Source organism: Paraglaciecola sp., assembly GCF_039943935.1.
Classification (GTDB): domain Bacteria; phylum Pseudomonadota; class Gammaproteobacteria; order Enterobacterales; family Alteromonadaceae; genus Paraglaciecola.
Genome location: NZ_JBDUZQ010000023.1, coordinates 115343 through 230685 on the forward strand (window position 1 = coordinate 115343; position 115343 = coordinate 230685).

A 115343-nucleotide genomic window follows, 5' to 3' on the forward strand; every position below is an offset into this window, starting at 1 on the left:
TTAATATCCCAGAAGAGGTTGATTCTCCAAACTTTAGCGAGAGTTATAAATTACCAGAATTAGGTGCCACTGCACCTACAGATACTTTAGGCAAAGAGCTGAGTGTTTTGTCTCCATCTTTAGTGTTGCCAGTTGTTGCCGGCTCACATATAGAAGAAGGGTCCAAGACTGCCAGAGTGTGGTTTGACCAAGTGGATGATGATGAACCATTAGAAGTCACAATTTGGGGGCAGCTTACAAGTTTTCTAAAATCACAAGACATTGGTATTCAAGAAATGGATGAAGAAAATTTTCGTCTGGTAACCGATTGGATTGTTTATGATGCAAGCTTAGAAAACAGCTGGTACACACTTTATGGCTCTGAGAAATTGGAAAGTAAACGCTTCGAGTTTAAAGTTGATAAAAAAACGCATGGAAGAACGGCGTCGTTAAGTTCAAACTTAGTAGCTTATAAAGAAAAGCTAACACCAGATAGCCCTGAAATAATGATACCTAAAGATCAAAGACGATACGAAGTTGACGTGTTGAATCAGGTTGTGGCTCATTATGAGTTTAATACTCGTGTTCAAACTGTGAAACGTTTTCGTCAAATTCGCCAAGGATTAGAAACTGAATTAGGGTTTGATGCGGATGGTGAACCGGCATTTGTAGTCGATGCAGATTATGATATTGCTTGGCCTCGTTTGTTGTTAGTGCTTAGAAAGCTAGGTTTTGATGTCAAAGATTTTGATAAATCAAATGGTATGCTTTTTTTAAATTATAGTGATGGTGATAGTTCTTGGTGGAGTAATATTTGGTCTAGCGAAAGTGGTGAACTAGCGCTTGATGAAGACGAGTATAGAATTAAAGTCATTGATATTGGTAAAAAGACATCCATCACCTTTATGGATGAAGAAAGCATTCCTTTTCCGGTTAATCAGCTGACAGATTTATATAAACCTTTTTCTGAATATATGTCTGATGATAATTTAGATATTTAAAAAACTGCCAGCCTATTACTTAATTCTTAGGTGTTAGGTTGGCAACTATCAGCTAGTACTCTCTAGTTGTTTCTTTTGTTTTGACCTTGTGGAGTTGACCTTAAATGTCGATTGCAGACTCAATTTTATCAGTAAACGATGACCTACCTATACGTACTCATTTACCCGTTCATAGCGGAAAAGTTCGCTCGGTTTATTGGTTAACAGAACAAGACAGCCAACGTTTAATAAAAGAACAAAACTATCCAGTTCCACATGATACACCACTGGCTATTATGGTTATCAGTGATCGTATCTCAGCATTTGATTGTATATGGCATGGTGAAGAGGGAATGCAAGGTGTACCTGGCAAAGGGGCAGCCTTGAATGCTATCTCAAATCATTGGTTCAGGTTATTTAAAGATCAAGGTTTGGCAGATAGCCATATATTAGATATTCCTCATCCTTTCGTATGGATAGTACAAAAAGCTAAACCTGTGATGATAGAAGCTATATGTCGTGAGTATATAACGGGCTCTATGTGGCGTGCGTATAAAAAGGGTGAGCGAGAGTTTTGTGGTATTCAATTAGAGGAAGGCTTGACCCAAGACAGTAAATTATCAAATCTGTTAATGACCCCTTCTACTAAAGGTATATTAAAAGGAATTGATGGTGTACCAGAAGCAGATGATGTAAATATCACCCGTCAGAATATTCAAGATAACTACGCGGCGTTTAATTTTGTACAAGAACAAGACATTGCATTATATGAAAAGCTATTAACCGAAGGTTTTAATGTAATCAGTGACGCTTTAGAAAATATCGGTCAGATATTTGTCGATACTAAATTTGAATTTGGGTATGTAAAAGACTTAAAAGGTAACGATAAGCTAATTTATATGGATGAAGTAGGGACTCCCGACTCATCACGTATTTGGGATGCAGATAAATATCAACAAGGAAAAGTAGAAGAGAACTCTAAAGAAGGCTTTAGACAGTTACTTCTTAATCTGTTTCCAGATCCTGATATTTTATTAGACAAAAATAGAATGCCTGAACGCGAAGCCTTAGCTCGTGACAACGCACTTCCTGTAGAAGTACTTATGCAAGTATCAAAAACCTATATGGGTATTGCTGAAAAGATTACAGGTAAACCAATTGCGATTAGTGACAACCCCAAAGCAGAGATCATCACTATTCTAAAAAATAACTACCAATTGGTTGATTAATAGATTCGCTATTTTTTTAACATCCATTCATGTGCTGGATCATTATGGAACACCCATTCACGCTTAGGTCCAGCCATAACATTTAAATAGTAAAGATCATAACCATGGGGAGCACCGACTGGATGGTACCCCTCAGGCACCATCACCACACTATTTTGTTCAACACATATTGTTTCGTCAATACTACGGTCATCTGTATAAACCCTTTGAAATGCAAAACCTTGTTGAGGGCTAAACTTGTGATAATAAGTTTCCTCTAACGCCGTTTCATTAGGAAGGGCATCAGTATCATGTTTATGAGGAGGGTAACTAGACCAATGTCCATTTGGGGTAATCACTTCAGTTATCAACAGCTTTTCGGCGTTAACATTGTCCATCATGATGTTAGTGATGTGGCGTGTATTTGTGCCTTCTCCCCGAACCATAGACACGCAGTCATCCGGGGTGATTAGTCGTACTGGATATTCACCTGTTGCTGGTGCTCTACACAAGGCTATTTCAGCATCGGTATTGGCTTTTATTGTCATAGTCTCAGACGGCGGCGCATAAACTGCAAAAGGAGCGATGTTATCAAACACTGAGTGACGCTCACCTAAATTTGGGTAATGCTGTTGCTGTGTAGAAATATCGACTTTGCCCGACACAATAACTGCACATACTTCAGTTTGTTCTGTTAAAAACTGCTGCTGTTCGCCAGCATTAAGGGTGAGCACTTCAAAGCCCACATATTCCCAACTTGCCGATTCAGGGCTGATATGTTGAATTCTATTATGTTCATCGGGTTGTTGTGGGCGGCTATGTAAATAAGACATAAATACTCCTACTAGCTTGTTGAATGGTGTATTAAGCCAAGCATGAGTGCTTGGATGATACTGATGCTGCCATTTAAAGACCGAAATGAGTGAATTTCAGCTTCTTTAATTTTTATACATACATCAGATAACGGTATTAGTGGACTAAGCTGGCTATCTGTTAACGAGATAATCGACAACCCTCTTGATTTGGCTTCTTCGACAATCTCTTGGGTTTCTTGGGCATAAGGCGCAAAACTTATAGCAAATAACGTTTCTCCTTCTGACATTAAGTTAGATTGAGAGCGAGACATCTGGCCTACATTGTCAATTAAATGAGATTTTCGACCAATGTTATTAAGTAAATAACTGAAATAACATGCGGTAGGAAAAGAACGTCTAACCCCTTGGATATGAATAAGTGGCGCTTTGTTAAGTAAGGTTATCGCCTCATCTAAGGCAGCGTCATCAACCTTGTTACACATGTCTTCAAGGGCTTGTGTATTTGCACGTGATATTTGTTTTAACCAACCCAAACCGTTTTGTTCATCGTGAGTGGGCTGCTCTTTTAAAACAGACTCTATTCGTACCTGATAATCTGGCGCAGCTATAGCTAACTTGTCTTTGAAGAGCTTTTGCATATCGCTGAAGCCTTCAAACCCAAATGCTTGGGCAAACCTAATTAAGGCAGATGCATGAACACCTGCATCTGCAGCGATACTTGAAGTTGTCCCAAATGCAATATCACTTGGGTTATCTAGTATATATCGGGCAACCTGTTGTAAGCGTTTACTTAAATTGGTGCTTTGTTTTTGGATTTTTGCTTCAAGTTCAGATTGAGTCACTGCCATGAATATATTCTTGTAATAAAATCTAATGTAGTTAAGGATAGCGCATAAGGAATAAATATTCCACAGTTGAAAAAATGGAAAATATGTTCTATTTTATTTGGCATGTTCTACATTAAATTAAAATATGCGGGTAACACATGAAAGATACTAAGAGTTTAGACGTAATTTGTCTTGGACGTGCTTCAGTGGATTTGTATGGGCAGCAAATAGGTGACCGGCTCCAAGATATTTCGTCGTTTTCAAAAACGTTAGGTGGCTCTTCATGTAATATTTGCTTTGGTGCAGCAAGACTAGGCCTTAAGTCATCTATGTTGACTCGTGTTGGCGATGAACAATTTGGTGAGTTTATCCGTGAAGAATTAAGTCGAGCTGGCGTAGATACAAGTCACGTAGTAACAGATAAAGAAAGGTTAACTGCGCTCGCTATTCTATCTATTAAGTCTAAAGAAGAATTTCCCTTATTATTTTATCGCGCTGACTGCGCTGATATGGCAATAGCTGTTGATGACTTCGATGAAGCTTACATTGCTTCGTCTAAATCATTGCTTATTACTGGTACCCATTTTTCGACACCTCATGTAGATAAGGTTGCTCGTCAAGCTATTCGTTATGCTAGAGCCAACAACACCAAGGTGATTTTAGACATAGATTATAGACCTGTCTTGTGGGGCTTAACTCGCCCAGGAGATGGTGATAATCGTTTTGTCATTGCTGATAGCGTGACTCAGCATGTACAATCAATTGTGCCTTTATGTGATTTAATTGTTGGCACAGAAGAAGAGGTACACATTGCTGGAGGGACAACTGATACTGTTGAAGCATTGAGTATTATTCGTAAGCTAAGTACTGCAACAATAGTGTTAAAACGCGGGGCAATGGGATGTTCTATTTTTGATGCTGATATTCCCCCGTCTATTGATGATGCATTTTTTGCTGAAGGTGTAAAAGTCGACATTTTGAATGTACTAGGAGCCGGTGATGCGTTTATGGCTGGCTTTTTAAGAGGGTGGTTAACAGGTAAAGGTTATGAACAAACTTGTACCTTTGCTAATGCCTCTGGTGCTTTGGTGGTGTCTCGTCATGGATGTGCACCAGCAATTCCTACCCCTGAAGAGCTAGATTACTATATTGCCCATCAACATGAGATAAAACGCCCAGATCTTGACCCTGAATTAAATTATTTACACAGAGTGACAACAAGGTTCCCTAATGATTGGGGAGAGTTATGTATTTTAGCCTTTGATCATCGTATTCAATTGGTGGATATGGCCAACAAAGTTGGTGCCGATATTTCCCATATTAAACCTCTTAAACAATTAATATTAAGTGCATTACAGCAAGTTTTAGGTCAGCAGGAGCATGCTAATCAATTAGCCAATAATCAAGTTGGAGTGTTGATTGATGATACCTATGGACAAGATGCTTTAAATACCGTGACAGGACAAAATATATGGATAGGTCGTCCCGTTGAGTTACCAGCATCTAGGCCTCTTGAGTTAGAAGGGGGGCGGTCAATCGGTTCACGTTTAGTGACTTGGCCAAAAGAACATGTGGTGAAGTGTTTGGTCTTTATGCATCCAGATGATGAAGCAGAAATGTGGCAAGTCCAATCTAGACAGTTGCTGGAGCTCTATCAAGCTTGCTGTGTTAGTGGCCATGAACTGCTTTTGGAAGTGATCCCAACCAAAGATATGTCAAGCAACGACGATACTGTCGTTGCTTGTATGAAGATGATTTATGACTTAGATATTCGTCCTGATTGGTGGAAGCTGCCTTCTCCATCAAAAACTGCATGGGCTAAAATGAGCGATTTGGTTGAGCAACGCTCTCCCCATTGCCGAGGGGTTATTCTGCTAGGTTTGGATGCGCCATTTGAAGAGTTAACCCAAGGGTTTGTCGATAGCGCTTCTTTTCCATTGTGTAAAGGGTTTGCTGTTGGGCGTTCTATATTTTCTGGGCCAAGTGAAGCGTGGTTATCAAATAAAATTTCAGATGACCAATTAAAACAACAAATTGGTCAGAATTATATGACCTTAGTTGATGCGTGGAATAAGCGTAAGGAGCATTAATATGACAACCATTAGGTTAACTGCTGCACAAGCAATGATCCGTTATTTGAGTCAACAATATATTCAATTAGACGGTCAAACAGACAATCAGCCTGTCCCTATTTTTGCTGGCGCATTTGCAATCTTTGGACATGGTAATGTGGCGGGTTTAGGTGAGGCTCTATACCAAGCTCAGGAAACGTTCCCGACTTATAGGGCGCATAACGAGCAAGGCATGGCCCATGTGGCCATTGCATATGCTAAAAGTAATCAGCGCAATAGAATGATGATGTGTACTTCATCTATTGGCCCTGGGGCCACTAATATGGTTACGGCAGCAGCACTGGCTCATGCTAATAGGTTACCGGTGCTATTTGTGCCAGGTGATACGTTTGCCAATCGTAAGCCGGACCCTGTTTTACAACAAATTGAAGATTTTTCTGACCCGACTATTTCTGCAAATGACTGTTTTAAGCCTGTTAGCCGTTACTTTGATCGTATTACGCGTCCAGAACAGTTAATTCATAGTTTGCCTGTTGCCATTAAAACCTTACTTGATGCAGTAAGTTGTGGCCCTGTTACCTTAGCATTTCCGCAAGATGTTCAAGCAGAAGCCTTTGATTATCCAACTTATATGTTTAAAAGAAAGGTACATCGCATTCGCCGTGTAGAAGCCGAGGAGTTTGAGTTAAATGCCGTATTGAGTGTGCTTAAAGAGGCGGATAACCCTTTGATTATTGCTGGTGGTGGCGTGCTGTATTCTGGTGCTGCGCCTTTGTTAGCTGATTTTGCTCTTAAACATAAAATCCCAGTAGCTGAAACTCAAGCAGGAAAAGGCTGTTTGCCATGGACGCACCCGTGCGCTGTGGGTGGTATAGGGGTTACTGGTAGTGAAGCGGCTAATAGTTTGGCAAGTGAAGCTGATGTTGTCGTTGCGATAGGAACCAGATTGCAAGATTTCACTACAGAATCTCGGACCTTACTCGAAAAGACCAATAAGCTGTTAGTACAATTAAATGTGACAGAGTTTGATGCCATTAAACATAGTGCGATTCCATTAGTTGGAGATGCTAAGGCTGTACTTAAGCAGTTATCAGCAAGCCTTGGTAATTGGGCCGCACCGCAGAAGTGGTTTGACTATGCCCATCATTTAGACCAAAAGTGGCAAGTTACTTATAACAAGTTAACCGCAATGAATAACATGGTATTACCATCTGACGCGCAGGTTTTAGGTGCAGTCAAACGCACGAGTGAGAAAACTGATGTGGTGGTTTGTGCTGCTGGTGGATTGCCAGGCGAGCTACATAAACTTTGGCGTGCAGAAGGCCCAGGAAGTTACCATGTTGAATATGGGTTTTCTTGTATGGGATATGAGATTGCTGGTGGACTTGGTGTAAAGATGGCTAATCCTCAAAGAAACGTCATCGTAGTAGTGGGCGATGGCTCTTACATGATGATGAACTCTGAGTTAGCGACGTCTGTCATGCTCAACCAAAAGATTGTAGTGGTGTTATTAGACAACAGAGGTTTCGGCTGTATTAACCGTTTACAGCAAGGAACAGGTAATGCTCCGTTTAATAATTTATTGGAAAACTGTGCGGGTGAGCCTGAAGCCATGCAAATTGATTTTGCAGCCCATGCACGTGCAATGGGAGCCAATGGTGAAAAGGTTGCTGATCTTGAAGCATTAGAAGCTGCATTATTACGAGCCAAAACGGCCTCAAAGAGCACGCTTATTTGCATAGACACCGACCCCCATGAAACGACTGATAATGGTTCATGGTGGGATGTCGCAATCCCACAAGTATCAGAGCGAGACACGGTAAACCTAGCGCACGCAGAGTACATAGATAATCAGGCTAAGCAGCCATACTAATTTTTGACCTAAGGTCATATTGAGGAATCATTAATGCAAATATTAAGTAATTATATCGGCGGAAAACATATTCAAAGCCAGTCAAACAGACAGGGTGCAGTATATAACCCTGCCACAGGAGAGCAGATTAAACAGGTATCACTATCAACTGCTGCAGAAACCCAAGCTGCAATAAAGTCAGCGCAAGGTGCTTTAGCGGCATGGAGCGGGGTGACACCGTTAAATAGATCTCGTGTAATGTTTGCATTTAAAGGGTTGCTAGAGAAACACAAAGATGAACTAGCGCAACTCATTTCAGAAGAACACGGTAAAGTATTCTCAGACGCCCAAGGTGAGCTTACTCGTGGTATTGAAGTGGTTGAATTTGCCTGTGGTATTCCACATTTAAATAAAGGCGAAATTTCCATGAATGTGGGCCGTGGGGTAGATAGTTACTCGCTAATGCAGCCAGTAGGAGTGTGTGCAGGTATTGCTCCATTTAACTTTCCTGCTATGGTGCCGCTATGGATGTTTCCTGTTTCTATCGCTTGTGGCAATACCTTTGTGATGAAACCTTCAGAGAAAGATCCAAGCGTCGTGCTGAGAATTGCCGAGTTATTGACTGAAGCGGGTTTGCCAGACGGTGTATTTAACGTAATAAATGGTGATAAAGAGTCAGTGGATGTATTACTGACAGACTCAGCTGTTGCAGCTGTAAGTTTTGTTGGTTCAACCCCAATAGCTGAGTATGTTTATGCCACAGGTAGTGCTCACGGTAAGCGAGTCCAGGCTTTAGGTGGGGCGAAGAATCACATGGTTGTTATGCCTGATGCAGATATTGACTTGGTAAGTGCATCATTAATGGGGGCAGCTTATGGTTCTGCCGGCGAGCGTTGTATGGCGATCTCTGTTGCCGTATGTGTGGGTGATGAGGCTGCTGATGCCTTGATTGGTAAATTGCAGCAAGAAATAAACAGTATGAAGGTAGGCCCAGGGCTTGGAGAAGCGCAAGAGCCAGATATGGGGCCACTCATTAGTAGGCAACATGCAGACAAGGTAGTTGATTATATTAACTGTGGTGTTGATGAAGGGGCTACATTAGTAACTGATGGCCGAGACTTTAAGGCAACAGGTAATGAACAAGGTTATTTTGTAGGGCCGACCTTATTTGATAATGTTAAAGCTAATATGCGAATTTATCAGGAAGAAATATTTGGCCCTGTATTGGCGGTCGTTAGAGTAAACAGTTTTGAAGAAGCTTTACAACTAGTGAACGAGCATGAGTATGGTAACGGCACATCTATTTTTACCGCAAGTGGTGAAGCGGCGCATACTTATACACATCAGGTTCAAGTCGGTATGGTGGGTGTTAATGTACCTATTCCTGTTCCCATGGCATTTCATAGCTTTGGTGGTTGGAAGCGTTCTATTTTTGGGCCACTTAATATGCACGGCTCAGATGGCGTACGTTTTTATACTAAAATGAAAACGGTCACTGCTAGGTGGCCCAAGGGGCAGCAAAATGTGAATCACTTCACTATGCCTACAATGAAATAAATTCAAAAGGGGCAATACGCCCCTTTGTTTTGTCTATGATGCAGTGAGTAATAAAGTCATGCTTAAAAAATCTTTCACTTTGGGTTTGTGGTTTAGTGTCCTGCTAGGGTGCCAAAGCTATGATAAGGCTGCACGTTTAGATTATGTTGAAGGCTCTTTGAAAGTCGCATTTTTAGCTGATATTCATTTTCATAATGTATACGGGAAACTACAAGATAACCAATACGTTGGGTTATCCACTCAAACCCCGGATGGTGAAAAGCATGCGTTAATCCGAAGTATGGGAGCGCAGCTAAAGTCTACCCGTTTATTTAATGAAACCTACTTTGTTCTACTTGCTGCATTGGACGACTTGGTTAAGCGAAAGGTTAAACTGGTGGCACTGCCAGGTGATTTTTCTGATGATGGTCAGCCACTTCATTTACGAGGGCTAGCCAGTATTTTGAAGCGTTACAAAGAAGAGCACGGCATGCGTTTTTTCGCGATCCCAGGTAATCACGATCCGGTACGTCCATTTACCACTGCATCTGGAAAAAAGGATTTTTTAGGGGATGATGGTCAAGAGATTGCAATCTATAGTCTTGATGATAAGCGCTGTGCACAGGGGCAAACGGATGGACTTGTGTGCGCTAATGATTTGCTCAAATGGGGCTACAAAGAAATAGTAGCTACTTTAGCTGACTTTGGGTTTTATCCTAATTCTAAAGATAAGTATTTTGAAACACCGTTTACCCAAGCCAATCAGAAGCAGTTCATTTTTGAGGAGCGTCACTTCAAATGGTGTGAAACGAATAACCCAACCAAGTGTATTGCCATGCCTGACACTAGCTACCTTGTCGAACCCATAGATGGGCTATGGCTGCTGGCGATAGACGCTAATGTGTATCAACCCAAAGATGATGAACACTTGAGTCAAAAAGGTAAAGATTTTAAGGGCTCAAGTGGTGCAGGCTACAACGCCCTGTTGCAGTATAAACCTGAATTATTAAATTGGATAAGAGATGTAGTGCAACGGGCAAAGAAGCAGAATAAACAATTAGTGGCATTTAGCCATTTTCCTATGACGGATTTCTATGATGCAGCCCAGCCCGAAATGGAAGCGCTATTTGGGAGAGGTAAACAACAGATGGCCAGAATGCCATTGTTAAATACTGCCAAGGTACTTGCTAACACGGGCTTGCAGTTACATGTAGGTGGCCACATGCATATCAATGACACAGGCAGTGTAGTAGGGGAGCACAATACACTTTTTAATATTCAAGCCCCGTCTCTGGCTGCTTACCGACCTGGGTATAAGTTGCTTACTTTAAGGGATGAAATAGTGGATGTTGAAACTGTGGTGTTAGATGAAGTGCCGCGTTTTGATGAGTTATTTGGGCATTACAAAGATGAACATACTCATTTACGGCGTTACTCTCCGAGTAAGTTATGGAATGATAAAATACTAGCGGCTGCAAATTATGGGCAGTTCACTGACCATCATTTAAAAGAGTTGGTTCGCTTGCGATATTTGCCCAAGGAGTGGCCAAATGATTTGTTACGCTATATATCTGAAAATACGTTTACAGGCTTGTTTGAAACTACAGCAGTCGAGTGTACTAGCTTTGATGTAGATGCTGCATTAAGTCATGCGAATACCTTATTGAAATGGAAGACAACTGAACTTTTTAACGATTTTTATCGATTACGAAATGCTGACTCGATTGCTCAGGTATCATTAGCACGGCAAGCATTTTACATGTGGTTTCACAAAGCCTTAAATCAATGTTCTTTTAAGGAAGATAGCCTTCAGTACAAGTTGTCACTTATGTTAGAGATTATGGCTAAATTTTCTAATGCTCAGCCCAGTGATAGCATTCGTTTACATTTAGAGACGGGAGATATTGAAGAGTTAAATTGAAAGGCCAATGAAGCAAACTTATTTAAAGGGGAGCTCTATGATAGGTCAGCTATTAACTCAGGTAAATGTGCCATGTCATCAAAATCGATGACATGGGGTAACCTGTGCTGTTGTCTAGTTTTGTTGTAAAACAGTGTACTGATCCCTGCTCGGCTGCCAGCAGTAACCCCTGTAATACTGTCTTCTATCACAACACACTCAGTCGGGCTTGCGCCCAAACGATTTGCGACTTGAAGGTATATTTGTGGGTCAGGCTTGTACACGCCTAGATCATAGGCGCTGTATAAATGTTCACCAAAGTAATGTTGCATTTTACATAACGACAGAGCTTGCTCTATTTTAAATTTTGGCCCGTTAGATACCACCGCTTTTTTTTGTGGCAGCTTATCCAAGGCATTTTTTATATGAGCTATAGGCTTTAGCTCTTGCTCGAATAATTTGGCAACTCGCTGGCGATACTCTGACAAAAAGTCATCTGGAATGACGACGTTATTTTCTGCACCTAGGGCAGCTAATATATTGGCCATTTTTTTGCCGCGATAGTGCTCAACTAAGTACTCCACATCCAAGGTTACCTGTAATTTGGCAAACTGTTGTGCAATGGCCAAATTACACAAGTATTCACTATCAACTAAGGTGCCATCATTATCAAAAAGTAAACACGTTTTTGTCATGACTAATGAAGGTTCAGGTTGGGTTGGTTAGACATTTCTAATACTAGTTCACCGCCTGATACAATTTCCTGATGGGTCAAGTAGGTTCTGTCTAGGGATTTTCCATTGAGTGATATGGCTTTGACATAAGGCGTTTCAGGGCCGTTATTTAGAGTCTTTATAGTGAAGGTTTTGCCGCTGTAGTATTGGTTATCCAGTGTGATGCTAATACTATCAAAAATGGGTGAGCCAATGAGATATATTGGATCTGCTTCGGTCCCACCGGTTAACTGAAATAATCCTATTTTCATAAGTACTGCCAAGCTACCCATTAAACCTTGATCTTCATCGCCGTTATAACCGCTTTTGGGACTTAAATTAGAAAAAACACTATCTACCACTTTACGAGACCAATATTGGGCTTTCCAAGGAGCTCCTGCTGCACTGAAGATAAAGGCAGTTTGAATACTGGGTTGATTCCCATAGTTAATAGGGGTGCGTCGAAACTCCTCAAGGCTCTCATCAGCGTGGGCTGTACCAGAGGTGAAACCTTGTTTTTCAGCAGTTTTAAATGCAGCTTCAAGTCTAGAAATAAGAATATCTTTTCCACCCATTAGTGACGCGAGGCCATCTATATCATGGGCGACGTTCCAAGTGCCTTGGGCAGGGTTAGCCTCCACAAACCCATTTTCGTATTGATATGGGTCAAAAGGCGTTTGCCAAGTACCGTCAATGTTCTTAGGGCGCATAAAGCCCGACTTTTTATCATATACATTACGATAATTTTTAGAGCGATTTCTGTAATAAGTATCATCATCTTTTTTACCTAAGGATGCTGCTAAGTTCGCCAAAGTGTGGTCTTGAAATGCATACTCTAACGTTTGTCCTGGACCACGTCTGTGGTTGCCATATAAGCTTTCTGTTTTTGATAACGGGTAGGGGATATAACCTTTTTCTAGGTAATGTTGCATACCACCACCGGTTTGCGTGAAATGCTCGTACCCTGCTCGAGACATCATGCCATCAGCACTGTGATTTTTCTTTAGGGCATTGTAGGCAAGTTCTACATTAAAATCCCGTATGCCTTTCATGTAGTTAGAGACTATAAAAGGTGTAGAAGACGCGCCTGTCATTACGTAGGTGTAATTTCCACCGCTTGGACCTCTGGGGATCATTCCTCCGTCTTGGTGGTATTGTAATAAACTGTTGGTAAAGTCTGATGCGACCTTGGGATAAGCTAAGGGCCAAAGTGTGGCAATGGTCCACTGAGCTCCCCAAAAAGAATCCGAGTTGTGATGGTTAAATAAAGGCACCCCATGACTGTCTAGAGGTAATTGTTTCACTATGGCTCGGGTGCCTGTTTGGTCTGTGTATTGTCCATTAGCATCAGAAATAATTCGTCTACCTTGCAGAGCATGCCACAGGTCGGTGTAGAAGCGTTGTTGTTGTTGTTGGGTGCCACCGGTTACTTTTATTTTAGACAACCAGCTATTCCAATCGTTTTTAGAAGCCGTGACAACTTTTTCAAAATTCCAATGAGGTAATTCTGTTGCAATGTTAGCGTATGCATTTTCTTCAGAGACGTAAGATATGCCTACTTTCATTAATTGCTCTGATACAGCATCGTCTTTGCTGACAAACGAAACTAATAGTCCCGCATCTAGTCCGCTTGTGCCGGTTACATTTGGCTCTATTTTTCCATTTCGCCATGCACCAATGTTAGCAATTTTCTGTTTAAATTCTGCATGAAAATAAACTTTGCTAGGTCTTGGACGCCTATGGGTTGCTTGGTTGGTAACATATCCTGCTATGGCTGTAGGACTAATTAAGTGTGCTTCGCCATGGCCAAATTTTGAGGGGCCCATTTCGCCGCCAAGTTTTATCAAAATTTGTTGCGGCTGTCCTTTAGGGTAGTCATATTTATGAAACCCGACTCGGGTGGTTGATGTCAGTTCTACATCAATGTTGTATCTGTCTAAATGAAGTTTATGATAGCCAGGTTTAACGACTTCAGTGTCATGACTAAAATTAGAAAAATAGTCTTGTTTGATGTCTGCGATGTCTTGCTCAGAAGATATAGGCATCATGGATACTGCAGATAATTGCCATGCATGTACATGACTAAAGCCTTTAACTTCTGTTTCGTTATATCGATATCCACTGCCCCAAGCACCACCTAATCCAGTGTCTGGGCTAAGATTAACTAGTCCGAAGGGGCGTGAAGCTGAGTCAAAGAAAAACCAGCGGCTATTAACAGAGTCTAAATGGGGGTAAACGAGGTCAACGGGTTCATCTGCAGTGGCCGAACAGTTCATCAAGAATATACACGATGCCAGTAAGACGGTTGTTACTTTGAATCTAAGTAGGACTGAATGCTTCACTGTTAACATACCAAGTTTAGTCTATGTATAGGTATTTATATCAGGAGTTTAGGCCAATATCAATATTGGCCTGTCCAAAATAAGGCTAGCTTTCACCCATTAATAGTACAAATGCATCCGCGACTTCGGACAAGTGTGACTGCATTGCTCGTTGTGAACCTTGTGCATCACGTCGTGATAATTGTTGGTAAATTGCGTTGTGAGCATCAATATTAGGAACACTATTTAACTGCCGTACTTTTTGAGCAAAAACCCGACTAATCTCAGATGAGTTACGTTGCTCCCACAACCAATCTATCATAGTCACCATGGCACTATTTCTTGATGCTTCAGCGATTAAATTATGAAATTTACGATCAATGATTTCTGCCTCAGCTATCTTTTTATCAGTGACTAAGGTTTCCATTTGTCGTAAATATATTTCTAATTTTAATAGTTCATCATTACTAATACGCATAGCAGCTAAGGCAGCGGCGTCACCTTCTACTAATTTTCTCGCCTCTAATATTTCTAAAGGTCCAGGTGCATCTTCATTAATAAGTGAGCTTTTAACTGATGTTAATTTTACGACATATACACCTGAGCCGGGTCTTATTTCAACTAACCCCGAAACCTCTAGTGCGATAAGTGCTTCACGGACTGTTTGCCGGCTTACATCATATTTACTTGCAAGGTCACGTTCGGCCGGAAGCCGCTCATTCTCAACTAGGTGATTATCATTGATCATGTGAGCGAGTTGTTGAGCAATCTGTAGATATAACCGTTTGCTTGAAGTGTGCGCTTTTGTAAGAGGGTTTAAGGTTGATGATTGTTGCAAATTGGACTGTCCAATTGTAATATTTATGATATAGGTTAACCAATTTATCGTTTTGGCTAACATTAATCAAGTAGGTAGGTATGTAGTCTTATCTGTACACAGATTTATAGACTATCTGTTTTCGGATAGATTGAAGGCTACAACTAAGATTAGGGGGCATATTTTTAAGATTGCCTTAGTCTTTAGATATTCATATCGCTGCATTAACGGGAGTATAGTCGTGTTAAAGCCAGAAAATTTTTATACAAAGTCGTTTTTAGTAGAGCATGTTGAGTCAATTTTAAATTTTTACAACCCTATCGTGGTGGATGAGTCGGGAGGGTACTTCCAAAACTTTAAGGATAATGGTGAGGTGTTTGATGGCGGATTTAAGCAACTCGTTAGCAGTACTAGGATCATTGTCAATTATGCAAGAGCCGCAACCGCGTTAAATAAAAGCCACTATAAAGATATAGCCGAACATGGCTTGACATATTTAGAGCAAGTTCATTGGCAACCTAGTACAGAGTCTTACGCGTGGACCTTACAAGATCATAAAGCCTTAGATATGACACAGCAAGCATATGGCTATGCGTTTGTGATGCTTGCTTACGCTGCGGTTCACAAGCATGGCATACGTGATGGTTTAAATGATATGCAACGTACCTTTGACCTCTTAGAAAGTAAATTTTGGCAAGCTGACTTTGGATTATATGCGGATGAAATGAGTCCAGCTGGAGAATTGAGTGATTATCGAGGTCAGAACTCAAATATGCATTTATGTGAAGCTATGATTGCTGCCTATGAAGCGAGTGCTGAACTTCAGTATTTAGAAAGAGCGAAACTACTAGCTAAAAATATCACTCAAGGTCAAGCTAAGTTAACTAATGGCTTGGTTTGGGAACATTACCAAGTAGATTTCCAACCGGATTGGGAATACAACAAAGAAGATCCGAAAAACCTATATCGTCCTTGGGGTTTTCAGCCTGGCCATCAAACAGAGTGGGCAAAGTTACTGATTGCAATTTATCGTCATAGTAAGGAACCTTGGTTGCTTGATAAAGCTCAGGAGTTATTCGACTTAGCTTATGAAAAATCTTGGGACAAAGAGCATGGTGGGCTTATTTATGGTTTCGCCCCAGACGGGAATTGGTGTGACGATGATAAGTACTTTTGGGTGCAAGCTGAGAGCTTTGCGGCCGCCGCTATGTTATACCAAGAGACTCAAAACACTAAATATTTGAACGCTTACCGAGAGCTTTGGGACTACAGTTGGCAAAACTTTGTAGACCATCAATTTGGTGCATGGTTTAGAGTGTTAAAGCGTAATAATGAAAAATACTCGGATGAAAAAAGTAGCGCTGGCGCTAAGTGTGATTACCACACATTAGGCGCCTGTCTCGATGCTATTGTTGGTTTGTAGTGCTTGTTAACTATGCCTAATCAATTTACATCAACTTAAATGCGTAGTTAAAATGGTATTTGCGCATTTAGGTTGAACCCTTGTAGACAATAAATTTTTAATATTATTCGAAACAAAGAAAAGCGAAACCTACGCTATTTTTTATTCCAGTTTTCATCGCATTTTTAGCCAATGTATCCGCCATTGTAAGATTACTTTAGTGGTAAAAGCTTTGCCTAGTATGTCAACTAAGCTAAATACTTGAACTTTTTATTTTTATTATTTTAGTTAAGGGACTTTATTATGGCGCTAATAAATTGGGTAGTGCGGTGCTTATTGTAGGAAAGGCCGAGACGAGTATTAACACTATTATCATAGCGGCATAAAGAGGGAGCATAGGCTTTATCATATGCTCCATTTTAGTCTTGGCTACAGCACAACTCACAAACAAAATATTACCGACTGGCGGGGTACATAAGCCAATAGATAAATTAAGCACCATCATTATTCCAAATTGCAGTGGGTCAACACCTAAGCTTGTGGCTATTGGCAAAAATATAGGCGTAAAAATTAGCACGGCTGGTGTCATGTCCATAAATGCGCCGACGACCAATAGTATTAGGTTAATGATAAGTAAGATGACTATTGGGTTTTCACTGATGCCAAGCATTACATCACTAAGTTCTTGAGGGATGTTTTCATAGGATAACAACCAACTCAGTGCCGATGAGGTGGCGATTAAAAACAATACGATAGATGTGGTTTCTATTGTTTTTGTGAGAATGTTACCTAATGCTTTGAGGTCTACTTCACGGTATACGCCTACCGCTAAAATAAGCGCGTACACCACTGCAATTGCACCGGCTTCTGTGGGGGTGAAAATACCACTGACTATTCCACCCATGGCAATTACAATTAACGCAAGACTTGGAACGGCTTTCCATATTTGTATCAGCGCAACGTTAAAAGGAAGCCGCTGAGCTCCTGTAAACCCTTTACGTTTAGCATAAAGATAACAAAGTAACATCAGCGCAAAAGCGACTAACAAACCGGGTATGTAACCTGCTAAGAACAATGCTGATATGGATACACCTCCACTGGCGATTGCATAAACTATAAGTATGTTGCTTGGAGGGATCAGTAGACCCGTCGTAGAAGCCGTTGCTGTAATGGCACCGCTAAATGCTTTATCGTAACCGGCCTTTTCCATTTGAGGCACCATAAAGCTACCAATAGCAGACGTCGCTGCGACGGCAGAGCCTGACAATGCGCCAAAAAATACACATGACATAACATTAACTAATGCCAGCCCTCCCGGTAGTGTTCCAAGTAGAGCCATGGCACAATTTATTAAACGCTTGGCTATTCCGCCCTGTGCCATAATTTGCCCAGATAAAATAAAGAATGGGATAGCTAATAATGCGAAGGTATTCACACCATTCGTCATACGCTGGGCAACCGTCGTAACCGCAGGGAGAAAGTCCATGGCGGTTAACATGTATAAAAATGTCGAAAGGCCAATGGCAAATGACACGGGTACGTTGAGTAACAACAAGAAAAAGAAACAAGCCAACAGAAATATGATTGTCATAGGACGGGCTCCGAATTTTCTGCATAGGAGAACATAAAGTTCAATGCGTAGATAAGGATAAGTAGCCCGCTAATAGGCAGCACCATGTAGACTAAACCAATATCGATGCCCATGACGGCTGATTTCTGCCCTAATTCATAAGTCATGAGTACCAAGCGAATGCCACCAAATACCATTACGCATAAAGCAAATAACGCAATACTCATGTGTATCATTAGGTACATTACTTTACGTTGTAGCGCGGTTCCTTGGTTATATATAATATCTAGTCCTAGATGACTTCTTTTGCGATAAGCGTAGGCTGCACCTAGAACCGTTAACCAAATAAGTAGAAATCTAGACAGTTCTTCAGTTATTGAGCTAGGTTCAGCAAGCACATATCGAGAAAATACTTGCCAGCACACGACGGCCGTAATACTCACTAAAATAATTTGTAATAGCCGAATATTAAGACTGTCGAACCAAAATAATAGTGGTGAGCACCCGCTATTTTTTATGTCCATTTTCATAATTTTTCAATCCGTTCTAACAGGTCACCAACTGCAGTACCATTAAAGCTACTTTTAAAGGCACTAACACGTTGCATAAAGGGGGCCTTATCTGGTGTGATAATATTGACACCTGCTGCTTTTAGGGCTGCAAGAGCTAGCTCTGTATCTTTTTTCCACTGGGCTTTTTGATACTCAACTGCACTTTGCATCGCTTGGTTGATCCAGCTTTGTTGTTGTGGTGTTAATCCTTGCCACACTAATTGACTGATAATAATAATATCTGGAATAGAATTGTGTTCATCGAGCGTATAGTTTTTACATATTTCATAATGTCTTGATTTATATAGTGTAATAGCATTATTTTCGGCACCATCTACGACACCTTGTTGCAAGGCTGTATAAAGCTCACCAAATGATATTGGCGTAGCGGATGCTCCCATCGCCGAGGTCATTTTTACAGCTGATTGACTCTTCATGGTTCGAATCTTTAGGCCAGACAAATCATCAGGGTGTTGTACGACTCTGTTACAGGTATAAAAGCTGCGGCTGCCAGCATCAAAATATGCCAGTCCTTTTAACCCCACATCTATTGGGGCATCGAGTAACTCTGCTCCTAACTCGCTTTCTAATGTTTTCCAGTAGTGCGTTTTATCTCTAAATACATATGGTAGATTGAATACTTGCATTTCAGGCACGAAGGCTTCCATTGAGCTTATAGATACCTTAGTCATGGCAAGGCTACCCACTTGTAGAAGTTCTATCTGGTCTCGTTCAGAGCCTAATTGCCCATTGGTATATATTTGAATGTTAATTTGATTATTTGATAGCGTTTCTACTTGCTGCTTGAAGTGCAATAACGATTTATGTACTACGTGCTCAGGATCCAGAGAGTGGGGAAGGCGCAACGTAATTTGTTCTTCGTCTTTAGATGTATTAACTAACGCAATTCCAGATGCAAAAGCTGTCATGAACAAAATAATCAGTATTAATATACCGGATTTAGGTTTATTCATTGGGCACTCCGATGTATTCGACTAAGGCTTTCATTGGCTTAACTTTGTAGCAATTTTGTCGAAGTCAACAAGGGTAGGGAAGCCATTATTAGGACGGCGTTTTTGGGGCAAATACCAAGAGCCCCATTTAGGGTTCAGGTCACCTTTTTGGCGTCTACTATAGATTTGTTGTAACTGTTCTCTACCTTGTAGCATCATTGTATTGATGGCTAGTTGAGATTGACTACTCGCTGGCGCATCTTTTAATCGCACTAAGTCAATTAGGGTTTGATTGTACTGCAACAAGTCTAAATATAATTTAATCGGCAATATGATGTGGTCATGGTAGAAGGTTGCATCGCCAGTATTTTTACGACTACCTATTTGGGCATACTTTAAAGCTTTTTGCAGACTATGTATCTTAGGTTCAGTGATTGGTAGGTATTTATCGATCATGTTTTTGGTGACTGTGAATTCATTTTTGCCAGGTTGGCGTACCGGAATATCTGCCAAGTAAGCTTGAATCGTTTTGACATGCCATAAAATTTCAACGTATCCAATATGCTGATCATTCGCCTGAAATAAGTACTCAAGTGCTTGTTGGGTATCTACCAATGCGGCATCACCAAAATAGCGAGTTATCCACTGTTTATAAAACTGCTGAGCATTAAATGCTTTGCCTAAATTAGCCGATTGAGCATAGGCTTCAATATTGAGTATGAATGGACGGAACGTTTGGCCATTCACTTCCATATAATGAGTGGCGTCATAATCTGTGTACATTTGGTCCATTACAGATTCAACCAATTCAGGGTAGGGGCTCATTACATCGTGGTTTTTCCAGTATCCAGCATGCATATAGGTACCGAATTTATAGCCTTTCGTACTGTCTGGTTGATATTTAAATGTTCCCCAACCATCATCAGACCACGCAATAATAAAGTCTTTTGGCGGGGCAAATCCATTGTTAAACATTTCCATACCATCGCTGTAACAAATACACACTCTGGGGGCATCGGGCTTAAATTCATTTACTATCTTGTTAAATTCAACATACACCTCATTAAATACACTAACTTTGTCTTCTCCACAGCTAGACTTATACTCCCAATCGAGTAATTGGTTACGAGGGCGCAATGCGAAGATATCAATATTCTTTACTGGTGTATGGGTGAGGTAATATCGCCAGCCGTCAATCCAGTCTTGTTTGTAATTAGTCCAACAGGTTGAAGCTGCGACATTTAGTGTATGTAGTTGCCTGCCTTGCATCATATCCACTTGGATATACATGCCTTTGTCATGTACATACTGCATCATCTTTTCAAGGTGAGGTACGTTTAGTTGATAGTCTGGGTGGCGCTCTAGATAAGCTGGGCGGGTATAAAACTCTATTCTGCCTAACATATCGAACATTTCGATGCCGTTATATTTTAGGCGGACTAATGAGTCAATCATGTTTGTGAATGAGTCCCAGTCATATTCTAGACTAGGTGACTTTAGATTAAGTAACTCGTCAACATCATTTTCAAAATAAACAAGTAATGGCACTACAGGCGCTGCAATTGACATGTTTTCAAAATTAGATAGTTGCGAAAATGCTTTAGCCGTTGGTTGTTTATCTGTCCAATAAGCAAGTGGGTCGATACCGAGTATTTTTTGGCTGTACTCATAAACGGCATACTGTGTTCCTTGAATGTCTAACCCACTTAGTATGATTAAAGGCCGGCTATTGACTTCGCTCACTTTCAATAGAGATGCTCTCGGTTTGAGTTGTTCGAAGTGTGTTTTGTCTATTTTTGAGAGTAATGTTGAGTGTTTTAATTGATTACTTTGCCCAATTAAGTAATACAAATCAGCATTAGGAAGAGCGTCGATAGTCTGAACTATGTCAATTTTTAGCTGCCCCACCGCTGCTAAATCTTGCTTTAAGTCCTCTGCAGCCAACTTAATTGGAGTAATCGCGTTATCAGGTAAAATAATGACAATATCCATATTGTTACCGGTGTCATTTTTGGGAGATATACATCCGGCTTGAAGGCAACAAAGTAAAAGTAGTAATGTAAATAAAACCGGATTGTATTTCATGCAAAGGCTCATTATGTAGTGGTTGAAATTAGCTGCGTTAGTGTTACTAAATTATTTGTGTTTGCTAGTGGAGTCCCTTATCACCAATTCACCATCAATAATAGTTGCATCGTTTGGCCCTTTAGCAGGTATAGTTGATTTTTTATCTTTTAAGCGATCAATTAACAAGCTGGCAGCTTGATAGCCTATGGATAACAGAGGGTGACGCATAGTCGTAATGTTTGGCCACACCTTAGTGGTTATGGATATGTCATCAATGCCACAAATTGATAAATCATTTGGTATCCGTAAATTATGACTTTGAGCTTCGTAAAGCACACCGACGGCCATTTCGTCATTTGCTGCAAAAATAGCGGTAGGGCGTTTCTCTTTATTCAATAAAGTATTCGCTGCGTTAATGCCTGATTGATAAGTGTAATAACCTTGCACAACGAGTGACTCATCCACTTCTAACCCTGCATCTTTAAAAGCTTGTCTAAAGCCTTTTTCACTGCGCCGTGCTGATTCTTGATCTGGGTGACCGGTGATAAAACCTATATCTCTATGGTTGAGCTTTAATAGGTAATTAGTCATGTCATAACTCGATTTCATACCGTTAAATCCAATAGATTCGCCACGCTCTAAGTCTTTTGGGCCTATTCGGATGTATTTGATGTTTCGTGCATCTAACATTTCCAGCAGTTCAATTTTGTCACAAATAGGGGGAGCTAAAATTAAGCCATCTACTAAGGTGTTTTCTACTAAATCTTCTATTTCAGGAACAAGACCTTTTGAGCGATAACTACAATCATATAGAAATAAACCCATATGTTGCTCAGTACAGCTTTGTAATATCCCTTTTTGTAGATTCATTAAGTAACCAGGGCTAGGGTTGTCAGATAGTAAGGCAATAAAAAACGATCGATTTTTAGCTAGCGCCATCCCTAAAGGGTTTCGTTTAAAATCAAGTGCAGCTATTGATGCTTGTACTTTCTCTTTCGTTTCTTTACGTACATTTGCTTCATTGTTGATAACTCTAGAAACCGTTTTTTTAGAAACGCCTGCATGTTTAGCAACATCAATAATAGTGGCAGCTCTCATGAATATCTATTCACTCTTAGTTAGAAAATTTATCAAATTGTTTATGTACTTTTACTTCGTTAAAAATACAAGCCATTGATTTTACAACAGGTGGCTGCCAATTTTTATGTTGAATTGGCAAAATAACAAATATTTAACGTTTTTGCTGTGTTAATTTATAAAGCTAGTTGACACCGGTGTCAACTAGCTTTATAAATTGTTTATCTAATATGCAAAGTTTAGGCGGTCCATTGACTAACCTTTTACATCATCGGGAGCTTTCTGTTTTATGACATCCTCATTGGGTATGCACCCCGACGCTCTATTTTCAGCTAACCAGAGTGAGCGTGATATTGCTAGACGCTTATATTCTGATATTGCTAATTTACCTATCATAAGCCCTCATGGGCATACTGATCCTAAGTGGTTTGCGTTAAATGAGCCTTTTGCTAATCCAGCGGCATTATTAATACAACCTGATCATTATGTATATAGAATGCTATATAGTCAGGGGGTAACATTGGATCAGCTTGGTATTTCACGAGCAGGTCAAGGGCCTACATCAGTAGAGCCTGAGCTAGTTTGGAATATTTTTGCAAAACACTTTTATTTGTTCCAAGGCACCCCTTCATACTTCTGGTTGAACTATGTATTCGCCAACACGTTTGGCTTAGATGTAAAACTAAGTGCTCAAACTGCGAGTCAATATTATCAAGTTATCAATGACAAACTTAATACTCCTGAATTTTTACCGAGAGCATTATTCGAAAGGTACAATATTGAAGTGCTGGCTACTACAGAGTGCCCAACTAATAACTTGCGATACCACCAACAAATTGTAGATTCTGATTGGCAGGGGCGGGTAATAACTGCATTTCGCCCAGATGCAGTGATTGATGCCGAACACGAATCATTTCAAAGAAAGTTAAACCAGTTAAGTCAGGTAACTGGATTAGACTGTCACCAATACGATCAATATATTGATGCTCTCAGACAAAGGCGTGCTTATTTTAAAAATATGGGGGCAACCTCAACGGACCACGGTCATGCAACTCCTGCAACTGCAGATTTAAGTCGCCAGCAAGCTTCAGCCCTGTTTGATAAGTTGGTAGCAGGCAATGTTACCCCAGAAGATGCTGAGTTGTTCAGAGCCCATATGTTGATGGTTATGGCTGAAATGTCTATTGAAGACGGTTTAGTGATGCAAATTCACCCCGGCGTTTATCGCAATCATAATCAAAGTGTATTTTCTGACTTTGGCAGGGATAAAGGCGCAGACCTGCCAATACAAACGGAATATATTCAAGCATTAAAGCCCTTATTAGATAAATTTGGTAATGATCCTCGTTTGAGCGTCATTTTATTTACCTTAGACGAAACAGTCTACAGTAGAGAGCTAGGGCCATTAGCCGGTCATTATCCTGCAATTAAATTAGGACCTGCTTGGTGGTTTCATGATAGCCCAGAAGGCATGACTCGCTTTAGGCGAGCAACTACAGAAGTCGCCGGTTTTTATAATACCGTTGGTTTTAACGACGATACTAGAGCGTTTTTGTCTATTCCTGCTCGCCATGATATGTCGCGAAGAATGGATTGCGCATATCTTGCTGAGTTAGTCGCAAGACATCAAATCGATGAAGAAGAAGCCAGTACAATAGCTACTGATTTGGCTTACAACCTTGCTAAAAAGGCTTATAAACTATGAGTGAAATAATGTTGTCTCCTAGACTGAATTTAGCCCTTGCTAAAGAAAGAGGTTTACTATCAGTCGAATCCTCAGAGTTAGGTACAGTTAAACAAATAGTACATTTAGGAATTGGTGCATTTCATAGAGCTCATCAAGCGGTCTATACCCAACAGGCTAACGAGATGTGTGATGACAATTGGCAAGTTATTGGTGTCTCACTTCGTAGTGTCTCAGTGCAAGAGCAGTTGAGGCCACAAAATGGTCTTTATTCTGTATGTCAAACGGATGTTAGCGGCAATAGCAACAGCGTGATGTCGGTTGTAAAGGACGTATTAGTACTGCCTAACGAACCCATAGAAGTGCTGACGGCATTGGCGCAAGCGCACACGCATATTGTGTCATTAACCGTTACCGAGAAGGGGTATTGTCACGATCCCGCTAGTGGTAACTTGGATCTCGAAAATACTCAGATTCGACATGATTTAGATAATCTGTCCACGCCTACTACAGCCATAGGCTTGCTGGTCTGTAGCTTGAAGGACCGTTATGAACAGGGTTTTGCACCCTATACTGTTTTGTGTTGCGATAACTTATCGAATAACGGTCAGACATTAAAACAGATTGTCATCCAGTTTGCTGAGCAGCTGGATAAAGAGCTAGCACTCTGGATAGCAGAGAATGTTCCTTTTCCTAACACTATGGTTGACCGCATCGTGCCTGCAACGACTAAGAACGACATTAGTGAGCTAACGCGTGAGCTTGATTATCAGGATTTAGCCATGGTGAAAACTGAGCGTTTTAGTCAGTGGGTAATTGAAGATACATTTGCAAGTGATAGACCTAAATGGGAAAAAGTGGGGGTAAGTTTAGTTAAGGATGTCGAGCCATTTGAAAATGCTAAGTTGCGTTTGTTAAATGGTGCTCACTCTTCTTTGGCTTATTTGGGTTTTCTGATGGGCTATGATTATGTTCATCAAGTGATGGAAAATAAAGACTTAGCTGCTTTTCTAAATCATATAATGCAAACGGAAATTATCCCTACTATTGAGCCACCTCAAGGCATTAATTTAATTGAATATAGTTTAGATTTATTGCAACGCTTTTCAAATCCTGCATTGAATCATCGTACTTATCAAATTGCTATGGATGGGTCACAAAAGGTGCCTCAGCGTTTACTTCACACCATAGAGGACAAACTAGAGCAGAATACTCCTTTTGATGGATTGTGTTTTGCAGTTGCAGGCTGGTTAAGGTACTCAATGGGATTCGATTTGAAAGGTGATCCTATAGAAGTACAAGACCCTCTGGCAGACGAATTATTTAACATTCAAAAACATGATTTTTATGATATCGATAAGTTGATTGATGGTTATTTAACCTTTGAAAAAGTGTTTTCTAAATCACTTTGTGAATCAGCCGTATTTAGACAAAAATTGACATATTGGTTAGGTATTATTTTGGCAAATGGCGTAGAAACGGCTCTAAAAATATTGCTGATGGAATGCTCCAATATCTCAGCGGAAAAAGTGTGATGATTAATGTAACGGTTTGGAATGAGTGTCGGCACGAAGTAGAAGACGAAGACGTAAAAGAAGTTTATCCAGAGACAATAGGTGGTTGCTTAGTTAATAACTTAGAGCCTTTTGGCTTTAATTTAACCCTTTCTACCTTAGATGACCCTGAGCAAGGCTTGTCTGATGAGCTAGTTGAGCAAACTGACGTATTAATATGGTGGGGGCATCGGTATCACGACGAATTAGACGACGCACTCATTGATAAGTTGCAAGCAAGAGTGTTGGCTGGGATGGGGTTAATCATGTTGCATTCATCCCACCATGCAAAGTTATTTAAGCGTTTGATGGGGACTAGTTGTAATTTAAGCTGGCGAGAAGCTGAAGGGGGAGAACGAGAAAGAGTGTGGTGTTTAAAGCCCTCACACCCTATTGCCGAAGGGATCCCTGCACAAATTGAATTACCTCAATCAGAAATGTATGGGGAACCTTTCGATATCCCTGAGCCAGATGAACTTATTTTTAATTCTTGGTATCAAGGTGGTGAGGTAATGCGCAGTGGGTGTACTTATACTCGAGGGAGAGGGCGTGTGTTCTTCTTTTCTCCTGGCCACGAAACGTTCCCTATTTTCCGTAACCCTCATATTATCAGAGTGTTGGCGAATGCTATTCAATGGACTAATCAGTCACATCAAAGTGGCTGGGGTTTAGGTAATTGGGGGCGACCAGAGCCATTGGAACTTGGGGCGCCTAGGCAAACCTATTTTAAAAAACCTAGAAAACTTATGGTGGCTGAGAAGTTAGCTGCTAGCAAGAAGTCGAAATGAGTGTTTGTATTAATTAGCTGTTTTAGTCTTCACTGTAGTATTGAGCAGAAATACTGCAGTGTAGGCTCATATAAATTCAAGGCAGGCGTTCATGAATAGGTGTGATTAGTTGTTATGCTTCAGAGCCGAATCAAGTATTGTTGTTATCATCTGCGTTGTCTTTTTATGTTTGGGTCAATAAGAAAATGTGGGTGCAAGTAGGCCATTTTCTTAGAGCTTACATCTCGGGTTTCATAGGGTGGACACCTTAGTAGGGGAGACATCTTCACCTTCTTTTAGCAGTACAAATAGCAAAGACATAATTGTTTCAGGCACTATGTCTTTGTTAAACGCTATGATCAATCTAAGGTTACAGCTTGCCCTTTATTACCTGCGGACTCTTTGATGGCATCCCATAAAATGGCCATTTTTAAGCCTTGTTTTATGGCTGATGGGTTTTCCATTTCGCCTTTTAAAGTCTGCTGAAAGATGTTTATTAAGTTATTCGCTGACTCTTGTTCTTTTCGAGTTACGTTGCCATCTTTATCTTCTATTTCCATCCAACGCCCCCACGCACAAATTCGAATAATGTATTGGCTAAAATAACACTCAACTCGAGAAGTACAGCCTATGGTTTCACCGCAGGCTTGCATCGTAAATAAGGTACCATCTGAGAGTTGTCCCATTACAGCAGTAACAATATCAACAGGTTTATTTCGATTTTGCATCAGGGCAGAAATACTAGCGAATTCTTTATCGCACAGCATAGAGGTTGTATTCATTAGATGAGCACCTGTATCGAACATAAAGCCCCCTCCAGATATTTCTGGCATTTGCTTCCAGTGGCCAGTATACGTGTCCGCCCAGTTCTCCCATATATTAGCTGATATACTCACTAATTTGCCATAGGTGCCTGTCTGGATATCTGCTTTAAGTTGATGCACCAAAGGAGATAGCCCCCCTTGATAAGCCACAACCAGTTCTCTACCAGAACGCTCTTGGGCTAATTGCAATGCTTTAGCTTCAGCAACTGTAGTAACCATTGGCTTTTCTAGCAATACGTCCAACCCTAAGTCTAACGCCATTATTGCTTGGGCTGCGTGAGCGACATGAGGGGTGCATATATAGACGCTATTTATGTTACCAGACTGTTGCTGAAGCATTTCTTGCCAATCAATATTGGTATAAGGTTTTGGTTTAGAGCGGTCGACGGCTAATGTTTGGATTCGAGTTAGCGCTTCCGCGTTATTGTCTGCAATGCACACAATTTTAACGTCTTTACGGTCAATCCAGGTTGCTATGTATTGTGAAGCTTTTACACCACAGCCAATTATTCCTAGTTTTAAGTCCAAAATACTTCTCTCCTATCTTTATTAGTTTAAAAACAGTCCTTGTAAATAGCTCATAAATCGCAATTGTAAATTTAATTAACATTTTCATATAGTTACAAAAAAAGCTTCATAAATTCGTCATGAAAACGTCACTTTTCAAAGCCCATAATACTGAAAAAATTTAGAGGTGCTACGTACATATTCCTCTGTGTTGACACCGGTGTCAGTGGCTTTATTGAAAAACAATATGGCGGCGATGTCAATAAAATCTGATAACTATAACCAATTAGGATGAAAGCATGAGAGCTCATAGTAAAAACACATTATCACTGGCCATTGCCGCGGCGTTAACAATGGCTATACCGAATACTGTTTTAGCGCAAAAAACTACAGTAGCGGATGAGTCTGAAGTGATTGAAATTAAGGGTTTCAGAGGATCTTTGATTAAAGGGCGAGACCTTAAGCGCGAAGCCGTCGGCACGCAGGATAGCATTGTTGCAGAAGACATCGCTGACTTTCCTGATTTAAATTTGGCTGAAGCCTTGCAACGTATTCCTGGCGTAACAGTCACCAGAGACGGTGGAGAAGGACGTCGTATTGCCATTCGCGGTATGGATTCAAATTTTGCTTTGGTTCAGCTAAATGGCATGGATGTGTTGGGTAACACAGACACTGCTATGGATAGTCGCTCACAAGGTAGTCGTGACCGTGCGTTTGACTTCAACTTGTTTGCTTCTGAGTTGTTTAATCAAATTGATGTGAATAAATCATACTCTGCTAACCAAGACGAAGGTGGAATGGCGGGTAATGTAGGTTTAAGAACAGCTAAGCCTTTTGACTATGAAGGGTTTAATTCTGCACTTTCAGGGCAGTTAGGGGCTAACGATAAAGCTGACGGTACTGCGCCAAGAGCGGCATTGTTGTTATCTAACACTTGGGGGAATTTGGGGGCGCTAGCTTCATTTGCATATAGTTCTCGTAAAAGTATTGAAGAAGGGGTTAACACCTATCGTTGGAGGTACCGTGCAGATGATAATGGAGAAAACTCGTTCTATGGTGACCTTGTTTCTGCTGAAGATGAAGCCGCTATTCGTGCAGGAGATGTGCTAGCACCTCGTGCCAGCAGGTCATCTCAATGGGGTAATGATCAACAACGTTTTGGGTTAACCACGGCTTTGCAGTATAAAGAAGACAACTTCGACTTAACCCTAGATGTATTATATGGCGAACTAAATAACGACCGCGATGAGTTTCATATTAACCCTCGTGGTAATGAAGGCTCGATGAGTTACGGTGCTGGCGTAACGGTAAATGAGGTAGTTATTGAGGATAACGTTTGGCTGTATGGGGATTTTAGTAATACAAATATCAATGTTGAAAGCCGAGTTCATCAAGTAGAGACTGAGTTTTCTCAAGTTGCGCTGACGGGAAATTGGACGATAAGTGACCGGGTGGCAGTTCATGCATTGGCGGGTTACGAAAGCTCAGACTTGTTTGTGAAAAGTTTGAAAGTGTATACCGAGCGACATGGAAATTTCAGCGCTGATTACAGAAACGATATCATGAATCCTGTGGTCAGTTATGGTCAAGATATGACAGATTATAGTGAATATTGGCTAGAAGAAATTGATTTATTTGATAGCTATAACAGCACCGAAAACACCACTTTTAAAGCAGACTTGGAATACGATATCAATGATACTGATACCTTGAGTGCGGGTGTTTCATTTAAAGTGTTAGAAAACTCAACTGCTAGAGAAGACATTAAAGACATTTTGAATAATGTTGATAATGGTGCCGATTATGCTGGCGAATTAGATGATTCATTTTTCTTTACTGTTTCTGATAATCAACAGGTCAGTTGGGCTGTGGTTGATGCCTATGCAGTGCTAAATAGTGATTACGTTCAGAGCAACGCTAATCGTAGTAAAGAAACCAGTGTTGATATTACAATTAATGACTCAACCAATGGTGTGACTGAAGAGACAACAAATTTGTATGTTCAGTATGAATGGGATCGTGAAATAGGTGATATGCCATTTCGCGGTAATATTGGTGCTCGTTATTACAAAACTGACCTCAGTACAGAGTACCTGGCAGACGACGTTGTTAATACATTTAACCGAGATTATGATGGAATTCTGCCTGCTGCCAATGTCGTACTTTCTGTTACTGAAGATAAACTAGTGCGTTTTAGCGTTAGTGAAAATATAACGCGCCCGTCTTACAACGACCTCATTGGTACACCAACGGTTAGCGCTGAAGGCGACAACCTTGAAGTCGATGGTGCTAACCCATTGTTAGATCCTTATACATCTACAAACATTGACTTAGGTTTTGAGTGGTATTTTAATGACGTAGGTTACGCGGCTTTTGGACTATTCCGTAAGGATTTAGATGGCTATATCATCGATGTTGAGCAGACTATGGCTTATTCAGACACAGGGGTATCTCTCTCATTATTACCGGAAGGTTTTTCTGGCAGTGATATCGCTTCAGTATCGTTTTCTACCAACTCTGGTGCCGCTTTTATTCAAGGTGTGGAATTAATACTACAACGGGATTTTGACTTTTTACCAGCGCCTTTCAATAACTTAGGCGTAACGGGTAATGTTAGTGTAACTAAGGGAGAAGTTGACTACTACAAAGATGGTGAAGTATCAGGTACTAGCGACTTTCCTAACTTGTCAGACGTGACTAGCAATATCACTGGTTATTATGAAACGGATACTTGGGGTGCAAGAGTATCCATGTCTTACCGCAGTAATTACATCAATGGTGGTGCGGTGTCTGGTCAACAGGACTATTCAGGATTCGAATCTAGTGCATTTTGGGATTTGAGTGCGTTTTATCAAGCAAGTGAAGACCTGAAATTTACTATTGAAGGTTCAAACCTAACCGATCAAGCTGACCAGCAGTTCTCTCGTTTAGATAACGTTGACCGTTTGTATAACGTCACTAATAGTGGCCGTACGTTCTATGTTGGAGCCTCTTACCAGTTTTAACATCATAGGTGTTTTCGTATGACTAAGGCCGATCCTTCGGCCTTAGTTTGTTACGTTAAGCATTGCTTTTAGCGTTTATATAGCAGGTTTAATCTATAGAGTTGTGTATCCCTAAGTCTTGTAGGTTGAATGGTTGTGTTCTTGGTTTTGAACGTCGAGTTGTAGTTACTCGTATTACCTAAACCAATAATGTCTAGCTGATATCTTTATAAATCGTTTTAAATCAATATCTTATATTACATCAAACTGTTTTTTAGTATGAAATATAGTTTAGTTTGGTCTAAATAAACTCATCAAAAATATTGCTTAATTGCTTGTTGACACCGGTGTCAACGAGTGTATTATTTAGCGAGATGTTGCTTTAGTGTTAAAGATTTTTACAAGGTATATGATTTATGCACAAGTATTACTTATTATTGACATGTTTTTATCGATGAAGGGCACGCAATCAAGATGAAGATCAGAACGTGTTTGCTTAGAATGATTAAATATAGTGTCAACTTTTCTAAAGTCGGTATGTTGTTTTCACTTGCTCTGGGGATTTTAGGTTGCTCATTGTCATCAAAAGAAAGTGATGTAGAAACCAAAACGACTTTAGTGATAGCGGAGCACAGAGCCGCTAGGTTGGCGGCGCTATATGAAATGGCTCCAGAGTTAGAGTTACGTTTAAATGTTAAACTTAAAATTGTTGAATATCCCGCACCAGCTAAAGATTATTTTACTAAGCTTGTCACTGAGTTGCGCTCAGGTAATGCGCCGGATGTATTTAGTGTTCCAAGAGATCTTCAACTTGATGATTTAGCCGCTGCAGGTTACTTGGCTGATTTGTCGGCGATTGTTGAAAGCTGGGACGGGTATCAACAATTACCAGATTTGGTTAAAAAATTAACTAAAGGTAGTTTTGACCATAAAAATTACGTGGTGCCGTCTATTGTCGCGGTTGAGCAGTTATATTACCGTTATGATATCTTAACAAAATTCGGTATCGATACCAGCCAACCTAAAACTCTTGAGGAGTTACTTGAGCGGGCAAGTCAAATTAAAGCCAAAACAGGTAAGTATGCCATGTTATTTCCTGCAGGTCTTACGTGGGGAATGGGGTCTTATACAGAAGGCTTTAGATATCTACTAGCAGGCCATGATGACTATTCATTACTCACTTCAGATGGTCGTTATAATCTTTCTCATCCTGCCCTTGTAGACAGTTTTCAATTTTATGCTGATTTAGTATCAAATCAGTTTATGCCTGTGAATCCGTTATTGAACCCAGAACCCTGGGTAATACCAAAATATGAAATGTTTCCAAATGGGGATCTAATGATTACCACATGTGGAACATGGTGTGTGGTGTTTGATTGGGGTGAAAACAGTCGTAATCCAATTGCAAATATTGATGAAGCAGTCGCCACATGGAAAATTCCGGCACAAAATGGTCAACCTTTTGTACTCGCTTCTTTGGTATATAGCTGGGGGGTAAATGACAACTCAAGGCAAAAGGCAATGGCTAAAAAATTAGCTATTGCTTTGGGAGAGGTTGATGTAGCAATTGCTTATGCTAAGCGCTTAGGAAATGTTCCCGCTCGAATGGATGCCAAATATCATCCTGAGTATTCAAGTTTAGGTAATGCTACCGAGGCTCATCAATTATTACCTGAAGCCCGAGCAGTGACTACAACTGTTGGTGCTAGTGCGGTTATATCTGGTGTGGCTAGAGCCACTGAGGGCTTATTAACCCAAAGAGTCGATGCCAAAGGCGCTGAGGATATTTTGAGAAACTACATAACCAGTGTACTGGGTGAAGAAAGAGTTAAGGGATCACGCTAATGCAATTAACTTATGAGCGTCGAAAACAATTAACGTATCGTTTTATGATGACACCAGCTTTACTTCTGATGTTTATATTCATTGTTTTTCCTGCGTTTTATGCTTTTTCATTAAGCTTAACTAATGAAGCTTTGTTGGGTTTTGCGGCAAAAGAGTCTTCTTTTGTTGGTTTGTCTAACTTTGAACGATTGTTTGCTGATCCTCTATTTTGGAATTCTCTTAAAGTCACACTCTTGTTTGTTATTGGTTCTGCAGTGATTGGACAATTTTTGTTAGGTTTTTTATCTGCAGTTTTACTACTAAGGCCTATCCGTTTTAAAGCTATGTTTAACGCGATGATTTGCCTACCAAATGCTGTGCCTGAAATGGTAGTGGGGTTTCTGTGGATTTCTATGTATGCAAGTGGCGAATATGGCACTTTAAATCGTATAGTGGCTTGGTTTGGTGTTGATCCACAGCAGTGGTTATATAGCTTCCCATTAATGGCGATCATTATAGTAAACACATGGCGAGGAGTAGCCTTTGCAATGATACTACTAACCTCAGGGTTATCTTCTATTCCTAAAGATATTTATGAGGCGGCGAGAGTTGATGGGGCATCGGACAGGCAGATTTTTTGGCGTATAACCATCCCTATGTTAATGCCTACTATTTTCTTATATATGTTTGTGTCAACAGTGACAACCTTCGCTATTTTTGGGTTGGTCTATACCTTAAGCCGAGGAGGGCCTGCAAACAGCACCGAGATTTTAGGCATTTATATATACAACCAATCTTTTACTGCATTTCAACTTGGTTATGGCGCATCCGTAGCGGTAGTTAGTTTGGTGGTGTCTATGTTGATAGGCGTGTTTTATGTTCGTATGTTTAAGGTAGAGGTGTGATATGAGCATTGCAAGTAACGCGATTACAACCAATGGTACTAGTCAGAAAATGACAAAAAGCCAATTTAAGACTTATCTAACGCTTATTTTAATCTCTTTGTATTGCATGGTTCCTTTTATTTGGGTGGTGCTTGCCTCAGTTGATCCTAAGGCCAGTCAATTTTTGAAGATACCAGAGTCAGTTTCAATGGATCACTATTGGAACTTATTTGCTAATCAGAGTGGCTTACGTTGGATTTTAAACTCTATTGTTATCAATGTATCTGCCACCATTATAGCGTTGGTATTTGCGGGCTTTGGTGGCTATGCCATTTCTCGTACTAAAGCGTGGTGGAAGCTACCTTTGCTATACGCAATTATTCTTGTACGTATCGTACCACCGCCGGCGCTTATTGTGCCCGTATACAAAGTGATGTTGACACTAAACGATTGGGTAAATGCATTGATCAATGCTGTATTTACCGATGTAGCGACGCAACAAACGATGAGCCGCGCGTTTTCATTTGTTGATGGATATTTAGGGTTAATTTTAATTTTAGCGGCGATGCAGTTGCCTTTAGCGATTTGGATCATGAAAACCTTTTTTGATGCTATTCCTATCGACTATGAAGAATCAGCGGCAATAGATGGTGCGACTCAATGGCAAACGGTAAGAAAAGTGCTAATTCCTTTAGCTATGCCAGGGTTTGCAGCGGCTGGACTATTTGCATTTATTAATGCGTGGGGAGATTTTTTAATGCCTCTGATGTTTACTTCTTCGCCAGAGCTACAAACTTTACCATTAGGCTTGTTTCGTGCTTTTTTACGAGTTGATGCAATTGATTACGGGTTCTTAACCGCTTTGGCTGTAATTTACACTTTGCCTGCAGTGATTGCTTTTTCTTTCGCTCGTAAATTTTTAACCCAAACATTTTCCGGAGGAGTGAAAGGCTAATTAGTTATGGCAAAAATTGAACTGATCGATATTAAAAAACAATACGGTGATACCAAGATTGTTAAAGGTGTAACTTTTACCGTTGAAGATGGTGAGTTTGCTGTAGTAGTTGGGCCTAGTGGCTGTGGAAAATCTACGTTATTACGCATGATTGCAGGCCTAGAGGATATTACCTCAGGGGAATTACGCATTGATGGCAAGGTAGCGAATCAGGTTTCCCCTGACAAGCGTGGCATCGCTATGGTGTTTCAATCTTATGCTTTATATCCACATTTAACTGTTGCGGAAAACATTGGATTTGCGCTTACTCTTAAAAAACATGACAAAGCTGAAGTCGCTCAAAGGGTGAAAGAAGCGGCAAAAATGCTTCAATTAGAAGATTTATTACAAAGAAAGCCAGCCGAGCTTTCTGGTGGGCAGCGTCAGCGAGTGGCTATTGGTAGAGCAATTGTTAAACGTCCCAAAGTCATCCTGTTTGATGAACCTTTATCTAACTTAGATGCAAAGTTAAGGGTACAAATGCGCGCTGAATTACAGCGCCTTCATAAAGAGTTTGGTTCTACTATTGTTTATGTCACACATGATCAAGTGGAAGCCATGACAATGGCAGAAAAAATAGTGGTATTAAATCAAGGACATATTTCGCAACTTGGGAAACCAATGGATTTATACCAACAACCACAAAACACTTTTGTAGCTGAGTTTATTGGTATTCCTAAAATGAATCTATTAGACGGCGAAATTCAAAAAAATGAAACTAATATGTTTGTTTGTAGCAACGGCTTGCGAATACCACTTGCAGCCAATTATCAGTGGACAGGCAAAGGGATTAAACTAGGTATTAGACCAGAGCATATTGATTTGGCTGATAATGACCAATGGCAATATGACGTTAAGATAATTGAGCGTTTAGGCATAGAAACCTATCTTCACCTCCAACGAGGTAAAGAAGATGTGATTGTTGTTCGTCTCGAAGGAGATCATGATTTAGACATCGACAAAGTTAGCTTGCATTTTCCAAGTGAACTGTGCCGTCTATTTAATGAAGAAGGGCAGGTACTTTTGCCTAACGTTATATAGTGTCATTGAGAATAGTATGAAATCAGTCGTTATGTTAAGTGGCGTATTGGCTGCTTTGTTTGCAGCCTGCACTCTTAATGACAATATGGCACGCTTAAACCATATTCAAATGATAGGTTCTCATAATAGTTACAAAAAACCACTCGACCTTAAAATTAAAGCATTAATGGTAGAACAAAACGCGGATGCAGTAGCCAGAATTGATTATTCTCATCCGCCTTTATCGGTTCAACTAAACATGGGAATGCGACATTTTGAAATTGATATTGTTAAAGATCCTGATGGGGGCCAGTTTGCAAATCCATTAGGAGAAATTTTAACACGGCAGCAAATTTTAACTGGGCAGCAGCGAGATGAACATAAGGTACCGGGGTTTAAAGTCATGCATATTCCTGACCTCGACTTTCAGAGTCATTGTATTTTATTCACCGCGTGCCTAAATGAATTGTTAAATTTTTCTAATAGCAACCCAAGACACCTTCCAATTGTCATATTAATGAACTTCAAAGGTACCGGTAGTCGTTTTATAAATGGCACTCCTGTATTGCCATTTAATCGTAGTGATTACAAAGAGGTTGACAATGTTCTGTTTAAAACCTTTGGAGATAAACTTATCACCCCTGATGAAGTTCGTGGTGATTATGAAACCCTAGAAGAGGGAGCATTAAATGGTGGGTGGCCCCTATTAAGTGCTGCTCGTGGTAGGTTTTTATTCATCCTAGATGGTAAGGCAGAAGAACGTCAAATCTATCGAGACAACAACCCATCGTTATCTGGACGGGCATTATTTAGTTCTTATTTACCTGGTGAACCCGAAGCTGCATTGATGATTCGCAACAATGCAATTGAACAGTTTGATGAAATAAAAGAATTGGTAAAACAAGGGTACATAGTAAGGACCAGAGCAGACTCTGGTCAAGGTTCAAATTCAAATGAAGAGGCTGTTAGAACTCGAACTAATTCTGCGATTAATAGTGGCGCTCAAATTATTTCAACAGACTTTTACCCTAATGCCCCTCAAAAAGTATCCTCAGAGTTTTCGGTGAGTTTTGCAACAAAAGAGTTAAATAGATGCAGTCCATTTAATTCAGACACTCGTTGTACCATTGAAATAGATAACTAGTAAGCCTTTTCAGGCGGAAATAAGTGTTTTTTGCGTTACTTAAGTCATAACGGATTTTTGTAAATAGATGTTACCGGTGTCATTTTTTGCGTTGTAAATGACTGTCTTAAAGGTAGCCAGAGTAAATATTTTGATTATTAATAGGTATATATACAAAAATTAAATCATCATAAAGAATTTAAAAATATTTAATTATTTCATGTGGTTACATTTGTTTTTTAAACGGATTTGTTAGGTTTTGGTTAGTTTGTCACTCCAGATTGTTAATTAATCAATGATGACTTATTTTTAATAAATACATTCATTATTATTTATTGTTGACACCGGTGTCAGTTTGGTTAATATTGTTGTTAACGGAGTGTAAATGAATATGTTGTGATATTTTGGTTTTGTAAATAAGATTTAACATGGCCGATTATCCAGAACAGAAAAAGTGACAAAAACTAAAGTTATAAACTTGAATATGGGACACAAAATATGAAACACACATTTAAGAAAAGATTGCTTTCTCTCGCTGTAGTATCAGCACTAGGTAGTTCAATTAGTATATCAGCGTCTGCCCAAGAGGCAGTGGCTGACGAAACAGAAATTATAGAAGTGAAAGGATTTCGTGCATCATTAATTAAAGCTCGTGATCTGAAACGTGATGCTATTGGTTCGCAAGACTCGATTGTTGCAGAAGATATTGCCGATTTTCCTGATTTAAATTTAGCTGACTCATTACAGCGAATTCCAGGTATATCTATCACTAGAGAAGGTGGAGAAGGTCGTAATATTAGCCTGCGAGGAATGGGACCAGACTTTACTCGCGTTCAGTTAAATGGCATGGAAGTACTAGGAAACAGTTCATCTGCTCTAGATAGTAGAGGGTCGATATCTAGAAGCCGAGCGTTTGATTTTAATATTTTTGCGTCAGAATTGTTTAATCAAATCGATGTAAGAAAGTCGTTTTCAGCAGAGTTAGACGAGGGTGGCATCGGTGGTACCGTAAATTTACGTACTGCTAAGCCCTTTGATTATGACGGATTTAAAGGTGCTGTTACAGGTAACATAGGTACAAACTCAAATACAGATTCGACCGACCCTAGAGTTGCTGCGCTGATTTCTAATACTTGGGGCAACTTTGGAGCGCTTTTTTCTGTTGCATACAACAAGCGTGAATCTGCTGAAGTAGGAGTCGATACTTTTCGTTGGCGTCAAAGAACCCGTTCTAATTTTGATGATGATGGAAATTTGTTACCTGAAGAAGATCGTCAATACAATGAAGCACTACCTCAAGATGTAAAAGACAATTTAGAAGAAGGAAATATTTGGTTCGCTAGAGGTAATCGCTATTCATCTTGGGATAATGAACAAGAGCGATTAGGTATAACATCTGCGTTTCAATTTCGCCCAACTGATGATTTATCTTTTGACTTAGATATATTATACGGAGAGCTAAATCATGACCGTGTTGAGTATCACCTAGATACTTCAGGCTCTAGTAGTACGGCGCTTGGTTATATTGAATCATTGACGGTGGTTGACAATAACGGTGATTTAGAAGCGGTGAATGGTACCTTTACTGATGTTACTTTACGCACAGAAACGCGAAAAGATAAAGCGTCTACTGAATTCCAACAAATTGCTCTTAGTTCTGATTGGATTGCTACGAATAACTTGACTGTTCGAGGGTTAATTGGCTACGAGAAGTCAGAATTTAAACAACCACAGCGTGATAAGGTTTATTTTGAAACGACCGGTGGGATTACCACTGATTATGAAACTAATAGGTTCTACGCTGATTTTGATTATGATTTTGACCCAGCGGATATAAATAATTGGACTGTTCGTGAATTAGACTTTCAAGAAGATGAAAGCGTCACAGAGTTTGCAAATGCTGAAGTTAATTTCGAGTATGGGCTAGATAACGGTGATGAAATAAGGTTTGGAGTTAGTGTTAAGAGCTTTGAAAATTCTGGCTTCAGATTTCAAGCGAATGATTTAGTAAAAGACGTAGGAGCGCCAGCATTTGGAAGCCAACAAGGAGATGCGCCTAATGTTATTCAGCCTGATGGTTATTCTATATTTAATCATCCAAATGCAAGCTGGGTTGCAGCTGACGTCGATGCAGTTCAAGCATATTATGGTGTAGTTGATTGGGATATAACTGACCCAAGTGTTGCTGCATTTTATGCATCCAGCTCTAATCCAGGAGAGTATCAAACTCGTCCTCAGAACCGTTTTGGAATAAAAGAAGATACTCTGGCTTTTTACGCACAGTACATGTTTGAAATTGAGTCTTTAAATATCAGAGGTAGTGTAGGGGCTCGATATTATGATACTGACATAGAGTCTTCAGGTGTAACTAATGATACTGAAGAACCATTTACGGCAAAGCAGGACTATGATGGTGTGTTACCAACGTTAAACCTTACAGGTGATATAAATGATGATTCACTATGGCGTGTGAGTATTAGTAAGAATATAACGCGCCCATCATTAAGTTCTTTGAGTGTAACTGCTCCACAAATCCAAAATGATCCAGACGGTTCAGCTGGATTAAGAGTGAGCTCTGGTAACCCAAGCTTAGAACCGTTTGAATCACTTAATATTGATACATCGTATGAATATTATATCGGTGATTCAGGGATCTTTGCATTAGGTATTTTTTATAAAGACATAGAAAACTTCATTGTGAGTGAAACGATAAATGTTGCTTATGGTGAATTAGGTCTACCTCTTGAATTTTTAGGTGAAGGCCAAGACGAAAATACAGTTTATCAATTTGCCACAAGCGTTAACGGCAATGATACTACGATTAAAGGTATTGAGTTGGCTATTCAGCAAGATTTATCATTTCTACCTGCGCCTTTTGATAAGTTAGGAGTGGTAGCAAATTATACCTATGCCGATGGAGAAATATTGTACGCTAACGTTCAAGGTGCGGGGGTTGATCAAGTTAAGTCATTCCCAGGGCTTTCAAAAAATAGTTATAACTTTACATTGTATTATGAAACAGATGAATTTGGTGCTCGCATCGCTTTAGCTAACAGAGGGCAATACATTCAGCTGGTTGAAGCTGGGTTGAGTGATGAAGACGAACGTGGCTTCCATGAAACCACCCATGTTGACTTCTCGGCATTTTATCAAGTGAGTGAAAACTTTAAAATCTCATTGGAAGGCATCAATTTGACAGATGAAGCTGAGGAACAATACAGTGATTCAAGTGATAGACCATATAACACTACAACAAGTGGACGTTCATTTTATCTAGGAGGTACTTATACCTTTTAAGTAATGTGTATTTAGGTATAACAATGTAAAGCAACTAGAAGTGACTCTAGTTGCTTTTGTTTTTAACGTGTTAAATTAATTTTTTATAGTCATCTGTTGATTTGTTTAAACATACATTTATTTCGAACAAGTCTCGATATTTATATACAGGAATTCAATACATTGAGTCTGAGTAAATTATGCTACACCATGTGTCTATTAGGGTTTTTTCCCGTGTATTTTGTTGTTGCGGCTCCTAGTGAAAGCACAGCCAAACGAACGGAGGTATGGGAGCCTATTCCAAGGTCTGTTGCGATTGGTCAACAAGGTATACCTACTGACGCGATTATTATTTTTAACGGCAATAGTTTTGACGCCCTAAAACATGAAGATAGCTCAAGTGTTTCTTGGGAGCTTCAAAATGGAATAATGACCGTGAAGCCAGGTAGTGGTGATATTGTCACTAGAGCATCATTTTGTGATGCTCAATTTCATGTAGAATGGCGAGTGCCGATGTCTCGTTATGGCGATAGTAATCAACATTGGGGGAACAGCGGGCTGAAAATACAAGAGCGATACGAGATACAAATACTTCACTCTGTTGATAATCCTACTTATGTGAACGGCCAAGCTGGGGCCATTTATAAGCAGTATGCCCCCCTAGTCAATGCAAGTTTAGATGCTGGCGAGTGGCAGACCTACGATATTATTTTTACAGCCCCACGTTTTGATGAGCACAAGGTGCTTACTTCTCCAGCTTTTATAACCTTGTTTCACAATGGTGTTTTGGTTCAAAATCATGTTGAAGTTAAAGGGACTACCAAAAATGTGGGCGACCCTAGCTATACTGCACATGGTTGTGCACCACTTATAATCCAAGAGCATACTGCTAGTGTCAGTTTCCGTAATATTTGGGCTCGAAAGCTCTAGTTTTTAATACATTTAAAAAGGTCAAAAATGAAATTATTTAAAAGGGCTGTTTGTGGTTTAGCATTAGTCACTAATGTTTACTCATTACAAGCTCAAGAAGTTGCTCTTATTGATCCGCAGCTAAGCAATTTTCAAAACGTCTATAATTATGGTGAAGCAGAAGTAGTAGACGGTGTAATCAAACTATATTCAACAGGTAATTTCTTTTTATTAACTAAAAAAGCCTACAAAGACTTTGTATTCAAGGCTGAAGTTAAAATGCCTAATGTTAAAGAATATAATAACTCTGGGATTATATTTAGAGCGCAGCTTAAGCCAACAAAAGATGGCTATCAAGAAGCGGTTGGTTATCAAGCTGAAGTTGACCCTTCTGATAGAAAATGGAGCGGGGGATTGTATGACCAAGCAAGGCGAGATTGGTTGCATCCGACTCACCCAACTCGCTCTCATCCTGACCACCATTTTATTCGTGATATCTCACCAGAGTGGTCTGAAGAACGACGTGAAGCATATAAAGCTAATGAGTGGAACCAATATAGAATTGAATGCCGCGGCAGTAACATTAAGATTTATTTAAATGAGGTACTCACAACTCATATTATTGACACTAAAGACGCAGCGGGCTTAATAGGGCTTCAGCATCATGGCAGTAAAGAGTTAGCGAGCACGGGTAAAACGAATAACGTGGTACTTTTTCGTAATGTGACCATTAATGAATTGGACTATCTATGAAGTTTAAGAGCAGCATAGCTATAGGTTTATTTGTTTTTAATGGTATCGCTACGGCCTTAGATGCTGCTGAAATTACTAAAAATAAAGGGGATAGGGAAGGGCATGATATGTCTGAGCCTATCGCTGCTGAGAATATTCCACCAGCCCCTATTTTGAGCGTTGAGAAGGCATTGGCTTCTATGCAAATTCAGCCTGGATTTGTATTAGAGAATGTTGCTTCAGAACCCTTGATTGCTAGCCCCATTGATATTGCGTTTGATGCTGATGGGCGAATTTGGGTAGCTGAAATGTTGACCTTTATGCCCGACATGGATGGTAATGATGAAGAAGTACCAGAAGGTACCATAGCGTTATTAGAAGATACCAATGGTGATGGTAAAATAGATAAACGTACAGAATTTTTAAATGATGTGGTTTTGCCTAGAACTGTGGCGGTAGTGAAAGGTGGAATATTATATGCTGATCAACAGCAACTTTATTTTGCTGAGGTACTGGCTGATGATGTCTTAGGGATACGTGAGGTTATTGATCCTACTTATGCAGCAGGCGGCAATGTTGAACACAAGCCTAATGGTATGTTGTATAACCTAGATAATTGGTATTACAACACTAAAAGTAATCGCAAATACCGGGTATTACCCCATAGTTCTGATGTTCCTAATGGAGCAAAAGAAATTTATCGTAATAAATATTGGAAGATGGTCATTGCCAATACTGACAATAGAGGGCAGTGGGGCCTTAGTTCAGATGACTATGGCCGTTTGTATCATAATGGGAATAGTTCGCCCGCAGAAGGGGAGTATTTGAGGCCCGGCACCTTGATGAAAAATCCCGGTTCTCAATCGTCAGTTAAAGCTAATACTCTCGGCTCTAAGCGGGTTTATCCTGCTCGCATAAACCCTGGAGTGAATCGCGCCTATTTACCTAATACGTTAATATCTGAAGGTGAAAACGCCGGAAAGTTAGCTCAGTTTACCGCTGCGAGTGGTAACCAATTATACCGTGGCGACCAATTCCCCGAAGATTTTTATGGTGTGTCATTTACACCGGAGCCCGCTGGTAACTTAATTTCAGCGAGATGGGTTTTTGAATCTGAAGGAAAACTACAGGGAAGTGAGTTGTATCCTCAGTCAGAAATTTTAGCGTCAACAGATGAACGCTTTCGACCTGTTAATTTAAATACAGCGCCAGATGGCTCTTTGTATGTGGTAGACATGTACCACGGTGTTATTCAACACAAAGAGTTTTTAACGACTTATCTACGTAAGCAATATGAATCCCGAGGGTTAGATAAAAATAACCGTTCGATGGGGCGTTTGTATCGTTTGCGATGGGAGTCTACGCCACTAGGCCCACAACCAGCTATGTCGAAACAAGCCCCAGCTCAATGGGTAGAGCACTTGAGTCATGAAAATGGTTGGTGGCGAGATATGGCAAGGCGTTTAATTGTCCAAAATCAAGTTCTGTCTGTGACAAAAGCGGTTAAGCGGATTGTTGAAAGTAATGAAGATCATCGCGCAAGAATTAATGCATTGTGGACCCTTGAAGGCTTAGACCAAATTGATCTCAATATTATTAAGGTTGGACTAGAGGATGTTCATCCAAAAGTGAGGGTTTCTGCTATTGAGCTAGCCTCTCGCTTAGACCAATCAGCCCATCAAGAGGTTAGTCAATATCTTAGAAAATTTGCCTCACTTAGTTACGAAATCGCACTGCAAGTAGCCTTGATCGCAGGTGAGATTCAAGGTGATGATGCATTGCTTGCCCTAAAAGATGTACTCGTTAACTTTGGTGATAAGCCATGGGTTAAAGAAGCGGCTATTAGTGGGCTAACTGGTCGAGAACAAGAGTTTACAGAATTTCTTGCTGACACTAAGTTACCTGAGTTCATGAAAATGCTGAATAGTGTGGGTAAAGAGGATATCAACAATAGTAATGCACTTAACTTAACAGCGGATGAGCAAACTAGTTATGATCGAGGTAAAGCCTTATATAGTGGCAAGGCAGCTTGTTTTGGGTGTCATGGAGCTGACGGAGCTGGCATTGACAATATGGGCCCACCTCTAAAGTCGAGTGACTGGGTTAATGGGTCGGAGCAACGTTTAGCTAAGGTATTATTAAACGGATTAATGGGGCCAATAAAAGTAAATGGTAAACAATATAATGTGAGTATGATAATGCCTGGTTTTACTACTAGCTTAAAAGACCAAGAGCTGGCTGATATTAGTACTTATATTCGTAATAATTGGGGTAACACTTCACCGAGAGTTTCTAGGGGCGTGTTTGAGAAGCTACGTAAAACAGCTTCTTCTAGAAATATTCCTTATACAGAAAAAGAGTTAAGCCAGTGACAACACTGCAATTTTATCGTTTTACGTAAACATCGGGGGGCTTGCCCCCGTGACGGATGACACAAATCGAGTGGTTGTCCTGTTTATGCCTTAAAGTTGGCTGAGGATAATTAAATTTCTCTATAAATACGAAGGCTAACTTGGTGACCTAAATTGTTAAACCCTATGGTCTGCTCTTGATCATTATTTAAAGCATTTTGTATATTCAAGCGAATATTGGTTTTATGGTTAATAGCCCAGTAAACTGATATATCTAATTGGTTATAGCCATCTAATTCAAGTTGTCCTGTCGGGACCGAGCTATCATAGTACTTACCATTAATTGTGTATTTGGCCGCTACATTCAGTGTAGGCGTTACCTCATAATTTATATTCATACTTCCTTTAAATTCTGGCCGACGGCGCAGAACAACATCAGCCTCAAAGGTGTTAATATTTGTATAGGTAATTTGGGCTGTAAGCTTAACCGCTTCACTTGCTCGAAAGCTACCTGAGGCTTCGGCACCTTTTACTCTTACCTTTGAACGATTAACGTTGGTAAAGGTCTCTGGGTCAAAGTCTACTAGGTTAGAATATGTATTTTGATAAAGACTCATGCTTGTAGATAAGCGGTTTTTTAATAAAGTATGAGCAAGACTAAGTTCAATATTTTCGCTGCGTTCAGGTTGCAGCTCGGGATTACCTACCAAAGGATGCCCTAATGCAAAAAAACTAGATAGTTTAAACCCTTCACTATATTGAGCGGATAAACGGGTGTTGTTATCTAAGCTCAAATTGGCAAGTAGGCGTTTCGTAGTTACACTTAGATCATCGGTTTTGTCGTATCTAATGCCTGATATTATATTGAGCGCTGCGAAAGGTGTAAATGCTAACTCTGTAAAAATGGATTCTACCTGTCTGTTTAGTGAGTAATTTGCTTCTAGCGGAAACCCAAAATCAATGATGCTTTGCATACCACCATTCTCATCACTGGCAGCGACACCTAATGCAGCATGTAGACTGTCAAATAATGGATAGTTTGCAGTAACATTGATATCGGTTCGCTTGTATTCAGTAGTACTTTCGATTGGCGGTAAGCCATCTAACACACCTTCTGCAATACCTGGGTTTGAGAGTTGCTCATCACGTTTCGAAAATGCAGCATGTGCACTGACGTTAAGGGCGTTTGCAAACTCGTGTTGTATACGAGCTGCAACATTAGCTTGCGTATAAGCCCGTGTTTCTGGGGTACGTATTACTGCTAGTCTATCTGCACCACTATCTTCTGGAAAGTATTGGCCTTTACCGTCAATATAGAGTGCAGATACATCCCATTGAGTGTTTAAATTTTCATTAGAGCGTATCGAAGTTGTGAATTGTTTACGTTGAAATGCTTCACCATAAGTACTGCTATCACCGTCTTGAATAGAGGCATTTAGATTCAAGTTAACACTCTCGCCGATGGGGGAGCTGAGGCGAATATTTCCTCCCGTTGTATTTTCACCAACTTTAACTGACGCACTTGCTGCTAATTGGTCAGATTGCTTAGTTGTAATACTCAATACACCAGATAATCCATCAGAGCCATAGACTGTTGAGAAACTACCATAGAAGATATCCACTTTTTCAATCGTATTTGGGTCAATGCTACCTAAATCGAATGCGCCTCCACGACTATTGGTAGAGTCATTTACTTTTACACCATCAATTAAAATAACAACAAAATTAGGATCTCCCCCTCTGATAGATAAATAGGTTAGACCACTAATTCCGCCCTGTTGGCTAATGTCTACGCCCGGTAACCCCGTTAAAACGTCTGCGAGGTTGTTAGGTGCCATGGCTGAAATATCAGTGGCAGACAAACTAATGTTTGGAATTGCCTCAATCAAGGATGAGTCTTGTATATGAGAGCCTGTAACAGTAAATACCTCTATTTCATTTGCAAAAGTACCGTTAGGTAAAGCGACTGAACCGGCGATACATAGAGTCGCAAATATATTGAGCTGTAGGCTTTTTATCGAGTTTTTAGACATAAACGGTAGTAACCAAGATCCAAGTGAAAGAGAGAGTACTGTTTTTTTATTTTACATTAAGTGCATGTAATTGGCTGTGACGATTTTCACGATTGCTATTTAAATGTAGCAATAATGTAAATGCCTATTGACACCGGTGTCAATAGGCATTTACATTATGTTCATTAGTAGGTTGAATCAACACAGATAAAAAATTGGTAACTTATGAGTGATTTTCGATTAGGTGTAGTAGGGCTAGGCAATATAGGCCAGCAACATATTAAACATGTTACTAGTGGTTATGTGAAGAATTGTACCGTCACAGCCGTTGCCTCAAGAACATTAAGCGATGTAGCACAAGGCATTGGGGCAGAACATTTTACCTGTTACAAAGCATTAGTTGATTCTGGGCTATGTGATGGTGTGCTTATTGCGACTCCTACTATGAATCATCTTAAAATGGGCCTTTACGTATTGAATAAAGGCATGCATCTGCTAATGGAGAAACCTATTGGTTTATCTGTTTCTGAAGGGCACCAATTACTCGCAGCTGTTGGCCCTAAGCAAATATTCGGCCTGATGTTAAATCAGCGTGTATCCCCTGTTTTTGCAAAGATGAAAAGCATTATAGACACAGGTATGTTAGGTGAGTTACAGCGAACTAATTGGACCATGACTAATTGGTTTCGTCCTGAAGTGTATTTCCAAGTTTCTGATTGGCGTGCCACTTGGCATGGTGAAGGTGGCGGATTACTGGTCAATCAATGTATTCATAATATCGATATCTTACAGTGGTTATGTGGCATGCCTGTTTCTATCCAAGGTTTTTGTGGCTTTGGAAAGTACCACAATATAGAAGTAGAAGATGAAGCCACTGCCTATTTTGAATATCCCAATGGCGCTACCGGTGTGTTTATTGGTTCGACTGGCGAATCTCCAGGTGTAAACCGCTTAGATATAGTCGGAGATAAAGGGATGTTAAGTTTTGATGGAGAGCGACTAACCCTCACCTTAAATACTCCTTCTACCTCAGTTTATAATCGCGAAACCAATGATATGTTTGGGCAACCTGAAAAATCAGTCCAAGACATTACACCTACCGAAGATGTGAACCAACATGCAGTGGTGATAAACAACTTCATAGAAGCTACGGTAAACCTGCAGCCTCTCATTGCCCCAGCAGAAGAGGGCATTAAGTCTTTGTCTATAGCGAATGCTATTTTATGGTCTGCCTGGACAAAACAGGAAATCGCTTTGCCATTAGATAGTGATGGTTACCAGCAAGCTTTAAATGAGAAGTTAGCCCATTCACGATTACGTACTAAGTCTAATGTTAAGGCAAACATTGATATGGGGGCATCATATAGATGACCCAATCAACCACAACCAAGAGTAATGAAGTTGAAATACTTACAGCCTTAGCGAAAAAGCCTTGGTTTGCTAGAGTGCCTACTTATTTAAAATTAAGTGGGCCAGGTTGGTTACAAGGTGCGATGACGTTGGGTGGGGGGAGTGCGGTTACTTCGTTAACCATAGGTGCTGTATTTGGATATGAGTTTTTGTGGGTACAACCGGTTGCGATGGTTATTGGCTGTATTATGTTATTTGCGTTAGCCCATCAAACTTTACATAGTCAAACGTCTCCTTTTGAGTCTATGAAAAAACATGTTAATGCTCCTTTAGCTTGGGCATGGGCGATTGCCGCTTTTGCTTCGAGTATTATTTGGGGCTTTGCTCATTACCCATTAAGTGCGGGAATGTTGGAAGAAATAATTGTGGTTTCCAGCGGGTTCTCAGTGGAACAGCAACAAGGAGGGGCGGCTAGGGATGGGTATTTACTGGCTCTTGCTTTATTAGTTTGGGCAGGGTGCGCCTATACATCTTGGCGTTATGGTGATCAGGTTGATGAAAGTCAATCTGGTAAACATAGTGCGGTTAAGATTTTTGAAACCAGCATTAAGGTATTAAGTGGCCTGATTGTGATTGCGTTTGCTTGGGTGGTTATAAGCGCTTCATTGAATGGGAAGGTGGATTGGGCTGCAGTTATGGCTGGTTATATCCCTTCTTCTTTACCTCAAACATCTGCAGGTGTCACTACCATGATGGCGGCTCTTGGTAGTGCAGTCGGTATTAATATGACCTTTATATATGGTTACACTTTGCTTCATAAAAAGTGGACACCCGATCACGTTGAGTTATCACGTTATGACATTGCTTTTGGCTTGGTTATGCCATACATCTTGGTCACAAGCTTAATTAGTATTGCGGCAGCTGGCGCTTTTTATGGCTCCGATTTGGATATTCAAGGAAAGTTGAGCCCGGCACAAGCCGGTAAAATGTTTATGTCTGCAGGCTTAGATGAAGTGACCAGTCGCCTTATTTTTGCTTTTGGTATTTTAGGAATGGCGGTAGGTTCACTTGTGATGCATATGTTGTGTTGCGGTTCAGCCGCCGCCGCAATGTTTAATTGGAAAGAAGGAAGTTTGCAATACAAGCTAGCTCTACTTGCGCCAACTCCAGCGGTATTAGGAGTCTTTGTATGGTCGACAATGGGGGCGTATGTAGTGTTACCAACCTCTGCAATATGTGGTTTTTTGCTTCCTATCGCCTATATTGGCTGGGCATCATTACACAATAACAAAGCCTATTTGGGACATGCTAGGCCCAAAGGTGTGAAAAGACTGCTGTTTAATGTGGCTATGCTGTTATGTATTGTCACGGTCTTGGCGAGTGTAGTGTATTCAACTTATGTAAAATTGGGATGAAAATGACGGATAAAAATATCAAAGACGGAGCAAATTATAGCCCTGAAGGACGTGTTGAAAAAGTAGTCGAGCAAGGGCAGTTTTTCTTTTCCGTAGCGTTTTTAGATCACGGGCATATTTATGCCCAAGCCAACGGCTTAGTGCAAGCGGGGGCGACTCTTAAGTATGTATTTGATACTGATGCTAAACGCTTATCTGACTTTTGCGATAAGTTTCCACAGGTTGAAGTTGCGACGTCTTTTGAACAGATTCTGCAAGATAATCAAACGCAATTGGTTGCTAGTGCGGCAGTGCCAAATCTAAGAGCGGATATCGGTATTCAAGTTATGGGGGCAGGTAAAGATTATTTTACGGATAAATCCCCCTTTACCACTATTGAGCAACTGCAACAGGTAAAAGACGTGGTAGCAAAGACTAAACAAAAGTATGCCGTATATTATGCCGAACGTTTACATAATGAGGCTGCATGGCAAGCTGGTGAATTAATCACCGCAGGTGCTATTGGTCGCGTTTTACAAGTGGTTACTTTGGCTCCGCACCGTTTGTCTAAAAATACTCGACCAGATTGGTTTTTTAATAAAGAAGCCTACGGAGGAATATTAACGGACATTGGTTCTCATCAAGTGGAACAGTTTCTTGCTTATTCAGGTGCGACTAGTGCCAACATAAACTTTGCCCGCGCTAGTAACATGGATAACCCTGATAAAGAAGGGCTAGAAGATTTTGGTGAAGTTTCAATGACAGGTGACAATGGTGCATCATTTTATGCCCGAGTCGATTGGTTTACACCTGATGGGCAAGCAACTTGGGGCGATGGTCGTACCTTTATATTGGGTACCGAAGGCAATATTGAATGCCGAAAGTACAATGATGTTGCTCGCCAAGCGCCTTCATCTAAATTGTTTTTAACTAATGGTAACACCGAGCAAGAAATTGACTGCTCAGGAAAAAGTGGTTTTCCTTTTTTTGGGCGGCTAATTTTAGATGTGATTAACAGGACAGAAAACGCCATGACACAAGCTCACGCTTTTAAGGCAGCAGAGCTAAGTATGCAGGCGCAGCACATGGCAAATAGCGTTAATTAAGTCGTTTTTAAATTTTAGCCTTTAATAAAACTTCAATCATGAGAGAAATTGTATTATGCGTGCAGTAGGTTATTTATTTTTCATTGTTTATTTCATATCTTGTTCACCCGCTCCATCATCAATGTCTTCGGCTAGCTCTGAAGAGTTAATTACGGCGCCTATTGGGTTGTTGACTGAATTGTTACGTTGGCCAGAAAAAGCGGTTATTACCGACGTAGCGCCTGAGTTTTCTTGGAGGCTAGGAAAAGAAGGACAAAACCAACAGGCATTTCAGATACTCGTAGCGAATAACCAAGAGTTACTTGCTCAAGAGAATGCAAATATGTGGGATAGTGGAAAGGTTGAAGGGAATGCAAACCTTGATATTGAATATGCCGGAACACCTCTGCAAGCTAACACATCATACTATTGGAAAGTAAGGGTATGGACGACTGATGGGGAGCTAAGTCATTACAGTCAGTGGCAACAGTTCAATATGGGTGAAACCAGTCATGAGATGAGAAGCGAGCTGTGGCCTGGAGAAAGCCAATGGGTAGAGCTAACCGATAAGCAGTGGGTGTCGGAAGACAGGCAAACAGCAATGTTTGAAGATATATCACCTGTTAGCATGTCTGAAATAAAACCAAATATTTATTTAGCTGAGTTTGAAAAAGCGGCATTTTCTACTTTAAAAGTAACAATAACTGCTTCAGAAGTTGCAGAATTAACTGTTTTTTTAGGTGAGCGTTTATCTGATGATGGCTTGATTAATAAACATCCAGGGCATTCATTTATTGGTTATGAAAAGCTAAATTTGTCGATAAAAAAAGGAACTCATGAGTACCAAGTACAAATTCCTGCTAATCATTCAAAGTCTCCTCACCACCAAAAATTAGCGCCTTTTTACCCAGAAGTATTACCCTTTAGGTTTGCTGAGATCATCTTGCCAACTACAGGAGTAGTGATTGATTCTGTTACACAATATGCGCTGTATTATCCTTTTGATGATAATGCTTCATCCTTTACAAGTAGCAGTGATGCGCTAAATAGAGTGTGGGATTTAAGTAAGTACACTTTAAAAGCAACACCATTCTTAGGGGTTTATGCTGATGGAAACCGTGAACGCATGCCTTATGAAGCCGATGCCTATATTCAGCAGTTAGGACATTACAATGTAGACAGAGAGTATAGTGTGGCGCGTTATACTGCTAAATTTTTACTACACCATGCGTCTTGGCCAACAGAGTGGCATATGCATATGTTAATGATTGCATGGCAAGACTACATGTATAGCGGTAACAGCGATTTCTTAGTCGAATATTACACTGACTTAAAGGTTAAAACCTTACATGAGTTAGCCAGAGAAGATGGATTGATAAGTTCTAAAACCGACAAACTAACGCAAGATCTATTAAATCGGTTGCATTATGACGGTCAGAAATTTAGAGATATTGTAGATTGGCCCAAAGGGACTGAAGCGGGTAAAAAGCAAGCTAGAAATGCAGGGCCTACACCTGAAGGTGAGCGAGACGGTTACGTTTTTACTGATTACAATACTGTGGTTAATGCGTATCACGTTAATGTACTAAACATCATGTCTGATATTGCAGAAGTAGTAGGAAACGCAAGTGATCAAGCTTGGTTCAAGCACCAAGCAAGTATCGTTAATACGAGTATGCTGGAACACATGTTTGACAAAGACAAAGGGCGATTTGTTGATGGTATTGGAACAGAGCATGCTTCGTTACATGCAAATATGTTTCCTCTGGCGTTTGGCCTAGTTCCAGAAGAGCATGTCTCATCAGTGACTGAATTTGTTAAAAGCCGAGGTATGGCTGCAAGTGTGTATGGTGCACAGCATTTGTTAGATGGATTGTATAGAGTCGGTGAAGCTGATTATGCGTTGTCTTTAATGACATCTGATAGTAAACGCAGTTGGCTAAACATGTTAAAGGTGGGGTCAACTATGACAACTGAGGCATGGGATGAGCATTTTAAACCTAACCTTACGTGGAACCACGCATGGGGAAGCGCTCCCGCTAATGTTATACCTCGGCGTTTAATGGGGATAGAACCGGTTGAATCAGGCTTTAAAGAATTTCGTATCGTACCTCAACCCGCTTCACTCTCTGAGGTTAGGTTAACAACGCCTACGATACAAGGCCCTATTTATACAGAACTAAACGTAAGTCAGGAACAAGAACAGGTAAAGTGGGCGTTGCAAATTGATGTTCCTGCAAACACAAAAGCACAGCTATGGGTTCCAGCGACGTTTAACCAGTTTAACGTTAATGGAGAACTATATACTTCTAGAATGCAGAGCGTGCTGATGGGGGAAAAGCGCAAGCTCATTCCTCTTGTATCAGGTAAATATAGAATTGAAGTCTACTAGTTGGGTTTGACTGAGCGTTTTTTTATTAACTTTCCACCTATTAGGTTGGTAATTAAGCCCAACAGAACTAGCAAAATCCCTAGCCATTGAGGTGTTGTTATTTCTTCACTAAGGAGTACCGAAGCAGCTGTTAAGCCTACTAGTGGCACACCAAGTGTCAGAGGGGCTATTTGTGCTGCTGGGTACTTCCCTAGTAAATATCCCCACAATCCATAACCCATAATGGTTGCTACAGCAGCTAAATATATTAAAGCCCACCAAGATTGCAGACTAAAATTTGATAAAGTTTGATAAATTACATCTGGACCTTCAAAAAAATAACTAAAAATAAAGAAGGGAATAGGGGGGATCCATGCGCTCCAGATAACCAAATTCACATTTGAGGCGTAACCTTTTTGGCTAATTTTTCTCGCACTAATATTACCTAAAGCCCAGCCTGCAGCGCCAGCTAAGGTGAGAGCAAAACCTATGGCTGTCATGTTTTGACTATCTTGGCTCATGGCAATCAATGATAAACCTAAAGCTGCAATAACAAGTGCAAGGATTTGATGTGACTTAATGTTTTCGTGTAAGAGAAAACTGGCAAAAATTAAGGTAAACAATGCTTGAGATTGCAGGACTAAAGACGCAAGACCGGCTGGCATGCCAAAAGCAAGTGCCGAAAACAAAAATGCAAACTGTAAAAAGCTAATAGGTAATGCATAGGCGAACCACCATTTAATGGGTGTATTAGGACGTTTAAAGAACAATGACCCAACTGAAGCGACTAGCAAAAAGCGTAGACCGCCCATTAATAAGGGAGGCATGTCTTCAAGTCCCCAGGCTATAACTACAAAGTTAACGCCCCACACTATAATAATGAAGACTGCTAGTAGTAAATCTTTTGGTGTCACGGTATGTCCTTAAAAATGTTATGTTTGCCACAAATAATGCATGCAAGCTGTTATTGTTAATTTTAGGACTTAGTCAATTTCAATTTCTATAGAGCTTAAAGGAAAGCAACAACAAGGCAATATTTCATTATCATCAATAAAGGCTAAGGGATCGGTTTTATACTCTACCTCACCTTTAATAAGTTTCGTACGACAGGCTCCGCAGTAACCTTCACGGCAATGATATTGGATCTCAATATTATGTACTTCTATTGTTTCTAGTAAGCTTTTGTTTGGCTGATGCTGAACCGTTTTATGGTGTTTGATATCCACCATAAAACTGTTTGTGTTTTTACTCATTTATAAATCAAAATCACCAAAATCATCTGCACTTACCTCAGAGTCAATTTGACCCACTAAGTAAGAGCTGATTTCAGATTCCTGTGGGGCAACTTGTACATTATCTGAACTTAAGTAATTGTTCATCCAGGGCAGTGGATTACTTTTTACATCAAATGGTTGCCCAAGGCCTATTGCTGACATTCTATGGTTTGCAATAAACTCAACGTACTGGCATAAAATTTCTTTGTTCAAGCCAATCATAGAGCCATGTTGAAATAAAAATGCGGCCCATTCTTTTTCCTGCTCTACTGCGTTAAGAAATATCTCCTTGGCTTCTTCTTTACATTCTTCAGCAATCTCAGCCATTTCAGGATCATCTTTGCCTTTTGCCCACAAATTAATGACATGCTGAGTAGAGGTAAGGTGTAAGTTTTCATCTCTAGCTATTAAGCGAATGATTTTAGAATTGCCTTCCATTAGTTCTCTTTCTGCAAACGCAAAAGTACAAGCAAAAGAAACATAAAAGCGAATAGCTTCTAATGCATTAACTGAGTTCATGCACAGGTATAACTTTTTCTTTAATTCACGCATGGTAATAGTGTGCGTAACACCTTTGACTGTATGAACTCCTTCACCTAGAGTTTGCCAAAGCTGGGTAGCAAAAATTAGGTCGTCATAATATTTTGAAATATCTGCAGCCCGCTTTTTGATCTCTTCGTTCTCGACTATATCGTTGAATATACTACTTGGGTCACCAAAAAGGTTACGCAAAATATGAGTATAAGAACGTGAATGAATCGTTTCAAAAAAGGACCAGGTTTCCACCCAAGTTTCTAATTCTGGGATAGAGATAATCGGCAGAAACGCAATGTTTGGGCTTCTACCTTGTATGGAATCAAGTAGCGTTTGATATTTTAAATTAGAAATAAAAATGTGCTTTTCTGAGTCGCTTAATTTTTGAAAATCAACTCTATCTTTACTCACATCAACTTCTTCAGGGCGCCAAAAAAAGCTTATTTGCTTTTCTATCAACTTTTCAAAAATTTGATGTTTTTGTTGATCATAACGAGCTACGTTGACCGGGTTACCGAAAAACATTGGCTCTGTTAGTGGGTTATTATTAATTTGATTAAAAGTTGTATATTTCATTAAGTCTTGTTGCCATTTATTATTCAAACTGCTCAGAAAAAGCTGCCGAAGCAGCTAATCGAATTTAGATCTTACAAGCGCCGCCAGCACAGTCGTCATCTTCTTCTACCACAACTTCTTGAGGAACAAACTTTTGATTTGTCAGCTCTTGCTGAGTTGAGTCATCAGCACCGTCTCGGGTGTTGTGGTAATAAAGCGTTTTAACGCCTAGTTTATAGCTAGTTAACAAGTCTTTAAGCAGTAATTTCATGGGAACCTTACCACCTTCGTATTTATTAGGATCGTAACTGGTATTAGCAGAAATCGTTTGGTCAACAAATTTTTGCATGATGCCAGTTAGCTCTAAGTAACCGTCGTTTGATGGTAAATCCCATAAGAGTTCGTATTTGTCTTTAAGTTTTTCGTACTCAGGTACAACCTGCTTAAGTACTCCGTCTTTACTAGACTTAATACTAATATGCCCCCGCGGAGGTTCGATACCATTAGTGGCGTTTGATATTTGTGATGATGTTTCTGAGGGCATTAAGGCCGATAGCGTACTATTACGTAATCCATACTGTTTGATATCAGCTCTTAAGGCATCCCAGTCACAATGTAATGGTTCATCACAAATTTTATCTAGGTCTTTCTTGTAGGTGTCTGTTGGCATTAGCCCTTGGAAATAGGTGGTTTCGTCAAATTTAGGACATGCACCTTTTTCTTTAGCCAGGTTACAGGAGGCTTTCATCAAGTTGTATTGCATGGCTTCAAAGGTTTTGTGTACTAAACCATTAGCGCTGCCGTCTGAATATTTTACGCCATTCTTCGCTAGGTAATAAGCAAAGTTAATAACGCCTATGCCGAGTGTACGCCTGCCCATAGTTGCGTTATAGGCTGCTGGAACAGGGTAGTCTTGGTAATCTAATAAGTTATCAAGTGCACGTACCGCTAAGTCAGACAGCTCTGCAAACTCGTCTAGGCTTTCAATCGCACCTAGGTTAAATGCTGATAATGTGCAAAGTGCAATTTCGCCATTTTCGTCATTCACATGTTGTAAAGGCTTAGTAGGTAAAGCTATTTCTAAACATAAATTACTTTGACGTACTGGTGCCAGCTTAGGATTAAATGGGCTATGAGTATTACAGTGGTCTACGTTTTGTAGATAAATACGTCCAGTACTTGCTCGCTCTTGCATAAATAAGCTGAACAACTCAATGGCTTTGATTTGCTCTTTACGGATACTATCGTCTTGTTCGTATTGTACGTATAAACGTTCAAATTCATCTTGGTCAGCGAAAAATGCATCATAAAGCCCAGGTGTATCAGAGGGGCTAAATAAGGTGATGTATTGATCTTTAATCAGACGTGTGTACATCAATTTATTGAATTGAACACCATAATCTAAGTGGCGTACGCGGTTTTCTTCTACACCTCTGTTATTTTTTAATACTAGAAGTGATTCAATCTCTAAATGCCATAGAGGATAAAACAAAGTAGCGGCACCACCACGCACTCCACCTTGTGAACAGCTTTTAACTGCAGTTTGAAAATGCTTATAAAAAGGAATACAACCGGTATGAAAAGCTTCACCTCCACGAATTGGACTACCTAATGCTCGAATACGTCCTGCATTTACACCAATACCGGCTCGCTGGCTTACGTATTTTACAATAGCACTTGAGGTGGCATTAATTGAATCTAAGCTGTCACCAGCTTCAATCAAAACACATGAGCTAAATTGGCGGGTAGGGGTTCTTACACCTGCCATAATAGGAGTAGGTAAAGATATTTTGAACTTAGACGTGGCATCATAAAAACGCTTGATGTAGTCCATACGAGTTTCTTTCTCGTAATTCGCGAATAAACATGCTGCTACTAGTATATATAAGAACTGAGCACTTTCGTATATTTCACCGGTAACCCGATTTTGGACTAGGTATTTACCTTCTAGTTGTTTAACCGCTGCATAACTGAAGTTCATATCTCGCCAATGGTCGAGGTATTCATTCATCTCTGCAAATTCAGCTTCGCTGTAATCTTCTAATAAATGTTCATCGTATTTGCCTTTAGCAACCATAGCTTTTATATGGTCGTACAATTTAGGTGGCTCAAAACAGCCGTAAGCTTTTTTACGTAAATGAAATATGGCTAATCGTGCGGCAAGATATTGGTAATCAGGGCAATCTGTCGAAATAAGATCGGCGGCTGAACGAATTAAGGTTTCATGAATATCGGCGGTTTTTATGCCGTCGTAAAATTGAATATGTGCTTTAATTTCAACTTGTGAAACAGAGACGTTATTTAATCCTTTGGCTGCCCACTCAATCACTTTATGGATTTTTTCCAAATCAATGATTTCACGTTCGCCAGTACGCTTAGTGACGTATAAATTGTTATTCATATTTATGTTTAGCCGTAACTTATAATTGTAAGTAGTAGAGATGGCAGTATGTTGCCCGAGGTAACAGATATTTCTGTTAACTCGTATGCTTATTCTCTAGGTTTTGATGTGCTCATATTTTATAAAATAAATAGTTCAATACAGCGAATTTCATACATAGGTATTGATTAATGAACAGACCACAAGATAGTGAGGTTTTAAGATGATTGCAACCCAATATATGGTGGTTTTATGGTCACTGATGGTGCATAAGAAAAAAGTTAGTAGTGACTCACCTAAAACCACCTTTTGAGTTGCGTGTAAAAGGAATGCAAGAAATAATTTGGTAATATTTTTTTATTAAAACTTTTTTGATTTAAAAAACAGAAGTTTATTATATATCGATATATAGGGGGTGTTTGCAATATATACCACTATATATCGTGTTTTGAATTTTTAGCCTAAGATTGTATTTTTATAAAAAAGCAAGTAAATCCAATGGATGTTGAATATGAATATCAGCTAACCATTTGTGACTTTCTTGAATGCTTGGCAAGTAACCATATTCTGCTACAACACTGGTCATATTAGCTGCATGTGCAGCTTCAATATCTCGTTGAGCATCACCTACATACCAAGTATTTGGAAATTGGATTTTTAGTTGCTCTTGAGCATAAAGTAAGGGTTTTGGATGGGGCTTTCTTTCAGGGAGGCTGTCGCCACTGATTATTACATTACATTCTTTTAATAAAGGAAAAAACTCGACTAACTTTAGAGTTAAATATTCTGGCTTATTAGTCACAATACCCCATGGTATGGATTTCTGATTGAGTTCGTTAAGTAGGGTTTCTATCCCTTCAAAAAATACTGTATCAACGCAAATATTATTTTCGTAATGGGTGAAAAACTGTTGACGTAAGTCTTCAAAGTCTAAAGATTTTAATTCATCACCAAACCCCAACTCTAACATTCCCTTTGCACCATTTGACGCAATATTTCTGTATTCTTCATAGGAAACTAAAGGGCGTTGCATTGTCTCTAATACATGATTTAGGGCATTGCCTAAGTCTTTTGCTGTTTCTAATAATGTTCCGTCGAGATCAAACAATATAGCATTAGGTTTTGTTACCATCTAGATTGACTCATTTTGACAATGGATAATGTAATTAACATCAACATTTTGTTGAGACAAGTAATATTCTTGAGTTAGCGGGTTAACATGAAGTCCAATCATTCGTTGTACTTGTAATTGGGTGTCATCAATCCATGACATTAATTCAGATGGTTTGATGAATTTATCATGCTGATGAGTGCCTTTGGGTACAAGTCCTAATATATATTCGGCTCCAACAATAGCCATAAGGTAAGATTTGATATTTCTATTTAAGGTAGAAAAAAATACATGGCCCCCCGGCTTGACTAATGTATAGCAGGCTTTTACGACAGAGCTTGGGTCAGGTACGTGCTCTAACATTTCCATACACGTCACAACATCGAATGTAGCTTGGTGTTTATCTGCAAACTCTTCTGCTGTTACCTGTTGGTAATCAACACTCAATCCTGACTCTAAGCCATGTAGTCGAGCAACTTCTAATGGGGCTTCTCCCATGTCAATACCGATAACATCTGCACCGTGTTTCGCCATACTTTCAGCCAAAATACCTCCACCACACCCTACATCTAACACTTTCTTGTTACTTAATCCTAAGCTGTGCTGATTAATGTAATCTGTTCTTAGTGGGTTAATTTGATGAAGTGGTTTAAACTCTCCAGAGAGGTCCCACCATCTTGAAGCTAAATCTGAAAATTTTTGTATTTCATTCGGGTCAACATTTTGCGATTGGTTCATGTATGGCGTTTGTGTTTATTATTTAGTGATTAGCTTATACCACTATCTTATCAAATAAAATCGCCTATATGACGTTTTGAGGTCCAATTGCACACTATATGAGCTATATCTAACTATTTATTTTAATCTGTAGGTGGTAGGATAACTTGTTCGAAATGAAAAATAATTCAGTGTTCAAAAGCTTGGTAAATGGAGTAACAATGTTAAGTCCTAGCCTAACAAACGTTATCAGAAAATTTGCTTTTTACACATTTTAATAATTACGACTAGGTACAAGGCTGTATATGACTGATCACGCCCAAGAAATTCTTCCTATTAATATAGAAGAAGAACTTAAAAACTCTTATCTCGATTATGCGATGAGCGTTATTGTTGGCAGGGCGCTGCCTGATGTTCGAGATGGTTTAAAACCGGTACATCGCCGTGTTTTATTTGCTATGAACGAATTAAAAAATGATTTCAACAAACCTTATAAAAAGTCTGCTCGTGTAGTAGGGGACGTAATCGGTAAGTATCACCCTCATGGTGATTCTGCTGTTTATGACACTATCGTTCGTATGGCTCAGCCTTTTTCTCTTCGATATATGTTAGTCGATGGGCAAGGTAACTTTGGTTCTGTTGATGGTGACTCTGCGGCGGCAATGCGTTACACAGAAATTCGTATGGCGAAAATTGCCCATGAGTTACTAGCAGACCTCGAAAAAGAAACAGTAGACTTTGTCGCTAACTACGATGGCACTGAGTTTATTCCGGAAGTATTACCGACTAGAGTTCCTAATTTACTTGTTAATGGCTCTTCCGGTATTGCTGTGGGAATGGCAACTAACATTCCACCCCACAATTTAACCGAAGTAGTCAATGGTTGTATTGCATTAATAGACAACCCCGAATTAACTATTGAGGAGTTAATTGAACATATACCTGGTCCAGATTTTCCAACTGCTGCATTTATTAGTGGTAGAAAGGGTATAGAAGAGGCTTATCGTACCGGTCGTGGCAAAATTTACATGCGAGCCCGTGCCGAAATAGAAACAGAAGATAATGGTAAAGAAACCATAATCGTTCATGAAATTCCTTATCAAGTTAACAAAGCTCGCTTAATTGAAAAAATTGCTGACTTGGTAAAAGAGAAAAAAATAGAGGGTATATCTGCGCTTCGGGATGAGTCCGATAAAGACGGAATGCGCATAGTTGTTGAAGTTAAACGTAATGAATCGGCAGAAGTGTTATTAAACCATTTATATTCTCAAACGCAGATGCAAACTGTGTTTGGTATAAATATGGTTGCATTAGATAAAACTCAGCCTAGAATTTTTAATCTTCTGGATATTCTTAAGGCATTTGTTCTCCATAGACGTGAAGTGGTTACTAGACGTACTGTGTTTGAACTTAAAAAGGCCCGTGAGCGAGCTCATATTCTTGAAGGTTTGGCGATTGCATTGGTCAATATTGACCCGATTATTGCGCTAATTAAAGCATCTAAAAGTCCAGCTGAAGCTAAGGTATCTTTAACCGCCCAAGGCTGGTCTCTGGGTGATGTAGCAGAAATGCTAGAGCGTGCCGGAAATGACGCCGCTAGACCGGACTGGTTAGAACCTCAGTATGGTATTCGCGACGGTCAATACTATCTAACCGAGCAACAAGCTCAAGCAATATTAGATTTGCGCTTGAACAAGTTAACTGGTTTAGAACATGACAAGATATTGTCAGAATACAAAGAGTTGCTAGAGGTTATTGCTGAGTTATTACACATCTTGAGTAGCCCTGAACGACTAATGGAAGTTATTCGTGAAGAGTTAGAAAAAGTACGTGATGAATATGGCGATGCTCGCCGTACCGAGATAACAGCAGCGTCTCATGACATAGATATTGAAGACTTAATTGAGCGAGAAGAAGTTGTCGTTACCTTATCTCGTGAAGGTTATGTTAAGTATCAAAAGTTAAATGACTATGAATCTCAACGTCGTGGTGGTCGCGGTAAATCAGCGACTAAGATGAAAGATGAAGACTTCATTGAAAAGCTATTAGTGGCGAATACCCATGATCATATCTTATGTTTCTCTACTCGTGGGCGTTTATATTGGTTAAAAGTATATCAACTACCTTTAGCGAGCCGTAATGCTCGAGGTCGTCCAATTGTAAATATCTTACCTTTAGAAGAAGGTGAGCGTATTACCGCTATTTTACCGATTCAAGAGTTTGAAGAAGGTAAATATGTGTTGATGGCAACCGCTAACGGTACTGTTAAGAAAACCGCTCTCACTTCATACTCACGTCCAAGAGCTAACGGTATTATTGCTGTTAATTTAAATGATGGTGATGAATTGATTGGGGTGGATATTACCCATGGCGAAGACGATATTATGTTGTTCTCTGACGCAGGTAAAGTTGTACGCTTTAATGAGAAGCAACGTGACTCTGAAACCGGTGCAGTGAAGCTTGATCCAGAGACTGGTGAAGAGTTGTTAGCATTACGTCCAATGGGACGTACGGCAACAGGTGTACGTGGTATTCGTTTACAAGATGGCCAAAAAGTAGTGTCTTTGATTGTTCCAAAAGGTGATGGTGCAATTTTAACCGCCACTGAAAATGGCTTCGGCAAACGAACTCCTGTTACAGATTACCCAGCCAAAAGTCGTGCGACTCAAGGCGTTGTGTCAATTAAAGTGTCCGAGCGAAATGGTAAAGTTGTTGGGGCAGTACAGGTTAATGATTCTGATGAAATTATGCTTATCAGTGACCAAGGCACACTTGTTAGAACCCGTGTTGAAGAAGTTTCTACGGTTGGTCGTAATACTCAAGGTGTGAGACTAATTCGTACCATCGAAGGCGAACACGTTGTTGGCCTACAACGTATTGATGAAGTTGAAGAGCTGGAAGTTGAAATTGACGAAGCGGTTACAGTAGATGCCATTGAGGCAAGTTCAGCAGAAGCCACAGATGAACCTTCTGAACCTAACCAAGGTGAATAACCAATTCATATTTTTTATACTAAAAGTATGGAAACTCACTGATTAGTAAGCGTTAATGCTTATTAATTATTATCTCTGAACGAGTGGCTACAGCCACTCGTTTTTTTTGATCTCCTTAGTTTTGGATACATATGACAATTTACAATTTTTGTGCTGGTCCAGCCATGCTACCAGCTGAAGTAATGCAACAAGCTCAAAAAGAGTTGTTAGACTGGCAAGGCTTAGGTCGATCTGTGATGGAAATTAGCCACAGAAGTAAAGAGTACATAGCCCTTGCAGAGAGTGCAGAGCAAGATTTACGGGATTTACTCGCTATACCAGATAACTACAAAGTGTTGTTTGCTCATGGTGGTGGCCGCGGACAATTTGCGGCTGTTCCTATGAATTTACAAGGGAGAGGCAAAACGGCAGACTTTTTAACTACGGGTTCATGGTCACAAGATGCATTTGATGAAGCTAACAAGTATTTATCTAGTCACCTAGTAGCAAAAACAGAGTATAAGGAAGGCTTGTCTGTTGTTCCTTGTATTACTGCTGAAATGATTAATCAAAATGCAGCCTATTTCCATTACTGCTCAAATGAAACCGTTGATGGAATAGAGGTCAATACCATTCCTGAAACAGGAGATGTCCCTATTGTGGTTGATATGTCTTCAAATATCCTATCGCAACCAATAGATGTGTCTAAGTTTGGTGTTATCTATGCAGGCGCACAGAAAAATATTGGACCATCTGGATTGGCAGTAGTTATTGTAAGAGAGGATTTATTAGACTCTGCAATGGCAGAAACACCTTCTTACATGAAGTATCAAACCATTGCTAAATTTAATTCTATGTATAATACCCCTCCTACTTATTCTTGGTATTTAGCAAGGTTAGTGTTTAAGTGGCTAAAAGCCCAAGGTGGATTAGACAAAATAGCAGCTGTGAATAACCAAAAAGCTGAGCTTTTATATCAATGCATTGATGAAAGTGGTTTCTATATCAATAAGGTTCATCCTGATTTTCGCTCTAAAATGAATGTAACCTTTCATTTACCTAATACTGACTTAGATAGTGTATTTCTGGAAGATGCAGAGGCTCTTGGTTTGGTGGCGTTGAAAGGACACCGTAAAGTCGGAGGCATGCGCGCCAGTATTTATAATGCGATGCCTTTAGAAGGCGTGATAGCCTTAACTAATTTTATGAAAGAATTTGCTAGGAGACACAAATAATGCAGCAATTGTTGTTATCCCCCATTAAAAAAATACAAGGTACAGTGAATGTACCAGGCTCTAAAAGTTTATCTAACCGCGCATTACTACTTGCGGCGCTTGCTAAAGGTGAAACTCATTTAACAAATTTATTGGACAGTGAAGACATTCACCATATGTTAAATGCCCTAACAAAGTTAGGGGTTAGTTACCGTTTGTCAGATTGCAAAACTGAATGCTGGGTCACAGGCAATCAAGGTGCGTTTAAAGTAGAAAGCCCTATCACTTTGTTTTTAGGAAACGCTGGGACTGCAATGCGCCCGCTGTGTGCCGCATTAGCTGCGAGCCAAGGGGAATTTGAACTAACCGGTGAGCCAAGAATGGAAGAAAGGCCTATTGGTGCTTTAGTGGACTCGCTACGTCAAGCGGGTGCGGATATTAGTTATTTGAAAAATGCCGATTATCCCCCATTATTGATAAAAGGAAAAACCTTAAATGGCGGTAACGTCACTGTAGATGGTAGTGTATCTAGTCAATTTTTAACTGCTTTACTGATGAGTGCTCCATTATTTGAAAATGACACTGTTATTACCATAAGCGGCGAACTAGTTTCAAAGCCATATATTGATATCACCTTAGACACAATGTCCAAATTTGGTATTGAAGTTGAAAATCAAGCTTACCAAGCCTTTATAGTAAAAGGGGCGCAACAGTATCACTCCCCAGGTAAATTTATGGTGGAAGGTGATGCCTCTTCTGCGTCATACTTTTTAGCTGCTGGAGCAATCAAAGGCGGTACAGTCCAAGTGACTGGTATTGGTAAAAATAGTATTCAAGGCGATATAAAGTTTGCAGAAGTATTAGAGGAAATGGGTGCAAAAGTTAAATGGCATGAAGAATATATAGAAGTAACGGGGGCTCCTTTACATGGCATTGATTTAGATATGAATCATATTCCAGATGCCGCTATGACTATTGCAACCGCAGCACTATTTGCTACAGGCGATACTAGTATTCGTAATATTTATAATTGGCGAGTAAAAGAGACTGACCGTTTAGCCGCTATGAGTACAGAACTGCGTAAAGTTGGCGCTACAGTTATTGAAGGTGAAGATTTTATAACCATCACACCTCCATCACAATTGATTCATGCAGATATTGATACCTACAATGACCATCGTGTTGCGATGTGTTTTTCATTGGTTGCCTTAAGTGATACTCCTGTAACAATTAATGACCCTAAATGTACAGCTAAAACTTTCCCTGATTATTTCCAGCGCTTTGCTACTATTTGTCAATAGCAAATACCTTTTGGGGCCTTTGGCCCCTGTTACATTTTTCAAACTGTAAACAAGTTTTGAATTAATTGTCACTTTAGTGTCATTGCTTATCTGTTGACTATCCGTATAATTACGCCCGATTTTATTGGCTCAGGAGAGCACATGTACATAGAACCGGTCATCACAATTGATGGACCAAGTGGTGCAGGCAAAGGAACCGCAAGTACTTTGTTAGCAAAAAAACTAGGTTGGCATTTTCTGGACAGCGGAGCGATTTATCGAGTGTTAGCGGTTGCTTCTATTCATCATCAAATCCCAAGTGAAGATGAAGTCGGGTTGTTACCCCTCGCATCTAGTTTAGATGTTCACTTTGAAGCGACTGAAAGTGGCGTTAAAGTTATGCTAGAAGGTGAAGATGTTAGTGACACTATACGCACTGAAGTAGTGGGTGCCGTCGCTTCTCAAGTCGCATCATTACCGTCAATTCGTGAAGCGTTACTGAGAAGACAAAGGGCTTTTAAACAGTCACCGGGTTTAGTTGCAGATGGAAGAGATATGGGAACCGTAGTGTTTCCTGAGGCTGAAGTTAAAGTGTTTTTAACTGCGAGCGCTGAAGAGCGTGCAGATAGGCGTTATAAGCAGTTGAAAGCAAAGGGACATGATGTTAGCATACCGCGCCTTTTGGCCGACATAAAGGCTCGTGACGACCGCGATACGAATCGCAGCGTAGCTCCTTTAGTTCCGGCAGAAGATGCTCTTGTTATAGATTCAACTGAGTTGAGTGTTGAGCAAGTAATTGAAAAGATTGAAGTATTTACGAAACAGAAGCTAACAAAATAAAAGCTATCTCATAGTAAATAAAGTAAAAGCCTGCCAAGTTAAGGATTGATTTGGTTATGAATAACAACCCCACGCCCACTGGATTGTTCGTGGATGTCTAAAAAAGAATTGAATTAAACCTATATGGAAAATTTTGCTGATCTATTTGAAGAAAGTTTAAAAGAACTTGAAACCCGCCCTGGCTCTATTGTTAAAGGTACTATCGTATCAATCGATAAAGATATCGTACTTGTAGATGCTGGATTAAAATCTGAAAGTGCAATCCCTGTAGAACAATTTAGAAATGCTGATGGTGGACTTGATGTTGCTGTTGGTGATTCTATCGATGTTGCTCTAGATGCAGTTGAAGATGGCTTCGGTGAAACTATCTTGTCTCGCGAAAAAGCGAAACGTCACGAAGCTTGGGTAGAATTAGAAAAAGCGTACACTGAAAAAGAAACGATCATTGGTGTAATTAACGGTAAAGTTAAAGGTGGCTTTACGGTTGAAGTTAACACTGTTCGTGCTTTCTTACCTGGTTCATTGGTTGACGTACGTCCAGTTAGAGACACTGCGCACCTAGAAGGTAAAGAATTAGAATTTAAAGTTATCAAGCTAGATGCTAAACGTAACAACGTTGTTGTTTCTCGTCGTGCTGTTATCGAAGCTGAGAGCAGTGCTGAGCGTGATACGCTTCTTGCTAACCTTGAAGAAGGTCATGAAGTTAAAGGTATCGTTAAGAACCTTACAGACTATGGTGCTTTCGTTGATTTAGGTGGTGTAGATGGTCTTCTGCACATTACAGATATGGCTTGGAAACGTGTTAAGCACCCAAGTGAAATCGTTAATGTTGGTGACGAAATCAACGTTAAAGTACTTAAGTTTGACAAAGAGAAATCACGTGTTTCTCTTGGCATGAAGCAAATGGGCAACGATCCATGGCAAGAAATTGCTAACCGTTACCCTGAAGGCGCTAAATTAAGTGGTGCTGTAACTAACCTAACTGACTACGGTTGTTTCGTTGAAATCGAAGACGGTGTTGAAGGTCTTGTTCACGTTTCAGAAATGGATTGGACTAACAAAAATATCCACCCATCTAAAGTTGTTAACTTAGGTGATGTTGTTGAAGTTATGGTGCTTGAAATTGATGAAGAGCGTCGTCGTATTTCTCTTGGTCTTAAGCAATGTATCCCTAACCCTTGGGAAGAGTTCGCTAAAGCGCAGAGCAAAGGTGACAAAGTTTCTGGTAAGATCAAATCTATCACTGATTTCGGTATCTTCATTGGCCTTGATGGCGGCATAGATGGACTAGTTCACTTATCCGATATCTCTTGGAACAAAACTGGCGAAGAAGCCGTTCGTGACTTTAAGAAAGGCGACGAAATCTCAGCTGTTGTTTTACAAGTTGACCCGGAGCGTGAACGTATTTCTCTTGGCGTTAAGCAAATTGAAGAAGACCCGTTCAATCAGTACATCACTGATACTAAGAAAGGCACAATCGTTACTGGTACCGTTACAGCAGTTGATGCTAAAGGCGTAACAGTTAAGTTAGCTGAAGAAGTTGAAGGTTATGTACGTGCCGGCGACTTGTCTCGTGACCGTGTTGAAGATGCATCTGAAGTAGTTAGCGTTGATTCTGAAATCGAAGCTAAGTTCATGGGTGTTGATCGTAAGAACCGTATCGTTAACTTGTCTGTTAAAGCAAAAGACCAAGCTGACGAGAAGGAAGCACTAGATAAAGTAAATCAACAAGAAGAAGTTGGTTTCTCTAATGCATTCGCAGACGCGTTTAAAGCAGCTAAAAACGACTAGAAAGGCAGGCGCGTAAATTATTTTTCAGAATTATTGTTTTGACAAAAATACTTACGCGCTTATTATCGGTACTGAAAGCTTTTTTGATTGAGGGAGAATTTAAGAATGACAAAATCAGAACTTATCGAAAGACTAGCCGATAAAATGAGCCAAGTACCAGCCAAAGATGTTGAAACGTCGATAAAAGAAATACTTGAGCAAATGGCGCAAACCTTGCAGAAAGGTGAGCGAATCGAAATCAGAGGTTTCGGTAGTTTCTCATTACATTATCGCGCTCCACGCGTTGGCCGTAATCCTAAAACCGGTGAAACAGTTGAATTGGAAGGTAAATATGTCCCCCATTTCAAACCAGGTAAAGAATTACGAGAAAGGGTTAATGAAAGCTTAGCTAACTAATACTTTAAGTATTTTTTTAAAAACGGCACTCCAATTAGGGTGCCGTTTTTGTTAGAGTAAGCTACAAAATTTGATATCTGGCCAAAGTTAACCTGTTTCATACTTTAGACATCCATTTTTTGTACGCCAAATTAACCTTCTTCTAGTAGTAACCGCGGAGGCATCAAATGAAAATCAAAGGTTTAGTACTACTCATTTTTATATTGGTGATGCTAGTAATTGCTGGGGCTGTAGGTACTCAAAATGGTCATCTTGTGTTGGTCAATTACCTATTCGCAGAAGCTGAAGTTAAAATGTCAGCTGTGTTAGTGACTGCATTTATATTAGGTTTTAGTCTGTGTTTTATCATTTTTCTTTATGTTTATTTTAGGATGAAGTGGAAAATAGCTGCACTAACACGTAAAAATAAAAAACTTACTCAACAGGTAACTGCTAAGTAATGTTAGAGCTTCTGTTCCTTCTATTGCCCGTAGCCGCCGGTTATGGTTGGATGATGGGCCGTAATAGTGTTAGGCAATCTCAGCGTCGTCAATCAAGTATACTCGCAAAACACTATTATAAAGGTTTAAATTTTTTGTTATCGGACGAACCTGATAAAGCCGTTGACACACTCATTAAAATGATAGATTTAGACAGTGACACTGTTGAAACCCACATTGCAATGGGGAAGTTCTTCCGCCATAGAGGGGAGCTTGATAGAGCCATTCGAGTTCATCAAAACTTAGTTAGCAAAGATGAAATATCTCTTTCTCAAAGAGAGTCAGCACTATATGAGTTAGGAAGAGACTATATTCTCGCCGGTTTTTTAGAGCGTGCTGAAAATGCTTTTCTGCAACTGCTTAATAGTGAACGTCACTTTATTAAGTCGCAAACCCAACTTTTTAATATTTATCAAACTACCAAAGAATGGCAACGAGCCATAGAGCTTGCTGAAAGAATGATAGGAGCGGGGGGCAATAGTAGCGAACTTTACGTTAGAGTCGCTCATTTCTATTGTGAGCAAGCTAATATTGATTGGAAAAATACTCAAATTGAAGCCGCGTTAGACAATCTTCATAAAGCAAGTGCAGCAGATGAAAATGCTATTCGACCTTGGTTAATGTTGGGTGAAATTGCTATGGGTGAACAACAATATGAGCGTGCCTTAGATTACTTAGCAGAGGTTCCTGTTAGAGATATTAACTGGTTGAGCGAAGCAGTACCTTTAATTGAGGAGTGTGCTGACAAGTTAAATGACGAGCAAAAACTAAATAAAGTGTTAGACGAATATTGGCAACAATGTGCTACTGCTTATTTAGCTAAAGTTAAGTTAATGGCAAAAGAAGGTGATACTGAAAAAGCAGCTGAGGTGTTACTAGGTCAACTTAGAAAACACCCTACCATGAAAGGGTTTAAAACCTTGATGGGGCTGTATATAGATTTACAGCACCACGATCAGTCAACTAATAGCTTGAGCCTGTTAAAAGATTTAGTTGAAGAGCAAATAAAACAGCGCCCAAAATTTAGATGCCACAGTTGTGGCTTTTCAGGTAGCCAGCTCCATTGGCTATGTCCTTCCTGTAAGAAATGGGGTGTGGTTAGACCAATTAAAGGCTTAGATGGGGAGTAGCGTGAAAGATCCAAAAGTAGTGATTGCATTAGATTTTGCAGAATTAAATAAAGCAGAAGCTTTCATCGATAAATTAAATCCAGAGTTATGCCGTTTGAAAGTGGGTAAAGAAATGTTCACCCACTTTGGGCAACAGTTTGTAAAAACCTTGGTTAATAAAAACTTTGATGTGTTTCTAGACCTTAAATTCCATGATATTCCTAATACTGTTTCTAAAGCTTGCCAAGCTGCAGCTGATTTAGGTGTTTGGATGGTGAACGTACACGCCTCTGGCGGTCCTAAAATGATGGAGCAAGCGCGATTAGGGCTTGAAAGTTACGGTGCCAATAAACCCATTCTGATAGCAGTAACGGTACTTACTAGTATGGATGCAGAGCAATTAAATGCGATTGGCATAACATTATCGCCGCAACAACAAGTATTAAATCTAGCTAAGCTTACGCATAAGTGCGGTCTAGATGGAGTGGTATGTTCGGCACAGGAGTCAAGTCTACTTAAAAGTGAAGTGGCAAAAGATTTTACTTTGGTCACACCTGGTATACGCCCTGTGGGGGCTGATAAAGGTGACCAAATCAGAATTATGACACCAAAAAATGCCATCGATGCTGGTTCTGATTATTTAGTAATAGGCCGGCCAATTACACAAGCGGCTGACCCATTACAAGCATTGATTGATATAAACCAATCAATTTATTAAATCACTTAAAGTGTTTCTAAAGCAGTTTTAGGCTCTAGGTAATCAAGGTTTAGTTCTTCACCTAAAGCATCTACAACGGCTTTATAAGTTACTTTACCTTGATGTACATTTAGTCCATTTAGTAAGTGTGCATCATCTAGCATAGCTTGTTTTGCCCCTTTGTTGGCTAAAGCCAAACCATATTGCAATGTTGCGTTGTTAAGGGCCATAGTAGAGGTACGAGCCACCCCACCTGGCATGTTTGCTACGCAATAATGTACTACATCATCAATAACATAAACCGGGTCTTGGTGAGTGGTTGCTTTTGAAGTTTCAAAACAGCCTCCTTGGTCAATCGCTACGTCCACTACGACAGAGCCCGCTTTCATATTCTTAATATGTTCACGGTTTAGTAATTTAGGTGCTGCAGCGCCAGGAACTAATACCGCGCCAACAACTAAATCGGCCCTTGAAGAGTAGTACTCGATTGCTTCAGCAGTAGAATAAACAGTCGCCAAGCGACCCTCAAAAATGTCATCAAGCTCGCGCAAGCGATTTAATGATCTATCTAGTATGGTAACGCTTGCGCCCAAGCCCATTGCCATTTTGGCAGCATTAAGACCTACTACACCGCCACCTATCACTAATACTTTTCCAGGAGCTACACCAGGAACGCCACCTAATAAAGTGCCGCTTCCCCCTTGTGCTTTTTCTAAATAATGAGCTCCAGCTTGAACTGCCATTCTTCCGGCAACTTCACTCATAGGAGCAAGTAATGGGAGTGCACCATTAATATCGGTAACTGTTTCATAAGCAATACAGGTTGCGCCTGATTCTACTAATAGTTTAGTTTGAGTAGGGTCCGGTGCTAGATGTAAGTAGGTGTATAAAATTTGGCCAGGACGTAACATTTTACACTCGTTAGGTTGTGGCTCTTTAACCTTTACAATCATCTCTGCGTTAGCAAATATTTCTTCTGGAGTTGCTATAATTTTAGCGCCAGCCGTTACATATTGCTCATCAGTAAAGCCAATGCCAGTACCAGCATCTTTTTCTACCCATACTTGATGATTGTTATTTATAAATTCTTTAGCAGCAGCAGGAGTGAGTCCTACACGATATTCGTGATTTTTTATTTCTTTTGGTACACCAATCAGCATTTTATTACTCCCATATGGTTAAAGGTTTTTAGTTGTTTTTTGCTGGATTGAGTATAAAGGAACTTCTTCAGTAAGAAGTTTTGAATAAAAGTTAGTTAAAGTATAAAATTCTGTAAAATTGTTAATATGCAAAATTAAATATGCTAATTAAAACGCCGAAACACCTAGATAGAATAGATAGAAACATCTTAATTGAGCTACAACAAAACGGACGAATTACCAATTCAGAGTTGGCCACCAAGGTTGGGTTGAGTGCAAGTCCTTGTTTAGAAAGAGTTAAAAGGTTAGAGGGTGAAGGCTATATCACAGGATACCAAGCTAGAGTTGACCCAGTAAAGCTAGGTGCGGCTATGTTGGTTTTTGTAGAAATCACATTAGTAAAAACTTCGGTCGATATTTTTGAAGAATTTTCTACTGCAGTGAAAGAGCATGAAGATATTCAGGAGTGTCATTTAGTATCTGGCAACTTTGATTATTTACTAAAAGCCCGAGTAGCTGATATGTCCAGTTATCGAAAGCTATTAGGTGACACTTTATTACGTTTACCAGGAGTGAGCGAATCTCGAACCTATGTGGTGATGGAAGAGGTTAAAGAGTCTACCCAAGTGAAAATTAGTCTTCGTTGATTTCAATCGTTTAATTACTAAGCGAAGAAACTTACTAAACTAGGATTTTCACATCGACACTGGTATCTTATACAGCCTTAATTTCATCATAAAAAAGTAACGAAATAAAACCTATGGCAAGACTGACTGGCATTCAAAGAGTTATGGAAGTAGGGATGATTGTAAGCAGCGTTTTTGCATTCTTTCTATTATTGGCCATGGCTTCGTTTCATCCAGCGGATCCCAGCTGGAGTCAGGCGGGTTTGCAAAGTGAAGTTAACAATTGGGTTGGCCCCATAGGCGCTTGGTTTGCGGATATCTTATTTTTTACTTTAGGCTCTTTTGCTTATTGCTTGCCCTTTTGTTGTGCTTTTTTGGGGTGGTTTTTGTTCCAGCAGACGAAAACCCTGCTTGAGATAGACTATCTCACCATAGGATTAAGGTTAGTAGGGGCAATCTTATTGACATTAGGTGTGACTGGTTTACTGAGTATGAATGTAGCTGATATTCATTCTTATACGTCTGGTGGAATGGTGGGGGATATTCTTAGTTCTTCATTGATCCCATATTTTAGTTTGGTAGGTACCACTTTATTACTACTATGCTTGTTTTGTACTGGTTTTACTTTGTTGAGTGGAATTTCATGGCTGTCAATAGTAGATAAGGTGGGAGAGCTCACACTCTTTATTACCCGTTGTATTTATCGAACTCCAGCAAAACTAAGACAATCGTCAATACCCTTATTAACCTTTAAGCGCCCAGAGAAAAAACACCCAGCTTTAGAAAATACAGAAAACGAATTTTGGGGAGAACAGCCAAGGCAGGAAAACCCATTTGCTACTGCACCTGAAGAGCCAAGCATAGAGCCTGAAGTCCCGCATAGTATTTTGGAAGAACCAGAAGAAGCGTCTAAATCCCCCGTGTCATTTAATGAGATAAAGAAAAAAATTACTAAGTCTCGTACTGAACCCAAAGTGCACAAAGAACCTAAATTCGAACCTGCAGCTGGTTCTGGCGGTATAGTCACTGCGACAGCTGTTCACGTTCCTGAACCTTGTGAAGATGGCCAAACGCAAGGCCCAATGCCTTCTTTTGACCTACTAGAACGTGCCGATAAAGTGAAGAACCCAATTACGCCTGAAGAGCTTGAAATGGTTTCTCGTTTACTCGAAAGCAAGTTGGCTGATTTCAATATAGAAGCGCAAGTAGTGGGCGTTTACCCAGGCCCTGTCATTACTCGGTTTGAAATGGAATTAGCACCAGGAGTAAAGGTTAGTAAAATTACGACCTTATCTAAAGATTTAGCTCGCTCTATGTCGGCGATATCTGTACGTGTTGTCGAGGTTATCCCTGGTAAATCTGTAATTGGTCTTGAACTGCCAAATAAAAAACGAGACATGGTGCGACTAAGTGAAGTAATAACTGATGATGTGTTTCAATCGTCTGAATCAGCCTTAACTATGGTGTTAGGAGCAGACATTTCAGGTAAGCCTGTATTTGTAGACCTTGCGAAAATGCCTCACTTATTAGTGGCTGGTACCACAGGCTCTGGTAAATCAGTGGGCGTAAATGTGATGATTTTAAGTTTACTATATAAATCGACGCCAGAAGATGTGCGCTTAATTATGATCGATCCTAAAATGCTTGAGTTATCAGTCTACGAGGGTATTCCACATTTGTTAGCTGAAGTAGTAACCGACATGAAAGAAGCCGCAAATGCACTGCGTTGGTGTGTGGGTGAGATGGAACGTCGATACAAGTTGATGTCTGCGTTAGGAGTGAGAAACCTAAAAGGCTGTAATGCCAAAATATTAAAGGCGATTGAAGAGGGGGAGCCCATACGTGATCCGTTGTGGAAATCAGAAGAAAGTATGGATACCGAAGCGCCATTTTTAGAAAAGTTGCCAGCAATTGTAGTGGTAGTTGACGAATTTGCCGACATGATGATGATCGTTGGTAAAAAAGTGGAAGAGTTAATTGCCCGTATTGCCCAAAAGGCGAGAGCGGCTGGAATACATCTAATATTAGCCACACAAAGGCCATCGGTAGATGTTATTACAGGTTTGATTAAAGCCAATATTCCAACACGTATTGCATTTCAGGTGTCGTCTAAAATCGATTCTAGAACAATCTTAGATCAACAGGGAGCAGAGGCATTGTTAGGATCTGGTGACATGTTGTACTTACCTCCAGGAACTGGCGTTCCTACACGGGTACATGGTGCTTTTGTTGATGATCATGAAGTTCATGCCGTAGTGGCTGATTGGAAAAAGCGCGGAGCCCCACAATATATTGATGAAATACTTAATGGCGACGCCAGTGCTGAAATACTCCTCCCTGGAGAACAACCTGAAGGTGAAGATCAAGAATTTGATGCTTTTTATGATGAAGCGGTGGCGTTTATTACTGAGACTCGTCGAGCATCAGTATCTAGTGTACAGCGTAAATTTAGAATTGGTTACAATCGCGCAGCGCGTTTAGTTGAACAAATGGAACAGAGTGGCGTCGTATCTGCACCCGGTCATAATGGAAATAGGGAAGTATTAGCTGCCCCTGCTCCAAGAGATTAAGACTCACTTTTAGATATTCGAGAAATATAATTATGAAGAAAACAACGACTATTATTTGGTTGCTTATTAGCTGTGTATGCTTGCTTAATCAAGCATTTGCACAAGGAGATGCTAACGATGTGAAGCAACAGTTAAAAGACAAATTGTATAATTTACGGACTTATGAAGCTAACTTTACACAAACAGTGACTGATTCAGAAGGAACCGTACTTCAGCTAACCCAAGGTAAAATAGCCATGAGCCAGCCGAATAAACTTTATTGGGAATTACTGGAGCCAAACGAAAGTGTATTGTTAGCAGACGGTGACACGTTGTGGACTATCGACTCTTTCATGGAGCAAGTCGTGGCCTATGAACAAAATTCAGCAATTGAAAATAATCCCCTTATCTTGTTGACAGATCCCCATAGCCAAAGGTGGCAGGATTACAATGTAGCAGTAGCCGCGGGGCAATTTATTATTGAACCAATCTCTGATAATGGCAGCATTGAAGTATTGCGTTTGTTTTTTGAAGGTGATGAGTTATTAGGCTTGGAAACCCGTGATACACAGCAGCAGACTAGTCGTTTGGCTTTCTCAGACATAAGCCAAAATGGGGACATTTTACAATCTATTTTTTCTTTTAGCATGCCTATTGGGTATGAGTTGGATGACCAACGTAATCCATGACCAACGAGTTCGATTTTTCAGACAGTCTAACAAGTGCTGAGGATTTTACTCCTCTAGCAGCCCGTATGCGCCCAGGTTCAATAGAAGAATACTTTGGACAACAACATATCATTGGACCAGATAAGCCTTTACGTGCAGCATTACTTAGAGGTCAGTGTCATTCTATGATTTTATGGGGGCCGCCAGGCACAGGTAAAACTACACTGGCCGAGCTAGTTGCTTCCCATTGTAATGCCCATATTGAACGTTTGTCGGCAGTCAGTAGTGGTGTTAAAGACATCCGCTTGGCCATTGAAAATGCAAAGTTATATGCCTCACAACATCAGCAAAGAACTATATTATTTGTAGATGAAGTGCATCGTTTTAATAAAAGCCAACAAGATGCTTTTTTACCCTTTATCGAAGATGGTACCGTCACCTTTGTTGGTGCTACCACCGAAAACCCCTCCTTTGAATTAAACAATGCTTTGCTTTCTCGGGCTAGAGTGTATGTCTTAAAAAGCTTGAACGCGCACGATTTAGATGAAGTGTTAACTCGTGCGTTACAGGATGATAAAAAAGGCTTAGGTAAACGTACCATTCAAATTGAAGAAAATGCTAAATCACTACTCATAGACCTTTCTGGTGGAGATGCCCGGCGTTTATTAAATTATCTAGAGCTGACCGCAGATTTTTTACCTGCAGAAAGCCATGTGCTAACACCTGAGATGGTAAAACTTGCTGTGGGAGAGCGCGTTGCCCAATATGATAAAAATGGCGACCAATTCTACGATTTGATTTCAGCTTTTCATAAATCTGTACGTGGCTCAGCACCAGATGCTGCCTTATATTGGTATGCACGAATGTTAACTGCAGGGTGCGACCCGTTGTATGTAGCGAGGCGTTTACTCGCCATAGCTACAGAAGATATTGGCAACGCTGACCCAAGAGCCATGCAAATTTGTTTAAATGCATGGGATATATTCCATAGGGTAGGGCCCGCTGAGGGAGAGCGTGCTATAGCGCAAGCCACTATTTATTGTGCCAGTGCTGCAAAAAGTAATGCAGTATATGTCGCTTTTAAAGCCGCAATTCGAGACGCTAAAAATGATCCTGACTTCCCAGTGCCAGAGCACCTAAGAAACGCACCAACCGCGTTAATGAAAGATCTAGGTTATGGTCAAGAGTACCGGTATGCTCACGATGAGCCCAATGCCTATGCTGCGGGAGAAAACTATTTCCCAGAGGCTAAACAACATATGCAATATTATGAACCCACTAATCGTGGTTTAGAAAAAAAACTTCAAGAGAAATTGAATTTTTTAAAAAACTTAGATGCATCAAGCACCCAACATAGGTACAAATAACATGCAAAGCACCACCATTTACATATTTATCGCCCTAGGTGGCGCAACGGGAGCATGTTTACGTTATTTTCTGACTCAACTGATGTTTCAATGGTTTGGTAAAGGCTTTCCTTTTGGTACACTTCTGGTCAATGTTGTCGGTTCTTTTTTATTAGGTTTTTTGTATTCATTGTTCGAGCATGGACATCTAGAAACCACATTATTACGAACAACAATAGGAATTGGTTTTTTGGGGGCGCTTACCACATTCTCCACTTTTTCCGTAGACACAATAGTTCTCTTTCAACAAGGCTTATGGTTGAAAGCTGCACTTAACATAACATTAAATATTCTGTGCTGTTTATTCGCAGCATGGGTAGGCTCTCAAATAGTTAAAGGTTAGATAAAACAAGATGTTAGATCCAAAATATTTACGTGGCGACATTCAAGAAGCAGCTGAAAAATTACAAAGAAGAGGATATACATTAGATGTTGATGCCTTTTCTGCTTTAGAAGAAAAACGTAAATCACTACAAATAAAAACTCAAGAATTACAAAATGAACGTAATGTACGTTCTAAGTCAATTGGTAAAGCTAAAGCGTCCGGCGAAGATATTCAGCCATTGTTAGCCGAAGTCGGCAAATTGGGTGCTGAGTTAGACTCTGCAAAAGTTGAATTAGCCGAGTTACTAGAAGAAATTCAAACCTTAGCCGCTGGTATTCCAAATATGCCAGATGATTCGGTACCAGAAGGTAAAGACGAAGACGATAATGTAGAAATCAGTAAATGGGGTACACCTCGAGAATTTGATTTTGACGTTAAAGACCATGTTGATATAGGGGCAGGGTTAAATAAAGGTGTCGATTTTGATGCTGGCGCCAAACTAGCGGGATCTCGCTTTGTAGTAATGCGTGGTCAAGTGGCTCGCCTTAATCGTGCTATAGCGCAATTTATGTTAGACCTTCACACCCAACAACATGGCTATGAAGAAACTAATGTTCCCCTTTTAGTCAATGCAGAAAGCATGACTGGGACAGGCCAGTTTCCTAAATTTATGGGCGATGCGTTTCACACCAAGCCGGCTACAGAAGAAGGGCAGGGCTTATCTCTGATACCTACCTCTGAAGTGCCTCTAGCAAATATCGCTCGTGATGAAATATACACCGCAAAAGATTTACCTATAAAAATGACTGCATTCACGCCTTGTTTTCGTAGTGAGGCTGGTTCTTACGGTCGAGACACCCGTGGTTTAATTCGCTTACATCAATTTGAGAAAGTTGAGTTAGTGCAATTGGTAGAGCCTTCGACTTCTTTTGATGCCTTAGAAGAGCTAACAAGCCAAGCAGAGAAAGTATTGCAATTACTAGAGCTACCGTACCGTAAAGTACTCTTATGTACCGGAGATATGGGATTTGGTGCATGTAAAACTTACGATTTAGAAGTATGGTTACCCGCTCAAGACACCTATCGAGAAATCTCTTCCTGTTCAAATATGTTAGATTTTCAAGCGCGAAGAATGCAAGCAAGATTCCGCGGAGCGCAAGGCAATAAACCTGAGCTATTACATACATTAAATGGTTCAGGTTTAGCGGTAGGCCGCACTTTAGTGGCAATACTAGAGAACTACCAAGAGGCAGATGGCTCGGTTACTGTTCCCAAGGTGTTACAACCTTACTTAGGTGGCTTAGATAAAATTGGCTAAAAGGACGTTTTAATAGGAGCAGCATAAATGCAGGATACAAAGTGGTACCGTAAACCAGAAATGGTAGTGGCTTTTTCGGCCTTGTTTATGAGTTTGGTAACCACAGTTGTAGGTATTTATTCAGCTTACATTGATCGTGCATATGCTAGGGCGTCTGTCTGGCCGAATTTGGTCATGTATAGAAGTGCAGTTCCAACGCTAAGTTTCCATATATCTAACAGAGGTACTGGGCCTGCATTGATCAAGTACGCCAAAATCAATGACGGAGAAAACTATATTAAATATTGGAAGGATATCCCTGACTTTCCAACCACTACGGTTCAGTCACACATAGGTGGTATGACACTGCCAAGTAATGAAAGTATTCCTGCAATTGCATTACATGAAAAAAGTAGTCAAGAACATAACCAAATGTTCCGCAAGTCTATGAGCTCTTTAACAATTGAACTTTGTTATTGTTCAATCTATGAAGAATGTTGGTTTATAGATAGAAACAATAACACTCGTTCAGTTCCTAGTTGTGAAATCAGTGAGGAACAGCGGTTTTTACAATAAATGTTTTTGACTCTGAAGTTTTGCCTAAACGACCTATCTACAAACACTTAGCCGGTTTAGGCAAACCGGCTATTTTGGTTGCTTGCTTAGCTGGCCCTTTAGGAAACAATTTAAAAAGGTATCGGCTATTGCCTTTCTCTTCACCAAATTCATTTTTCATAGCTTTTACTAAGGCGCGCATAGCTGGGCTGGTATTAAACTTTAAATAAAAACTCCTAACGAAATTCACTACTTCCCAGTGATTTTCTGTCAACTCAATACTTTCTGTTGCCGCGAGTATTGGCCCTAACTCAGCTTGCCAATCGTCTACATTTAGTAAGTACCCTGCTTTATCTGTAGCAATGGTTTTACCAGCATATTCAAAGTGATATTCCATAATAGTTACCAACTGACTACCTTGTTAAATTTAAGAGTAAGCTCAACAAAGCCTTCATAATCAATAATTTCAACGTTACCGTTTGCTTCAATCCCACGAGCGTCAGCATCCTCTTCAAGTAAAAATACCTTGCCACTAAGTGCGTTTAGTTTTTCTCTGATGTCTTGATGTATTAATGCGTACACGGCATCTTGAGTGAGTAAAACCCCGTCACTCTCACCTAAACGTTGCAAACAATGTTGCAAGGATAAGTCTTTAAATGGGCTAGATGTTAGCTTGTGTAAAATCATTAAAAACTCATTACATGCTGTTGGCAAGCCAGTAGAGTAGGTAACTCATGTAGTTCAATTAGAGTTATGTCTATACAAAGCTCTGACACTTTAATTCCTCTGCTTTTAAGGCTTTGTTTACAGACATAAATATTATCAATATCGTAAAACTCTAAGGCTGGAAATGTCTTATGGTACGTCTTAGCATCTATGTTTTCTGGGGCTTGTTTTGATAAAAGCTGTAACACGCCATCTTCAATAAAAAACAGACTTACGTCTTGACCAAAGTTGCTCATGGCCATCGCCATGTCTAGGCTTTCTTGCCCATGTGAAGTGCCATATGGTGCAGATTGATTAATGATGGCAATAGTACTAATAGAGTCACTCAAAACTGTATCAACCTATCACTATTTTTCATTAAAACGGCCAACTCACCCAAGCCTACTGATTCAAAAGGGGGGGTGAGGCTGAAATGTGGGGTGTCAGAATCCAGGGCTTCTTGAGCTGTGGTTACCCCTCGTCTATTAGCTGCACTCACGCAAACCATTAAAGGAACGTTGTAGTCATTGGCTAAGCCTTGCCAAGCAGCATATAAATCAAACTCGTTAGAAGGTGTTAGCTGTAAACTTGAGCCATTTAACGTACCACTTTGATAGAAAAAGATGCCGTTAACCGAATGTTTGGCTTGAACAGACGCAAGGGCAAAACGATATGCACTGTAGGCATTTTGCTCTGTAAAGGGGGCTGAAGTAACTAATAAGGTAAAAGATGACATAAGGGTGCAATGTACCATATAAAAAAACGCCCCAGCAAGCTGAGGCGTTTTAAAAGTAATTCTATTAAGTATTAGTCATCGCTACTGAAAGCACCAAGAAGGTGTAGAATCGACGTAAATAAGTTATATATATTCAAGTACATAGACACCGTAGCGCGAATATAGTTAGTTTCACCACCGTTAATGATTCGGCTTGTGTCATACAAAATGAAACCAGACATGATGAATACTATAGCTGCACTCACTGCCAAACTTAACGCTGGAATGCCTAAGAATATGTTAGCGATTGAGGCTACTACCGCTACGATTAAGCCAACAATTAAAAAACCACCCATGAATGAGAAGTCTTTCTTAGTTGTTAGTACATATCCAGATAGGCCAAAAAATACTAGAGCTGTCGCGCCAAAGGCTTGCATGATTAACTCACTGCCGCCTTGGAAGCCTGCATAGTAATTTAATGTATAACCTAAAGAGCCACCTAGTAAACCGGTAAAAGCAAAAACAAACCAAATTCCAGCAGAACTTTGAGATGCTTTGTTTAAGAAAAATATCATAACCAGAGCAGCTAAGTTCATTCCCATGGCAATACCTGGAGAAATGTTCATAGCCGCTGTTATGCCAGCACAAACTGCGCTGAAAGTTAGCGTCATAGCCAATAACATATAAGTGTTACGAAGTACTTTGTTTGTTTGCAATACAGAAGCTTGACCTGTATTACTAAAGGAAGATCTGTGTTCCATTGTTTTCTCCAGGAGGTAAATTTAAAAAATTTTGTTCAGAATGTATTTGTATGGTGTTTAGGTGACTTTTTCAAGTGTTATTGGTGATAATTCTTATTACTAATTTGTAAATTGATGTAAATACATCCAATCCGTTCAAACAATCATCAAACAAAACATTTTATTAAATTAACCCTTTACAACACCTTAAAACGTCACTAATATTCGCATCCTCAATTCGGGGACGTCGCAATAACAAGTTATAACGACAGACCGGAATTAAGTAAATAGGATAGCTGGCAGAGCTCGGTTTAATGCACCTGACTTGAAATCAGACGTACGGTCAAACGTACCGGGGGTTCGAATCCCTCGCTATCCGCCATATTTGAGAAACCCGCACTTGTTGCGGGTTTTTTATTGCTTAAAACTTATTGATGTGTAAATTCGAGGGTGACAAGTCTCCGCGGTTCAACAAAAAATGTGGAGTCTTTATTCGCAACATCCTTGTACTTCAATCACTCCGTGAGCGAGATAAACTTATACTAATCTGTTCCACTGTCTTTTGGCGCCGAAGTAGCAGTCATATGAATGTGATTGAATGAAGGTCCTAGCGGTAACCTCTTTAAATAGATTTCATTCACGGATTAGTATCTAGATATTTTGCTTACTAAAAAAGTTCATATCAGCCTGCTTTTTATAGCCAATTAATGAAGAATTCTTTATTAATATTCTATAAGTTATTTATGAACTGACTTTGTATTGAAATATTGATTTTTAAGCATAAATAATCAAATTAACGCTATTTCAGAGCATTGATTTTTACTATAATAAACATCTATTTTAAAGGGCTTATCAAACATTAAAACAAGTTGATGCTTGTTGGTCTTCAACATATTTGTGGATGAATTAAATGAACGTTATTTGTGTAGGCGAAATGTTAATTGATTTTGTTTGTACTGATACCAATATGGGATTAGTCAACGGCGTTAATTATGTTAAAAAATCAGGTGGGGCTCCGGCAAATGTTGCCGCCTGTATTGGCAGATTAGGTGGCAATACTTCATTAGTCGCATCTGTTGGCAACGACCCTTACGGTGAGTTTTTAATTCAAGAAGTTAAAAAGTATCAAGTAAACACCGACTATATAAACGTTTTACCAATGTCTACTACATTTGCTTTTGTATCGTTGGCTGATAATGGTGAGCGAGAGTTTGCTTTCAATCGAGGCGCAGATGAGCAACTTGAGCTGACTGCAAATGAGGTGGGTGAATTAACAGATAATTCCATTTTACATTTAGGCTCTGCTACCGCCTTGTTGGGCGGAGGGTTAAGTGATAGCTACTTAGCGTTAGCGAAAGAAGCGAAAAATAAAGGCAATATAATTTGTTTTGATCCTAACTACAGAATTGATTTGTGGCGCGGTAGAGATCAAGAGTTTAAAGATGCCTGTAACGTTTATTTCAAAATGGCCGACATGGTTAAAGTCAGTGACGAAGAGCTAACTTTGCTTTCAGGTGAAAATGATATGAAGACAGGTTGCCAATTTTTTCACGACTTAGGTGTTAAATTAGTACTAGTTACCTTAGGCCCTGATGGCTGTTTGGTTTCTCTTAATGGTAAACAAACGATTGTTCCTGCTTATGAAATAAATGCAGTTGATACCACAGGCGCAGGTGATTCATTCATTGGCGCTCTGTTATATAAAATGTCTGAAGCTGCTCCAAGTGAAAATTTCTATGAAAATGATTTAGAAGAGTTTGTTGCTTTCGCAGGAAAAGTAAGTGGTTTGGTATGTTCCAGCATAGGAGCTATGTCAGCATTGCCAACGTTAGCTGAAGTTGAGTCTATGAGTTTTACCATAAAGCAGTAGATATAATAAAAGGGACGTTAGCGTCCCTTTTTGAGATATATCAAGTTTAACAAAGCTCACTAATCAATACTTAATAAGCGCTCTGCTGTGTATTCATTTGTAATTAAACCATTGATCATTTTTGACCTTAGCGCCCCTAAAATAGCAAACACTTTTTCTTCACCAGCTGCAATTGCAAATACAGGTTTATCAACACCAACTTTTAACGGAGTACTGGCTACTCTTTGATTCACTGCACAGTCGAGTAGTTTACCATTTCGATCAAATGCCCAGCTAATCATTTCACCTACAGCGCCCTTTGAATCCAACTCATCTAACTCTTCGCTAGTTATAAAGCCATCTAAATGTAGGGGGGAGTGTGCTCCCAAGTCACCTACACCAACAAAGGTAACGTCGGCATTTTCAGCCAACTTTAAATTATTTGCCACATAATATTGCGCGTGTAATTGTTCTTTTTCTGCTTGGCTGCGGGGTAATACAGGTAAGGCCATAGGGTAATGTTTAGCATTTACATGCTCAGCCATTCGAACCACAACATCATAAGGAGAGGCAGAACCATCTGAGGCCATATTACCTAGCAATGCAACAATTTTATGTTGTTCGCAATCTAATGAAGACAGTTCATCTACGCAGGCCCTTAATACTCGACCTGTGCCCATGGCTAATACTTTTGGCTCGACCGATTTTAAATGTCTTTCTATTTCACTGGCGCCAGCTTGAGCTAAACCTAAGGTTGAAGATGGGTCTTCGGCATCGCTAGGAACAACTTCGCAAGACTGTAAACCAAAACGACTTTTTATTTTGACAGCTAAGTCCATGCATTTGGCGACCGGATGGTCAAGCCTAACTTTTATGAGACCTTCACTTACAGACAGTGCGACCATTCGCTGTGCTGATTGACGAGAAATATTGAGTTTTTTTGCAATTTCGTCTTGGGTTTTTCCCGCCACGTAGTAAAGCCAGCCAGCTCTTGCTGCATCATCTAGCTTTCTGGTTTCAGTATTAGACAGCTTAGCCACTATTACTCCTAATTAATCTTTTGACATGAGCAAAGGTGCTAAGTCAAACAATTGTATCCATTCATGTATTGTAACTACATCATCCGTGACGTTGCTATTTATTAAATTTTTGTTTTTTAAATGACTTGCCCCAGTGTACTTAACAACTTGCATCTCTGCGGATTTAGCTGCTTTGATACCTGCACAAGAATCTTCGATTACTAAACAATGCTTTGGCATGACCCCCATTTTTTGGGCCGCATGTAAAAATATATCTGGTGCTGGCTTACCTTTTTTGACTTCAGAGCATGTAAAAACGCAGTTTGTAAAAAAAGTGTCTAACTCTGTTACTTTTAAGGCATGCTTAACTCGCTCAGGACTACTACTTGTTGCTACGCAGCAGGGCAAAGAAAGTTTTGACAGTAAGGTTTTTAACCCTGGAGTAGGAGTTAACTCAGCACTAAATGTTTCCATTAACGCTTGGTGATAATCCTTTCTAAAGTTTTGGGGTAAAGTTACTGTAAAATCTTCTAGTATCTTAGCGCTAACATGATTAAAGCTATATCCTAAAAAGTGTCTATCGAAATACTCACCCGTTACCTGTGCGCCAAGCTTTGTAAGCATTTTAAGTAATACTTTTTTACTAAGAATTTCGCTATCTACTAACACACCATCGCAATCAAATATGACCAACTTTATATCTTCATTGATTTGATAGGTATTCAAATTAGTCATGTAACAACCACCGTTTGAGTTAAATCTTGTTGCCTACCTAATCCAAGTATTTCGTTATGGTTTCGGTAATACCTTGGGTCCAAAGCATCGTTAGCCAATGCCCAAAGTTTTTTGCAAAAATTTCGTTATCGCACAGTGTTCCAAATATATCGTGCATTTGCAAAAAAGCATTTACATCATTTTTGGCTGCCAGCGCATTTTTAATTAATCTATCTGCTTGTTGGTCATCTAAGGCTATGCCGTTTTCAGGATCGGCCGACGCTGCACATAGGCGGCACCAAAGTGCCACAACTAAAGCGAGGCCTTTACAATCTCGCTGCATCTCAAGGTTGGCAATAATGATAGGTAAAATAAATTTAGGTAAGCGGTTTGATGCATCTTGACAGAGACGAGGCACAGTATCGCGAACCTCAGGATTGCTAAAGCGAGACTCTATGACACTAAAATATTCTGCAAAGTCTACTCCTGGTACTGGCGCTAGGGTAGGAATGATGTCTTCAACTACCAATTTTTTAAGGTATGTACTGATTAGACTGTTTGCCATCACGTCATGTACTAACTCTATTCCCATTAGTGCCGCAGGGTAGGCGATAGCAGCGTGTCCTCCATTTAAAATTCTTAATTTCATTAATTCAAATGGTGCAACATCTGTTACAAATTCAACCCCAACTTTTTCTAATGGAGGGCGACCATTTGTGAAATTATCTTCTAATACCCACTGTCTAAAAGGCTCACAAAATACGGGAGCTTGGTCGTCTACATCAAATAAGTGCGTCAGTCTGTCACGTTCTGCTGTTGAAGTTGCTGGCGTAATACAATCAACCATCGAATTGGGAAAGGTTACGTGAGTTTCTATCCACTGTGCCAAATCTTTATCTATGGCTATGGCCATTTCTAAAACGGCCCGTTTAGCCACATTACCGTTGTGAGGTATGTTATCGCATGACATTATTGTAAAGGCTTCGACCCCTTGCTCGCGTCGGTTTTTTAAGGCGGTTATGAGGATACCAAATACCGTAGTGGGTCGGTCTAAGTTTTTAATATCTGCTTGGATTTCAGGATGATTTAAATCAAAACCAGCAGTTTTATCATCCATAAAATAACCACCTTCAGTGATGGTTAGCGACACTATTTTTATGCCTTCCTCGCTAAGAGCAGCGATCAAACTACTTTCATCGTTTTCGATAAAGTCAATCATCGATCCACATACTTCAGCACTCAGACCTTGTGCATCTAATTCAACCACAGTTGTTAGCCAATCTTGGGGTTTTAATTTATTGCGCATGGCTAAGTCGTACGCTTTAGTACCGGCACCACGTATTGCCCAATTGTGAGCCACCCCTTTGTTAAACAACTTGTGCAAGTACATGGCTTGATGGGCACGGTGAAAATTACCCACGCCAATATGGATAATACCAGCAGTTAATTGCTCCCGAGTATACGAAGGTTTATTCACCTTTGATGACAGGGTACTTAAGGTGTGACTATTCAATTTAACAGACATTAGCGACCACTCATTATTAAATTACTGTGTCACATTTAGTGACACAGTGTTGCTCTATTGCAAGAATCGGATTTACCTTAGCTTTCTAATAGCGACGGCAAGGTAAGGCCTGCTTTGTCAAAACGTAGAATTTTGTGGGAGGCGGCACTCAAAAATACCTTGTCACCATAGGTAAAGGGACAATCGCCATCACTTTTAATCGTTAGTGTGCCAACTTTTTCTACATGAACATGCAAAAATGTTTCTGAACCTAAATGTTCAACCACTCCTACGTTGCCTGCCCACATGCCTTCATCAGCGGATATTTTAATATGTTCAGGGCGCACACCTATGGATTCTGCTCCATCAGAAGCTGCAGGTATGTCGATGAAGTTCATTTTGGGTGAGCCTATAAACCCAGCCACAAAGCGATTAACCGGGTTTTGATATAACTCTAAAGGGGTCCCTACTTGCTCAATTACGCCTGCATTGAAAACGGCAATACGGTCAGCCATTGTCATCGCTTCTACCTGATCGTGTGTTACATAAATCATGGTAGTAGCAAGGCTTTTGTGCAATTCAGAAATTTCTAAGCGCATGTTTACTCTAAGCGACGCATCGAGGTTTGATAATGGCTCATCAAACAAAAACGCAGAAGGTTGACGCACAATGGCACGGCCAATCGCTACACGTTGTCGTTGGCCACCAGATAATTGCCCAGGCTTACGATCTAAATAATCACCTAGGTTCAGTATTTTTGCAGCTGAGGCAATTTTTTGCTCAATCTCTGCGGGTGCAACTTTGGCGCGTTTTAGAGGAAACGCAATATTATTACGCACCGTCATGTGTGGGTATAGTGCATAAGACTGAAACACCATGGCCAAGCCTCTTTTGGCCGGCGGAGTGTCAGTGGCATCTTGGCCATCAATTTCAATGTTGCCACTTGTTGTATCTTCTAAGCCTGCAATCATCCTCAGTAAAGTGGATTTACCACAGCCTGATGGCCCCACAAAAACGATAAATTCACCGTCTCTAATTTCTAAATCTAATGGTTTGATAACGTTCACATCACCAAAGCTCTTAGTTACTTGTTTTAATGTAATACTACCCATCTTCAAATCTCCTACTTGACTGCGCCAAAGCTTAATCCACGCACTAATTGTTTTTGACTAAACCAACCTAAAATTAAAATTGGAACTATTGCCATAGCTGATGCCGCTGATAGCTTGGCGTAAAATAGCCCCTCTGGGCTTGAGTAACTGGCAATAAATGCCGTGAGTGGCGCTGCATTAGCGGCCGTTAAAATTAATGTCCAAAATGCTTCGTTCCATGCCAAAATCACATTTAGTAATAGGGTTGACGCAATGCCAGGTAAGGCAATGGGTAACAATACATGAAACACTTCTTCAACTATGGTGGCGCCGTCCATACGTGAGGCTTCGAGAATCTCACTAGGGATTTCTCTGAAGTAGGTATAAAGCATCCACACCATGATAGGTAAGTTGATTAAGGTCATAACAATCACTAAGCCAAGCTTGGTGTCTAATAACCCAAAATCACGAAACAACAAATAAATCGGTATCAACACGCCTACAGGAGGCAACATTTTTGTAGATAGCATCCACATTAATAGGTTTTTAGTACGTTTGGTTTGTACAAAAGCCATTGACCAAGCAGCAGGAATAGCAATAAGTAAACCCAATAAACTTGAGCCAATAGATATCACCACTGAATTCCAAAAGTGAGTGAAATAAGGAGAACGCTCTAACACGTCTCTATAATTCTCTAAGGTCCAATCAAACATAAATAAACTTGGACTAGCAGATATTGCTTCGGCTTCTGTTTTGAAACTGGTAAGCAAAGTCCACAAAATAGGAAAAAATATCAAGCCACTGATGGTCCAAGCTAAAGTGGTATAAATTAATTTTGATTTATGACTACTAGTAATTGCCATGATTTAGCCCTCCAAGTTTTTGCCAATAAGGCGCATTAAGAAAATGGCTACAATGTTCGCAATGATCACTGCTACTATGCCTCCAGCAGACCCGCCACCTACGTCAAATTGCAGTAAAGATTGGGTATAAATTAGATATGTTATATTGGTTGACGCATAACCTGGTCCACCACTCGTGGTGACTAGGATTTCAGCGAATATAGAAAGTAAAAATATGGTTTCGATTAAGATAACCGCAGTTACCGCTCGTGAAAGGTGAGGTAACACTATGTAGAAAAACTTACTAAAAGGGCCTGCGCCATCTAAGTCAGCGGCTTCTAATTGCTCACGGTCAAGAGATTGAATAGCCGTTAATAGAATTAAAGCTGCAAAAGGTAACCACTGCCAAGACACAATAATAATGATGGAAAGCAAAGGTACTTGTGCAAAAAAATCAATTGGGTTCATGCCCAACCAAGATGAAAAGTGAGCAAACAAACCATTAACTGGATTCATCAGCATGTTTTTCCATACTAAGGCAGACACAGTTGGCATAACAAAAAATGGGGCTAAAACCATGATACGCACGTAATTGCGACCCCAAATAGCTTGGTCCAGTAAAATGGCTAAGCCAATACCGCCGCAGATTGTGATGATTAACACACCACCAACTAATAATAATGTGTTGAAGAAAGACTCAGTGAAGGCTGGATCTGTAATAAAGAATTCGTAGTTTAGAAAACCAATGAACTCATGTTCGCCCGGTATGAGTAGATTGTAATCTAAGAAAGAAAAATACAATGTCATACACAGCGGTACAATCATCCACCCCAATAGCAATAGTACTGAGGGCATCAACATAAACTTTGCCAATGTTCGGGATTGGGTAGTCGCCATAATTAAGACCTTTTTAAAAATATAAATAATGGGTAGGTTACTAAAGGTAACAACTCTTAGAACCTACCCGTCAATAAGCCAACTACTACTTAGGGTAGCGAGCTTTGCGCATGGCGCGCTCAGTTAAACGTTGAGAACTTGCTAAAGCTTGCTTAACCGTCATTCTGCCGGTAAGAGCTGCACTAAACTGCTGTCCTACAGCGGTTCCAATACCTTGGAATTCAGGGATAGCTACAAATTGCACACCAACATAAGGCACTGGTTCTACTGTTGGGTTAACAGGATCTGCAGATTGGATTGAATCTAGCGTGATCTGAGCAAATGGAGCTGCTTTTAGGTATTCTGGATTTTCATATAAAGACACACGTGTGCCAGGTGGTACTTTTGCCCAACCTTTTTTAGAGGCTACTAACGCAGTGTATTCTTTCGATGTGGCCCAACTAACAAACTTCATAGCCGCATCAGACTTTTTACTACTCGCTGGTATAGCTAAGTTCCAAGCCCATAACCAATTACCACGTTTACCTAACCCATTATCTGGTGCAAGTGCAAAGCCTACTTTGTCGGCTACTTCAGAGTCAGTTTTATTGGTAACAAACGCACCTGCAACGGTAGCATCAATCCACATGCCGCATTTACCAGTTTGAAACAATGCTAGGTTTTCGTTGAAGCCATTGGCAGATGCTCCAGGAGGGCCAGACTCTTCCATTACTTCAACATAAAATTGCAAAGTATCTTGCCATTGCTGAGTATTAAATTGAGGTTTCCAGTTTTCATCAAACCAGCGGGCACCAAATGAGTTAGACATAGAAGTGATCAAAGCAATGTTTTCACCCCAACCAGCTTTACCCCGTAAACATATACCGTAAACACCGGCGTTTTTATCTGTCATGGCCTTAGCGGCTTTACGGATAAAGGTCCAAGTTGGTGCTTTAGGCATTTCTAAACCAGCTTTCTTCATTAGATCCGTACGGTACATTACCATAGAGCTCTCGCCATAAAACGGCGCAGCAACTAGCTTGTCTTCGACTGATAACCCGCTTCTAATCGCAGGCAAAAGATCATCTACGTCATAGTCGGCGTCTAGTTTATCTAGAGGCTTCAACCAACCTTGCTTACCCCAAATTGGAACTTCATATGTTCCAATTGTCATAACATCGTACTGTCCTCCTTTAGTGGCAACATCTGTTGTTACTCGTTGGCGTAAAATGTTTTCTTCTAGGGTGACCCACTTAAGGTCAATCCCAGGGTGTTTAGCTTCAAAATCAGCACTCAACTCTTTCATGGTGATCATGTCACCATTGTTCACTGTGGCGATGGTAATTGTTTCTGCCGTGACGGCGGCACTCATTGTCAAAGCACCGCAAGCTAACATTGTTAATTTTTTTAACATCGGGTAATCCCCTTATATTCTAAATTGAAGTCTCACCTAAATGAGACGGTCTCTTCTTAAAACTTCATACTTATCAATTAAATATTAGTTACAAACTAGAATTTTACTGATATTTCAGACGTAAAACCGTCAAACCCTGCGCCTATTTGGCCGCCAGAATTAATGCCTTCGTCTTGATTAACATATTCAACTTTCAATAAAGTTTTGTCGTTAAACCAATAACCAGCCGCTACTTGCAAACGTTCAACGCTGTTATCCGTTTGTTCGATAAGTTCTGAAGTGTTTTGAGCATCGGAATAGCGTGCTGCTACATAGAATTTATCAGGAATAATGTAATGCTGAGCTTCAACTACATAGTACTCAACAGAAGATTCGCCCTTAATAACGTTTGAAGAATCAAAAGTAGTACCGTCTGCATCCGCTACACCATTTGTACCAAAATAGGTGACACCAGCTACTGCGTTACCAGCGGTGTCGGCAAAGGTGTAATCATCAGAAGACTTACCAAGCATTAATATCACATTGGTATTTGGGCTAAACTGGTAGGCTAAGTCCAGTTCAATAATAGATTGGTCGAGACCAGGCATAATCCCTACATGGGTATCACGCTCACTAGATGCAGATGCTGAGAAGTTATAGTTTTCACCATCACCAAAACGGTAATTAGTGGTGGTTAAACCATCTAGGCTAGCTATGCCACCTTCAAAGCTAAGTTGATCGCCTTGATTAGCTTGGAAAAAACTCAAGCCGGCTTTAAATCCATTAGTTAACTCCACGGCACCTTGCAGACGATAGTTGTAACCTCTATCTTCTTGGAAAGCTTCACCAAAGCTAGATGTGGTCATGTGTCCAGCTAATGAATAGCTTTTGATGGGGCCGTCTTCAAATGATTTCTTATAGGCTAATTGAGCACCGTTTTCAGCTGTAGCGTAGTCAGTGATACCGTTACCAATAAGTGCATTTCCTTGATTGTCTGCTCCGTCTTGGAAGCCTTTAAATTGGAAAGGAGCTGCACCAATATTACCTAAACGAAGAGTTAAGTTTGAATCGTCACGTGCATTGCCTGAAAGACCAAATAGTTCAAACTCAATTCCTGCAAAATCTTGATGGAATGAAAAGTCTCTGTCGCCATTATTACCAAAGTCATTTGGTTCTTCGGCAATATCTACGTCAGCAGTAATGTAGTCTGTAATATGAAATTTGAACTGAAGGTTAACCCTAAGACGACCAAAACCGTCAGATTGCTCTTCATCAACAGGGCGAAAAGCTCCATCTTTAGCTTGAATAGCTTGGTAGTTTTGTAATGCTAAAAAATTAACTTCTGCTAGACCATCAAGGAACTCTTTAGCAAAAGCGTCTGAACTGTGTAATTGTGCTCCTGTACTAACCGCTAAAATTGCAGCTGGCAAGCTTAGCTTTTTCTTCATTTTATTTAACATGTTTATGTCCTGTGTCTTATTCACTATTAAAATTAGAAACTGGCAAATTTATTAATGGTTTTACTTACGTATTGCCAATTTCACGGGTGAGCAATTAGTTCAAAGCTTAAGCTAAAATCTCTATTGATACATATGCCCAACTGGTGAGCATATTCTCAGAACGGTTTATAAAGATCAATCTTTTTCGTTACAAATAATTTACATTTTTGTCTTTGGTATTTTTTGTTGTTTTAAATCAATGCTTTAAATTATATTTTTATGTTAACAAAATAAGCGATTATTCAGAGGTATGGTAGTTTAGATGTGTTAGAGCGTTTATAGAATATGTCAAAAAGCTAAAGAAATGTGAAAACATCTTCTCTTTATCAAAATTCAATTGGCTTGCAAGCAGAAAATATTATGGGAAGGGGAAATCTATACCTTTGCTCTGTGAGTGATGTTTACATGGCAACAAAATTTCTAGTATGTTGCTCAATTGTTATCGGTTTAAACCTATGAGACTTGGATTAACAAAGAATGTTTAAGTGCAAGTAATACAGTGTAAATAAACGGGAGTTGTTAAAAGCATACAAAGAAATAAGCTTAAGTATGCTTAAAACATTATGGATTAGTTATCGGTAAAACATCTTGTTGTACCGATAATGAATAAGAGAATAACTTGATATTATTCGTGAGAAACTTTGGCATAGGATCCTGAATGGAAGACTAAAGGTTTGTTACAATCAGCGGTTTCGTAATCAAGTACTCTACCCACCAAAATCACATGGTCTCCACCATCATATTCATGTTGGCAAACACATTGAAACCTCGCGTTAAACTCTGGTAATAATGGGACTTCACCTATACCAAATGTTACGTCTAATCCTGCAAACTTATCCTCACTTTTTGTGGCAAACGTATTGGATAAATCTTGTTGATGCTCACTTAACACATGCACGGCAAAATGATGCCCTTCACCAAATGAAGGCAGAGAGCGGGCTCCCTTGTCTATGCTCCACAATATCAGAGGCGGGTTCAACGACACAGTATTAAAGCTACTGGCAGTCATTCCAATTAATTCGCCCGATTCATTTTTGGTGGTAATGATCGTTACACCTGTAGGAAACTTACCCAAAGCATTTCTGAAATCACGTGGTTCAAACTCGGGTTGGGTCATGGGTACTCTCCTAATTATTGACGTTACTTGTGTCCCAAAATATTCTAAAAATTACATTGAAACCATAAAGCAGCAAGCTTAAAGCTTCTCAGGTGGTTTTAAAATAGAAATTATAAGTATATTAGGTACATAACTTATGAAAAATCATCAGAATTTAACTATGAAAATGCATACGTTCTAATTTTAACTTATGCAGCGCTAACTGAATATAGATAGGTTTCTGTGGATTTATGTTTTGGGTTTTAACACTTAATGATTTATCCTGAATAAACTCTAATAAAATGGCTAGATACCATCATGTTCTCTTCTAAAACAGAGCAATCTTCTGCAACTTCGACTCCACATCTTGTTTACACTCCAAGTAAGTGTCGATGTGGTGGCAAGCCCACTAAACCAGTAAAAGTTACATCTATCTCTGATAGGTGGGTGATAAAATGTAGAGTTGAAGCTTGTTATGCGTATAATATTGCACAAGGACTGAATGACACGATTGCTGGTTGGAACCACTTAAGTACTCACTTTTACCGATAATTGGTAATTGTCTTTTTAATAAAAAATAATAGGTATGGAGTTGTTCCTTGATTAGACTGCTATTAGTTGATGACCATGAGTTAGTGCGCACTGGGATCAGACGTATATTAGAAGATGTAAACGATTTCGAAGTAGTAGGTGAAGCTACCAACGGTGAAGATGCTGTTAAGTTTTGTCGTAACAGAGCGCCAGACTTGGTATTAATGGATATGAGTATGCCTGGTATTGGTGGATTAGAAGCCACCAAGCAGATTCTTCGTTTCTCAGAAAACACCCGCATTATTGTATTGTCTGTTCACAAAGAAAACCCCATTCCTGGAAAAGTTATGCAAATTGGGGCGTTTGGTTATTTAACCAAAGACTCAGAGCCCAACGAAATGATAAAAGCGATTTATAAAGTTTCAGCAGGGCAAAAGTATGTGTCACCAGATATTGCGCAACAAATAGCCCTTGGACAACTTAACCTTAATGACAAAAACCCCTTTGAGCAACTTTCAGAGCGAGAGTTAGAAATAGCCATGATGCTTACCAAAGGAGCCAAAGTTCCAGATATTGCAGTGTATTTAAATATCAGTGCAAAAACCGTTAATACCTATCGCTACCGTATGTTTGACAAGTTAAGTGTGAGTACTGATGTTGAGCTCACCCATTTAGCGCTGCGCCATAAGTTAATTGCTTCAGAACTTCTCTAGTTTAAAACTCCCATGAGTGAAAACCAAACTTTTGACTATCAAGGCTTTCTTAAAATTCTGACTAATCAGCCGGGCGTGTACCGTATGTATAATCAGAAAGAAGAAGTCATATATGTAGGTAAGGCTAAAAATTTAAAAAAGCGGGTGTCGAGCTACTTTCGTAAAAATGTCGATAGCATCAAAACTCGCTCTTTAGTGAAACAAATTTGTGAAATGGACGTCACGGTTGTTCACAGTGAAGCCGAAGCTTTTATCCTTGAAAACAACTACATAAAAAAATATAAACCCAGATACAACGTACTCCTACGAGACGATAAATCTTATCCTTTTATATTTTTATCAGACCACACTCATCCAAGGCTCAGTAACCACAGAGGCCCAAGAAAGTTAAAAGGTGAATACTTTGGGCCGTACCCAAGTGCGTGGGCAGTGCGCGAAAGTTTACGTACCATGCAACGCTTGTTTCCCATTCGCCAATGTGAAGACAGCTACTACCGTGCTCGAAGTCGCCCCTGCTTGCAATACCAATTGCAACGCTGCGCGGGGCCTTGTGTTGAAGGCTTAGTGTCTGACGAAGACTACTCTCAACAAGTACAATTGGCTCGGCTATTTTTGAAAGGTAAAAATAAACAAGTTATTGAGTCTTTGGTACATCAAATGGAAAAGGCAAGCGGCGAACTAAGATTTGAAGTGGCGGCCCGTTATCGAGACCAAATTGGCGCGCTAACAAAGGTCCAAGAGCAGCAAGGTGTAAGTGGAGATCAACAAGAAATGGATGTGTTTGGGTTTGCTTACCGTAACGGTATCGCCAGTATCCAAGGCATGTTTATCCGCGACAACAAGTTATTAGGGAGTAAAAGTTTTTATCCCAAAGTGCCCGCAGACTCAACGGCTCAAGAAGTGTTTGAATCCTTCGTGTTACAATTCTATTTAGCAGGTAATAAAGTTATACCTCAGCAAATTGTTATTCCCATTGAGCTTAACGAACAAACCACTATAGAAAGTGTACTTAGTAATGAGGCTGGCCGAAAAATACAGTTTTATAAAGGGGTGCGAGACGAAAAACGCCGTTACCTTGATTTAGCTAACACTAATGCCGAAAACGCCCTAATATCGAAACAGAGTCATCAAAAATCTGTATTTGCCCGTTATGTTGAATTAGAAAAAATCCTAGAGTTTGAGCAGCCTATTCAAAGAATGGAATGTTTTGATATCAGTCACACATCAGGGCAACAAACCGTTGCTTCTTGCGTAGTCTTTAACAGGGAAGGGCCATATAAAACGGATTATCGTAAATTCAATATAGAAGGCATTACCCCAGGTGACGATTATGCGGCCATGGCTCAAGCATTGGCAAGGCGCTATCGTGATGTTAAAGACCCAAGTAAAATACCAGATATTTTGTTTATTGATGGTGGTAAAGGCCAACTTGCCCAAGCAGAACAATATTTTGAAGACTGGAAGCAAGAAAAAAAACCTCTATTAATTGGTGTCGCTAAAGGTACAAGTCGTAAAGCTGGCCTAGAGACGCTTATACTAGCAGGAAGCCATGCCACCATTCCCATGCCTGGTGACAGCATCGCCTTGCATTTAATTCAACATATTCGCGATGAGTCACACCGATTTGCCATTACTGGACATAGAGCTAGGCGTCAAAAAGACAAAACCACTTCCAAGTTACAATCTATACCTGGTGTAGGTGCAAAAAGGCGCCAAAGCCTATTGAAATATATGGGAGGCCTGCATGGCGTATTGCAAGCTAGCAAAGATGAGATATCCAAAGTGCCGGGCATAAGTGCAGATTTAGCTGACATTATTTATGATCATATTCATAATTGAGCTTTGAAATATTGCCAGCATATGGGTTAATAGGCCTTTCTTTTATCTAATAATAATAAACATAGGAAATACAGAGACTTTTCATGTGGACTATTCCTAATATCATCACCATTGTCAGAGTATTGCTCATACCTGTTTTTGTTTTTGTGTACTTTCTAGATTGGAAATGGGCACACCAAGCAGGGGCATTTATATTTTGGTTTGCAGCCATCACAGACTGGTTCGACGGCTACTTAGCCCGTAAACTCAACCAAACCACCGCTTTTGGCGCATTTTTAGATCCAGTTGCCGATAAATTGATAGTTGCGGTTGCGCTATTACTTATCACACACAGTTACGCCAACATATGGATAACTATTCCAGCGGTACTATTAATGTCTAGAGAAATCTATATATCGGCCTTACGCGAATGGATGGGCCAGCAAGGCAAACAAGACCTAGTAAAGGTATCATTTTCTGGAAAGGCAAAGACCATGGCACAAATGTTAGCCTTAACAGGGTTACTATCAGAAATGGAATATTTCATGGGAGTACAAATCTATTGGGTTTCCCTTGGATATATTTTGTTATATTTTTCAGCAGTGTTGTCTTTTTGGTCAATGCTTGTGTACACCAAAGCTGCATGGGACGATCAAAAAAGTACACCTGATTAAGACTGATTTATAGGTTTTTGCACAAAAATAACTCGTTCAAGCCAAAAATTAGCCAGTCAGTTCAAAAAGTTACTTTTTGTTGTTGACTCCCTTGTCTTTGAATGTAGAATGCAGCCTCAGTTTTAGGGAGCCAAACGATTTACCAGTTGGGCAACCAATAAAACAGAATGAAATGTAAAGTAAATTATGCGGGAATAGCTCAGTGGTAGAGCACAACCTTGCCAAGGTTGGGGTCGCGAGTTCGAATCTCGTTTCCCGCTCCAATTTCTTTCATTTTGAAGGTTTTACTTAAAATAAATGTTTGTTTTAAGATAAGATTCGGCGGAATGGCAGAATGGCTATGCAGCGGATTGCAAATCCGTGGATCTCGGTTCGACTCCGGGTTCCGCCTCCATAAACGCTTAAGCGATACCAGCTTACTTTTTCGAGTAAGTACCCCCGATGCCCGGGTGGTGAAATTGGTAGACACAAGGGATTTAAAATCCCTCGTTCGTAAGGACGTGCCGGTTCAAGTCCGGCCCCGGGCACCATTTTGTACTTTCTAGTTAACAATCGTTTAAAACATTCAATATGTATTTGTAGATATCTATCTACATAATTAGTAATACCAGCTTACTTTTTCGAGTAAGTACCCCGATGCCCGGGTGGTGAAATTGGTAGACACAAGGGATTTAAAATCCCTCGTTCGTAAGGACGTGCCGGTTCAAGTCCGGCCCCGGGCACCATTTTAAGTTATTGGTTATTATTGATAACGCCATAAATTCCAAATAAAAAATACAAAATTAATTCAATAATCCGATTCATTGCCTTTTTATTAGTCCCTAGCTATTGAAGTGCGTTTAAATTCCTATAGGTCATCAAACCTCACATTAGGCAATAGTCATGTAGCTCGCTCTTTAGGGCGTCACACCCTCGATAGGCTATTTTAATATAGGTCGGCATTTATGCCGTCAAATGCAATTGGCGCGACTCTACGACTCAGGAGTAGGAGGGAATGACGCTAGAATCTTAGCGACTAGCTCATCAATCTTTGTTTGTAGCTCTATGCTGTTACCCGAGTCTATTTCAATCTCGTCTATACCGCTCCAGATAACCCTGTCACCTTGTTGTATATCTATTCTCAGGCTTTGATAAATTGTCTCTTGTTTACCCAATGGAAGGCTTACAATACTGCCTAACGAAACACCACCTGAGCGGCCTCCAAAACCTGTGCCTAGTCCAATTGAGAAGCTAGTATTACTCGGCTCTGTAGAGGTAACTGCAAAATAGCTCACAGCTATATCGCTTTGCGAAGCATCAGTCTTGTTTAGCCCTTTCGCGGTTAGGTTTTGCTCTATGCTATTAGTAAGTATTGTTGAGCGCAATCTGTCTGGTGAGTCTACTGGGAGGTCTAAAGAAAAGCTTTGAATGTCCGAAAAACTAACAGTCTTATCGTAATCAATGTGGCTAGAGGTACTACAACTTAAGAATAGTACGGTTACCAATAAAAATAAAAGTGTGCGTTTCATTAAAATTGGGTCCAGAGTAAATTGAAGATTTAGTAAAATGTGTACGTTTCAGTTGTTAACAGAGAGTCGTAAACCCTTTATTAAGTTCACTCCTGTTTTTCAAGCCTACCTATATACTTAAATTAACGCTAACGGGTCGAACTTTGTGGTTCACAGGTGATTGTTCAGCTTCACAATAAACAGCAAGTGACTAATGTCGTAAATGTTACGTGTGGTCAGCTTTAAATAGGTGTTTCTTAAAAAGTTACCAAAGCAGAACTAAAGTAACGAGTGCTAAGTAAGTTATTAATTTTGTTAAAATTGTGGCAAGCAAACTCACTGAGTGGCAAGTTTGAAGTAACTGTGATCATTCAGGGCTTTGCTTATCATCATGGCACCTTCAAGCAAGCTCACGGTGGTAATGGCGGCTTGCTCTGGGTCTGATTCGCCATTAGCGATGTGCGCTGCTGTTAACCAAGCTAGGTTTTTACTAAAAAAGCGTTTTACTTCTGTTTGTATTTTTTCGGGTAAGCTTTCGTTTTGAGCGCCTAACAGGCCACATAAACACATTTTATTGTCATTCAATAAGGCGTGTTTGAAAATTTGCGTATAGGTATCAATTGGGTTTTTATCTTGTGCTTTAATTTGGTCCACATCACCTAATGCAGCCATAAATGCGTCTGTATATTGATGAGCTAATTCGGCACCTAAATCTGCTTTAGTAGGAAAGTGGTAGTGAACACTGGCACTTTTAATACCGACTTCGTTTGCTAATTCTCTAAAGCTAAAGTTGCTGTATCCACCAGCTCGCACTTTATCTTCTGCAATTTTTAACAGTTCTTCCTTCTTGCTCATGATTACCCCTTACATCTGTGAATGTAATTATCTATTAGCGAATACCGCAATACAAGAGCTTTCATTTTCAGGCTAAGTCCAACAACTAAGCCCCATTTGGGCCTTAGGTTACACATAACAGCATCAAGTAAAACCACATTATTTTCACACACAATCACATTGACTCGCACTAGACCGCTTGACCGTTTAGCTTATTATTAGTCATCAAAAAAAGCGTAAGTTCTGGTCTCTATACTCTGGCGCGGCTTACCATGTTCGTTTTGGCTTGATAACGGAAAAGCCGTATGCATAGCAAAACCCGCTTTAGATTTATCTGTATCAAACCCTTTAATTAGCATGGCTTCGCTTGAGTCCATTTGTGAGTAAAAATACCATTTTTGGTTAGGGTTTTGTTTTACTGCAAAGATCTCACCTCGGTGATTTTCACCTGTATTCATGTCGTTAAAGGCAATATGAGCGGTGACAAGGTCGTTTTGATCTAGCGATTGGTGGTCCATAAACGCCAATGGATCTTTTTGAACAACTCCCGCGATAGAGCGCCATACGTTAATTTGCACCATTCTTTTACCTGCATACTTGTTCATTACATCTGCATCTAGTTCTGACTCGGCTCGAATAGACCCGGTTTCATAGGTGTAATCATTATGAATATGGTACGCGGGGTGGCGGTTAGAGCCTTCAATACCACGGCGCACAGTATGGTCAAATGCCACGACATGGCTTGCGCCAAGTTGTTTTTTAACTAAGGCCTCTACCTCGCTATAATACGAGGCTTTTACCGCTGCTGAGTCTAAATAATCTACCTTATTTGGTGTAAAGCTTGTTAACTCAAAGCCTTGTTTGTCTAAACTGAATGACACATCAGGCACAGACCTAGCATCAATAATTTCGGCACCTTCAAAGCCGTAATCATCACTATATTCTTGTAGCTCGTTAAACCCCGAATAATTGATAACAGGCGTACTCGTCGAGTCTTTTTTTATGAAGTGAAGGGTTGTTTTTTCTGTCTTGTATTGCATGACGGCCTCTTATTCATTTTAATATTTACTTTATCTATCTACTGGTAGGTATCTTATTGTGCTGTGTAGTCTACTGTCAATTACTTTTTGTTTAAAAAACACTCGTTGAATTTTCGTTTATATTTTTATGAATTTTAAATTCATTATTAATCAATGGTTTATGTTCTATTTTAAGTTGATTTGTTAAAAATAAATTGACTACCTTCTGGTAGGTAGGTATCGTTTGCTGCGTTCAAAACACAATGTATTTGCAAGGTGATAAACGAATTACTTGCAAATATGCAGTAACAATCAAACTTCAAATAAGAGGGTTTCAACATGATCGGATACACTACAATTGGTTCAAAAGACCTAGACAAAGCAGTAGCATTTTATGATGGGCTATTAGCGTTAGTTGATGGCACAAGATTAATGGAAATGGACCGTATCAAGTTTTACGGGACAGAAGCGGGCGGTGCTATGTTGGCAGTGTGTACGCCTTACGACAACAACCCACAAACGGCGGGTAATGGTCAACAAGTTGCTATTCCAGGTGGCTCTATTGAAGGTGCTCAAGCACTTTATAATAAGGCGATTGAATTAGGCGCAACAGATGCCGGTGAACCAGGGCAGCGTTTCGATTTCTTTTATGGTGGCTACGTTTATGATCTAGATGGAAACAAACTATGCTTTTTTCATATGACCTAATGTTATTAAGTCATACTGGTCAGGTCGGCTACATGCCGGCCTTCTTTGGTTATGACTTTTTTTTTCAACCATAGTTAGCAACCAAACTTAGTTTCATATTATTAATGGCGCAGTAGCCCCTAGCTTGATACAAATTGATAATACATAGCAGGATAAATTAAGAGGTAAATGATGAAAATAGCTGCAGATTTTAAACAAAGAGCGTTAGTGCACTCTGAATCTTTACCTTGGCTTACATCACCTATGCGAGGTGTAGAAAGGCGCATGCTAGAGCGAGTGGGTAACGAAGTGGCCCGTGCCACAAGTATTGTAAAATATGCCCCTAAAAGTAGTTTTTCACCTCATGTACACACAGGCGGCGAAGAATTTATTGTACTAGAAGGCGTATTTCAAGATGAGCATGGCGATTTTCCTGCAGGCACTTATGTACGTAACCCGCCTCAATCTAGCCATCAACCCGGCTCAGATGAAGGCTGTATTATATTTGTAAAACTGTGGCAGTTTCAGCCTAACGACAGAACTCATATTAATATTCAGATGGATAACGCCGCGCCTCAAGCTGATGAAAACATGCCCGGTGTAGCGGTAGCATCACTATTTAAAGACGATTACGAAGAAGTCAGTGTGTTATACCTTGATCCCAACACTGTGTATCAACAAAGTGTTGCAAATGGTGCTGAGTTATTTGTACTACAAGGAAGTGTACTAGAAAACACAGACCGGCTTAAAAAGCACAGCTGGTTGCGCTTACCAATAGGCTCAACTATCAAGGCACAAGCAGGCTCAGAAGGGGCAAAAATCTGGATGAAAACAGGGCACTTGTCAGATGTAAATAATCAAATCGACAGGCTGCACACTGCTTAGAAAGTTTTCTTGAACTACCTAACCAAGCTTTTAAACGTCTTAGAAATAGTGCGTTTGGGGTTTGCTATTATGATTCTAAACGCAACAAGATAGGTATTGGTATTATCTTAAGTACTCAGTGGCTTTGATCGCATTTAACATAAGCTATTTAAAAGCCCTAATTTTAGTAGAGTTTAAGCTTTGCTCATTGTGAAGCAAGTGAACGGGAATTGCCTTAGCTTCATATTCGGGCAGTACTTTTACTAACGCTCCTTGTTTAATATACGGGGCAACTGGGTAAGAAAGAGTTCTTATAAATCCCCATCCATCGAGTGCGCTATCTATACATGCAGTAACTGATGACAACATATAGGGGTAGAATAATAAAATTTGCCTCTAGTATTAAGCGGCATTTTTTGTGTATAAAAAAGGGTAAGTTACAATACTAACTATAACTATAACTCTAACTCTAACTCTAACTCTAACTCTTATTGAATAGGAGAGGGGATGATTAGCTTATTGAATATCTATTAACTTCACGCTAAAACCACATGAACAAGGCAAGGCCCCTTCCATTGACTGTAAAAGCATCACATCTAGATTTCAAAAGACATCCACACAAAGTAAATAAGAAAAGGTTGGTACTGTGAAGGTGGACTAACTATCAGCTCGGTTTTGTGAAAACTTTTTAAGGTACTGTGCGCCCCATTGTTCTAGTTCTGCCAGGATAGGTTTAAGTGTTTGTCCAAAAGACGTTAAACGGTATTCAACTCTGGGCGGAACCTCTGCGTACACCGTTCTTAGCACTATTTCGTCTTTCTCTAATTCACGTAATTGTTTGGTTAGCATTCTTTGCGTGACTTTTGGCATTAACCGTGTGAGTTCGTTGAAGCGTCTGTACTCAGATGTTGTTAAGTGATGCAAGATGACTCCTTTCCATTTGCCGCCTATCGCCTCAATTGCCACCTCAACTGAACATCCAAAGCTACAGCTGTAATCTTCGTGCTTCATAAATCACTCCTTTAGTATACTTTTGGTAAGTATAGTACATTGATGTGCGTACTTGTTTTAACGAATGTTAGCATCATAATATTCCTGTCATCATCACACCAACAGGAATTTCTAATGACTCACGTAATTGTTAAAGATCTGCAACAACGTTATACGGTAAAAAAATACGATAAAACTCGAAAGGTTTCTCCAGCTGATCTTAGTGTTTTATTTGAAGCTATGCGGTTGTCGCCCTCGTCTATTAATTCACAGCCTTGGAGGTTTGTTGTAATAGAAAGCAATGAAGCCAAAAAACGCATGAGCAGCACATTTACTAATAAGCATACATTTAACCAACCTCACGTGTTTGATAGCTCGCACATAATATTGTTTGCACATAACCCTCAGTATACTCGGGCTCACTATGCAGAGGTTGTAGATAAAGCAATTGAAGACAAACGAACCAAGCGTGAAGCCCGAGAAAGTGCTTTTGGCGCCTTCGTTTTTGCCGAACTCAATACTGATGAGGCGGGAGACACCAGTACATGGACAAAAGCCCAGACTTACTTAGCTTTTGGCAATACGCTGCATACATTAGCAAGGCTTAAAATAGATTCAACGTCAATGGAGGGAATCGATATCGAGTTGGTCAACAGTGAGTTTGCAACCGAACTGAACGGTTACCAGTGTGAGCTTGCATTAGCTATTGGCTATCGTCACCCCGAAGAAGATTACAATGCAAGGCTACCAAAATCTCGCCTCAGCTTAGATGATGTTTTAATCTGTATATAAATAGCAGTACCGTAATAACGGAATATTTAAGCAATGGGCTTGTGTTTGCCAAATTGATTGTGTCTGTCATTAAACTAATCAAACTCTCGCGTTTATCATTGTGTAAATCTTGAGAGCGGTGAACCTGAATATTGATATTTCCGATATCAAGTAATGCGGTTTTGATTGTGGTTAATGACGTTGGCCGCCCTATGCACGTTCTGGCGGTGATACCTAACCCAGTAATTACCACTGGCCAAATGCCGCTAAGGCTTTGGCTTTGATATAGAACTTCCCTGCGAATACGTTTTGCGTCTAATGCTTGTATTGCTTTTTGTTTAAACAGGCAAAAAATAAACGTAAGGTTAGTTAACATTGTAGGCCGCGCTGTATGGTTATGTTGGTTAAAACTATCCTAAGCACGGCCACATTTGTGGTTGGTGATAAGCAAACACTTATATGGGCAACCTTGTTACGATTGAATCTCTAGTAGCTCTACTTCAAAAATCAATAAAGAGCCTGCTGTGATTTTGCCAGTAGACTTATCGCCATAGCCCAAGTTTGCAGGGATAAAAAACTTAAATTTATCGCCCACAACCATTAATTGCACACCCTCAGTCCAACCAGCTATAACTTGATTTAAACCAAAGCTGATAGGTGAATCACGCTCTACTGAACTATCGAATACTGTGCCATCTAACAAAGTGCCATGGTAATGCACTTTAACTTTAGAACGGGCAGTGGGGTTAATCTTGCCATCCCCTTTATTTAGCACTTCATACTGCAAGCCAGACGGGGTTTCTTGCACCCCAACAACGGTTTTGTTAACACCTAAAAACTCTTTCGCCGCTGCTTTGTTTTCAATGGCTAATTTTTTATTAGCAGCGGTTCGGTTGAAGTAAAGTACCGCAACGGCAATTACGATAATGATTAAGATAAATTTCATGAAAACTCCTATAAAAAAATACGGTGACTAACTAAACTCTTGAGCATCAAATGTTCACACTGGGTTTGTTCATAATAAAGTGAGTTTAGTTAGCTGGATTTTATTTGAGGATAATACACTATTAACTTGAGATGCTTAAACTTAAGCTGGTTCTTTTCTTGATTAGTGACAGGCTGTTGTTGGTTGACTAATAACAAGTATATCGAGTCAAATTAAACTAAAACCTGACCTTAAAGGTGCTAATAGTGTAAATGGTAATATGCTGATCATAGATCATGGCATTGCTGCTGTGTTTTATGCAGGCGGGTGTAGTGATGATTTTTCAAATCAACTGCATGTGTAAACGGACCCATTCGACAAAGGGGGCAGTATTTATCTTCGGCAAATCTAAATGTTGTGAGATAGCCATTAATTGGGTGTGCATTCTTATCTGAATATACATACACCATACTTTCTTCATGCTTTACGTACTTATCTTTGTTTACTTTTCGCACTATGTACTTTTTAAATAGGGATAAATTAAATACTTGATTACCAAGGAATTGATAAGGTCTGTTAAAGGTTAAGCTTGTTTCAATATGCCAATCGCTAGTCTTTTTTACTAACTTTTATATTAGTTAGCTGTTCAGGTGGGAATGATAATAATGAAACTATTGGTTCCTCTGACATTTCTAATCCAAAAATTTATCTATCGTCATCGAACAAGAGCCTGAAATGCTAAATGTAGATTACCAGTGTACCTGTTGGGCTAAACCTTTATCTGCTATCACCTTAGCCGAAAATCGATACATGGATTTGTTAGATCTGGCGGCACAAAAAGTAGAAAATACATAGACTATACCAATGTTAGCGAAGAGTGGAAGTTACAAAATATCACTCGCTGGACCTGTGGATTCCTTAAGGGGATACTTTGGTATCTCGTTGTGACTTTAAAAAGCATATCCAGTTTGTAGTGGATTGTTGTCTATCAACCAATCACTGGTAAGCCCGTTTTTGAGCCCAGGCTGCCAACGAATTTGAACGCCAAGGGAAGTGGCATTATATTGCACAGCATTAGCTTGTATGAAAACACCAGCTAACACCCAGTGTTTAGCAATTCTCCACTGGCCTTCAACACGTAAGTTAGCATTAACACCACTACTCTTTGAACTATTGATAGCTTCTATTTCAGAATCCAAATATCTATAGGTCGCAGCTTCTGAGAGCCGTGAGTAACCGAGATCTAGCTCAGCCTTAACTTGCCAATTATGCCCTTCTTTAGTCAAAAGCTGTGCAAACAATGAGAAATTTAAATAGTCTTTTGGACTAAAATAACCACCGTGGGTCACAGTAAATAAACTTTGGTTTTTTTCATAGTCGATATAGCTGATACGCGGCCCAATGCGCAAATAATCTAGATCATATTTAATATTATTTTTCATATCAGAGGATGCACTCAAAGCGAATGCTTTCATGCTATTCTCAGTAACATTTTGGCCCGATAATTTTGCATGTTCAGCGTTCAGCGCCAATGACCAATTACTGCTGATAGGTGCAACAAACAACCCCTTTATACCAGTTGATGTGACGCCACCAAAATAACTACCATCTTGCGCTTTAACTCCAGCAGTACTGAGTAAACTGTCTTGTTTTCTTAGTTTATAAACACTGGTAGCCAATGTGAAATCTGCTATGTACCAAACACCAGCCAGCTGCCCTGTGATGTCGTTTTCAGCAGGTTGGTCAAATAGAAGGTATCTAATATCTGCGTATAAATTAAAATCGTCTTGTTGTTTAAATGCAGAGACGCTAACTCCTTTATCTTCTATTCCTGAGTGAAAACCTTGCTCTGTTAAATAGCGCTCACTGCCAAACCAAGCTCCTTCAGCGGGTCTACCAGAATAGAGCTGCTCATAATCAATTCGTGCTGTTAAACGCCAGTCTGAAATCAACTTTGTAAAGCCAAGATAATAATTAAATTGGTGAAATTTCCCCAAGCCCTCATCACCTGAACGTTGACTTCCCCTTAGGCCAGTATAAACAGATATAGCCTGACGATTTTCATAGGCATTTGAAGAATCAGATGCGGCTAAATCAAATTGTTTTCTGGCAGTGGCTAAATGAGCACTTTGTACTTTAAAATAAGATTCTAATGCAGGATATTGATTACGAAAGTCCAGTTGTTGACGCTTTGGTAAAAAGCTTACAGCAGTGTACAAAGCTTGAGAGTAATCATTGTTTTCCCTATTTGAAGAATGTAAAGATCTAAATACATCACTCGCTAAGTCATATTCTTCTAATTTAAAATGAGTCCAACCTTTGAGTTCAAGGGCTCCCAATGTTAGAGGTTTAATACTCTCCATCTGTTCTGCATAGAGTAGGCTTTGTTTTAATGCTTTTTGGTTATACGTATTAAGCTGTCGCTCTGAGAGCCTATTAATGCAGTAGGTAGCAAGTTCTTCAAGCTCTGTATGGGAACAAGCTAACGAAGTTGCTTCGTTTATTTTACCTTGCTTTTCTAGAGCTAGCGTACTGCCGTATTTATTTTCTTGATAATCAAATAATAATTTAGCTTGCGTATAATCCTGAGCTTCGAAGGCTGACCATGCAGCAGTATCGAGCAAATCATCAATATCATGTTGAGCCTCAATAACATTAATTTCTGAGACTTTTCCTGTTTCTATAGTGTATTTTACCCACTGTTCGAGTGCAGCTTGCTTACCTTGTTGAGCTTTTTCAACAATAGCCTCATCAAGTTGTTGCTCATGTATAAGCTCAAATTGAACCAGAGCTTGTTTCGGTAGTTGTTTAGCTAAGTATATCCAACCAACCAATAAATCTAGATTTGGGTCACCTTTGTCTACCACTAAGTCTCTAAATTTACTAAATTGTGAATCGCTAAGACTGCCCCAATCTTTGGGATTTAAACTTGCGACTTTTCCTAAAAATGCATTATTTTGATCGTTAATTTTTTGCTCATGAGTATAAACAGTATCGGGAGCCTTGACAGTATTCATGTCCTTTATTGCTGTACTCAAATCTACTGGCACCTGCCAATTGGGAAATTCACGTTGTAAACGCTCAAGTTCATTAGTTGCGAGTGCAGTTTGAGTTTGCTTGATATGATACCAAACCCCAGTCGTATCCGGAGAGGCACTACTTTGAGCAATGACCGAGCTTTGAAATAAAGACAAGCAACTGCCCATCAACAAGCTGCGTAAGTAAACATTTTTATGTAAAGGATAAAATTTATTCATTGTTGATTATCCAACCATGCCAAGTGAGACAACATAATTAAACTCGCAGAAAAGTAATCAGATTTACTATCAACAATCGGGGCCAAGAACTCTGTTTTATTAGTAGCCAGTGCCATTGTGACGTCATGAATACTTTGCATTCCAACTGTATAGCTATATTCCGCTGGGTTATCGTTTAACAAATTTACTGTTGCTGGTACAAAGCTTTGTGACCAAAATGTTAAATATGGCGCTAATAGTTTAGTATCAGTTGTTCCCATCCAGACAAGGTGAAGAGGGATCCTACATGCATTAAAACCATAGTCAGGTGAAATAGCCCCTTGTATTGATGGTGAGCTATCCGAGAGAATTGTCCAATCAGGGTTCAACTGCGTACTACCAAACCGTGTCGTTTCCATTAACGTTAGGCCGCTTTCAATCAACTTGTTCCATAATGGATTTTTAAAATACGCATCAAATGCCTTCAGCGCAGGAAATACCCAATAAGATAAATTAATTTGAGTCGTAGAATCTTTATTGAATCCGTACTCACCAGGTATAATTAAGGCTGTATCAAACCTCTCGATAACAAGCTTTTCTTGAAATGCCATTAATATTTTATTCGCTGCTTTCTGGTACTTTTTTTCTTGCCATTTTTTAGTCGCGCGCAATAGTGCCCATGCGAGTAAAATTTCTCCATCAGAGGCATTGTTTTTATCCGTAATACACGTGCGGTTATTCGCATCACAGGGAGTATATTGCCAGCTGAATAAGTTGTCTGGCCGCATCAATACCCGTTTAGTCCAATCCCACATTTCGTCAAACCGCTCTTGATCATCGGCCTCTACAGCGAAGAGCATTCCATAACCTTGCCCTTCACTGTGACTTATATTTTTGTTACCTGTATCGACTATCCGACCACTTTGATAAAAGCGTTCAACATAGCTTGACCAACTTTTCTGAAAAGCACTCTGAGGTGGTGGATTACAGCTAGCAAATAGCACCATACAAATACTTAAAAGGCTTAAATAAAAGCGTATGCTTACCATGATGACTCTATATTCTTATTGCGAGCTTTTAACGCTATATAACATAACCAGCTTCCACTAATTACTAAAGCTAAAACAGCAAGAATCCAATACATAGGGTTATTTGACAACCACATACGAAGTTCTAACCATATGCTAGTAGCTTCGCCAAGTTGATATTTCGAAGAGACACGCATGGTTAAATCTGGTTTTTCAGGGTTGCTCCATGCAAAAAAGTCACCTGCAAGTTGCCCCCATAAATTTAAACCAACTAATTCTGATACCCTTTCGGTTAAAATATCTGTCGTTTCAGCAGCAATGATCAAAACACTGCCCGTTTCACTACTACTGGGGTTTTCCTTCATTATCAAAACGCCTAAATCCCCTAAGGTACTATTTTGTAAAGTAGTTCCATTTATAGTCATTAATGCGTCTGTGGTTTCTTTTAACGAAACTTGAACACTATTTTGTAACGTATTTTGTAATTGATATGGCCACTTTTTAACATTAGATACTGCTGTGTTGTAATCAACAAACAGGTCATCATTCAAATCCGCAGGCCGAGTCAAAACTAAAGCAAATGTAGACAGTGTTTGTGGTACGCCAGCTTTAAGTAAAATATTAGGATTTAGCGTTTTAGAAGCTTGTGCTGATTTTGCAGTCAATGTTAATGCAGCAGAAAGCATGTCTGGTTGCGCATAGTAAATAGTGGCAGGCATATCACTTGTGGCATAAGTAAACGGAAAGGTCGTATCTGCAAATAGTGCCAAGTCGGGCTGAGCTGCAACCTTGCCAGCTTCTGGAAATTCAATAGTAGAGCTAGCATGTAATTGAAATGCTAAATGTGAACCTGGAATTTCATGGCAATTAGTTTGAGATTGTGGGCTCCGTAGTACAATTGAAAAGTCCATAGTATTACTACCGGCCTTAAAGTATCTTACAGGTAGGTCTAAACGGTATTTACTAAAGGCTTGACCATTAGGGTTATCAAGAGATAATCCGTGCACTATTTTACCGTTGACTAAAACATTCATTACCGACCCTAACCCCATACCAGCACCATATGAAAAATCTAATAAAGCTTTTACTGTGGCGCTTTCAGGTGAATAAAAATCTGCTGGTAAATCTAAGTTTACTGTTTTGAAAAATTCACCACGCCCTCTAAAGTCATTTCCAGAATTACCCGTTTCAGCAAATGTATATGTATAATCTGGTTTTAATGCTCGCGTACTAACGTAATTACTAGTAGAGAGCTCACTTTGCTCTAATATCGTTATGGCAGAATCGGGGTTTAACTCGTCATTAAGGGTGGCGAGTGCTTTTGCTGCTAGGCTGACTTCCTCAGCATTGGTACCACTAACAATTAATCGTTGTGATTGTGGGATGATAACGTTTTCTTCTACTACCACTGCAGCTTGCGTTTCAATGCCAATATAAGCACCTTGAATGGCAGAGTAAGTGGCATCAGTCACGTAAGGTTGCAGTGCCGACTTAGTGGCAACCACTACATGAATGATATCTTCTATTTTACTATCAAGGTAAAAACTACTTTTCAAATAGCTGGCCTTATTTGCTTCGGTCCAATCAAATCCATCAGGAAGCGACGGAAAATTAGGCGGAGTGATTGAAGTGGCAGTTACAATCAAGGGTTGATAATCATTTCTAAGGGCTAAGCCTTGCGCAACAATAGGTAATGCCTGCGTCGTCACTTCTTGCTTATCATCATGTATGCTTGCTAACGTAACCTTACGTTGCGCACCAATTCCCGGCGAAAACAGACCAGACAGGTGCTTAATAGCCAAGTTTTCAACACTATGCTCTGTATCTATTAATAGTGAAGATCTATAAAGGTCGATTTCACTCCACAATTCAGGCGATGAGCTATCCTCACAAACATTACTGTAATGTTGGCTTACTTGGAAGGTTACATTATTAAAACCCTCCCTCCATAATGACTGCGGGATAACGATAGTCTCGTTAATGAATGGCTGTTGAGGAGAATATGGTATTTGAGCTATCGTGGCATTGTTAAACCGTACGTTCAACAATGAGCGATTTTCTTGCAGTGCTATTGAGCTTACTGCTTCTATATGAATACTTGCAGACTTGACCTTTTGGGCCGAAGATAAAGGAATCGATAGTGAGGTTGCTGCACTCTGTCCTTCTAGCCTCAGGATACTGTCTCCTGCATAAAATTCGGTCAGCTTGTATGATTCTTCACTATAAGATAGTGCTGAAAAAGTAAGACACCAAATAGCAGTTAATTGCCAAAAGTATTGTTTCATTTACCGTTATCCTCAATTATTCTTTTAAAATGATTATGACTATTACTTTTTGTTATATTGTTTTAACCCTAGGTAAATATGTGTCAAAAATGGCTTCATACTCACTTTTAAAACATGTTTAACCCCATACCAATAAGGGATCTCTCTGGTACGGCGGCGCTGAAACGATTTCCAGCGGTTGCTGTCACCCAATGAATACCCTATAACTTCATTCATTTGCTGCTCAGACTTTGGAGCAAATACTAAACGTACTTGCTTTTTCTCTTCATCAACTTGCTTCACATTACAAGGCAGTATCACTTTTGCCTGCGCAGACTCTGACCAACCAACTAATTTAGGGGTATCAGATACTTTAATCGTTGGTGTTACAGCTAATTGTATTTTGGCTCCACCAACAGATAAATCGAGTAAATGCCCTTCAAAGGAATTACCTAAACTATCAAGCAAACTCATTCGGTCGAAGGCTGGCAAACGAGAGTGGGTTCGTATTTGTTTCTTCTCAATTAACACACTCAATAACCCAAACATCATGATTAGGTTAAAACTATTCCAAAGTAAAACCACTACCGTTAAATCTCGTGTCAATGGCTCATTAATTAATCTGTAAAGCCCTGCCACATTTGCGATAGCAAGCAAAGCCGTTAACCAATAAAACACATTAGACAAAGGGGAAATAAAGGTTTTATCGAGGCTTTCACCTTTAGGCGTGACAACAAATGAAGGCTCTCTTGGCTTAATAAAAACTTTGATAATCGCTTTAAGGGTAAAGGTACACTGCAACATTTCGTAAAGCTCAGAAACCAATGGCCATCGTGTTCGGCCAAACAGCAAAGTTGATATCATATAAGTCGCAACAACATGAGGCACCGCAAATGCTAAAATTTCTATTAAAGATGCGTGATAAACTTGAAGATCAAGCAGCAGGTAGGCTAGTGGCATTAGCATAAATACTACGCGAGAAAAGGGAAACAGCCAAAACAGAATAGAGCTCATGTAACCGGCTCTCTGATACCAAGAAAGTCGACTTTCTAAAAAGGGTTTTTTAAGCAGCAGTATCTGTGTCATACCCTGTGCCCAACGCATCCGTTGCACAATAAATCCATCAAAAGTTTCAGTGGCAAGGCCACTTACCATAGGTCGGTCAACATATACAGATTCATAACCTAATTTGTGCAAATCAAATGCTGTTTCTGCATCTTCTGTAATTGAATCACCAGAAATCCCGCCTACCAAGCCTAAATGTGTGCGTCTTAAGACTGCGGCTGATCCACAGAAAAAAGAAGAGCTCCAGTAATCTAGCCCTTTTTGAATGGTTCCATAAAACATATCATTTTCAGATGGCATACGAGTAAATGCAGAGAAATAGTTACGTTCCACGGGATCAGGGTTTGCCATAAAGTGGGGGGTCTGAACCAGAAAAACTTTTTCATTCTTGATCATCCAAGGAACCGTTTTATCAAGGAAGTCAGCCGTTGGCACGTGATCCGCATCCAAAATAACAATCAGATCACCATTGGTATTTTCGATTGCACTATTTACGTTTCCCGCTTTTGCGAACTCATTTTTCTCTCGGGTATGGTATTGTACACCTAGTCGTATACACAATTTATTTAGGTCGGCGAATCTATCTTTGGCTTCTTTAGCTTTATTCTCATCAGATTGATTACGTTTTTGTAACGTCCCTCCATCATCGAGAAGGTGTACATTAAGTTTATTTTTTGGGTAATGCAGCATTAACGCTGAGCGAAGAGTGATTTCAAGAATATCTTCACTTTCATTATATGAGGGCACCATAATATCAACACTAGGTAGTTGCTCTTCGTCAAACTCGCTTAAATCTAACTCTGGACGAATTAATGGAAATGCATTAACCAAACAACCAAGTATATGGGTGATCGCCGCATAAATTTCAGCTAAGAATAATGCCCAAACTGCAATAAGTGATAACAAGTCAGGAGCAGTTAATGTATTAGTTGATCGCCAAATTAAATAACGCAGTGTTAGTGCAATACCAATAATTAGGGTAAACATTCGAAATACATGGCGATACTTATGGTAAAAGGTTGTTTCTCTTGTGGCAAATGCCATACCCACTAGAAAAACGCACGCTGAAAGCAATTGAGCACTAGAATCCATAGGGGCAGCTAGCAGTATTGCCAAACATGCAAAACTTAATATGATAGAAAAGATAATTTTGTTTTGAGCTAAAAGGTTAGCGTTTGTACGCTCAGACATACCGTCCTCTAATACTCCCATTTCATTGGAAGAATGATTGAATTTAATTATTTATCAGTGAAAATAATTTTAATTTGTTTTAAACAGCTATAGCGAAATAGCAGCAACAACTTTATTTGAACCTCGTTCCACCAAAGATAATTTTTTTTCTACCGCTTCTAACTCATGATTAGACTCAAAAAATTGAATTTTTATATGATCTCTCTGCTCAGTAATTACAATACAAAACATAGCAGTGAAAAGGTAGCTGACTGAAGATAGAGCAAATGTAATTGTAATTGCCAACACTGCGTATTCATTCATTGTTAAAAGTGATGCCAAAGAGAAAAGACCAACAGCAATACAAAGTATGACTAAAGAACCAGATGCCGCTTTTGCTCTGGTATAACTCAACAGTTTATTTTGTACATTTTTAAAAATTTCTAAACGCTTTAACCAAATGTCGTCACTTGTACCGTCATTTTGGGCTGCGTCCGTCGAACTAACTAATGTATAAGCTCCCTGTGCAGTTAGTTTAGCTATAGCGGAACTACTTAATTCATCTTTGAGTAAGAACATGTATACAACCCAATTAACTATCAATAGTTAACAGTGTGATTGAATCATTACATTATTTAAATTGCGGCGACACCACATAGGTATGCTGTAAAATACCTTAAATGGGGTGTCACTTATTTTACGCCGATTTTAAGAAAGCTGTCTAAAAACACTTTTTTTCTTTGTTAAATGCCAATGACTAAACATAACTATCTGCCAATAAAACCTAGTTTTTATTCAATCGCCATGATGCCTGTTTTTCCAGTCGTAAGTACAGATGAAATCTGGGTTTGCATAGGTGTAAGAGATTGAGTTTACTGTGTTTTTTTTGCAGAAGATAATTGACGCGCCACTAAATATGTTTAATAAAGTTCATTTGCGATAATCTCCATCAAGACATAATCAATGTTCTAAAATCAATATGCTCAAGGTGCAAATAAATGTCACCTGGATCAACGAGTATTCTCATGAATGCAATACCTTGACGAAACGTGCCAACCAATCAGGATTTAGTGCTTTTGAGAGCGATTCAGTTGAGTTTCTTCGGGGGTTATTCCTCGCCGCTTGCGACGTAATGCACTACAGGTGAATGAGTCATTTTATACATAAAATTTTTAATGTGATGATGCTACTTTATCATCTTATATTTCCAGCGATTTATTGGCGCGCGGTATTTGATCAGGATGTTTATTAAGTTCTATCCGAAATATGTTTGAAAATAGATAAGCGTTATCAGATTAAATTTTTAGAAATTGGTATGAATAATGGTGATGTTCTTTTTTCTATTACAATCAGTACCGACATAAAGTATAACTAAGTTGGTAAGAACGATTCAAAGCTCGACTGTAAGAGAAATGTCCCATTATAAGTATAAAAAAGCAGCTTTTGGGGTGGGGAGTTTTGGTCTGATGGCTATTTTGCAAGTAGAAAAGAATTACAAGAACACACATAGTAAATGTGCACTTCGTAAAAGTGCAAAATAACTGATACACCACTGCTTACCCTCAATTTAAAGTGAAAGCATGATCTCCATAACCCATTGGTTTATTTAACTATCCAAAGTAATCTGCCATACAACGGTTAATTTAAGCGACTTATCCCGTCTTTGAGTTTTCTATGGGTTTAGGAGTTGCATGCTTATCGGTATCTTCATATTCTGCTAAAAAAACAAATGGGGAATACTTATGTGCGATGACTTTACAGAAAATGATAACAGTGAATTTGCAAAGAACGGCGGTGAATTAAGTCGCCGTAATTTTGGCAAGCTAAGTGCGGCAGCCATCTTTTCTTTGGCGTTTTCAGGCTTGGCAAAAGCCTCTGGTGCCTTTGAGGGCGACTTGGTTGAATCTGAGGTGAATGTGCAAATGCCAGACGGTGTGTCTGACAGCTTTTTTGTTCATCCTGCTAAAGGCATACATCCTGGTATTTTAATGTGGCCCGACATTCGTGGCCTTAGACCTGCATTTAAAGCTATGGCAAAACGTTTGGCTGCTGAAGGTTACGCTGTGTTAGTGGTAAACCCTTTTTATCGTGATGCAAAAGCGCCGGTTGTCGACCCAAGTGCTAGTTTTAGCGACCCTAAAATACGCGAAGTGCTTATTCCTATGTACAAAAAGCTTGACCATAAAAATAGTATGTCTGATGCACAGGCTTACATTCGTTTTATTGATGCCCAAGCAAGTGTTGATACCAAACGTAAAATTGGTACCGCTGGGTATTGTATGGGCGGGCCTCTGATTATGCGTACTGCAGGCGCGGTACCCGAAAGAGTAGGGGCAGCGGCTTCATTTCATGGTGGTGGTTTAGTTACCGATAAACCAGATAGCCCACATTTGTTGATTCCTACCTCTAATGCTCAGGTGTTACATGCTATTGCGGCAAATGATGATGAGCGTTCGCCTACAGTAAAGGGTGACCTAATTGAGGCATACAAAGCGGTTGGTACGCCGGCTGAAGTAGAAGTGTATCAAGGCACCTTGCATGGGTGGTGTCCGCCAGACTCGCCTGTTTATAATGAAGCGCAGGCTGAAAAAGCATGGGCCCGATTATTGAATCTATATAAAACAGCCTTGGTGTGAGTCACCTAATAGGTGTTAGCGGCCTTAACCGCTAACACCTTGTTCATTTGGTAGCCTAACGTGTTTATGCACTTACGCTACACGCTGTTATATAATACATCCTCAATACGCTCTTTTATCATATCAACCAAAGCCTAAAGCGCTAGCCTTACTCAGCAGTTGAGTATTTAACGCGCTGCGCAGTGAGTTACTTTAATTAGGTGCTGTATTTAGCAAAGATTACCGTATGATTGCGCAATAACGAGTGCATTCATTTTTTAAGGTAAGTGGCGTGAAAATTAACACTAAAATATATAAGGCTGTGTATAGCCTGTCAGAAAAGCTAATGGCGGCAGCCGATAGAGAAAATCAAAAGGAGTTTGATAGGTATTTTGCAGAGCTAAAAGCCAT

General features: G+C 39.8%; 94 protein-coding genes, 5 tRNA genes and 1 pseudogene (2 of these 100 running past the window's edge). 55 read left to right on the forward strand and 45 right to left on the reverse strand.

Annotated elements, in window-relative coordinates:
* Together bamC and ABJD71_RS15415 are read left to right on the forward strand one after the other, a co-directional pair.
* On the forward strand, positions 1–980 hold the 3' portion of the coding sequence (gene bamC, locus ABJD71_RS15410; protein WP_348171336.1) for an outer membrane protein assembly factor BamC. It extends 127 nt beyond the left edge of the window; 980 of the gene's 1107 nt are visible here — the last part of the coding sequence; its start codon lies off the left edge, out of view; its stop codon occupies positions 978–980.
* A 104-nt stretch (positions 981–1084) separates the two neighbouring features.
* The gene (locus tag ABJD71_RS15415; protein WP_348171339.1) at positions 1085–2188 is read left to right on the forward strand and encodes a phosphoribosylaminoimidazolesuccinocarboxamide synthase; all 1104 of its coding nucleotides are present in this window, start codon (positions 1085–1087) and stop codon (positions 2186–2188) included.
* A gap of 8 nt (positions 2189–2196) precedes the next feature.
* Here the strand turns inward: ABJD71_RS15415 and iolB are convergent, their stop codons facing one another.
* Together iolB and ABJD71_RS15425 are read right to left on the reverse strand one after the other, a co-directional pair.
* The gene (iolB, locus tag ABJD71_RS15420) at positions 2197–3000 is read right to left on the reverse strand and encodes a 5-deoxy-glucuronate isomerase (RefSeq protein WP_348171342.1); all 804 of its coding nucleotides are present in this window, start codon (positions 2998–3000) and stop codon (positions 2197–2199) included.
* An 11-nt stretch (positions 3001–3011) separates the two neighbouring features.
* Complete coding sequence (locus tag ABJD71_RS15425; protein ID WP_348171345.1) at positions 3012–3830, reverse strand: MurR/RpiR family transcriptional regulator; 819 nt, start codon at positions 3828–3830, stop codon at positions 3012–3014.
* A 137-nt stretch (positions 3831–3967) separates the two neighbouring features.
* Here ABJD71_RS15425 and iolC point away from each other — a divergent pair, with 137 nt between their 5' ends.
* Genes iolC through ABJD71_RS15445 form a run of 4 tightly spaced genes read left to right on the forward strand, consistent with a single transcriptional unit; the run spans position 3968 to position 11190 of the window.
* A complete protein-coding gene (iolC, locus tag ABJD71_RS15430; RefSeq protein ID WP_348171348.1) occupies positions 3968–5899 on the forward strand; it encodes a 5-dehydro-2-deoxygluconokinase in 1932 nt (643 codons plus the stop codon).
* A 1-nt stretch (position 5900) separates the two neighbouring features.
* Positions 5901–7754: a 3D-(3,5/4)-trihydroxycyclohexane-1,2-dione acylhydrolase (decyclizing) gene (gene iolD / locus ABJD71_RS15435; protein WP_348171351.1), complete on the forward strand. Its 1854-nt coding sequence runs from the start codon at positions 5901–5903 to the stop codon at positions 7752–7754.
* A 33-nt stretch (positions 7755–7787) separates the two neighbouring features.
* Positions 7788–9290, forward strand: coding sequence for a CoA-acylating methylmalonate-semialdehyde dehydrogenase (locus ABJD71_RS15440; RefSeq protein WP_348171354.1), 1503 nt, complete (start codon positions 7788–7790; stop codon positions 9288–9290).
* A 58-nt stretch (positions 9291–9348) separates the two neighbouring features.
* A complete protein-coding gene (locus tag ABJD71_RS15445; protein ID WP_348171357.1) occupies positions 9349–11190 on the forward strand; it encodes a metallophosphoesterase in 1842 nt (613 codons plus the stop codon).
* 35 nt (positions 11191–11225) lie between these two features.
* Here the strand turns inward: ABJD71_RS15445 and ABJD71_RS15450 are convergent, their stop codons facing one another.
* From ABJD71_RS15450 to ABJD71_RS15460, 3 genes are all read right to left on the reverse strand, one after another.
* On the reverse strand, positions 11226–11864 hold the full coding sequence (locus ABJD71_RS15450) for an HAD-IA family hydrolase (protein WP_348171360.1): 639 nt from the start codon (positions 11862–11864) through the stop codon (positions 11226–11228).
* A 2-nt stretch (positions 11865–11866) separates the two neighbouring features.
* On the reverse strand, positions 11867–14224 hold the full coding sequence (locus tag ABJD71_RS15455; protein WP_348171363.1) for a GH92 family glycosyl hydrolase: 2358 nt from the start codon (positions 14222–14224) through the stop codon (positions 11867–11869).
* Positions 14225–14309: 85 nt separating this feature from the next.
* Positions 14310–15041 carry a FadR/GntR family transcriptional regulator gene (locus ABJD71_RS15460; RefSeq protein ID WP_348171366.1) on the reverse strand — a complete coding sequence of 244 codons (732 nt, stop codon included), beginning with the start codon at positions 15039–15041 and terminating at the stop codon, positions 14310–14312.
* A gap of 220 nt (positions 15042–15261) precedes the next feature.
* Here ABJD71_RS15460 and ABJD71_RS15465 point away from each other — a divergent pair, with 220 nt between their 5' ends.
* On the forward strand, positions 15262–16443 hold the full coding sequence (locus tag ABJD71_RS15465) for an AGE family epimerase/isomerase (RefSeq protein WP_348171369.1): 1182 nt from the start codon (positions 15262–15264) through the stop codon (positions 16441–16443).
* 280 nt (positions 16444–16723) lie between these two features.
* Here the strand turns inward: ABJD71_RS15465 and ABJD71_RS15470 are convergent, their stop codons facing one another.
* From ABJD71_RS15470 to ABJD71_RS15490, 5 genes are read right to left on the reverse strand one after another with little or no spacing between them, the layout of a single operon-like run.
* The gene (locus tag ABJD71_RS15470) at positions 16724–18013 is read right to left on the reverse strand and encodes a TRAP transporter large permease (protein ID WP_348171372.1); all 1290 of its coding nucleotides are present in this window, start codon (positions 18011–18013) and stop codon (positions 16724–16726) included.
* On the reverse strand, positions 18010–18522 hold the full coding sequence (locus ABJD71_RS15475; RefSeq protein ID WP_348171377.1) for a TRAP transporter small permease: 513 nt from the start codon (positions 18520–18522) through the stop codon (positions 18010–18012). Before ABJD71_RS15475 ends, ABJD71_RS15470 begins: the two co-directional genes overlap by 4 nt.
* Complete coding sequence (locus ABJD71_RS15480; protein WP_348171380.1) at positions 18519–19517, reverse strand: TRAP transporter substrate-binding protein; 999 nt, start codon at positions 19515–19517, stop codon at positions 18519–18521. Before ABJD71_RS15480 ends, ABJD71_RS15475 begins: the two co-directional genes overlap by 4 nt.
* Before the next feature lie 30 nt (positions 19518–19547).
* A complete protein-coding gene (locus ABJD71_RS15485) occupies positions 19548–21581 on the reverse strand; it encodes a glycosyl hydrolase 115 family protein (RefSeq protein WP_348171383.1) in 2034 nt (677 codons plus the stop codon).
* Between the two features lie 51 nt (positions 21582–21632).
* Entirely contained in the window at positions 21633–22661 is a 1029-nt protein-coding gene (locus ABJD71_RS15490) for a LacI family DNA-binding transcriptional regulator (protein WP_348171386.1), read from the reverse strand.
* A gap of 268 nt (positions 22662–22929) precedes the next feature.
* On the opposite strand from ABJD71_RS15490, the gene uxaC reads away from it, so the two are divergent.
* Genes uxaC through ABJD71_RS15505 form a run of 3 tightly spaced genes read left to right on the forward strand, consistent with a single transcriptional unit; the run spans position 22930 to position 26665 of the window.
* A complete protein-coding gene (gene uxaC, locus ABJD71_RS15495; protein WP_348171389.1) occupies positions 22930–24345 on the forward strand; it encodes a glucuronate isomerase in 1416 nt (471 codons plus the stop codon).
* Positions 24342–25859 carry a mannitol dehydrogenase family protein gene (locus ABJD71_RS15500; protein ID WP_348171392.1) on the forward strand — a complete coding sequence of 506 codons (1518 nt, stop codon included), beginning with the start codon at positions 24342–24344 and terminating at the stop codon, positions 25857–25859. Before uxaC ends, ABJD71_RS15500 begins: the two co-directional genes overlap by 4 nt.
* Complete coding sequence (locus tag ABJD71_RS15505; RefSeq protein ID WP_348171951.1) at positions 25859–26665, forward strand: ThuA domain-containing protein; 807 nt, start codon at positions 25859–25861, stop codon at positions 26663–26665. Before ABJD71_RS15500 ends, ABJD71_RS15505 begins: the two co-directional genes overlap by 1 nt.
* 338 nt (positions 26666–27003) lie before the next feature.
* On the opposite strand, the gene ABJD71_RS15510 is transcribed toward ABJD71_RS15505, so the two are convergent.
* On the reverse strand, positions 27004–27996 hold the full coding sequence (locus tag ABJD71_RS15510; RefSeq protein ID WP_348171395.1) for a Gfo/Idh/MocA family oxidoreductase: 993 nt from the start codon (positions 27994–27996) through the stop codon (positions 27004–27006).
* 278 nt (positions 27997–28274) lie between these two features.
* Between ABJD71_RS15510 and ABJD71_RS15515 the strand changes: the two genes are divergently transcribed.
* From ABJD71_RS15515 to ABJD71_RS15560, 10 genes are all read left to right on the forward strand, one after another.
* A complete protein-coding gene (locus ABJD71_RS15515) occupies positions 28275–30980 on the forward strand; it encodes a TonB-dependent receptor (RefSeq protein ID WP_348171398.1) in 2706 nt (901 codons plus the stop codon).
* A gap of 480 nt (positions 30981–31460) precedes the next feature.
* Complete coding sequence (locus ABJD71_RS15520; protein WP_348171401.1) at positions 31461–32804, forward strand: extracellular solute-binding protein; 1344 nt, start codon at positions 31461–31463, stop codon at positions 32802–32804.
* Positions 32804–33688, forward strand: coding sequence for a sugar ABC transporter permease (locus ABJD71_RS15525; protein WP_348171404.1), 885 nt, complete (start codon positions 32804–32806; stop codon positions 33686–33688). Before ABJD71_RS15520 ends, ABJD71_RS15525 begins: the two co-directional genes overlap by 1 nt.
* Position 33689: 1 nt before the next feature.
* Entirely contained in the window at positions 33690–34622 is a 933-nt protein-coding gene (locus ABJD71_RS15530) for a carbohydrate ABC transporter permease (RefSeq protein ID WP_348171407.1), read from the forward strand.
* A gap of 6 nt (positions 34623–34628) precedes the next feature.
* Positions 34629–35702 carry a sn-glycerol-3-phosphate ABC transporter ATP-binding protein UgpC gene (ugpC, locus tag ABJD71_RS15535; protein WP_348171410.1) on the forward strand — a complete coding sequence of 358 codons (1074 nt, stop codon included), beginning with the start codon at positions 34629–34631 and terminating at the stop codon, positions 35700–35702.
* Positions 35703–35718: 16 nt separating this feature from the next.
* Entirely contained in the window at positions 35719–36825 is a 1107-nt protein-coding gene (locus tag ABJD71_RS15540; protein WP_348171413.1) for a Ca2+-dependent phosphoinositide-specific phospholipase C, read from the forward strand.
* A 477-nt stretch (positions 36826–37302) separates the two neighbouring features.
* Entirely contained in the window at positions 37303–40101 is a 2799-nt protein-coding gene (locus tag ABJD71_RS15545) for a TonB-dependent receptor (protein ID WP_348171416.1), read from the forward strand.
* A gap of 162 nt (positions 40102–40263) precedes the next feature.
* Positions 40264–41010 (forward strand): DUF1080 domain-containing protein, encoded by a 747-nt coding sequence (locus ABJD71_RS15550; RefSeq protein ID WP_348171419.1) that lies wholly within the window; start codon positions 40264–40266, stop codon positions 41008–41010.
* Between the two features lie 27 nt (positions 41011–41037).
* Positions 41038–41742: a DUF1080 domain-containing protein gene (locus ABJD71_RS15555; RefSeq protein WP_348171423.1), complete on the forward strand. Its 705-nt coding sequence runs from the start codon at positions 41038–41040 to the stop codon at positions 41740–41742.
* Positions 41739–44093: a PVC-type heme-binding CxxCH protein gene (locus ABJD71_RS15560; protein WP_348171426.1), complete on the forward strand. Its 2355-nt coding sequence runs from the start codon at positions 41739–41741 to the stop codon at positions 44091–44093. The genes ABJD71_RS15555 and ABJD71_RS15560 overlap by 4 nt, the downstream gene beginning before the upstream one ends.
* Positions 44094–44203: 110 nt before the next feature.
* Here the strand turns inward: ABJD71_RS15560 and ABJD71_RS15565 are convergent, their stop codons facing one another.
* The gene (locus tag ABJD71_RS15565) at positions 44204–46105 is read right to left on the reverse strand and encodes a TonB-dependent receptor (protein ID WP_348171429.1); all 1902 of its coding nucleotides are present in this window, start codon (positions 46103–46105) and stop codon (positions 44204–44206) included.
* 204 nt (positions 46106–46309) lie between these two features.
* Here ABJD71_RS15565 and ABJD71_RS15570 point away from each other — a divergent pair, with 204 nt between their 5' ends.
* Genes ABJD71_RS15570 through ABJD71_RS15585 form a run of 4 tightly spaced genes read left to right on the forward strand, consistent with a single transcriptional unit; the run spans position 46310 to position 52305 of the window.
* Entirely contained in the window at positions 46310–47455 is a 1146-nt protein-coding gene (locus ABJD71_RS15570) for a Gfo/Idh/MocA family oxidoreductase (protein ID WP_348171432.1), read from the forward strand.
* Complete coding sequence (locus ABJD71_RS15575; RefSeq protein WP_348171435.1) at positions 47452–48849, forward strand: divalent metal cation transporter; 1398 nt, start codon at positions 47452–47454, stop codon at positions 48847–48849. The genes ABJD71_RS15570 and ABJD71_RS15575 overlap by 4 nt, the downstream gene beginning before the upstream one ends.
* Positions 48850–48851: 2 nt before the next feature.
* The gene (locus ABJD71_RS15580; protein ID WP_348171438.1) at positions 48852–49934 is read left to right on the forward strand and encodes a Gfo/Idh/MocA family oxidoreductase; all 1083 of its coding nucleotides are present in this window, start codon (positions 48852–48854) and stop codon (positions 49932–49934) included.
* Positions 49935–49989: 55 nt separating this feature from the next.
* On the forward strand, positions 49990–52305 hold the full coding sequence (locus tag ABJD71_RS15585; protein ID WP_348171441.1) for an alpha-L-rhamnosidase C-terminal domain-containing protein: 2316 nt from the start codon (positions 49990–49992) through the stop codon (positions 52303–52305).
* Here the strand turns inward: ABJD71_RS15585 and ABJD71_RS15590 are convergent.
* The 6 genes from ABJD71_RS15590 to ubiG all read right to left on the reverse strand — a co-directional run bounded on the left by ABJD71_RS15590 (position 52302) and on the right by ubiG (position 58876).
* Positions 52302–53198 (reverse strand): EamA family transporter, encoded by an 897-nt coding sequence (locus ABJD71_RS15590; RefSeq protein ID WP_348171444.1) that lies wholly within the window; start codon positions 53196–53198, stop codon positions 52302–52304. The genes ABJD71_RS15585 and ABJD71_RS15590 overlap by 4 nt on opposite strands.
* Positions 53199–53267: 69 nt before the next feature.
* Positions 53268–53537: a class I ribonucleotide reductase maintenance protein YfaE gene (yfaE, locus tag ABJD71_RS15595; RefSeq protein ID WP_348171447.1), complete on the reverse strand. Its 270-nt coding sequence runs from the start codon at positions 53535–53537 to the stop codon at positions 53268–53270.
* Complete coding sequence (gene nrdB, locus ABJD71_RS15600; RefSeq protein ID WP_348171450.1) at positions 53538–54668, reverse strand: class Ia ribonucleoside-diphosphate reductase subunit beta; 1131 nt, start codon at positions 54666–54668, stop codon at positions 53538–53540.
* A 64-nt stretch (positions 54669–54732) separates the two neighbouring features.
* Positions 54733–57048 (reverse strand): class 1a ribonucleoside-diphosphate reductase subunit alpha, encoded by a 2316-nt coding sequence (nrdA, locus tag ABJD71_RS15605; RefSeq protein ID WP_348171453.1) that lies wholly within the window; start codon positions 57046–57048, stop codon positions 54733–54735.
* A gap of 454 nt (positions 57049–57502) precedes the next feature.
* On the reverse strand, positions 57503–58159 hold the full coding sequence (locus tag ABJD71_RS15610) for an HAD-IA family hydrolase (protein ID WP_348171456.1): 657 nt from the start codon (positions 58157–58159) through the stop codon (positions 57503–57505).
* The gene (gene ubiG, locus ABJD71_RS15615; protein ID WP_348171459.1) at positions 58160–58876 is read right to left on the reverse strand and encodes a bifunctional 2-polyprenyl-6-hydroxyphenol methylase/3-demethylubiquinol 3-O-methyltransferase UbiG; all 717 of its coding nucleotides are present in this window, start codon (positions 58874–58876) and stop codon (positions 58160–58162) included. It abuts the gene before it with no gap.
* A 284-nt stretch (positions 58877–59160) separates the two neighbouring features.
* On the opposite strand from ubiG, the gene gyrA reads away from it, so the two are divergent.
* From gyrA to pyrF, 9 genes are all read left to right on the forward strand, one after another.
* Positions 59161–61848: a DNA topoisomerase (ATP-hydrolyzing) subunit A gene (gyrA, locus tag ABJD71_RS15620; RefSeq protein ID WP_348171462.1), complete on the forward strand. Its 2688-nt coding sequence runs from the start codon at positions 59161–59163 to the stop codon at positions 61846–61848.
* A gap of 131 nt (positions 61849–61979) precedes the next feature.
* Entirely contained in the window at positions 61980–63062 is a 1083-nt protein-coding gene (serC, locus tag ABJD71_RS15625) for a 3-phosphoserine/phosphohydroxythreonine transaminase (protein ID WP_348171465.1), read from the forward strand.
* On the forward strand, positions 63062–64342 hold the full coding sequence (aroA, locus tag ABJD71_RS15630) for a 3-phosphoshikimate 1-carboxyvinyltransferase (protein ID WP_348171467.1): 1281 nt from the start codon (positions 63062–63064) through the stop codon (positions 64340–64342). Before serC ends, aroA begins: the two co-directional genes overlap by 1 nt.
* 141 nt (positions 64343–64483) lie before the next feature.
* Positions 64484–65161: a (d)CMP kinase gene (gene cmk / locus ABJD71_RS15635; RefSeq protein ID WP_348171470.1), complete on the forward strand. Its 678-nt coding sequence runs from the start codon at positions 64484–64486 to the stop codon at positions 65159–65161.
* Between the two features lie 123 nt (positions 65162–65284).
* Entirely contained in the window at positions 65285–66952 is a 1668-nt protein-coding gene (gene rpsA / locus ABJD71_RS15640; RefSeq protein ID WP_133469539.1) for a 30S ribosomal protein S1, read from the forward strand.
* Between the two features lie 105 nt (positions 66953–67057).
* Positions 67058–67348: an integration host factor subunit beta gene (gene ihfB, locus ABJD71_RS15645; protein WP_348171473.1), complete on the forward strand. Its 291-nt coding sequence runs from the start codon at positions 67058–67060 to the stop codon at positions 67346–67348.
* A 167-nt stretch (positions 67349–67515) separates the two neighbouring features.
* Complete coding sequence (locus tag ABJD71_RS15650) at positions 67516–67788, forward strand: lipopolysaccharide assembly protein LapA domain-containing protein (protein WP_348171476.1); 273 nt, start codon at positions 67516–67518, stop codon at positions 67786–67788.
* Positions 67788–68957, forward strand: coding sequence for a lipopolysaccharide assembly protein LapB (gene lapB / locus ABJD71_RS15655; protein WP_348171479.1), 1170 nt, complete (start codon positions 67788–67790; stop codon positions 68955–68957). The genes ABJD71_RS15650 and lapB overlap by 1 nt, the downstream gene beginning before the upstream one ends.
* A 1-nt stretch (position 68958) precedes the next feature.
* Positions 68959–69654, forward strand: a complete 696-nt coding sequence (gene pyrF / locus ABJD71_RS15660; protein ID WP_348171482.1) for an orotidine-5'-phosphate decarboxylase — start codon at positions 68959–68961, stop codon at positions 69652–69654.
* A 5-nt stretch (positions 69655–69659) separates the two neighbouring features.
* Here the strand turns inward: pyrF and ald are convergent, their stop codons facing one another.
* Positions 69660–70793, reverse strand: a complete 1134-nt coding sequence (gene ald / locus ABJD71_RS15665) for an alanine dehydrogenase (protein WP_348171485.1) — start codon at positions 70791–70793, stop codon at positions 69660–69662.
* Between the two features lie 140 nt (positions 70794–70933).
* On the opposite strand from ald, the gene lrp reads away from it, so the two are divergent.
* The 7 genes from lrp to ABJD71_RS15700 all read left to right on the forward strand — a co-directional run bounded on the left by lrp (position 70934) and on the right by ABJD71_RS15700 (position 78219).
* The gene (lrp, locus tag ABJD71_RS15670; RefSeq protein ID WP_348171488.1) at positions 70934–71419 is read left to right on the forward strand and encodes a leucine-responsive transcriptional regulator Lrp; all 486 of its coding nucleotides are present in this window, start codon (positions 70934–70936) and stop codon (positions 71417–71419) included.
* 113 nt (positions 71420–71532) lie between these two features.
* A complete protein-coding gene (locus ABJD71_RS15675; RefSeq protein WP_348171491.1) occupies positions 71533–73968 on the forward strand; it encodes a DNA translocase FtsK 4TM domain-containing protein in 2436 nt (811 codons plus the stop codon).
* Between the two features lie 32 nt (positions 73969–74000).
* Positions 74001–74636, forward strand: coding sequence for an outer membrane lipoprotein chaperone LolA (gene lolA / locus ABJD71_RS15680; protein ID WP_348171494.1), 636 nt, complete (start codon positions 74001–74003; stop codon positions 74634–74636).
* Positions 74633–75982, forward strand: coding sequence for a replication-associated recombination protein A (locus ABJD71_RS15685; protein WP_348171497.1), 1350 nt, complete (start codon positions 74633–74635; stop codon positions 75980–75982). The genes lolA and ABJD71_RS15685 overlap by 4 nt, the downstream gene beginning before the upstream one ends.
* Position 75983: 1 nt before the next feature.
* Positions 75984–76364 carry a fluoride efflux transporter CrcB gene (gene crcB / locus ABJD71_RS15690; protein WP_348113346.1) on the forward strand — a complete coding sequence of 127 codons (381 nt, stop codon included), beginning with the start codon at positions 75984–75986 and terminating at the stop codon, positions 76362–76364.
* 10 nt (positions 76365–76374) lie between these two features.
* Positions 76375–77664: a serine--tRNA ligase gene (serS, locus tag ABJD71_RS15695; protein ID WP_348171500.1), complete on the forward strand. Its 1290-nt coding sequence runs from the start codon at positions 76375–76377 to the stop codon at positions 77662–77664.
* 27 nt (positions 77665–77691) lie between these two features.
* Positions 77692–78219: a hypothetical protein gene (locus tag ABJD71_RS15700; protein WP_348171507.1), complete on the forward strand. Its 528-nt coding sequence runs from the start codon at positions 77692–77694 to the stop codon at positions 78217–78219.
* A 37-nt stretch (positions 78220–78256) separates the two neighbouring features.
* Here the strand turns inward: ABJD71_RS15700 and ABJD71_RS15705 are convergent, their stop codons facing one another.
* The 5 genes from ABJD71_RS15705 to ABJD71_RS15725 all read right to left on the reverse strand — a co-directional run bounded on the left by ABJD71_RS15705 (position 78257) and on the right by ABJD71_RS15725 (position 80379).
* Positions 78257–78595 carry a TusE/DsrC/DsvC family sulfur relay protein gene (locus ABJD71_RS15705; RefSeq protein WP_348171510.1) on the reverse strand — a complete coding sequence of 113 codons (339 nt, stop codon included), beginning with the start codon at positions 78593–78595 and terminating at the stop codon, positions 78257–78259.
* Between the two features lie 5 nt (positions 78596–78600).
* Positions 78601–78885 (reverse strand): sulfurtransferase complex subunit TusB, encoded by a 285-nt coding sequence (gene tusB / locus ABJD71_RS15710; protein ID WP_348171512.1) that lies wholly within the window; start codon positions 78883–78885, stop codon positions 78601–78603.
* A complete protein-coding gene (gene tusC, locus ABJD71_RS15715) occupies positions 78885–79253 on the reverse strand; it encodes a sulfurtransferase complex subunit TusC (RefSeq protein ID WP_348171514.1) in 369 nt (122 codons plus the stop codon). The genes tusB and tusC overlap by 1 nt, the downstream gene beginning before the upstream one ends.
* The gene (gene tusD / locus ABJD71_RS15720) at positions 79250–79639 is read right to left on the reverse strand and encodes a sulfurtransferase complex subunit TusD (protein WP_348171517.1); all 390 of its coding nucleotides are present in this window, start codon (positions 79637–79639) and stop codon (positions 79250–79252) included. The genes tusC and tusD overlap by 4 nt, the downstream gene beginning before the upstream one ends.
* A 71-nt stretch (positions 79640–79710) precedes the next feature.
* A complete protein-coding gene (locus ABJD71_RS15725; RefSeq protein ID WP_348171519.1) occupies positions 79711–80379 on the reverse strand; it encodes a Bax inhibitor-1/YccA family protein in 669 nt (222 codons plus the stop codon).
* Positions 80380–80648: 269 nt separating this feature from the next.
* On the opposite strand from ABJD71_RS15725, the gene ABJD71_RS15730 reads away from it, so the two are divergent.
* Together ABJD71_RS15730 and ABJD71_RS15735 are read left to right on the forward strand one after the other, a co-directional pair.
* Positions 80649–80740, forward strand: a tRNA-Ser gene (locus ABJD71_RS15730).
* Positions 80741–81268: 528 nt separating this feature from the next.
* Positions 81269–82228, forward strand: coding sequence for a carbohydrate kinase (locus ABJD71_RS15735; RefSeq protein WP_348171521.1), 960 nt, complete (start codon positions 81269–81271; stop codon positions 82226–82228).
* Positions 82229–82287: 59 nt separating this feature from the next.
* On the opposite strand, the gene ABJD71_RS15740 is transcribed toward ABJD71_RS15735, so the two are convergent.
* The 9 genes from ABJD71_RS15740 to ABJD71_RS15780 form a co-directional block, all read right to left on the reverse strand.
* Positions 82288–83247, reverse strand: a complete 960-nt coding sequence (locus ABJD71_RS15740; protein ID WP_348171524.1) for a sugar-binding transcriptional regulator — start codon at positions 83245–83247, stop codon at positions 82288–82290.
* A 12-nt stretch (positions 83248–83259) separates the two neighbouring features.
* Complete coding sequence (locus ABJD71_RS15745) at positions 83260–83961, reverse strand: HAD family hydrolase (protein ID WP_348171528.1); 702 nt, start codon at positions 83959–83961, stop codon at positions 83260–83262.
* Positions 83962–83998: 37 nt separating this feature from the next.
* Positions 83999–85465, reverse strand: coding sequence for a mannitol dehydrogenase family protein (locus ABJD71_RS15750; protein WP_348171530.1), 1467 nt, complete (start codon positions 85463–85465; stop codon positions 83999–84001).
* 77 nt (positions 85466–85542) lie between these two features.
* Positions 85543–86556, reverse strand: a complete 1014-nt coding sequence (locus tag ABJD71_RS15755) for an ABC transporter ATP-binding protein (RefSeq protein WP_348171533.1) — start codon at positions 86554–86556, stop codon at positions 85543–85545.
* An 11-nt stretch (positions 86557–86567) separates the two neighbouring features.
* Positions 86568–87398: a carbohydrate ABC transporter permease gene (locus ABJD71_RS15760; RefSeq protein ID WP_348171536.1), complete on the reverse strand. Its 831-nt coding sequence runs from the start codon at positions 87396–87398 to the stop codon at positions 86568–86570.
* A gap of 3 nt (positions 87399–87401) precedes the next feature.
* Positions 87402–88274: a sugar ABC transporter permease gene (locus ABJD71_RS15765; RefSeq protein WP_348110584.1), complete on the reverse strand. Its 873-nt coding sequence runs from the start codon at positions 88272–88274 to the stop codon at positions 87402–87404.
* Between the two features lie 85 nt (positions 88275–88359).
* Entirely contained in the window at positions 88360–89667 is a 1308-nt protein-coding gene (locus ABJD71_RS15770) for a sugar ABC transporter substrate-binding protein (RefSeq protein ID WP_348171539.1), read from the reverse strand.
* A 95-nt stretch (positions 89668–89762) separates the two neighbouring features.
* A complete protein-coding gene (locus tag ABJD71_RS15775) occupies positions 89763–91106 on the reverse strand; it encodes a hypothetical protein (protein ID WP_348171542.1) in 1344 nt (447 codons plus the stop codon).
* Positions 91107–91770: 664 nt separating this feature from the next.
* The gene (locus ABJD71_RS15780) at positions 91771–92262 is read right to left on the reverse strand and encodes a flavin reductase family protein (protein ID WP_348171545.1); all 492 of its coding nucleotides are present in this window, start codon (positions 92260–92262) and stop codon (positions 91771–91773) included.
* Between the two features lie 578 nt (positions 92263–92840).
* Here ABJD71_RS15780 and uvrY point away from each other — a divergent pair.
* From uvrY to ABJD71_RS15815, 7 genes are all read left to right on the forward strand, one after another.
* Positions 92841–93485, forward strand: a complete 645-nt coding sequence (gene uvrY, locus ABJD71_RS15785; RefSeq protein WP_348171547.1) for a UvrY/SirA/GacA family response regulator transcription factor — start codon at positions 92841–92843, stop codon at positions 93483–93485.
* Positions 93486–93497: 12 nt separating this feature from the next.
* Positions 93498–95324, forward strand: a complete 1827-nt coding sequence (gene uvrC, locus ABJD71_RS15790; RefSeq protein ID WP_348171550.1) for an excinuclease ABC subunit UvrC — start codon at positions 93498–93500, stop codon at positions 95322–95324.
* 83 nt (positions 95325–95407) lie between these two features.
* Complete coding sequence (gene pgsA, locus ABJD71_RS15795; RefSeq protein ID WP_348171553.1) at positions 95408–95977, forward strand: CDP-diacylglycerol--glycerol-3-phosphate 3-phosphatidyltransferase; 570 nt, start codon at positions 95408–95410, stop codon at positions 95975–95977.
* 188 nt (positions 95978–96165) lie between these two features.
* Positions 96166–96240 (forward strand) — tRNA-Gly (locus tag ABJD71_RS15800).
* A 57-nt stretch (positions 96241–96297) separates the two neighbouring features.
* A tRNA-Cys gene (locus ABJD71_RS15805) sits at positions 96298–96371 on the forward strand.
* A gap of 49 nt (positions 96372–96420) precedes the next feature.
* A tRNA-Leu gene (locus ABJD71_RS15810) sits at positions 96421–96507 on the forward strand.
* 108 nt (positions 96508–96615) lie between these two features.
* Positions 96616–96702: transfer RNA gene (locus ABJD71_RS15815), tRNA-Leu, on the forward strand.
* Between the two features lie 246 nt (positions 96703–96948).
* Here ABJD71_RS15815 and ABJD71_RS15820 read toward each other — a convergent pair.
* The 3 genes from ABJD71_RS15820 to ABJD71_RS15830 form a co-directional block, all read right to left on the reverse strand.
* A complete protein-coding gene (locus ABJD71_RS15820) occupies positions 96949–97485 on the reverse strand; it encodes a DUF4136 domain-containing protein (protein WP_348171555.1) in 537 nt (178 codons plus the stop codon).
* 315 nt (positions 97486–97800) lie between these two features.
* On the reverse strand, positions 97801–98319 hold the full coding sequence (locus ABJD71_RS15825) for a TetR/AcrR family transcriptional regulator (RefSeq protein ID WP_348171558.1): 519 nt from the start codon (positions 98317–98319) through the stop codon (positions 97801–97803).
* Positions 98320–98516: 197 nt separating this feature from the next.
* Positions 98517–99338 (reverse strand): CmcJ/NvfI family oxidoreductase, encoded by an 822-nt coding sequence (locus ABJD71_RS15830; RefSeq protein WP_348171561.1) that lies wholly within the window; start codon positions 99336–99338, stop codon positions 98517–98519.
* Positions 99339–99656: 318 nt separating this feature from the next.
* Between ABJD71_RS15830 and ABJD71_RS15835 the strand changes: the two genes are divergently transcribed.
* On the forward strand, positions 99657–100025 hold the full coding sequence (locus tag ABJD71_RS15835) for a VOC family protein (RefSeq protein WP_348171565.1): 369 nt from the start codon (positions 99657–99659) through the stop codon (positions 100023–100025).
* Between the two features lie 171 nt (positions 100026–100196).
* Entirely contained in the window at positions 100197–100889 is a 693-nt protein-coding gene (locus ABJD71_RS15840; RefSeq protein ID WP_348171954.1) for a cupin domain-containing protein, read from the forward strand.
* A 636-nt stretch (positions 100890–101525) separates the two neighbouring features.
* Here the strand turns inward: ABJD71_RS15840 and ABJD71_RS15845 are convergent.
* Positions 101526–101879 (reverse strand): helix-turn-helix domain-containing protein, encoded by a 354-nt coding sequence (locus tag ABJD71_RS15845; protein WP_348171569.1) that lies wholly within the window; start codon positions 101877–101879, stop codon positions 101526–101528.
* A 114-nt stretch (positions 101880–101993) separates the two neighbouring features.
* Between ABJD71_RS15845 and ABJD71_RS15850 the strand changes: the two genes are divergently transcribed.
* Positions 101994–102650 carry a nitroreductase family protein gene (locus ABJD71_RS15850; RefSeq protein ID WP_348171572.1) on the forward strand — a complete coding sequence of 219 codons (657 nt, stop codon included), beginning with the start codon at positions 101994–101996 and terminating at the stop codon, positions 102648–102650.
* Here the strand turns inward: ABJD71_RS15850 and ABJD71_RS15855 are convergent.
* The 8 genes from ABJD71_RS15855 to ABJD71_RS15890 form a co-directional block, all read right to left on the reverse strand.
* Positions 102619–103005 (reverse strand): hypothetical protein, encoded by a 387-nt coding sequence (locus tag ABJD71_RS15855; RefSeq protein WP_348171575.1) that lies wholly within the window; start codon positions 103003–103005, stop codon positions 102619–102621. The two genes, ABJD71_RS15850 and ABJD71_RS15855, sit on opposite strands and share 32 nt — an antisense overlap.
* A 96-nt stretch (positions 103006–103101) precedes the next feature.
* Positions 103102–103575 carry an FKBP-type peptidyl-prolyl cis-trans isomerase gene (locus ABJD71_RS15860; protein WP_348171578.1) on the reverse strand — a complete coding sequence of 158 codons (474 nt, stop codon included), beginning with the start codon at positions 103573–103575 and terminating at the stop codon, positions 103102–103104.
* Between the two features lie 266 nt (positions 103576–103841).
* Positions 103842–104069 (reverse strand): hypothetical protein, encoded by a 228-nt coding sequence (locus tag ABJD71_RS15865; RefSeq protein WP_348171581.1) that lies wholly within the window; start codon positions 104067–104069, stop codon positions 103842–103844.
* 435 nt (positions 104070–104504) lie between these two features.
* Positions 104505–106811 (reverse strand): cellulose synthase subunit BcsC-related outer membrane protein, encoded by a 2307-nt coding sequence (locus tag ABJD71_RS15870; protein WP_348171584.1) that lies wholly within the window; start codon positions 106809–106811, stop codon positions 104505–104507.
* Positions 106808–107839 carry a glycosyl hydrolase family 8 gene (locus ABJD71_RS15875; RefSeq protein WP_348171587.1) on the reverse strand — a complete coding sequence of 344 codons (1032 nt, stop codon included), beginning with the start codon at positions 107837–107839 and terminating at the stop codon, positions 106808–106810. The genes ABJD71_RS15870 and ABJD71_RS15875 overlap by 4 nt, the downstream gene beginning before the upstream one ends.
* Positions 107833–110103: a cellulose biosynthesis cyclic di-GMP-binding regulatory protein BcsB gene (locus ABJD71_RS15880; RefSeq protein WP_348171590.1), complete on the reverse strand. Its 2271-nt coding sequence runs from the start codon at positions 110101–110103 to the stop codon at positions 107833–107835. Before ABJD71_RS15880 ends, ABJD71_RS15875 begins: the two co-directional genes overlap by 7 nt.
* Positions 110104–110145: 42 nt before the next feature.
* Positions 110146–112338 (reverse strand): UDP-forming cellulose synthase catalytic subunit, encoded by a 2193-nt coding sequence (bcsA, locus tag ABJD71_RS15885; RefSeq protein WP_348171593.1) that lies wholly within the window; start codon positions 112336–112338, stop codon positions 110146–110148.
* Positions 112339–112425: 87 nt separating this feature from the next.
* Positions 112426–112896 (reverse strand): hypothetical protein, encoded by a 471-nt coding sequence (locus ABJD71_RS15890; protein ID WP_348171596.1) that lies wholly within the window; start codon positions 112894–112896, stop codon positions 112426–112428.
* A gap of 568 nt (positions 112897–113464) precedes the next feature.
* Between ABJD71_RS15890 and tnpA the strand changes: the two are divergent.
* From tnpA to ABJD71_RS15905, 3 genes and pseudogenes are all read left to right on the forward strand, one after another.
* A pseudogene (tnpA, locus tag ABJD71_RS15895) lies at positions 113465–113800 on the forward strand (IS200/IS605 family transposase); the annotation flags it as partial.
* Positions 113801–114059: 259 nt separating this feature from the next.
* Positions 114060–114953 (forward strand): dienelactone hydrolase family protein, encoded by an 894-nt coding sequence (locus ABJD71_RS15900; protein ID WP_348171599.1) that lies wholly within the window; start codon positions 114060–114062, stop codon positions 114951–114953.
* A gap of 325 nt (positions 114954–115278) precedes the next feature.
* Positions 115279–115343, forward strand: the 5' portion of a protein-coding gene (locus tag ABJD71_RS15905) for a tetratricopeptide repeat protein (RefSeq protein WP_348171957.1). It continues 301 nt past the right edge of the window; 65 of the gene's 366 nt are visible here — the first part of the coding sequence; the start codon lies at positions 115279–115281; the stop codon falls past the right edge of the window.

Excerpts from the sequence above, each read along its gene's own strand:
- ABJD71_RS15515 (WP_348171398.1), top strand. The coding sequence starts at position 28,275 with ATGAGAGCTCATAGTAAAAACACATTATCACTGGCCATTGCCGCGGCG.
- ABJD71_RS15860 (WP_348171578.1), bottom strand. The coding sequence starts at position 103,575 with ATGAAATTTATCTTAATCATTATCGTAATTGCCGTTGCGGTACTTTAC.
- ABJD71_RS15875 (WP_348171587.1), bottom strand. The coding sequence starts at position 107,839 with ATGGTAAGCATACGCTTTTATTTAAGCCTTTTAAGTATTTGTATGGTG.
- ABJD71_RS15445 (WP_348171357.1), top strand. The coding sequence starts at position 9,349 with ATGCTTAAAAAATCTTTCACTTTGGGTTTGTGGTTTAGTGTCCTGCTA.
- ABJD71_RS15760 (WP_348171536.1), bottom strand. The coding sequence starts at position 87,398 with ATGGCAATTACTAGTAGTCATAAATCAAAATTAATTTATACCACTTTA.
- ABJD71_RS15530 (WP_348171407.1), top strand. The coding sequence starts at position 33,690 with ATGAGCATTGCAAGTAACGCGATTACAACCAATGGTACTAGTCAGAAA.
- nrdA (WP_348171453.1), bottom strand. The coding sequence starts at position 57,048 with ATGAATAACAATTTATACGTCACTAAGCGTACTGGCGAACGTGAAATC.
- ugpC (WP_348171410.1), top strand. The coding sequence starts at position 34,629 with ATGGCAAAAATTGAACTGATCGATATTAAAAAACAATACGGTGATACC.
- nrdB (WP_348171450.1), bottom strand. The coding sequence starts at position 54,668 with ATGAAATATACAACTTTTAATCAAATTAATAATAACCCACTAACAGAG.
- ABJD71_RS15850 (WP_348171572.1), top strand. The coding sequence starts at position 101,994 with ATGACTCACGTAATTGTTAAAGATCTGCAACAACGTTATACGGTAAAA.
- ubiG (WP_348171459.1), bottom strand. The coding sequence starts at position 58,876 with ATGAACCAATCGCAAAATGTTGACCCGAATGAAATACAAAAATTTTCA.
- ABJD71_RS15610 (WP_348171456.1), bottom strand. The coding sequence starts at position 58,159 with ATGGTAACAAAACCTAATGCTATATTGTTTGATCTCGACGGAACATTA.
- ABJD71_RS15520 (WP_348171401.1), top strand. The coding sequence starts at position 31,461 with ATGATTAAATATAGTGTCAACTTTTCTAAAGTCGGTATGTTGTTTTCA.
- iolC (WP_348171348.1), top strand. The coding sequence starts at position 3,968 with ATGAAAGATACTAAGAGTTTAGACGTAATTTGTCTTGGACGTGCTTCA.
- iolD (WP_348171351.1), top strand. The coding sequence starts at position 5,901 with ATGACAACCATTAGGTTAACTGCTGCACAAGCAATGATCCGTTATTTG.
- ABJD71_RS15555 (WP_348171423.1), top strand. The coding sequence starts at position 41,038 with ATGAAATTATTTAAAAGGGCTGTTTGTGGTTTAGCATTAGTCACTAAT.
- ABJD71_RS15685 (WP_348171497.1), top strand. The coding sequence starts at position 74,633 with ATGACCAACGAGTTCGATTTTTCAGACAGTCTAACAAGTGCTGAGGAT.
- crcB (WP_348113346.1), top strand. The coding sequence starts at position 75,984 with ATGCAAAGCACCACCATTTACATATTTATCGCCCTAGGTGGCGCAACG.
- ABJD71_RS15880 (WP_348171590.1), bottom strand. The coding sequence starts at position 110,103 with ATGAAACAATACTTTTGGCAATTAACTGCTATTTGGTGTCTTACTTTT.
- ihfB (WP_348171473.1), top strand. The coding sequence starts at position 67,058 with ATGACAAAATCAGAACTTATCGAAAGACTAGCCGATAAAATGAGCCAA.
- ABJD71_RS15450 (WP_348171360.1), bottom strand. The coding sequence starts at position 11,864 with ATGACAAAAACGTGTTTACTTTTTGATAATGATGGCACCTTAGTTGAT.
- uxaC (WP_348171389.1), top strand. The coding sequence starts at position 22,930 with ATGACATCCTCATTGGGTATGCACCCCGACGCTCTATTTTCAGCTAAC.
- ABJD71_RS15845 (WP_348171569.1), bottom strand. The coding sequence starts at position 101,879 with ATGAAGCACGAAGATTACAGCTGTAGCTTTGGATGTTCAGTTGAGGTG.
- ABJD71_RS15490 (WP_348171386.1), bottom strand. The coding sequence starts at position 22,661 with ATGAGAGCTGCCACTATTATTGATGTTGCTAAACATGCAGGCGTTTCT.
- ABJD71_RS15425 (WP_348171345.1), bottom strand. The coding sequence starts at position 3,830 with ATGGCAGTGACTCAATCTGAACTTGAAGCAAAAATCCAAAAACAAAGC.
- pgsA (WP_348171553.1), top strand. The coding sequence starts at position 95,408 with ATGTGGACTATTCCTAATATCATCACCATTGTCAGAGTATTGCTCATA.
- serS (WP_348171500.1), top strand. The coding sequence starts at position 76,375 with ATGTTAGATCCAAAATATTTACGTGGCGACATTCAAGAAGCAGCTGAA.
- ABJD71_RS15770 (WP_348171539.1), bottom strand. The coding sequence starts at position 89,667 with ATGTTAAAAAAATTAACAATGTTAGCTTGCGGTGCTTTGACAATGAGT.
- ABJD71_RS15540 (WP_348171413.1), top strand. The coding sequence starts at position 35,719 with ATGAAATCAGTCGTTATGTTAAGTGGCGTATTGGCTGCTTTGTTTGCA.
- ABJD71_RS15725 (WP_348171519.1), bottom strand. The coding sequence starts at position 80,379 with ATGGAACACAGATCTTCCTTTAGTAATACAGGTCAAGCTTCTGTATTG.
- ABJD71_RS15675 (WP_348171491.1), top strand. The coding sequence starts at position 71,533 with ATGGCAAGACTGACTGGCATTCAAAGAGTTATGGAAGTAGGGATGATT.
- ABJD71_RS15775 (WP_348171542.1), bottom strand. The coding sequence starts at position 91,106 with ATGTTAAATAAAATGAAGAAAAAGCTAAGCTTGCCAGCTGCAATTTTA.
- lrp (WP_348171488.1), top strand. The coding sequence starts at position 70,934 with ATGCTAATTAAAACGCCGAAACACCTAGATAGAATAGATAGAAACATC.
- ABJD71_RS15480 (WP_348171380.1), bottom strand. The coding sequence starts at position 19,517 with ATGAATAAACCTAAATCCGGTATATTAATACTGATTATTTTGTTCATG.
- rpsA (WP_133469539.1), top strand. The coding sequence starts at position 65,285 with ATGGAAAATTTTGCTGATCTATTTGAAGAAAGTTTAAAAGAACTTGAA.
- ABJD71_RS15755 (WP_348171533.1), bottom strand. The coding sequence starts at position 86,556 with ATGGGTAGTATTACATTAAAACAAGTAACTAAGAGCTTTGGTGATGTG.
- tusB (WP_348171512.1), bottom strand. The coding sequence starts at position 78,885 with ATGATTTTACACAAGCTAACATCTAGCCCATTTAAAGACTTATCCTTG.
- ABJD71_RS15820 (WP_348171555.1), bottom strand. The coding sequence starts at position 97,485 with ATGAAACGCACACTTTTATTTTTATTGGTAACCGTACTATTCTTAAGT.
- serC (WP_348171465.1), top strand. The coding sequence starts at position 61,980 with ATGACAATTTACAATTTTTGTGCTGGTCCAGCCATGCTACCAGCTGAA.
- ABJD71_RS15835 (WP_348171565.1), top strand. The coding sequence starts at position 99,657 with ATGATCGGATACACTACAATTGGTTCAAAAGACCTAGACAAAGCAGTA.
- tusD (WP_348171517.1), bottom strand. The coding sequence starts at position 79,639 with ATGTCATCTTTTACCTTATTAGTTACTTCAGCCCCCTTTACAGAGCAA.
- ABJD71_RS15580 (WP_348171438.1), top strand. The coding sequence starts at position 48,852 with ATGACGGATAAAAATATCAAAGACGGAGCAAATTATAGCCCTGAAGGA.
- aroA (WP_348171467.1), top strand. The coding sequence starts at position 63,062 with ATGCAGCAATTGTTGTTATCCCCCATTAAAAAAATACAAGGTACAGTG.
- gyrA (WP_348171462.1), top strand. The coding sequence starts at position 59,161 with ATGACTGATCACGCCCAAGAAATTCTTCCTATTAATATAGAAGAAGAA.
- iolB (WP_348171342.1), bottom strand. The coding sequence starts at position 3,000 with ATGTCTTATTTACATAGCCGCCCACAACAACCCGATGAACATAATAGA.
- ABJD71_RS15840 (WP_348171954.1), top strand. The coding sequence starts at position 100,197 with ATGAAAATAGCTGCAGATTTTAAACAAAGAGCGTTAGTGCACTCTGAA.
- ABJD71_RS15500 (WP_348171392.1), top strand. The coding sequence starts at position 24,342 with ATGAGTGAAATAATGTTGTCTCCTAGACTGAATTTAGCCCTTGCTAAA.
- ABJD71_RS15780 (WP_348171545.1), bottom strand. The coding sequence starts at position 92,262 with ATGACCCAACCCGAGTTTGAACCACGTGATTTCAGAAATGCTTTGGGT.
- ABJD71_RS15830 (WP_348171561.1), bottom strand. The coding sequence starts at position 99,338 with ATGCAATACAAGACAGAAAAAACAACCCTTCACTTCATAAAAAAAGAC.
- ABJD71_RS15825 (WP_348171558.1), bottom strand. The coding sequence starts at position 98,319 with ATGAGCAAGAAGGAAGAACTGTTAAAAATTGCAGAAGATAAAGTGCGA.
- ABJD71_RS15470 (WP_348171372.1), bottom strand. The coding sequence starts at position 18,013 with ATGACAATCATATTTCTGTTGGCTTGTTTCTTTTTCTTGTTGTTACTC.
- ABJD71_RS15890 (WP_348171596.1), bottom strand. The coding sequence starts at position 112,896 with ATGTTCTTACTCAAAGATGAATTAAGTAGTTCCGCTATAGCTAAACTA.
- ABJD71_RS15700 (WP_348171507.1), top strand. The coding sequence starts at position 77,692 with ATGCAGGATACAAAGTGGTACCGTAAACCAGAAATGGTAGTGGCTTTT.
- ABJD71_RS15575 (WP_348171435.1), top strand. The coding sequence starts at position 47,452 with ATGACCCAATCAACCACAACCAAGAGTAATGAAGTTGAAATACTTACA.
- ABJD71_RS15570 (WP_348171432.1), top strand. The coding sequence starts at position 46,310 with ATGAGTGATTTTCGATTAGGTGTAGTAGGGCTAGGCAATATAGGCCAG.
- ABJD71_RS15560 (WP_348171426.1), top strand. The coding sequence starts at position 41,739 with ATGAAGTTTAAGAGCAGCATAGCTATAGGTTTATTTGTTTTTAATGGT.
- ABJD71_RS15475 (WP_348171377.1), bottom strand. The coding sequence starts at position 18,522 with ATGAAAATGGACATAAAAAATAGCGGGTGCTCACCACTATTATTTTGG.
- ABJD71_RS15745 (WP_348171528.1), bottom strand. The coding sequence starts at position 83,961 with ATGACTAATTTGAATACCTATCAAATCAATGAAGATATAAAGTTGGTC.
- ABJD71_RS15765 (WP_348110584.1), bottom strand. The coding sequence starts at position 88,274 with ATGGCGACTACCCAATCCCGAACATTGGCAAAGTTTATGTTGATGCCC.
- yfaE (WP_348171447.1), bottom strand. The coding sequence starts at position 53,537 with ATGAGTAAAAACACAAACAGTTTTATGGTGGATATCAAACACCATAAA.
- ABJD71_RS15565 (WP_348171429.1), bottom strand. The coding sequence starts at position 46,105 with ATGTCTAAAAACTCGATAAAAAGCCTACAGCTCAATATATTTGCGACT.
- ABJD71_RS15415 (WP_348171339.1), top strand. The coding sequence starts at position 1,085 with ATGTCGATTGCAGACTCAATTTTATCAGTAAACGATGACCTACCTATA.
- lolA (WP_348171494.1), top strand. The coding sequence starts at position 74,001 with ATGAAGAAAACAACGACTATTATTTGGTTGCTTATTAGCTGTGTATGC.
- ABJD71_RS15855 (WP_348171575.1), bottom strand. The coding sequence starts at position 103,005 with ATGTTAACTAACCTTACGTTTATTTTTTGCCTGTTTAAACAAAAAGCA.
- ABJD71_RS15505 (WP_348171951.1), top strand. The coding sequence starts at position 25,859 with ATGATTAATGTAACGGTTTGGAATGAGTGTCGGCACGAAGTAGAAGAC.
- ABJD71_RS15750 (WP_348171530.1), bottom strand. The coding sequence starts at position 85,465 with ATGTCTGTTAAATTGAATAGTCACACCTTAAGTACCCTGTCATCAAAG.
- ald (WP_348171485.1), bottom strand. The coding sequence starts at position 70,793 with ATGCTGATTGGTGTACCAAAAGAAATAAAAAATCACGAATATCGTGTA.
- uvrC (WP_348171550.1), top strand. The coding sequence starts at position 93,498 with ATGAGTGAAAACCAAACTTTTGACTATCAAGGCTTTCTTAAAATTCTG.
- ABJD71_RS15545 (WP_348171416.1), top strand. The coding sequence starts at position 37,303 with ATGAAACACACATTTAAGAAAAGATTGCTTTCTCTCGCTGTAGTATCA.
- bcsA (WP_348171593.1), bottom strand. The coding sequence starts at position 112,338 with ATGTCTGAGCGTACAAACGCTAACCTTTTAGCTCAAAACAAAATTATC.
- ABJD71_RS15525 (WP_348171404.1), top strand. The coding sequence starts at position 32,804 with ATGCAATTAACTTATGAGCGTCGAAAACAATTAACGTATCGTTTTATG.
- ABJD71_RS15900 (WP_348171599.1), top strand. The coding sequence starts at position 114,060 with ATGTGCGATGACTTTACAGAAAATGATAACAGTGAATTTGCAAAGAAC.
- ABJD71_RS15440 (WP_348171354.1), top strand. The coding sequence starts at position 7,788 with ATGCAAATATTAAGTAATTATATCGGCGGAAAACATATTCAAAGCCAG.
- ABJD71_RS15485 (WP_348171383.1), bottom strand. The coding sequence starts at position 21,581 with ATGAAATACAATCCGGTTTTATTTACATTACTACTTTTACTTTGTTGC.
- lapB (WP_348171479.1), top strand. The coding sequence starts at position 67,788 with ATGTTAGAGCTTCTGTTCCTTCTATTGCCCGTAGCCGCCGGTTATGGT.
- ABJD71_RS15705 (WP_348171510.1), bottom strand. The coding sequence starts at position 78,595 with ATGGAATATCACTTTGAATATGCTGGTAAAACCATTGCTACAGATAAA.
- ABJD71_RS15735 (WP_348171521.1), top strand. The coding sequence starts at position 81,269 with ATGAACGTTATTTGTGTAGGCGAAATGTTAATTGATTTTGTTTGTACT.
- ABJD71_RS15650 (WP_348171476.1), top strand. The coding sequence starts at position 67,516 with ATGAAAATCAAAGGTTTAGTACTACTCATTTTTATATTGGTGATGCTA.
- ABJD71_RS15870 (WP_348171584.1), bottom strand. The coding sequence starts at position 106,811 with ATGAATAAATTTTATCCTTTACATAAAAATGTTTACTTACGCAGCTTG.
- cmk (WP_348171470.1), top strand. The coding sequence starts at position 64,484 with ATGTACATAGAACCGGTCATCACAATTGATGGACCAAGTGGTGCAGGC.
- ABJD71_RS15585 (WP_348171441.1), top strand. The coding sequence starts at position 49,990 with ATGCGTGCAGTAGGTTATTTATTTTTCATTGTTTATTTCATATCTTGT.